Source organism: Gordonia sp. PvP123, from assembly GCF_040547295.1.
Taxonomy (GTDB): domain Bacteria; phylum Actinomycetota; class Actinomycetes; order Mycobacteriales; family Mycobacteriaceae; genus Gordonia; species Gordonia terrae.
In genome coordinates this window covers 344,576-456,888 of record NZ_JBEPPN010000004.1, presented here as the reverse complement: position 1 = coordinate 456,888, position 112,313 = coordinate 344,576, and the positions used below count along the sequence as shown (strand labels likewise).

Here is a 112,313-nt window from a genome sequence, read left to right as displayed (position 1 = left end):
ACTCCTTGACTGTCATCGACATCACCAGGGTGTCGTCGTCCGACGACATGCCCGACCAGCCGCCGCGGATCGCCGACACCCTGTACCACGACCTCGTGTCGCCCGAGGAGGTGGCCGAGGTCCGGCGCAGGGTCCGGCAGGTCGCGCTTCGCGACGTCGCGCCGGTGGCCGACCGGATCGCGCGGGGCGACGAGCGACTCGACGGCTTCCCACGTGACGTGTTCGATCGGCTGGCCACGGCGGGGATCTACCGCATCCCCTTCGCGGCCGATGTCGGCGGCGACGGACTGGCTCACCCGGCCACCGCGACGGCCACCGCCGTCGAAGAACTGGCGTACTTCTCCAACAGCGTCGCCGCGATCTTCGACGTCCACTGCATCCTCGCGGGCAATGCCGTCAACCAGGGCACGCCGGAGCAGCGCCGCAGGTGGCTGGCCCCGGTCGTCGCCGGCGAGATCGTCGGCTCCTTCGCCACCAGCGAGCCGGCCGCGTCGAGCGATCTCTCACCCGAGGCGGTCCAGACCGTGGCGCACCGCCGCGGCGACGGATGGGTGCTGAACGGGCGCAAGCGGTGGATCACCAATTCCGTCGTCGCCGCGTTCGTCGTGGTCCTCGCTCGCACCGGTGACCGGCTCTCGACGTTCATCGTCCCGACCGACACCCCGGGGGTCCGGGTGGGTACGCCGGATCGCAAGCTCGGGAACAAGGGCCAGATCACCGCCGACGTGCACCTCGACGAGGTGGAGCTGGGGCGTGAGTCCCTGCTCGGGACCGAGGGCGGCGGGCTGAAGGTCGCCCTGCAGACGCTGACCTACGGACGTATCGGGATCGCGGCGGCGGGTGTGGGCATGGCGCAAGCCGCCTTCGACCGCACCGCTGCCCACCTGCGCACCCGGGTGGCCTTCGGCGAACCGCTCGCAGCCCGGCAGCACTGGCAGTTCCTGATGGCCGACCGCGCGACCGAGATCGCGATCTCGCGCGACCTGTACCTCAAGGCGGCGATGCGGCTCGACTCCGGCACGCGGTTCCCCGAACCGGAGGCGGCGATGGCCAAACTGCGCGGTACCGAGGTCGCGGTCCTGATGGCCCGCGACGCGGTCCAGGCGTTCGGCGGGTTCGGGTTCACCCAGGAACTGGGTGACGACGATTCGTCGGGTCCGGTCGAGGCGCTCTACCGGGACAGCAAGATCGGGGAGATCTACGAGGGTGCCAGCGAGGTGCAGCGCTGGGTCCTCGCCCGGCAGATCTTCGGGCGTGACGTCGTGGGCTGATCGGAGTCTGCCAGGCGTGTCCGGGCCGCCGTCCACCTGGTGGGCGGCGGCCCGGTCGCGGGTCGGGACCAAATGCGGGCATCGTGGTGTTGTGCACGGTGACGCCCTCCGAGATGCGCCGTCGATCGACGGAGCGGGGGAGCGTCGGCAGGAGGAAACGTGAGCAACACCTACCGCAAGACCCCCGAGGCGTTGAGCCGCCTCACCGACGTGCAGTACCGCGTCACCCAGCGGGACGGCACCGAGCGGGCCTTCGACAACGAGTACTGGGACAACCACGAACCCGGGATCTATGTCGACGTCGTGTCGGGGCAGCCGCTGTTCTCGTCGACCGACAAGTTCGACAGCGGAACCGGGTGGCCGAGCTTCACCCGGCCCATCGATCCCGACGCCGTCGCGACGAAGGTCGATCGGAGCCTGTTCATGCGGCGCATCGAAGTACGGTCCGCCGGGGCGGACAGCCACCTCGGGCACCTCTTCGACGACGGGCCGCGGGACGCGGGCGGACAGCGGTACTGCATGAACTCGGCATCGCTGCGGTTCATCCCGGTGGCCGAACTCGACGCCGAGGGTTACGGCGAGTACGCCGCCCTGTTCACCGACGACCACACCACCACCGACACCCAGGAGGAGAACGCATGACCACCGACACCGGTCAGATCACCGTCCGCCCCGGCACCGAGACCGCGGTCCTCGCGGGTGGGTGCTTCTGGGGGATGGAGGACCTGATCCGCAAGCAGCCCGGTGTCCTGGACACCCGGGTCGGCTACACCGGCGGACAGAACGACCACGCCACCTACCGCAACCATCCCGGTCACGCGGAGGCGGTGGAGATCGTCTTCGACCCCACGCAGACGACGTACCGCGACATCCTGGCGTTCTTCTTCCAGATCCACGACCCGACGACGCGCGACCGGCAGGGCAACGACGTCGGCACGAGCTACCGTTCGGCGATCTTCCCGGTGACCCCGGAGCAGGAGCAGGTCGCTCGCGACACCATCGCCGACGTCGATGCCTCGGGTCTGTGGCCGGGCAAGGCGGTCACCACGATCGAGCAGTTGGGTCCGTTCTGGCAGGCCGAGCCCGAGCACCAGGACTACCTGCTGAATTTCCCGAACGGCTACACCTGCCACTTCCCGCGACCGGGATGGGTGTTGCCGAAGCGGGATGCGACCTCGACGCGGTGACACCCGAGACCGGCTGAGAGTGCCGGCGCTCGTCGACGGTCGTCCGACAACGACCGTCGACGGGTTCGTCGGCGTATGCTGGGTCGATGTAGCACTCTGCTACACCCACGCGGGAGGTGTGCGATGAGCACCGGTACGGACAAGGTGACCCGGTTGTCTGCTGCACTGGTGACCGATGCCGCGCGGGAGGGCGCGCGCGAGCAGCGATCGGCGCGGCAGCAACTCGAACACTGGGCACGTCTCGGCCGCAGCGTCTCACAGCGCACCACCGCGTCGCGTCGGCGGGTCGAGGCCGCGTTGGCCGGCGACCTACCGGCAGAGGCGTTGACCGCAGAGGAAGCCGTCGTCTACGACGCCGAGATCGACGCGCACCTCGAGGCGCGGCTGGCCACCGACGACCACGTCGTCCGACGCGCCTCGGAGGGGTTCTCCTCGGTCGTCGTCGATGACGCCGGACGGCTCGTCGAACTCCGGCCCGACGGGACGAGCGTCGTCCTCGACCGGTGACACCGAGGCTCGACCTCGTCGTCGGATGCAACGGCGCGGGAAAGTCGACGCTGGTCGAGCATCATCTACAGCCGTTGGTGCGCACACCCTTCGTGAACGCCGACCTGATCGCCCGGCAGCAGTGGCCCGACGCCGCGGAAGCCCACTCCTACGACGCGGCCCGGTTGGCCGCGGCCACCCGCGACCACCTCATCGAGGCCGGTGCCTCGTTCATCGCCGAGACGGTCTTCTCGCATCCGTCGAAACTGGAACTCGTCGACCGTGCGCACACCGCCGGATACCGGGTCGCTCTCCACGTCGTGATGATCCCCGAAGATCTCGCCGTGCATCGGGTGCGGCTACGCGTCGACAGTGGCGGGCATGCGGTCCCGGAGGTCAAGATCCGCGAGCGGTTCCGACGCCTGTGGCCGCTCGTCCGCACGGCGATCCTGCGGAGTGACCAGGCAACCGTGTACGCCAACGAGCGAGCGACCACGCGCATCGTCGCGCGGTACGTCGACGGTATGGTCGCGGGCGTGCCCGACTGGCCCGACTGGACGCCGGGGGCGCTCACGGGTTCGGAGGCACGATGACTTCTCACGATCGAGCGACCCGACTGCTCGTCGTCGGCGCCGTCAACGTCGACCTGGTGGTGGAAGCCGATCGTCTCCCGGGGCCCGGTGAGACGGTCGTCGGCCCGACGGTGACGCGGCACGGCGGCGGCAAGGGCGCGAATGCCGCTGTTGCCGCCGCGCGGGCGGGTGCCGAGGTGCGTTACTGCGGGGCAGTGGGTTCCGACGACACCGGCGCGCAGGCACTCGCCGAGTTGCGGGACTCCGGCGTCGACGTGACCGACGTGGGCGTGCTCGACGGCGTCGCCACCGGAATGGCACTGATCGTCGTCGATCCACAGGGTGAGAATCAGATCGCCGTCGGGGCGGGCGCGAACGCCGCCGTCGACGCCGAGAGGGTCCGTGCCGCGGTGCATCGCGCGGCGAGCTGGGCCGGGTGTGTGCTCGTCAGCACCGAGATCCCGGCCGGCGCCGTGGCCGCGGCGGTGACGACGGCCGCTGCGCGAGGTATCCGATGCGTCGTCAATCCCGCCCCGGTGTTGCCGTCGACGGTCGACCTGATGGCGTCGCGGCCGGTGTTCACGCCCAACGCGTCGGAACTTCGTGACCTGCACCGGCTGATCGCCGACGGTCGGGACGCCCCGGACGTTCCCGCGGCCGAGCGGGCTACGGCGGTGGCGTCGCGGACGGGTGCCCCGGTTCTGGTGACCCTCGGTGCGCAGGGCGTCCTGATCGCCGATCCGGCATCTGAGGTGGTCGTCCTTCCCGCCGGGCACGTCGACCGCGTGGTCGACACCACGGGGGCGGGCGACACCTTCAACGGAGTGTTCGCGGCGACGCTCGCCGGCGGTTCGACGGTCGCCGACGCGGCGAAGCGAGGTGTCGCGGCGGCGTCGTTGTCGGTGGCCGCGGTCGGTGCGCGGACCGGGATGCCGAGCGACGAGGAGATTCGCAGCGCGTTGTGAGCGAACCCGTCGACCGGGCGGTCAGCGCGTGGCGGGTTTCGGTCGCTTCATGAACCGGTGGTGGTCGTCGCTCGGCAGGAAGTAGTCGCCCTGTCCGCCGGCTCGCAGCAGCGGGCGCGCACCGGCCGTGTCGAAGGTCTGGTCCGCGCGCAGCAGGTGGGTGGCGATGTGGATCTTCACGACCTCGCCCAACACCATCCAGCTGTCGACGGGGTCGTCAGCGGCGGTGCGCAACTGGAACGACTGGGTGACCCGGCACTCGAAGGCCACGGGGCTCTCCTCGACGCGTGTCGGCGCGACGAGGTCGGCGGCCAGCGGTGTCAGGCCGGCGACCTCGAACTCGTCCTCGCCGGCGGGCACCGCCGCCGAGGTCGCATTCATCTTCTCGCCGAGGTCGTCGGTGGCGAGGTTCCACACGAACTCGCCGGATTCGATCGCGTTGGCGGCGGTGTCCTTGTAGCCGACGCTGGCGAAACCGACGATCGGCGGCGTGTAGTTGAAGAGGTTGAAGAAGCTGTAGGGAGCGAGATTGCGCACCCCGGTGCCGGACACGGTGGAGATCCAGCCGATGGGTCGCGGCGCGACGATCGCGTTGACGGGATCGTGCGACAGCCGATGGCCGTGCGACGGTTCGTAGGAGTGATAGGTCGTCACCGTCGCAACGGTACGTCAGCGGCCGGACGTGCCGCTGCCTGCGTAAGGTGAGGTGCGACCGACCACCGCGCACTTCGACGATCGGGAAAGCTGTGACTCTCTCCTCTGCCTCTGACCTGCGGACTTTCGCCAATATCCGGGATCTGGGCGGTATGCGGGTCGCCGGCGGCGGCATCACCGCCGCCAATGTGTTGATCCGCAGCGACGCACCGTATCCCGACGACAAGGACCCGGTGGGCATGCCCTGGCCGCCGGCCACCGTCGTCGATCTGCGAGACCCCACGGAGCTGGGCCGGATGGCCGTCACGTGGCCGGCGAACGTGCGGGTCGTGCACCGTCCGGTGTCGTCGGGTGCCCGGGTCGACCGGCTCGCCGACACCGCTCTCGTCGACATCTACACCGCGATGATGCGGACGGGCGGTCACCGGCTGACCGCCGCGCTGAACGAATTCGATCCCAGCGGCGCGACTCTGGTGCACTGCGCGGCCGGCAAGGATCGGACCGGGGTGATCATCGCCATCGCGCTGCTGCTGGCGGGCGTCGACGAGTCGTCGGTCATCGCCGACTACCACCGGACCGAAGATGGCATCGCCGGCGTCTTCGAGCGTCTGCGGTCCCGCAAGCGGATTCCGGCGGGCACCACCCTGGAGGCCCCCATCCTGCGCACCCCGCGCGAGGCCATCGAACTGGTCGTCGGCGACGTGACGGGTGCCCGCGGCGGCACCTGGGGTTGGTTCGAAGAACAGGGCGGCGACGTCGAGCGCTTCCGGCGGTGGGTCGGGAACTTCGTGCGCACCGAGACGGGCGAGGCCGCGCGTGACTGACGACAACGTCTCGGACACGGCGCAGTTCGCGCCGGATGTCGTGGCGGCCGTACTCGCGCACATGAACGACGACCATGCCGAGGACTCGCTGCTCATCTGCCGGGTGCTGGGCGGACGTCCGGATGCGGTCACGGCAACGATGACCGGATTCGACCACGAGGCAGCCACTTTCGACGTCTCCGGCCCCGACGGGACTGTCGGTGTACGGCTCCCGTGGGATCGGCCGGTGCGCGACCGAGCCGACGTTCGCGCCGCGGTCGTCGCGATGTTCCGTGCGGCGCAGGAGAACTCCCCCGCCGCTTCCTGATCCGGAAGAACCGCGAAACACTGTCTCGGAAACGCAAGCGACGAGTGTTACCGCGTGTCCGGAAGCCCGACGACGCCGAGACCGGCGATAGTGGCCGTATGTGGAGGCAACTCGTCGGGTTCGGGCTGTTCGGTGCAGTGATCGCGGCGTTGGGCGCGGCCCTGTCCCTCTCCGATCGCGGCGGCTCGGTCGGTGGTCCCGACATCTGGATGGTGTGGGGCACCGGGGACACGGCGGGTGTCGCGCAAGACCCGACGGACTCGGTGATCGTCGCGGCCGGGGTCGGCGCCGTCACCGGTGCGCTCGTTGCGGGAGTTCTCTGGGCGGTCGGTGTACGTCTGGCGGAGCGCAGCGGCTTGCGGCTCGGCCGGGTGGTGGGCGCCGGGCTGATCGGTGTCGTGGTCGGACTCGCCCCGGCGATCATCCTGCTGGCGAACGCGTTCACCGGCGACACCGGCGCCGGGTACCCCGTCCTGGTGGTCTACGCCGTGAGTGGGGTGCTCGGGTACGTGCTGGTGCTCGTCGGCATCCTCGGTGTGTTGCGACTGTCCGGTGATGCGCACACCCGGGCCACCGTTCGGACGACCGCGATCTCGCTCCCGGTCGGGGCCGTGCTGGCGACTGGCGCCGGCGTCGGGGTGGCCGGTTGGTTCGGGTACACGACCACCTCGCCGACGTGGATCGCCACGATCCTCGTGGTGACGATGGTCCTGGCCGCGACGTTCGCGGTCGCCCGCGCCGTCGCGGTGCGTCGACGGCCCGAGCCGGTCGTGCCCTGAGGCCAGCGCGGAGGCGAACCGATCACGTGCTGCCGCGTGCGATGAGTTCGACCGGTAAGCGCCGGGATTCGACGTCGCGTCCGGTCGCGAGGTCGAGGAGACCGCGCACCGCGGTCTCACCGATCTCCCGTGCCGGGGAACGAATCGTCGTGAGTGGAACCGGCAGCTGGGCGGCCACCGGGATGTCGTTGTAGCCGATCAGGGCGAGGTCGTCGGGGACGCGGAGTCCGAGGTCGCGCGCCACGCCCAGGACCCCCACCGCGATCGTGTCCGACACCGCGAAGATCGCCCGCGGGCGGTCCGGACGATCCAGAAGTGCGCGACCGGCCGCCGTACCGCCGTCGACCTCGAAGTTCGACGCGACGATGCGGTCGTCGGGCAGCGTGATCCCGGCCTTGCGCAACTCCACGCGAAACCCGCTGAGTCGGTCGGTGGCCGTGGTCGCGTGGGCGGGACCGGCGATGGCGGCGAGGTCGGTGTACCCCCGATCCAGGAGATGTCGGGCCGCGATGCGGCCGCCGCGCACGTCGTCACCGCCGACGAAGGGAAGCCCGGCCTCGGCGTGCCGGGTCAGCGCGAGCAACGGAAGGTCGCCGATCCGCAGCGACTCGACGAAATCGCCACCCGGCCGATGGAGCCCGCTCAGCAACAGACCGTCGACCTGCCGCCCGACGAGGAGTTCGATGGCCCGCCGCTGAGCGGCCTCCTCATCAGGCGGGCTCGACAGCAGCACCGAGTAACCGGCCCGGGTGGCGGCCTGCTCGATGCCCTGGTAGGTCGTGGCGACGACGCCGTCGGTGAGTCGCGTCATCACGACACCGATCGTGGTGGTCTTGCGGGTCCGCAGACTGGCCGCCCACACGTTGCGCTGGTAGCCGAGCTGGTCGGCGACCTCCCGGACCCGGAGCGCCGACTCCGACCATCCGTCGGCGGGTTCGGCCTGGCGGAGGACGCGGGACGCGGTGGACACGTGCACGCCGGCACGCTGCGCGATCTCCTTGAGCGTGGGTGCGCGCTGACCACTGATCACGCTGGCTCTCCTCTCGGCCCGGTAGCTCGAGCCCACCCCACACATTGACCGGCGGCGGCCGACCACCTACCTTAGGCGATGCAATCGTTCTTGCAAACGTTCTCATGGAGGTCTCGATGTCCCGCCCCAGCACGTTGCCCCAGCTCTTCGCCCTGGACTCGCTGCTCGACGCGGACGAGATCGCCATCCGCGACAGTGTGCGCGACTTCGCCGCGTCGAAGCTGCGCCCGCACATCGCGGAGTGGTTCGAGGAGGCCCGCCTGCCCGCCCGCGAGATCGCCCGGGAGCTGGGCGGGCTCGGGGCCCTGGGAATGCACCTCGAGGGGTACGGCTGCCCGGGGATGAGCGCGATGACCTACGGACTGGCCTGCCTCGAGCTCGAGGCCGTCGATTCCGGAATCCGCAGCCTGGTGTCGGTGCAGGGGTCACTCGCGATGTTCTCCATTCATCACTGGGGTTCGGAAGAACAGAAGAACGAGTGGCTGCCGCGGATGGCGGCGGGGGAGGCGATCGGCTGCTTCGGCTTGACCGAGCCCGACTTCGGATCCAATCCGTCGGGCATGCGCACCCATGCCAAGCGCGACGGCGACGACTGGGTGCTCAACGGAACGAAGATGTGGATCACCAACGGTTCGATCGCCGATGTCGCAGTGGTGTGGGCGCAGACCGATCTCGCCGACAGTCCGGGCGGTATCCGCGGATTCGTGGTCCCCACCGACACGCCCGGGTTCTCGGCGCCGGAGATCACCAAGAAGATGTCGCTGCGCGCCTCGGTCACCTCGGAGCTCGTGTTCGACGACGTGCGGCTTCCCGCGTCGGCGATGCTGCCGAAGGCAGAGGGTCTGCGGGGACCGCTCACCGCTCTCGGTGAGGCGCGATTCGGCATCATCTTCGGGGCCATGGGCGCGGCTCGCGACTGTCTCGAATCGGCCATCGACTACGCGCAGTCCCGCGAGGTGTTCGACAAGCCGCTCGCCGGTTACCAGATCACCCAGACCAAGATCGCCGACATGGCGCTCGAGGTCGGCAAGGGCCACCTGCTGGCCTACCATCTCGGCCGTCTGAAAGATCGCGGTGAACTCACCCCCGAGCAGGTCAGCACCGGCAAGCTGAACAGCACGCGGGAGGCGATCGCGATCGCCCGCGAATGCCGAACCATCCTGGGAGCGAACGGCATCACCCTCGAGTACCCGGTGATCCGGCACGCCAACAACCTGGAGTCGGTACTCACCTACGAGGGGACCTCCGAGGTCCACCAGCTCACCATCGGTCGCGCGCTGACCGGTGCTTCGGCGTTCCGCTGAGCCACTTGCCGGCGTAGGGTCCGAACGCCTTTCCCGAGCCGACAACAGGCACGTCGCCGTGGGCTACGTTGGGGTGAGTACGCCGAACAATGCGCGTCCGTGGTCGTTGGTGTTCACGTCGGGCGTTGAAAGGGGCTCGATCATGACACATCCGTCCGAGGAGGACGTCCACCGAAGGATCGCCGATCTGGCGCGTGAGCTCCACGGGGACGACTCCGACGAACAGGTCGCCAAGTCGATCGTCGAGAACGCGCTCATCGACATCCCCGGCGTCGAGTACGCCGGCCTCACCGTCACCACCAATCGGAAGTCGATCGAGTCCTTCGGCTCGACCCACGACGTCGCTGACGTGCACGACCGCATCCAGGCGGAACTCGGTGAGGGACCGTGTATCTCGGCGGCGCTTGCCGACCGCGTCGTGCGCGTCGACGACCTCGCGAAGGAAGAACGTTGGCCCGAGTACCGGCAGCGGGCGCTGGCGGAGACCTCGATCCGCTCGGTGCTGTCCTTTCAGCTCTTCGCCGACACGACCACGATCGGGGCGCTGAATCTGTTCGCCGACGTGCCCCGCGCCTTCGACCTCCACGCCGAGGATCTCGGCGCCGTCTTCGCGACCCACGCGGCGCTCGCGTGGAACAAGGTCAGGAAAGACAAGCAGTTCCACAGCGCCCTGGCCAATCGCGACGTGATCGGCCAGGCCAAGGGCATGCTGATGGAGCGGTTCGAGATCGATGCGATCGCCGCGTTCGAGCTGTTGAAGCGGCTGTCACAGGACTCGAACACCAAGCTGGTCGACGTCGCACGCCAGGTCACCACGAAGCGGTGACCTGACGTGCCCTTCGAGGCTCGTCGCTATCGCTCCTCGCACCTCAGGGGGCAGGGGAGGCTCGTCGCCGGCGCTCCTCGCACCTCAGGGAGCAGCGGCCTAGCTGGGGCGGCTTACTCGGCGACGGTGAATTCCATCGTGCTGGGGGCGACCTCGTTCTGAGTCAGGGCGCGTCCGGCTTCCTCGAGTGTCTCGAAAGCCTTGACGTAGGGCGCCATCCCGCAGAGTTCGAGCGGGCGGGTCACACTGCGGCCGCCGACGACCACGACCGGGACGAATCGTCGACCGGCGTCGTCGATGAAGGACCGCAGCAGTACGAGACCCACTGTTCCGAAGAAGTTCAGGCCGGAGAAGTCGAGGACGATGCCGTCGACCGGGCCGCTGATCACCCGATCCAGCGCAGCCGCGAAATCGGCGGCGGAGTCGCGATCGACGCTGCCTGAAAAACCTTGTACGCAATACGATTTCGGTGACACGAACTGGTGTGGATGTGTCTTCGGCGCAGGTTCGGTCGCGGGATCGAAGGCCGACCGGAAGGTGGTCGAAGAAGTGAGAGCCATGATGTTCTCGTTTCGGTAAGTGCGCGTCTGGCCCGACCGTCACCTCTGGATCGAAGGCCTTGATACTCCACCGAATGTGGTTGGGAGTAACCCAAGTTCACGATCGTCGAAAAAAGATTGACACGTGATGGTGGGAAGCGAAGAGGCCCTGGGCGCCTGTCGCTTAGAACGCAGCTACTACCTGAACCGCATCCCTTACCCTACGTTGCGCGACCACGGCGTACAAGGTTGTGCCCACTTCGGCAGTTTCTATGCGCCGAGTTCCTGCCACACACCGCTCTGACCAGGCCACACCCGGCATGGCTGGACGCTGTCGTACGACCGTGGTTGGCTGGACTCGGATATGCGTCGAACCCGTGCGCACATCATTCCTGTTCTGGTTGCGGCACGAGGTCTGCGCATCAGTTCTCGTGCTGTCTTCTAAGTCTGGTGGTGAGAATGGCGTCGGGAGACCGGGGCGATCACGACGATTACGGTGACGTCCTCCCCTCTCTTCGTGCGATGCACGAGGAGAAGGACGACGATCGTCGTGCTCGACTTCGGGACGAGGTCATCGCGCGGTGCCTGCCCCTGGCGGATCATGTCGCGCGGCGGTTCTCCGAGCGTGGCGAACCCATCGACGATCTGCGTCAGGTGGCGCGGATCGGTCTGATGCATGCTGTCGACCGGTTCGACGTCGAGCGCGGCAACAACTTCCTCGCCTTCGCGGTGCCGACCGTGATGGGCGAGGTCAAGCGCTATTTTCGGGACAGCACCTGGTCCATCCGCGTACCCCGGCGTGCGCAAGAGGCCTCGCTGAACATCGCCAAGGCAAGTGAAGAACTCTTGCAGACCCTCGGTCGGTCGCCACGCCCGAGTGAGATCGCCAAGCATCTGGACCTGCCTGTCGGCGAGGTCATCGAGGGCATGGTCGCCCGGTCGGCGTACACCGCGAGTTCGATCGACGCCGAGGCCGGCTCGAATACCGACGGCTGGACCCTTGCCGACACCCTCGGCGACGAGGACGCACGGTTGGAACTCGTCGAAGAATTCGTGACACTGCAGCCCGCACTCGAGCGGCTCACCGAGCGCGAGCGCACGATTCTCACCCTTCGTTTCTTCAAGTCGATGTCGCAGAGCGAGATCGCACGCGAGGTGGGGATCTCCCAGATGCACGTGTCGCGCCTGCTGACGCGCATTCTCGAGACCTTGCGGTCCGAGGTCGTCGTCGAGGAGGACGAGGCCGAGGGCAACGACACCCCGCAGGCCGACGGTGAGCGCGCCGCGGCGAAGGGCCGCGGCACGCCTCGCGGGTTCACGGCTTGAGGATCACCTTCACCATGCCGTCGTCCTTCCGCTGGAAGGTCTCATAAGCCTGCGGGGCCTCGTCGAGCGGCAGTTCGTGGGTGGCGAAGGTGTCGACGCCCAGTGGGTCGTCATCGGTGAGCAACGGCATGATGTCGTCGACCCACCGCTTCACATTGGCCTGCCCCATGTGAAGCCGGATCTGCTTGTCGAACATGGTCAGCATGGGAAGCGGGTCGGCCGCGCCGCCGTAGACCCCGGACAGCGAGATCGTTCCGCCGCGCTTGACGATGTCGATCGCGGAGTAGAGCGCACCCAGCCGGTCGGTGCCCACCTCGGACATCGCCTTGCGCGCCACGGCATCCGGCAGCAATCCGACGACGCTCTGCAGCGCTTTGTTGATCGGCGATCCGTGGGCCTCCATGCCGACGGCGTCGATGACGGCGTCGGTACCCAGCCCGCCGGTGAGGTCGCGAATGGCGTCGCCGACATTGTCGACGGCGTCGAAGTTCACGGTCTCGATACCGCGGGCCTCCGCCCGGGCCAGCCGTTCGGGTACCCGGTCGACACCGATGACCCGAGCGCCCTGATGCGCGGCGATCCGGGCGGCCATGTCGCCGATGGGGCCGAGGCCGAGCACGGTGACGGTTCCGCCCTGGGGGATCTCGGCATAGGCCACGGCCTGCCAGGCCGTGGGCAGCACATCCGAGAGATAGACGTAACGGGAATCGGGCTTCTCCAGGGGCACCTTGATGTGGGTGAACTGGGCCTGAGGTACGCGTAGGTACTCGGCCTGCCCCCCGGGGACCGAGCCGTAGAGCTGCGAGTAGCCGAACAGCGCGGCGCCCGTCCCCTGTTCGGTGACGCGCGTCGTCTCACACTGCGTCATGAGCCCGTCGTGGCAGAAAAGGCATGAGCCACACGAGATCTGGAACGGTATGACGACCCGGTCGCCAACGCGGAGGTCGCCGGTCTCACTGCCGACCTCTTCGACGATCCCCATGGGCTCGTGCCCGAGGATGTCGCCGGCCTGCATGAATGGACCGAGGACCTCGTACAGATGCAGATCGGATCCGCAGATGTTGGTCGAGGTGACCTTGATGATGGCGTCGGTGGGCTCGATGATCTTCGGGTCGGGCACGGTGTCGACCGACACGTGTCGTTTGCCCTGCCAGGTCACTGCGCGCATTCTCAGGCCTTTCCCTCGTTGTGTCCCCGGTTGTGTCGATGACCCTCGTCGTGCATTTCTTCCAGGCGGTCGTCCCGCCCTCGCTCTCGTTTTCCCGCGTGTTCCACCGGGAAGTCGTGGAAGCGCTCCTCGTAACGCTCGGCCTCTTCGGCAGTGGTCTCCGGCTGGATCGGGTCCTGATGGGCACGATCACCGTCTCGGGCGGCGCGTCGCCGGAGCAGGACGCGGCTGCCGATCAGCAGGCCGAGCGCCACCAGGCCGACGAGGACGGCGCCCACCGCCAGCCATACGGTCGCGTCGCGGTCGCCCGCGCCGGCGGCGATCGCGAGGCCCGCGAGCACCAGCATGAGTCCGAGGCAGACGAAGCCGAGGAGGCCGATGGCCTTCAGCCCTCGTGACTTTCGTGCCGGACGCCGGGCGATGGCCTCGCGCGAGGCGACCTCTCGGTCGGGTGTCAGATCTGGCATGGTGCACTCCCTGCGCTGTCTGGTTGTGGTCGGTGGCCGACGTGGCTGGACGACCGGCCTCGGTGCGGACGGTGTACCGCGACGGGGCGACAACGAAACGTCGTGGTGCGAACCGTCCGCCGGAATTGGGACGGAACGAGATGTGAATCTCATGGGGTCCGGTCCTCGAGGAATGCTCTGCTACCGTGTCCACACGTGTTCGGGGGGCACGGTTCAGCGCGGTACATCTTCTCGAGCCGCGGTTTGGAACAGGGAATCACGGGGCACTCATGACCAGACCAGCCGAGATCGGCACCACCAATCAACGGGCGAAGAAGACTCATTTGATGACCGATTCCGACGCGACGTCCCAGCTAGCGATCGACGGCGGCACGCCGACGGTCCTGCGGGTTCCCGCGGCCACCGATCGTCTCGCACTGGTACGCGCCCTCATCGAGACCGCGTTGTACATCGACGACTGGGCACTCGACGACGTCATCGACGCGAAGGTCGCCGTCGACGAGATCTGCTCTCAGATCATCTCTGCGGCGGCGGAGGGGTCGTCGATCGAGCTGACGCTGCACCTGTCGTCACAGGGCGTGGTCGGGGAGATCCGCGGCGAACTCGTCGGGGGTGTGACCCTCAAACAGTCCACGTTCGGGTGGCGAATCGTGCAGACCGTCACCGACACCCACACGATCTCCTACGACGAACCGCTGTCGGACTCGGGATCGCACGGCGTCGTCATCCGGTTCTCGAAGTTCCGTCGCTGACGATCCGCCAGTCGTCCGCGGCGGAATCGTAGGCGCACAGACCGAGGTCGGCGAAGGCGTTCAACCACCCCGCCATCGGCCACGTACCCCAGCGGCCGTGGAAGACCCGGGCGTTGCGGAGAATGTCGTCGAGATGCTCGACGGGGGGATTCGATACCGGGTGGTGTTGGTGATACGCATGGGCTCCACCCACCCAGGCGATGCGAAAACCGTTCTCCCGCGCGCACATCGCGAAGTCGGTGTCCTCACCGCCGTACCCTCGGTAGCCCGGGTGGAAGCCGCCGAGCGTGAGCCAGTCGGAGGTCCGCACGGCGAACGACAGCGACCAGAAGAGCATCAGTTCCGACGAGAGTTGCGTCTGTCCGCCCGCCGGTGCCGGGCGTGCCGGGTGTGGGTCGGTGAATCGAGGGAGTTCACGAGCCTCGAAGGTCGGCTGATCGGCGGGCAGATAGGTGACCGGGCCGCAGTAGAGGAGCCTGCGGTCCGGCGTCGCCGCGCCGGCCTGCAGGTAGCGTCCGAGCATGTCGGGACCAGGAATGCAGTCGACGTCGAGGAACGCCAGGATCGACGCTCCCGCCGCGATCGCGGCCGCCGCTCCGGCGTTGCGCGCGTCGGCGAGTTGGAGTGTGCCCGGTTCGTCGACATCGACATGGATGACGTGCACCGGATGGCCCTCGACCACCGTGGTGACGTCGGGATCGTCCATCGCCACGATGATGTGGACGTCGGGCCGGCTGGACGAGTGAGCGAAGGCCTCGAGTTGGCGTCGCAGGTGGAGATGTCGCCCTGCCACGATCGTGATCACCGCGACCACCTCGGGGGAGCCTGTCATCGGCTCGCGACCGCTTCGATGGCGCGGGCGGCACGCCCGGCGGCACCCGCGGTGTGCCAGCGCGACCACGCCGGCGACGAGTCCCCGACGGTGTCGAGGATCGATCGCCATCTCTCGGCGTCCGGCCACGTCGACGTGACGAGCGCCAGTTCGGAGCGCGAGAGCGTGTCGCCGGTCGCCCGCTGTTCGGCGAACGGTCGGTCCTCGGGGATCACGACCGCCGGTCGGCCCGCCGCAGCGGCGTCGGCCACGCTGCCCTGACCTGCGCCGATGACGGTCACCCGGGCGCTGCAGAGGAAGGGCCATGGGTCGTCGACCCATGTATCGAATGCCGGTCCGAGTCCGACGACGGTGCGCCCCGGCAGCTCGTCGGCGAGAGTGGTCGCCGGGTGCGGCAGCCCGTGTTCCCCGCCGGCACCGGTGAGGACCAGCACATCCGACGCGAACGTGGGGTGTGAGACGGGAGGTCGGCCGTCGAAGCGGGAGATGCCCCCGGTGAAGACCGTCTTCGACAGATGTTCCCGGAGCCACTCCGGCTGATACAACTCGGCAGGCCAGGGCGCGATGATCGCATCGGCCGCCCGGTAGGCGAGCTGATGCGGCAGGTCGTCCCGGACCCCGGGCTGCGCCGTCACGATCACCGGCACTCCGAGCAGCCGGAGGAACAGAGTGACCTCGACCGAGACGTCGACGACGACGGCAGCCGGTGTGCGCTCGGCGACGAACTCCGCCACCTGCGCCATGCGCGTCCGCAACCCGCCATCGTGCCGCGGCGCCCAGTGCAACAGGCCGTGCACGTCGACATCACTCGGCTCCGGGTCGGCGTCGTCGCGCTCGAGGGTGATCACCTCACTGAACGCCGGATCGCACAGCGACGCGCTGGTCAACGCGACGACGTCGGTGCCGATCTGCCCGGCGACTGCGGTGGCGCGGGAACAGTGTCCGTGTCCCTGATGGTGCACGTAGTAACCGATCACGCCGGTACCGAGCGGGTGCGCGAGTCGGTGCCGAGGGTCGAACGTCCGGCGACCAGATCGGCGTAGATGTCGGAGTACCGGCCGATCATCGCGGTGTCGGAGCAGTGTTCCTCGGCCCGGCGCCGCACGAGTCGCCGGTCGATGGTGAGCGCTTCCTCCGCGGCGAGTGCCAGCGCGTCGACATCGCCCGGCGGGACGAGGACGCCCGCGTCCTCGCCGACGATCTCCGGGATACCGCCGCGCGCGAAGCACGCCACCGGGGTGCCGCACGCGAGGGACTCCGCGACCACGAGGCCGTACGGCTCGTCCCACACGGGGCTCACCAGGGTCGCCCCGCAGGAGCCCACCAGCCGGGCCAGGTCGTGCTGGTGGAGGTGCCCCTCGTAGTGGACGAGGCGGCCCAGGGAGGGGGCGATCTGTTGCTCGAAATACGTTGCGTCGCTGATGGGTCCGGCCAGTCGGAGCCGGCGCCCGGCGCGTTGCGCGGCCTCGATCGCGAGATGCGCACCCTTCTCCGGGACGAAACGGCCGAACCAGACCAGATCGTCCCCGCCGGGACCGGCGGGCCAGCGGTCCAGCTGAACGCCGTTGTGCACCACCGGGATGTCGCCGAGAACATGTGACCAGGACTGCGCCGTGTGCCGGCTGACCGCAACGCACCGCGTATGGGGTGCGAGGGTCAGGGCCGACTCGAGCCACGGCGTCGGCGGGGTGTGCAACGTGGTGACCATCGGGGTCTGCACTGCAGGCCCCATGGCGACCGGGAGGTAGTGCAGGCTGTGATTGTGGATCACGTCGTAGTCGCCGGAGTTGCGCGTGAACGAGAGCATCAGTGACAGATACGAGTGATGATCCTGCAACACTTCGAGTTGGGGCATCGACACATCCGAGCGTGCGGCCGCGGATGGCTCGAACAGCTCGGCGCGCAGGCGATCCGAGTCGACCGGGAGATCGCTGCCGTCACCTGCGAACAGCGTGACCTCGTGTCCGGCGAGCGTCAGGGCGCGGGTGAGATGCCAGACATGGGCCTCGAGTCCGCCGGCGAAGGGCTGCGCGATCGGGTAGCGGCTCGACGCGACGATGGCGATCTTCAGGGGGTCACGCATCCAGAATCCGGGTGTAGAGGGCGGCGTGGTGTTCGGCGAGCGACTGGCGCTGGGCGCGTCGTTCCGGCCACAGTGCTGCCGACGGTCGAGCCGTATAGGCCTGCGCCAGAGCGGCAACCAGCGAGTCCGGATCGAAGTGGTCCGCGGTGAACTCGTAGGACAGGCAGTCCTGCTGCTCGCGATAGAAGCCGCAGCTCGGTGCGATGACGGCGGTACCGAGATCGTGGCAGGCCTCGAGCCAGCCCGAGTGCGTGCCGAACCGGTACGGGAGTACCGATACGGACAGGCTTCGCAGATAGTCCCACAGCTGGTCGTCGGTGAAGTAGTCGTGAACCCGCACGCGCGCGTAGGGATGACGCGACAGCGCCAGAGCCGTCGTGCCGAAGTCGGGGTTGTACGCGTGGGTCCCCGGGACGAACACCTCGTCGTGCAGGTTGATCTGGACGGTCATGTCCGGGTAATCGGCGGCGGCCTCGAGCAGGGTCATGATGACCGGCAACGGATCCATGTTCGCGCGGATGCTCTTGGCGTGGACCCCGACGACGAACTCGTCGGTGTGCGGCTCTCGCGCGCCGAATTTTCCCGGTGGCACGACATGCGGGTGGGGGAGAACGGTCGCCTCCCGGTGCCAGCGGCGTGTGATCTCGGCGGCCGCGCCGGGGGTCAGCGTCACCACCTCGTCGGCCGCGGGCACGAGGATGTCCAGTACCTCCTCGTGATGACCCGGCTCGGCGTGATGCGGATTGCGCAGATCGTGCAGCGTGTAGACGAGCGGCTTGCCGTGGGTGCGCAGTTCGTCGATGACCGCCGACATCGTCGCCGGCTCGATGGCGTCGAACCCGAAATGGAGGTGGAACACATCGAACTCGTTGTGATGTCGCGCGATCCAGGCGGGATCGAGCATCAGCGGTGGCCACCACCGACCCGGGACCATTTCGCCGTCGGCCGGCGCCGGGTCGGGCAGGCGCACCACCGACACCGGTCCGGTGTCGAGATCGCTGACCGTCCCGTTGAGCGGAGACAGGTGTCGGACATACACATGGGATTGCGGTACCGACGCAACGCGCACGCGGGTGGTGCCGACGTCCGTTCGCGGGCGGCAACCCGCCGACATGACCGACCGGTCTCGTGTCGTGCTCACCCCCGTGGTGTCGAGGGTTGCTGTTCCGCTGGGCTGCCCACTACTCACTGCCACATCCGTTCACTCGGGTCGCAACGGCTGTGTTCTCAACCGGGCCTGCGCGATCGCGGCTTCGCAAGCCGCCGACGACTGCCGAATTCCGGCAAGTTCTCGTGCGAGCCGAGTTACCCAGAACGGCGTCGGACGAAACCGTCGACGAGTGCGATGAGCGGTGTTGTGATCAGTGTGAGTTCGAGTGTGGGGTGCCCTGGCCGTCGGTATGGTGCGCGTTGAGCAGCAGGTGGTCGAAGGACTGCCGGACCGGGTCCGGCAGCACCACGTATTTGTGGACCCCGGTGACGATCGACCGTGCGAGTTCGTTCACCTTGACGTTCGCCGTCTGCGATCGCCACCGCATGACCTCGAACGCGCGATCGGCGCTGACCCCGTAGGCCAGCGAGATCATGCCCTTGGCCTGTTCGATGACGCCCTGGTGCTCGCGGAAACGCGCGACGTGTTCGTCGACGCGATCCTTGACCGCTTTCTCCTCGATCGCCGTCAGGTCGAGATAGAAGCCCTCAGCGCCGATGACGGCTCCGGCCTCGTCGGTCAGTTGCTGCGAGACGACCGCGACATGACGGACCTCGCCCTGGGTGTCGACGATGCGATGTCGGCTCGAGAACGGAATCCGGCGGTCCAGCATGGTCGCGAGCAACTCTTCGAACGACTGCCGGTCGTCCGGGTGCTTGTGACCGGCGATCAGCTCGGTCGTCGGGGTCACCTCACCGGGCCGGTATCCGTGCATCTCGGCGACCTCGTCAGACCACTCCCACTGCTGGGTGTCGAACAAGAACCGGAAGCTGCCGACGTGACTGATGCGGGACTCGCCGGCGGTGTGATCGTTGGCGTCTCTCACCCTCACCCCTACAAACCACAAATCAACATGGGAGCCAGCGGTCTCGGGCGAAAAATGAGCTTACCTGGCTGTCGTGCCGAGCGGGAATCGGCCTGGTCAGTGTCGTCGATGCCGGACTCGCGGAGATCGTTTCGGCTCCGTGCCGCTCGGGTACCAGCGTCCGCGTGGGCCGGCGGCGTGCGACGCGGCTCCGACCCGGACACCGAATCCGGTCACGACGAGGAGGACGAGAATGAGCACCGACAACGTGGGTGACAGCGCGACAGCAGCGACCGAGGGCATCAACCCCGATCTGACGTCGACGGCGGGTTTCGAGGACCTCGACGAGGACCGTCTCGGTCGGGATCCGCTCGAGGAGGGCATGGATCCGCCGGAGGACTGGTCGGCCAGCGACCGCACCGGAACGACCGCCCGGGAACAGCGCGAAGGGGAGTCCCTCGACGACAAGCTCGACCAGGAGATTCCCGACGAGCATCCCTGAGCCGCGTGCGGGGGGCCTCAGGTGATGTTTCCGGCTCCGCCCACTCGGGCATCCGCCGCCCATGAGTGACGAGAATCCCGAGCACGTGGCGAAGACGATCCCGTACCCCGGGGAGACCGACGAGATGGGTGATCGCCCGCGCGACGAGATGCGGGAGTACCGCGGACGCGATCTGCTCGCGGGCAAGACCGCCCTCATCACCGGCGGTGACTCGGGGATCGGCCGAGCGGTCGCGGTCGCCTTCGCCAAGGAGGGCGCCGACGTCGCCATCGCCTATCTGGAGGAGGACAACGATGCGCGGCACACCGTCGGACTCATCGAGGCGGAGGGGCGGCAGGCTCGCGCCTATCGCGGCGACCTCGCCGACCCGGCGCATTGCACGGACATCGTGAGGCGAACCGTCGATGAACTCGGCGCGTTGGACATCCTGGTCAACAACATCGCCTACCAGGAGATCGTCGACGACTTCCTGGAACTCACGCCGGAGCAGTGGCGCCGCACGTTCGCCGTCAACATCGACAGTTTCTTCCACACCACCCGCGCCGCCGTCCCGCACCTGACCGGCGGCGGCGCCATCATCAACACGTCGTCCATCAACGGCCTGCGCGGCAACGACAGTCTCATCGACTACTCGGCGACCAAGGGAGCGGTTCTCGCGCTGACCTATTCGCTCGCACAGTCGCTGATGGAGCGGAAGATCCGCGTGAACTGTGTCGCTCCCGGCCCGGTCTGGACGCCGCTCATCCCGGCCACGATGCCTGCCGACGCGGTCAAGGACTTCGGTACGCAGGCGCCCATGGGGCGCGCCGCCCAGCCCGACGAGATCGCGCCGTCATACGTGTTCTTCGCGGCCGGACAGCTGTCGTCGTACTACACCGGCGAGGTCCTCGCGCCGATCGGCGGCGAGACGCTCCCGGGCTAGGCGCGGGTTCAGGGCACCGGGAGCGGTGCCAAACTGTTCCCGCGCGGCAGCGAACCGCAGTTGCTCTGCGTCGGAGCACCTGCGAACCGCTCCGTCAGGTACTGCAGGGCAAGGGGTTCGAACGGCAGGAACGCCTCCTGATGCGTGAGGCCGTTGATCTGGCGGTACGTGATGTCGACGCCGCGTGAGCAGTACTCGTTCGCCAGGCCGATGACGTCGCCGGTGATCATCAGGGTGTCGCCGATCGCGTTGTAGTGACCCACCGCGAGAAGCATCTTCGTCGACGGGGTGCCCGACCGGCCCATGATGTTGTCGTTGATCGCGCGCACCACCTGCGGCACGTCGAGCAACCCGGTGTAGGGCGGCTTGACCATGTCCGCACTCGTGAGACCCGCGTACTTCGACGCGAACTCCGAGATGCACTCGTCGCTCACGTCCTGGGCGACCTGCTTGCCGCGTGCCGACAGGAAGGTCGAGGTGTCGAGGCGGTAGGTCCGCTGGTAGGCGACCACCAGTGCCGGGATCACGCCCGCCCACTTCGCACTGCCGTTGATGTACGGCAGGTTGTGTGCGAGGTCCACGGGCAGGCCGCCGGCGGCGGCGCCGACGATGTTGAGTTCGGGCGCGTATCGCGGCGCGACCTCGGCGCCGAACTGCGTCGGGATCGACCCGCCGGAATAACCGACCAGGCCGACCGGGGTCGACCGCGGCAGCCGCAGGAACGACTGCGCGGCGCGCACGCCGTCGAGCGCGGCGTACCCCGACTGCCTGCCGATCGTCCACTGCAGCTTCTCGCCCTCGTAGTCGGGCACCACGACGGTGTAACCGGCAGCGAGATAGCCTGCGATGACGCCTTGTTCGGCGGTCGCGGTGCCGTTGGTGTAGCCACCGCTGAGTGTGTAGGACGGGTCGCACTGCGAACCCAGCGCGTCGTAGGCCATGTGGTACGAGACCAGTCGGGTGGGGCCCGGAGTCAGCGGTCGGAGCACCGTCGCGACCGTCACCACGCTCTCGCCGAACTGGTCGGTGGTGCGATAGAGCACCTGCGAGCCGGTGATCGGTGTGGACAGCGTCGGTGTCCGGAATTGCATGGGGCGGCTGCGGAGCACCGCGCCGGGTGCCACCCCGGCCAACGAGCCGTTGTACGAGTAGAACGGATCGGCCGACGGAAGCGGCGAACCCGGGCCGGGTGCCGCTTGCGCGGGAGGTGCGCTCGCGAGCACTCCGGCGATCACGCCGACGACAAGACCGATGACTCCCACGCGCAGCCAACTCGTGCGCACCCCGAACGACATGGCTCATCTAAACATCGAATGGGCCGGGATGGGAGAGGTCACCCAACAGCGACGTCGTCCACCGCACCGCTCATGTGGTCAGCTTCGCCAGTGCGGGCTCGAGGGCGTCGACCGCCCACGGAACCGAGTACACCGTCGGCGAGCCGAACGCGGAGGCGGTGTCGTTCGTCAGGAAGACCGTCGCGCCTGAGCGGACCGCGGTCAGCGAATCCCATCCCGGGATCGTCCCGAAGACCTCGGGTCCGCCGACCAACGGCCAGAAGATCAGCAGATCGGAGCCGAGCAGATCCACCCGTTCACTCGAGACGACGACGCGCTGGCCGTTGTCGGACAGCCCGGTGACCGCGGGGTCCAAGCGCAGGCCGACCTCCGCGAGGAGCTTGGCCGACGGGTCGTTGTCGGAGGTGACGACACCGAACTGCCGCTCCGGGGTCAGCTGGCCGAAGGTCGCTGTCTTGCCCTGTGCTGCAGGGTATTTCTTCTTGACCGCGTCGATCTTCGCCTCGACCTCGGTCTGCGCTTCCGACGCCTGCTCTTCCTTGTCGAAGATCTTTCCTGCGGTGCTCAACACCTGCTGCCAGGTGTCGTTGACGGTCTCGGTGCTCATCACCGGGATGGTCGGCGCGATCTTGGCGAGGATGTCGTACGCCGCACGATCGGGCAGGTACCCCGCCAGGATCAGGTCCGGATCGAGTTTCGCGATCTCGGCGACGCCCGGCGAGGCGCCGACATCGACCGGGATGACGGTGGACTCGTGCGGTGGGGTCCACGCGAACCGGTTGCCCGGGCCCGAGTATCCGGTGGAGACGAACTCGGCGGTGATGGGGACATCCAGTCTGATGAGCGAATCGGACCAGGCGGTCGCGCCGGTGAGGGTGACCACCCGCTCAGGCGTGCCCTCGACCACCGTCGACCCGTACTGATGGTCGACGGTGGTCGAGCCGGTCGACTCGGTCGAGTTCTCGCCGGAGTTGCCGTCATTCCCGGATGAACATCCCAGGGCGAACACGAGTACGGCGACGAGCAGGAACGGGGCGGCGAGATACCGCTTCGGATGCATGGAGGTTAGGTTAGGGTAACCAACCATTCAGATCAACCGAAGCTGTCCTCCCGGCGGCCGGTGAGGGCTGTCTGTTGCGGGGTCGGTCCGGCCGCCGACCCCGTTGCTTCTACGTTGGACGGATGAGCAGACCGACCAAGATCGCATGGGCGGCCCTCGTGGCCATCGTCGTCGTCCTCGGTGTCGCCGTGCTCATCGACCGCGAACCCGCCCCCGCGCCCGCGGACACGACGGTCGCCGTCGATCGCCTGGTGCGCCCGGACAGCCATCGCCTGACGGCCCCGGCCGACGAGCGCGCGCGATTCGTCGAATTCCTCGACTTCGAATGCGAGGCCTGCGGCGCGGTCTACCCGATCATCGAGGACCTGCGGCGCACGTATGGCGACCGGATCGCCTTCGTGGTCCGCTACTTCCCGATGCCCGGCCACGTCAACGCCGAGCGAGCGGCCCGCGCCGTCGAAGCCGCTGCGGCACAGGGCAGATTCGAGCAGATGTACCAGCGCATGTTCGCCACCCAGGCGCACTGGGGTGAGCAGCGGGTTCCTGCCGACGATGTGTTCCGCGGTTTCGCGATCGACCTCGGACTGGACATGCCCGCGTTCGACGCCGCGTACAACAGTCCGGCCACGCTGGAGCGGATTCGCGCCGACGTCGCGGACGGGCTGGCCCTGGGCGTGCAGGGCACCCCTACGTTCTTTCTCGACGATCAGCGCCTCATGCCGAACACCATCGACGACCTCACCGGTGCGCTGCACCGGGCGGCCACCGCCTGAGGTATCCGGGCGGCGAGGCCGGGCGGCTCCTGAACCTAAACATGGGATGTTAGGTTGTTTGGCGTGACCGGCCAGATCATCCCGCCCCGCAGGACCAGCGAGCTCGTCGTGCAACGGATGCAGGAGCTGATCGCCGACGGCACCTGGCCGATCGGCGAGCGGATACCCGCCGAGCCCGAGCTCGTGGCGCAATTCGGGGTGGGACGGAACACGATCCGGGAGGCCGCCCGGGCGCTCGAACACGCCGGCATGCTCGAGCCGCGGCGCGGCGACGGCACCTATGTACGTGGACGGAGTCCGCTCGCCGGAGCGATCGCGCGACGCTCGGCGCCATCTGAGTTACGCGATCTACTGGAAGTGCGCCGTGCGCTCGAGAGCGAGGCGGCGGCCGGTGCGGCCGGTCGTGGGGATGCCCGCGACGTCAAACGCCTACGGACGCTGCTCGCGCGCACCGAGGATGCGCTGACCGACGGCGATCTGGATCGATACACACAGGCCGACATCGCTTTTCACGCCGAACTCGTCCTCGCGTCCCGCAACGTGCTGCTCATCGAGATGTACGACGGGATCGCCGAGGCGATCGCTCGAACCCATCCGTCGGTGCTGCGTCGTCCGTTGGCCGAGCAGTCACACCCGCGTGGCCATCGCGACGTCGTGGATGCGATCGAACGCGGCGACGCCGTCGCGGCGCGCGCGGCGGTGTACGCCTACGTCGACTTCACCGAGGTGCCGGAATGAGCGGGCGGGGTCTGTCCACGCATGAGCGGACCGGAATCGGGGTGATCGTCACCGCGGTCGGGGTGATGCTGGTCGCCGCGAATCTGCGACCGGCCGTCGTGGCCGTCGGGCCACTCATCGGCGTGATCTCCGACGACGCCGGGTTCAGCAGCGCGGTCGCCGGGCTACTCACCGCCCTGCCCGTCCTGTTCTTCGGGATCTCGGCGCCGGTTGCGCCGCGCCTGGCCAACCGCTTCGGCATCGAGCGGGTCATCTTCGGCGCGCTGCTCGTGCTGATCGCCGGAATCCTCGTGCGTCTGATTCCCTCCGCAGCAGCACTCTTCGCCGGCTCGGCCATCATCGGAGCCGCCATCGGTACCTGCAACGTCGTGTTGCCTGCGCTGATCAAACGCGACTTCGCGCACCGCTCCGGGCTCATGACCGGTCTCTACTCGATGACGCTCTCAGGTGGAGCCGCGGTCGCCTCCGGGGTGAGCGTGCCCATCAACGATGCACTGGGCGGAGACTGGCGTCTCGCGCTCGCCACGTGGGGGCTCCTCGCGGTGGTGGCCGTCGTCGTCTGGATTCCGCAGCTCCCCTCGGTTCACCGGGTGACCTCTGCCTCGCCGACGACGTCGTTGCTGACGAACCCGATCGCGTGGGCCATCACGGTGTTCATGGGCACGCAGTCGTTGATCTTCTACACGTTCGTGGCGTGGCTGCCGCAATATCTCGTCGAGACCGGGATGTCGCCACTGCGGGCGGGTGCGGTTCTGGCGTCGGCGCAGGTGGTCGCGCTGATCATGTCACTGCTCGCGCCGATCGTCGCCGGCCGCTTCGCCGATCAGCGCGTCGTGACCCTGTCGGTGATCACCGTGTGTGCCATCGGTTTCGTGGGTCTGCTGAGCACCGACGTGTGGCCCGGGTTCTGGGCCGCCTGCGTGATGGTCGGGCCCGGCTCGTCGATCAGTCTGGCTCTCCTCTTCATGGTGCTGCGGAGCTCGGGTTCGGAGCAGACGGGGCAGGTGTCCGGGATGGCACAATCCGTCGGCTATCTGGCTGCGGCAGCCGGACCGATCGCCATCGGCGGGATTCACGACGTCACGGGTTCGTGGACGCTTGCGATGGCGGTTCTCGGTCTCGTGCTGGTGCCGCAGGCCGTCTCTGTGCTCGGCGCGGCCAAGAACGTTAAGATGACCGGCTGAGCCCGAGCCCACCCGATGCCGCAGGTGGATCCGCACAACGCCGGTACCGGTCAGCCCTGACCGCTAATCTGTGGCGCATGCATTGTGTGGTCGTGGGTGGGGGACTCGCCGGTCTGGCGTCGGCGGTGTGGCTCTCGGAGGCAGGTCAGCGTGTCACCCTGCTCGAACGGCGCGGTTCACTCGGCGGCCGCACCATCTCGATGCCCCTGCATGTCGTCGACGATGTCCCCGACAACGGCCAGCACGTGTTCGCCAGCGGATACGAACACCTCATGCGTTACCTGGACAGCGTGGGCACCCGCCGACACGTGGCGTTCCCGGGGCACATGACGGTGCGCATGCCCGGCGGGGCGACCCGCAGATCCGGATTCGCGGGCGTGTCCGGACTCCGCGCGGCGCTCGGCGACCTGCCCGGCGTGACCGGCCTCGACCGGCTGCGGACGGCTCGGGCGCAGATCACTCTGGTACGCCAGGCATTTCGGCAACCCGACTGGCTCGACGACATCACCGCCGACGAGTGGTTCCGGCGTATCGGCATGCCGCAGTCCGCGCGGGACGCGCTGTGGGACGGCATCGTCATCGGCCTCACCGGGGACAAGCCGGACATCTCCTCGGCCAAGGTCCCCGCCGATCTGCTGGTGACCGGCGCCCGGCGGGCACGGGAGACGCGCACGCCGATCTCCATCGGATACCCCACCGTCGATCTCGACACGCTGTTCATCGAGGGCGCCGAGAAGCGTTTCGCCGACGCCGGTGTGGAGGTCCGCCACCGCGCGGTGGTGTCGTCGATCGACGTGACCGACGGGGTCGTGAGCGGTGTGACCCTCGCCGACGGCGAGAAGATCGCCGCCGATGCCGTCATCTGCGCGGTACCGGTGTGGAGTGTGAAGGGGCTCCTCGACCAGGTCCCGGGACACGATCGCATCTATCGGGCCGTCGAGAACCTGACCCCCGTCCCCATCGTGAGCGTGAACCTGTATCTCGACCGCTCGATCGGGATGACCGACTGGGGCGAGATCCTCTACGGCGGTGAGGGTGTGCTCGAGCAGGTCTGGGACCGTCAGCGCATGCACGGGCGCGAACCGCGCGACAACCACTTCTACTCGACGACGGTCTCCGCATCCTATGACCTCATCGGCAAGACGAACGCCGAGATCACCGAGATCCAGATGGACATGCTGCGCCGGTACTTCCCGCAGGCGGCCGATGCCGAGGTGGTCCACAGCCACGTGGTCCGGATGCCGAAATCGACCTTCGCGCAACGACCCGGAACCGCAGGCATCCGTCCCGACCAGCGCACCGAGGTCGACGGTCTCGCCCTCGCCGGCGACTGGACCCGCACCGACTGGACCACGACGATGGAGGGCGCGTGCCAGAGTGCGGCCCGGGCCGTCGACATCATCCTGGAGCACGCGCAGCTCCGTCGGCAGGGCACCCGGCAGCCATGACGACGTCCGCATCCGCCTTCCACCTCGGCGGTCCCGAAGTGATGCTCCGCATCGGCGAGGTCTCCGTTTCCGGTGAGCGCAGTGAGGCCCACACCGAGGCCGGACCGTGGCTGGCCGACCCTGCGACGGGAGTGAGCCGTGGGGCTCTGGCCGTGTCGTGCGACGACGTCACCGGATACCTCGTCGCCGCCGCTGGTCCACGGCACCGGTGGCCGGTCTCGCTCGGTATCCGGATGGACTTCCTCGCCGACCCGCCCCTCGATGGTTCCTCGCTGCATGTCACCGGTGAACTCGTGGCGCGAGATGACCGGGGTGCCATGACCACCGGGGCCGTCCTTGATCCGTCGGGCCGGACGATCGCCACGATCATCCAGCGGTCGCATCTCATCGACGCGCCGAGGACACCCGGCCCGCGGGCGTCAGCGCGGATCCTCGAGATCCCGGACGGGCCGGTCCGTCAGCAGCTCGGACTCGTCGAGGTCGCGCCGAACGTCCTGAGCATGGCGCCCACGGTCCTGTCGGCCAACGGGATGGGCAGCGTGCACGGCGGAATCCTGGTCTGTGCGTCCGAACTCGCGGCCGCGTCGTGTGTCCGCGCCGCAGGCGACATGCGGACGACAAGCGTCGACATCACCTACGTCCGCCCGTGCGACGCGGCTGAGACGGCGACGTTCACATCCGAGGTCATGCACCATGGCCGATCGCTGTCGGTGGTGCGCGTGGTGGCGGCAAACCGCGGAGCCAAGCCCGCGGCGATCGCGACGGTCGTGCTCCAGCACATCTGAGCTCTCGCGTGCGGCATACCTGCATGGTTGCGGGGGTTGTCGGTCCCTGGCAGGGTGCAGACATACGGCCGATTCCGGCGCGCGTGAAGATCGTTCGCGCCACCGATGCCGTCACATCGCGATGCGTCGCCGTCCGACGTTCGCGCACAACACAATCACCTTGCCCGCCGCCGAGGCGCACCTGCTCCGAGAGCGGCCTGCCGGATGAGGGAAAGGATCGCAGAGATCGTGACAACTCACACAGCAACCACGATGCCCGACACCGCCGGAACGAGCGCAGCGCCGACCGTCTCGGCGGGCGCTCGGTCGACGAGCGTCGGTGTCGACGTCTACCGCACGCGGCTCGCGCACCACAGCCAGATCGAACCGCGACCGCACAACACGGTGTGGGGGAGCATGGGAAACCCCGGACCGCTGTCCGCCCCTGAGCTCCGCCGATACGCCGATCGCGGATACCACACGGAGACAAACGTTCTCGCCGATGGCGACATCGCGGAGTGTCTCCGTGAGGTGGAAGCGATCACCGAGCGGCTCGGTGACGACGACCGGGTGATCCGCGAGTCGTCCAGCGGGGACGTGCGGTCGCTGTTCGCGGCGCATCAGCTCAGTGACGTCATCGCCGAGATCTGTTCGCGGGAATCGATTGTCGGCGTCGCCCGTCAGATCCTCGACGATGAGGTGACGATCCACCAGAGCCGGATCAACCTCAAGCCGGGGTTCGCGGGCGGTCCGTTCTACTGGCATTCGGACTTCGAGACCTGGCACGCCGAGGACGGGATGCCCGCGCCGCGCGCGCTGAGTGTGTCCCTCGCCCTGACACCCAACGTCACGACCAACGGCCCGCTGATGATCATTCCCGGTTCGCACCGGCGGTTCGTCAGCTGTGTGGGCTCGACACCCGGCGACTATCACCGGGAATCGCTGACGTCCTACCGGCCGCCGTTCGGGACGCCGGAGGAGCAGGACGTCGCGAGCCTCGCCGATGAACTCGGTATCGACACGATCACCGGACCGGCGGGGTCTGCGTTGTACTTCGACTCCAACTGCCTGCACGCGTCCGGCGGGAACATCACGCCCTACCCGCGCAGCAACCTGTTCGTCGTCTTCAACGCGAAGTCGAACGCCTTGCAGGAGCCGTACGGCGGGACCGCGCCACGTCCGGATCATCTGGCGCACAGGTGAGCGCGGCTGTGCGCTGACCCGCGAGCGAAGGCCCGCCCCCTGCCCCTGAGGTACGAGCGACGGCCCGCCCCCTGCTCCCTGAGGTGCGAGCGAAGGCCCGCCCCCTGCTCCCTGAGGTGCGAGCGAAGGCCCACCCCTGGCTCCCTGAGGTGCGAGCGAAGGTCCGCCCCCTGCTCCCTGAGGTGCGAGCGAAGGCCCGCCCCCTGCTCCCTGAGGTGCGAGCGAAGCGAGCCTCGAAGGGTCAGAACCCGGACGACGAACCCAGGTCGGGAGCCGGTCCGGCGAAGAGGTGCTCACCGTCGAACCGGGCGGGCAGGCCGGCCGCGAGGTAGGTGCCGATTCCGGGCTGGTCCAACTCGCCGAAGAGCGGGTTGCGCTCCAGGACACCCGATTCGACGACCTCGTCGAAGGTTCGGTACCGCTCCCAGAGCACGGATGCCGTTGCCAGGCCGGCCTCGACCTCCGCGGTGGTGTGCCGCGCGAACCATGCTGCGAACAACGGGGTGAGAACACCACGGTGGATGTACCGGTCGTCCTCGGTGCTGAAGTCCGCGCCCAGCGCCCGCTCGACGGCCACGACCGCGTCACCGGTCCCGGTCATCTCGACGAGGGCGCGGAAGTGGCGCGGGGTGAGCGCGACGAGCATGAACCGGCCGCCATCGGCTGCCACGAAATCGGTTCCGTAGGTGCCGTATACATCGTTTCCGGTCGCCGGGCGTGTGCCACCGCCGAGCTGCGGTTCGGTGAGATATCCGAGCGCCCCGGCGATGGCGAGGGCGGTGTCCTCGAGGGGCAGGGTGATCTGTGCCCCGGAACCGGTCTGTTCCCGGCGGCGGACGGCCGCCGTGATCGCCAGCGCGGCATACAGACCGCAGGCGATGTCCCACGCCGGCAGTGCGTGATTGACGACGCCGGCGTAATCGGTGGGACCGGTGATCGCCGGGAATCCCAACGCCGCGTTGACCGTGTAGTCGACGCCCGGGGTGCCGTCGGTGCGGCCGAGCAGTTCCAGCGTGATGACGTCGGACCGCCGTGCGGACAGTGTCTCGTGACTCATCCACGACCGCCCACCCGCGTTGGTGACGAGGATTCCCCCGCCCGGGCCGCTGTCGATGACCAGGTCCTGCACCGACTTCTGGCCGCCGGGATCGCGGAAGTCGACGGTGACCGACTTCTTGCCGCGATTCAACCCGGTCCAGTAGATCGAGTGGCCGTCTGCCGTGAGCGGCCATCGGTTGACATCGGCGCCACCGCCGATCGGGTCGACGCGGATGACCTCGGCGCCGAGTTGCGAGAGCGTCAGGCCGCACAGCGGTGATGCGACGAAGCTCGACACCTCCACGACGCGGAGACCCTCGAGCGGACGGGGATTCGAGCTCATGCGACAGACTCCTGGGACGTGGGGGGCGGTGCGGTGAGTGAGGTCAGGCCATCAGGACGCGGAAACGCCAGTCCAGGACATCCCGGTCCGCGTCGACGCCATGTGCGACGACGGTGGAGCGCAGGCGCAGGACACCGCCGCCGGTGGCCAGCGGCGTGGCCTCCTCGACCAGGATCGTCGAACTGAGGGTGTCGCCCTCGTGTACCGGGCCGGTGTGATCGCACGAGTCCCAACCGATGACCGTCACCAGGTTCGGCAGCGCCCGGTTCGCTTGCGCGAGAGCCAGTCCGATGGTGTGGCCGCCGTAGACGAGGCGTCCGCCGGCGGCCGCGCCGGCCACCCGCTCATCGTGGTGGGTGGCCGCGATGTTCAGCGAGAGCCGGGCGAGTTCCGGCGCGCTGGACACCACGTCGGCGCTGGAGGTGAAACAGCGGCCGGCCAGGTCGGGCGAGAAGTGCTGTCCGCGTGCGGATGTACGGTAGACCGCCAGGTCCCACTCGGGGAGGAACGGTGGCACGTCCGGTCCTGGTCCGATGGTGCTCAGGTCGTCCGCGTGGACGGTCCGCCCGGGATCGGCATCCGGAGACAGCGGCAGCATCGCGCAGCGGTAGAAGTCGAGGACGGTGGCGCCGTGCTGGTCGGTCGTGACCATGTGCAGCGCGGCGAGCCCGGTCGGCGCGCGGCCCGGCTTGGACTTGTTCTCGCGCAGCCCGACCACCTCGGTCACGGTTGTCAGCGTGTCGCCGATCCGGGGGTGGCTCAGGAACCGCAGGCCGCGGTAGAAGAGGTTCGCCTTCACGTGATGGGTGGCCAGGGTGGACTGCCCGATCGCGATGTCGGTGATGAGTCCGGGATGAGCGAGCGTGCCACCGTGGATCACCCGATCGGACAGATGCGCGTCGAGTGCGAGGCGTAGACGATCGCCGAGGATCATCTGGTGCGCCGCGGCGAGGCCGTCGGTCACCGTGAGCGACGGGGCGTCGTCGAAGACCTGCCCGTGGCAGAGCTCGTCGAAGTAGGGCCCGCCGACGGCCTCCCCGCCGGTCCGATCGGGCGAGGTCATTCGGCTGCCTTGGCGAGGACGCGCCGCGCGGACACGGCCAGCGCCTCGTCGAGCATCCGGCCGTCGAGTTCGGCGGCGCCGGCACCCGCGGCGGCGGCCTTCTCGAGCGCGTCGAGCACCCGGCGTGCGTCCTCCACGGACCCGGCGTCCGGGGTGAAGATCTCGATCGCGGACTGCAGCTGCGCCGGGTGGATGACCCAGGTGCCGTCGAAGCCGAGGTCGCGTACCCAGCGCTTGGCGTCGCGGAAGGTGTCGTCGTCGGCGATGGTCAGATGCGGTCCGTCGATGACGTCGACGCCGGCCGCACGGGCGGCGAGCAGCACCGAGTCCTGGACGACGTGCCAGGTCTGCATCGGCAGGCCGGAGCTGCGTCCCAGCGACGCGGCGAGATCGGCGTATCCGATGAGGACGGCGTCCAGCCTGGTGGTGGCCGCGCAGATCGCACCCGCGTCGCGGATGCCGCGGGGCGATTCGAGCAGCGCCTGCAGACGGACCGGGGCTCGGCCGAGCTGCTCGTCGGCGGACCGGAGGTCGGCAGGCGAGTCGGCCTTCGGCAGCACGACCGACGACAGGTTCGGCATCTGTGCACATGCGGCGAGGTCGGCGGCAGCCCAGGGTGTGTCGATCGCGTTGATGCGCAACGAGATCGCGCGGTCGGCACCGAATTCGGCGACGAGGTCGGCGGCCGCCGCACGCGCGGAGTCCTTGTTCTGCGGAGTCACCGCGTCTTCGAGGTCGAGGACCACTTCGTCGGCGATCGAGCCCAGGGCCTTGCGGGCCTTGCGGTCGTCGGAGGCCGGCGCGACCAGGACGGCTCGTCTTCTCTGCACTGCTGCTCCAAAGGTGTGAGGTCAAATGTGCGGCCAAATTCGATGCCGTTCCGGTTCTATCAGACCAAAGCGAGCATGGGAAGTGTTGACAGCGACCGTGCCGGTGGACAAAATGGCCGTACAAATCTGACCGCACGTCGTAGGGAACCCGTCATGAGCTCGCTGTCCGCCGAAGAGTCATTCCTGGTCGACACCGTGCGGTCGTTCGTCGACCGGGAGGTCAAGCCCTCCGTGCAGGAGGTCGAGCACGCCAACTCCTATCCCGAGAAGTGGATCGAGCAGATGAAGCAGATCGGGATCTACGGACTTGCCGTGCCCGAGGAGTTCGGCGGTTCGCCGGTGTCGATGCCGTGCTACGCGCGGGTCACCCAAGAGCTCGCGCGCGGATGGATGAGTCTGGCCGGGGCGATGGGCGGGCACACCGTGGTCGCGAAGCTCCTCACGCTGTTCGGCACCGCGGAGCAGAAGCAGCGGTACCTGCCGCGGATGGCGACGGGCGAGATTCGGGCCACGATGGCGCTGACCGAGCCGGGCGGGGGATCGGACCTGCAGGCGATGACGACCGTCGCGAAGGTCGACGGAGACGATCTGGTCATCAGTGGGTCGAAGACCTGGATCAGCAACGCGCGACGCTCCGGGTTGATCGCCTTGATGTGCAAGACCGATCCGGGAGCGCAGCCACGGCACCGGGGCATCTCGATCGTGCTCGTCGAACACGGTCCGGGACTGACCGTCTCACGCGACCTGCCCAAGCTCGGTTACAAGGGCGTCGAGAGCTGTGAGCTGTCTTTCGACGGTTATCGCGCACCGCGGTCGGCGATCCTGGGCGAGGTTCCCGGCAAGGGGTTCGGCCAGATGATGAAGGGTCTGGAGACCGGTCGGATCCAGGTGGCGTGCCGTGCGCTCGGGGTGGCGACCGCAGCGTTGGAGGATTCGCTCGCGTATGCGCAGCAACGGGAGTCGTTCGGGCAGCCCATCTGGAAGCATCAGTCGATCGGCAACTATCTGGCGGACATGGCCACCAAGCTCACCGCGGCGCGTCAGCTGACCTGGCACGCCGCCGAGCAGTACGACAAGGGCGCACGCTGCGACATGGAGGCGGGCATGGCCAAGCTCTACGCCTCGGAGGTGGCCATGGAGATCGCCCTGAACGCGGTGCGCATCCACGGCGGCTACGGCTACTCCACCGAGTTCGATGTGGAGCGGTACTTCCGCGACGCACCGCTGATGATCGTGGGGGAGGGCACCAACGAGATCCAGCGCAACGTGATCGCGGCCCAGCTCGTCTCGCGCGGCGGTATCTGAGGCGACGAGCGTCGACCCGGCCGGAGAGTGGGTTCCATGGACGAGCCAGATCAGTCCGCGCCTGCGTACAAGACGCTGGCTGCCGAGCTGCGCTCACAGATCGTCGCGGGCAGATATGCCGGTGGCGTGCGGCTGCCCACCGAATCCGAACTGTCGCAGGAACACGGTCTCAGTCGGCAGACCGTCCGTCGCGCATTCCTGGAGCTGGTGACCGAGGGCTCGGTCTACCGCGTCCCCGGCCGCGGTACCTTCGCGACCGAGAACGCGGGGCAATATCTGCGCCAACTGGGTTCGATCGAAGATCTGATGAACCTGTCCGCGGACACCGAGATGCAGGTCCTCGAAGCACCCGCGCGCCGAGTCGATCTCGAAGCCGCGGGACGGTTGCGACTGGACACCGACGTGGCGTACCGCATCGTCTTCCAGCGCTTTCACGACGGGGTCCCGTTCGTCGTGACCACCGTGTGGTGGCCGGAGTCGGTCGCGCGCCTGGTGATCGACGCCCCCGAGGTCGAAGCCGGTGCGCGCAGCGAACACACGATGATCGGACTGCTCGAACCCCATCTGGTGCATCCGATCGAGGAGTGCGCGCAGTCGATCACCGCCACCGTCGCCGACGCCGGGACCGCCGCCCGACTCGGATGCCCCGTCGGACACGCGGTGCTGCGCGTCGACCGGTTGTACACCGACTCACGGGGTAGGGCAGTCGAACTCGCCGTCAGCCACTTCCTCCCCGAGCACTACACGTACCGGGTGACTCTGCGCCGCACCACCGATCCGCGGTCGGAGTGAGCCGGCGCCCTCTGGTCGCCGATCCGAAGGGAACGACCCCTCCGCTCCCTGAGGTGCGAGGAGCGTTAGCGACGAGCCACGAAGGGTGCCGCAAGGTACGTCACGATGCCCTTCGTGGCTCGCTTCGCTCGCACCTCAGGGAGCAGTTGGTTGGCCGCTTCGCTCGCACCTCGGGGAGCGGTTGGTGGCTCGCCGGGACTCAGGTGGCGGTATCCCTGTCAACCCCGAGCCGGAAGGGGCTGCTCCTCGGGCACATTCGACGATCTGCGGTGCGACGGGATGGTGAGTGTGATCGCCATGCCGACGAAGGCGGCGGCCGCGGCGACCAGGAAGCACCAGGTGAACGTCGACTCATCGGGTACCTCGGTGCCGCCGAGCGAGATCGTGGCACTGGCCAGGATCAGGGCCATCACGGCGGAGGCGATGGTGGTGCCCAGCGAGCGCATGAGTCCGTTGAGTCCCACGGCCGCACCGGCTTCGGTGGCCGGGACCGAACCCATGATCAGGGTCGGCATCGCTGCGTAGCCGACGCCCACGCCGATGGCGCACACGATCGAGGCCAGCATCAGCTTCCAGGCCGCGTCCATGAGGAAGAAGGCGAGCAGGTAGCCGCATCCCAGGATGGCGGCGCCGATGGCGAGGGTGATCTTGGCGCCGATCCGGTTGATGAGGATGCCCGAGATGGGCGCGAAGATCATCATCATCAGTCCACCGGGCGCCATCCACAGACCCGCGGCCAGAAGCGATTGTCCCAGACCGTAGCCGGTGGCCTCCGGTAGGCGCAGCAGCATCGGCAGCACGATGGACTGGGCCATCATGCCGAAACCGATTGCCGCGGCGGCGATGTTGGTCAGCAGGACGGCGGGTCGTGCGGTGGTACGCAGGTCGACGAGGGGCTCACGCTGGCGGAGTTCGAAAAATCCCCACCCGATCAGCACGACGATCCCGCCGATGCCGAGGCCCAACGTGGCGCCGGACGTCCAGCCCCAGTCGTTGGCCTTCGACACCGCGATGAGGAAGGCGGACAGACCCACGGCCAGGCCGATGGCGCCGGGGATGTCGATGCGACCGCCGGCGGCGTCGTTGACGCGCGGGACCAGGATCAGCACCGCCAGCGTGACGAGGACGCCGAGGCCGGCAGCCACATAGAACAGCGCATGCCAGTTCCAGGTCTGCACGATCCACGCCGCCAGCGGCAGGCCGATCGCGCCACCGACACCGAGGGTCGCGCTCATCGCGGCGACGGCCATCGAGGTGATCCGGGGTGGGGTGATCTCGCGGATGAGGCTCATCCCGACGGGGATGAAACCCATGGCCAGGCCCTGCACGCCGCGCCCGATGATCAGCGGGATGAGCGAATCGCCCAGCGCGCAGATCAGCGAACCGAGAGTGAGCAGCACCGCGCTCACCAGCAGGACGCGCTGCTTGCCGAACATGTCGCCGAGGCGTCCGGCGATCGGCATGGCCACGGCGGCGGCGAGCAGGGTCGCGGTGATGATCCAGGAGGCGTTGCCGATCGACGTCCCGAGGAGACGGGGGAGGTCGGGCTGGATCGGGATGATCAGCGTCTGCATCAGCGAGGCGACCAGACCGCCGAAACAGAGCACCACGACGCTGCCGATGGCACCCGCGGGTGCCTTCTCGATGGCGTCCGACGCGTCGTCGGTCAGTTCGGGTGCCGAACCTCGTACTTGGCCCATGGGAGAGACCTCCTTCGAGGTATGCAGCATACATATGTAATGTACACACGCAAATCGGACAGTAGATTGTCCACGTCGAGAGATGGAGGAGAGATGTCGGAGGACCACGCGCCCTGGCAGTCGCCGGTGCATCGTGACCTGGCGCAGGAACTGCTGCGGATGTCACGGCGTCGCAGCCTGGTGCACCCCGGCGTCGGGCTGGAACGGTCGGCTTTCGCGATCCTCTGGGTTCTCTCCGACGGACGGCCGCGCACGTTGCGGGAGCTGACCGCCGACCTCCAACTCGAGCAGTCGACGGTCAACCGCCAGGTCAATGCCGCCATCAAACACGGGTATGTGGAGCGGTTCGAGGTCGAGGATTCGCTGTCGAAGATGATCCGTCCCACCGAATCCGGGCGGGCGGCGTTCCGGCGCGACGGCCTGCTGCGTGCTGAGCGGCTCGAGCAGGTCTTCGCCGACCTGGCCCCCGGCTCCCCGCAGGCGCTGCTCGACGAACTGCGCGCCTTCAACGACGCGTACGAACGGACCCAGCACCGGCACGGCGCAACCGATGAATCCGACACCGGGAAAAGAGGTTCGGCGTGACCTCGGCCGGCACATACGCGGTGACCGGTTCGGCGTCGGGGATGGGTGCGTCGGTGGCCGCGGCCCTGCGCGCGGAGGGGCACACCGTGATCGGGGTCGATCAGCGCGACGCCGAGGTCGTCGCCGATCTGTCGACACCCGAGGGTCGACGCGGCGCGGCCGATGAAGTCCTCGCCCGATCCGGCGGGCGGCTCGATGGGGCCGTGCTGGCCGCAGGCATGGGCCCCGCGGCCGGGCGGGAACGGGAGATCGTCGAGGTCAACGTGTTCGGTGTGACCGACCTGCTGACCGCCTGGCGTTCGGCGCTTGCCACCGGTACGAAGTCGAAAGTGGTTGTGTTCGGCTCCAATTCGACGACGGTGACGCCGCTGGTGCCGACGTCCGCGATACGCCGACTGCTCAACGACGACCCCGAGGGGGCCACCCGGGTGATCCGACGCCGACGGGGCGTCACCGGCCCCGTCGCGTATGCGTCGTCGAAGATCGCGATCACGCAGTGGTGCCGTATCCATGGCACAGCGGCCGAGTGGGCGGGCGCCGGCATCCGCGTCAACGTCATCGCGCCGGGCCCGGTGATGACGCCACTGCTGCAGTCCCAACTCGACAGTCCGCAGGGCGGACACGTGAAGTCGTTCCCGGTGCCGGTGCGCGAGTACGGGACTCCAGGGCAACTCGCGTCCTGGGTCCTGCTCATGCTGTCGCCGGCGGCCGATTTCATGGCCGGCGCGGTCGTCACCGTCGACGGCGGCACCGATGCCCTCATGCGCGCACGCGACTGGCCGTCTCGGCTGCCACTGCGGGCGGTGCCACGGTTCCTGTGGACGATGTACCGCGCCCCCAGGAGGGGAATGGTCGCGGAGTACTAGTGGTGGGTCGCGCCTACAGCCCCGCCCGTTCGAGCGCCTCGTCGAACTCCTCCGAAGCCTGCTTCTCGCTCTTGCCGTCTTCGAGAGCCTGGCGATAGACGGCGAACAGTTCGGCGCCTCGTTGTACATAGGCCTGCGTCCAGCGCTCGGCGTCGACACGCCAGTAGCCGATGACGTCGTAGGACCCGCGGTCCCAGCGAAGATTGCCGCGCAGGTGCTTGCGAATCGCGCGCGACTCCGCTGCCTCGCCGGCGAACCAGCAGTACGCGCCGGAGTCCGGCAGGGTGAGCCCGCAGACCGTGTCGGCAAGCCGGCTCGGCGTACGGGAGTTTCCGCCGACGAGCGTGATCAGCTCGACATCCCGCTCGGGTAGGTAGGACAGTTCGGTCGGCGCGGGCACCTCGACCACGGCGGTCACCCCGTCGGTCGACGGCAGTTCGTCGAGGATGCGTGCCAGAGCGGGGAGCCCGGCAAGATCGGCGGCGAGGATCAGGCGTTCGACGCCGGCGGGTGGCGCGTACCAGCTCCGCGCATGCGTCATCACCACGTCATGCCCCGCCTCGGCGCGTTGCGCCCACAGCGTCGCGGGGCCGGCCGCATGGATGACGAAGTCGACGACCATGGTGCAGGCGGAGTGGTCGACCGACCGGATCGAGTAGTTCCGGCCGTCGGGTGCCGGGTCGATGTCGTAGTAGGCCCACGTGCCGTCGCGACATTCCATATCCGGTGTGACACGCTCGGGGTCGTGTGGGAAGTAGATGCCCACGGCTTCGTCGGCGCCGCCGGGCAAGCCGAGTCCTGGCAGATCGGCCACGTCGAAGACGATTCGACGCAGATTGGGCGTCAGGTCGGCGACGTCGGCAACGCGTGCTCTGGAGTAGCCCATGAGGTAACCCTAACCTGACTTGTCTGGACCCGGGTTACTAGGATATGCAACTATCTGAGAAGAACCATCTGCGACGTCTGTCGGTGTGGAGAGGAGTTCGTCCGTGTCGGAACCATCGGTCGTGACGGAGAAGAACGGGTCGGCGCGGTCGCTGGTCCTGAACCGTCCGAAGTCCATCAACGCAATCGATCACGAGATGGTCGGCTCGATGGCCGAACACCTCGCGGCCTGGGCCGACGATGACGCGGTCGAGGCCGTCGTTCTCTCCGGTGCCGGTGAACGGGGGCTCTGCGCCGGTGGCGACATCGTCGCCATCCATCGCGACGCGTCCGCGCTCAGCGGGAATCCCGAGTCGACCGACCGTGATGCCGAGCAGTCGCCGTCGGCGAAGTTCTGGTTCGACGAATACCGGCTGAACGCGCTGATCTCGGGCTACCCCAAGCCGTACGTCGCGATCATGGACGGCATCGTGATGGGCGGCGGTGTCGGAGTCTCCGCGCACGGCGACATCCGTGTCGTCACCGACCGCACGAAGCTCGCGATGCCCGAGGTGGGTATCGGATTCGTTCCCGATGTCGGTGGCACTCATCTTCTTTCGCGCGTTCCGGACGGACTCGGAACCTACGCCGGTCTCACCGCCGGTCACCTGCGCGGCGCCGACGCCATCGCGATGGGGCTGGCCGACCACTTCGTCCCGTCCGAGGCCCTCCCGGCGTTTCTCGCCGCGATCGGCGAGTCGGGAGTCGAGGCGGCGTTGTCCGCCCACGCCGTCGACGCGCCGGCCTCGGAACTCGCCGAGCAGCGCGAGTGGATCGCGGAAGCGTTTGCGGCCGACGATGTCTCGGAGATCATCGAACGCTGCCGCGCGGTCGGTACACCTTTCGCCGACAAGACCGCCGACGCCATCGCCGCGAAGAGCCCGACCGCACTGGCTGTCACGCTGCGATCGTTGCGCGAGGCGGCCGGCGACGCGACCCTCGAGGACACGCTGGTCCGTGAATTCCGCGTCTCGGTGCGCTGCCTGCTGCATCCCGACATGGCCGAGGGCATCCGCGCCCAGGTCATCGACAAGGACCGTGACCCGAAGTGGGCGGCGTTCTCCGAGGATGCCGTCGACGCCTTCTTCGCGCCGCTTCCCGACGACCTCACGTTCGGCGAACGCTGACCGCGGCACTCCCCGGTCCGACGCCGGACCTTCCGGCGTTCGCGATCAACCCGTAGCATCCCGCCCCGTACGACCAGCCCCGTACGATCCCGGGCCGTCACCGACCGAAAGAGGACTCACCATGACCGAACACCAGACCATCATCGTCGAGACCAGCGGCCGGGTGGGCATCATCACCCTCAACCGCCCGAAGGCGCTGAACGCTCTCAACACCGAGCTGATGAACGAAGTGGTCGGCGCTGTCCGCGAATTCGACGTCGACCAGGGGATCGGCGCGATCGTGATCACCGGTTCGGAGAAGGCGTTCGCCGCGGGCGCCGACATCAAGGAGATGTCGTCGAAGTCGTACGCGGACGTGGTGAACGAGCAGTTCTTCGGCGCCTGGGATGAGCTGTCGCGGGCGCGCACCCCGATCATCGCCGCGGTCACCGGTTACGCACTCGGCGGCGGCTGCGAGCTCGCGATGCTGTGCGACACCATCATCGCCGGCGACAACGCCGTCTTCGGCCAGCCCGAGATCAACCTGGGTGTCATCCCCGGCATCGGCGGCTCGCAGCGTCTCACTCGCGCCGTCGGCAAGGCCAAGGCGATGGACATGGTGCTGACCGGCCGGCAGATGAAGGTCGACGAGGCCGAACGCCTCGGCCTCGTGTCGCGGGTCGTTCCCAAGGAGGACTGCCGCGCCGCCGCCATCGAGGTCGCCGAGGTCATCGCCTCGAAGTCGCTCATCGCGTCCGCGGCCGCCAAGGACGCGGTCAACCGCGCCTTCGAGTCGAGCCTGGTCGAGGGCGTCCGCGCCGAGCGCGCGCTCTTCTACTCGACGTTCGCGACCGACGACCAGACCGAGGGCATGGCCGCCTTCGTCGAGAAGCGGGACCCGAACTTCACCCACCGCTGATCAGAAACGTTCGCAAACCCACCCTTTTTCGGCATTTCCACCCCCTGTGCGGTGGGTGGATTTGCCGAAAAGGGGTGGGTTCAGGCGATCAGGAGAGGGTGCGTAGTACCGACAAAGCCCGGTCGACGAGCGGGGTCCGGCGCCCGTCCGGGAACGCGACGGCGAGTTCGACCTCGTCGTCGGTGTCGAGCGGCCGGTAGACGACGCCCGGTACGCCGAGCGCCGAGGTGGGTTCGGGGACCAGGGCGACCCCCACCCCGGCGGCGACCAGCGTCACGAGCGTCGACGTCTCCTCGACCTCGTGCCGGATGCGCGGCACGAATCCCGCGCGTCCGGCGGCGGCCGACAGGACGCCGTGCATGATCGACTTTCCGCCGCCCGCGTGGACGATGAAGTCGTCGCCGCCCAGAAGCGCGAGGTCGACGGCCGCATCTGATGCGCCGCGGGCGAGTTGATGGTCGTGGGGCAGAGCCACGATGAGGCGGTCGCTGCGGATCGGCTCGACATGCAGTCCGGTCGTGTCGATCGGCATCCGCAACAACGCGAGGTCGATGTCCCCGGCCGTGAGCGCGGTGATCTGGGCGGGTGCCAGCATCTCGCCGCGAACGCTCACGTCCACATCTGGTAGCTCGTCGCTGAGTGCGCGCACCAGTGCGGGTAGCAGCGAGTAGGTGGCCGAACCCACGCACCCGATCGACAGGGTGCCTGCACGTCCGTCGGCGATCCGCTGCGCCTGCCGCGATGCGGCGTCGACCGAGTCCAGGATTGCGACGGCTCGCTCCAGGTAGTCCGCACCTGCCGGGGTCAGCTCGACGCGCCGCGTCGACCGGACCAGCAGTGCGACGCCGAGCTCGTCCTCGAGTTGACGGATCTGCTGGGACAGCGGTGGCTGGGCCATGTGAAGTCGCCGGGCGGCCCGGCCGAAGTGCAGCTCCTCGGCGACGGCGCGGAAGTACCGCAGGTGTCGCAGCTCCATGCGGCCAGTCTAAGCGTTTGATATCCACTGCGTATCAAAAGCCCTGATATGGATACTTCTCCATATCGGCGGCGGTTCCTACTGTGGTGGCATGGCTACTTCCAGCACGGGCGCGGGTACCGACATCGTCGTCTGTTCTCCGCTGCGTACCCCGGTCGGACGCATGGGTGGCGCACTGTCGACGATCCCGGTCACCCGGCTGGCCACCGACCTCCTTCGCGAACTCACGGCACGCACCGGGCTCGGGGAGGGCGATGTCGACGACGTGATCCTCGGGCAGGGCTACCCCAACGGGGAGTCGCCTGCGCTCGGCCGGATCGCGGCGCTGGATGCCGGACTCGGTGTCGGCGTACCGGGAATGCAGGTCGACCGGCGCTGCGGTTCCGGCCTGCAGGCGATCCTGACCGGTGCCGCCGCCGTCGCGGCCGGTGGCGCCCGCCTGGTCGTCGCCGGTGGTGCCGAGTCGATGTCGACCGTCGAGCATTACGCGCTCGGCCTCCGGTCGGGAATCAGGCAGGGCGGCGTCGAACTCCGCGATCGCCTCGACCGCGGGCGTCTGACCGCGGGCGGCGAGTCACACCCGGTTCCGGGCGGGATGATCGAGACCGCCGAGAATCTCCGGGCGCGATACGGCATCTCGCGGATCGAGCAGGACGAGTTCGCGGCCCGCTCCCACGAACGGGCGATCGCGGCGCACGACAGCGGCCGCTTCGCCGACGAACTGGTGCCCGTCACCATCCCCGGCCGCCGCGGCCGCCCCGACACCATCGTCGATCGTGACGAGCACCCGCGCGCCGACGCCACCGTCGAATCGCTTGCGGCTCTGCGCCCCTTGCGACTCAAGGTCGACGCTGACTCGACGGTCACGGCCGGAAACGCATCCGGGCAGAACGACGGCGCGGCCATGGCCGTGGTCACCACGCGCGCCGAGGCCGAGCGCCGCGGGCTCGAACCCCTTCTGGCGCTGCGTTCCTGGGCGGTCACCGGCTGCGAGCCCGAGGTCATGGGCATCGGCCCGGTCGGGGCCACCGCCGCCGCCCTCGACCGCGCCGGCCTCACGCTGGACGAGATCGACCTCATCGAACTCAACGAAGCCTTTGCCGCCCAGGTGCTCGCCTGCCTGGCGGAGTGGAAGATCGACCCGACCGACGAACGGCTCAACCCCAACGGGTCCGGTATCTCGCTGGGTCATCCCATCGGAGCCACCGGCGCCCGCATCCTCGCCACGGCGGCGTACGAAGCGCGCCGCCGCGACTGTCGGTACGTCCTGGAGACGATGTGCATCGGCGGCGGACAGGGACTCGCCGCGATCTTCGAGGCGACCCGATGAGCGCGCAGGTCCACGCCGTCGTCACGGGTCGTCCCGACGGGCCGGCCGTCGTCTTGTCCAACTCGCTGGGGTCGACACATCGGATGTGGGACGCCCAGATCGCCGCGCTCGAGGAGCGATTCCGTGTCGTGCGCTACGACACCCGCGGGCACGGAGATTCGCCTGTGCCACCGGGCCCGTACTCGATCGACGATCTGGCCGACGACGTGATCGGGCTTCTCGAGCGCCTCGACATCGAACGCGCGCACCTCGTCGGGCTCTCGCTCGGCGGGATGACCATGATGCGCGTCGCCGCACGGAATCCCGAACGTGTGAACCGGTTGGCCCTGCTGTGCACCGCCGCGTACCTGCCGCCGGCACAGGGCTGGACCGACCGTGCCGCGCTGGTGCGCGCCGACGGCACCTCGGCGGTCGCCGCGGCCGTGGTCCAGCGGTGGTTCACCCCCGGATACCTCGCCGCGAACACCGAAGCGCAACAGGGGTACGAGGCCATGGTCGCCGCCACCCCCACCGAGGGATACGCGGCCTGCTGCGAGGCGATCGCCGCGATGGATCAGCGGGCCGAGCTGTCGTCGATCATCGCGCCCACACTGGCGATCGCCGGCGCCGACGACCCGGCCACCCCACCGGATCTGTTGCGCGACATCGTCGATGCCGTGCCGAACGGCCGTCTGCTGGTGGTCCCGGACTCGGCCCACCTCGCCAACGCCGAACAACCCGGCACCATCACACCCGCACTTCTCGAGCACCTGGAGCAACAATGAGCACTCGCGACAGTGCCGCCACGACGACGGTCGTCGACCGTCCCGGCGGCCCGATCAAACTCGCGGCGTCGGCGGCCGAGGCGGTCGCCGACATCCCCGACGGCGCGAGTATCGCGGTCGGCGGCTTCGGGCTGGCCGGCATCCCAGGATTTCTCATCGACGCACTCCTCGAGCAGGGCGCCGCGAACCTGACCATCGTCTCCAACAACTGCGGAGCCGACGGCGCGGGCCTGGGGCTGCTGCTGGAGGCCCGTCGCATCGACCGGGTGGTCGCGTCCTACATCGGCGAGAACAAGGAATTCGGTCGCCAGTTCCTGTCCGGCGAGGTCACCGTCGAACTCACGCCGCAGGGGACATTGGCTGAACGCATGCGGGCCGGCGGAAGCGGGATCGGGGCGTTCTTCACCCCCACCGGCGTCGGCACGCTCGTCGCCGAGGGCGGGCTGCCCTGGCGCTACCACTCCGACGGCACCATCGCGGAGGCGTCGCCGCCCAAGGAGGTTCGGACCTTCCACGGCCGGGAGATGGTCCTCGAGGAGTCGATCGTCACCGACTACGCACTCATCCGGGCCGCGGCCGCCGACACCGACGGCAATTGCCGGTTCCACGCCGCCGCAAGGAATTTCAACCCGCCGGCGGCGATGGCCGGGCGCGTCACGATCGTCGAGGCGGAGAAGGTGGTCGAGGTCGGCGAACTCGGACCCGACGAGATCCATCTGCCCGGCATCTTCGTGCAGCGGATCGTCGAACTCGCCCCGGAGCAGGTGGCGCGCAAGGGGATCGAGAAGCGCACCGTCCGTGAACGTCCCGCCGCATCCCCATCAGCCTAGGAGTGTCGAGATGACCTGGACCCGTACCGAGATGGCCGCCCGCGCCGCCCGCGAACTCACCCCCGGCGACTACGTCAACCTGGGAATCGGGTTGCCCACGATGATTCCCGACCTCATGCCCGACAACTCGGGTGTTCACCTGCACGCCGAGAACGGCATCCTCGGCGTGGGGCCGTTTCCCTACGATGACGAGGTCGACCCCGACCTCATCAACGCCGGCAAGCAGACCGTGACGGTGCTGCCCGGGGCGTCGTACTTCGATTCGGCCACGAGCTTCGCGATGATCCGCGGTGGCCACGTCGACGTCGCGGTCCTCGGTGGCATGCAGGTCGCGATGAACGGCGACCTGGCCAACTGGATGGTGCCGGGGGCCCTCGTGAAGGGCATCGGTGGCGCCATGGACCTGGTCAACGGCGCAGGCCGGGTCATCGTGCTGATGGACCACGTCACCAAGAAGGGTGAACCCAAGCTGCTCGAGGGTTGCGCGCTCCCGCTGACGGGCCGCGGTGTGGTGAGTCGCGTGATCACCGACCTCGGTGTGTTCGACATCGCCGGAACAGGTTTCGACGTCGTCGAGTACGCCCCGGGTGTCGACCTGGAAGTCGTTGCGGACAAGACCGGTGCGCCTGTGACCGATCGGGCGGCGGTGACCGCTCAGCGGTGATAGGCGATGTCTCCACGGATCAGTGTGCACCGCACTGCATCTGATCCGTCGATCAGCGCGTGTTCGAGAGATTCCGCGAGCAGGACGAGGTCGGCGGGCCGGCCCACCTCAACGGTGCGTGGGGATTTCCCCGGCGCCTCCGGCGGAGCGAGATACATGCCCAGGGCGCCGGCGTGGTCCACTCGCTCACCGGGTCCGATGACGCGCCCGTCCGGAGCTCGTCGGTCGGCCGCGGCCGCGATGACCGACCAGGGATCGGTGGGTCCGTATGGGGCGTCGCTCGACAGGGCGACGGCGACGCCGGCGTCCACGAGAGAGCGGCACCGGTACAGATCGTCGATGTCATCGCCGTCGAGCCGGTCGAGGTAGTCGTCGCCGCGGTCGGAGATGAAACCCGGCTGGGTGACCACGGTGAGGCCTCGTCGCCGTAGTTCGTGGACGGTCTCGGCGGCGATGATCGCGCCGTGTTCGACCCGGTCCTGAGGGTGACCGCCAGTCTCGTCGAGTGCCGCGAGGAACAGGAGCAGGGACTCTCGGCTGACCGAGTGCACGGCGACCCCTCGGTTCCCGAGGTGGACGTCGCGGATGGCGCGGCACAGGGTGGGGAAGTCGGGGAGGGCGGAGTCGGCGAGCACGATCTTGTGGGGTCCGAGGGTCACCGTCGGACGCGGCAGCGGGGTCCCCTGCTCGGCGCCGAGGAGATGAAGACGCTGGGGCAGTGCACCTGTGACGTGCTCGTCGATCAGGTGGGCCAGGCTGCCGGGAGCGAGATCCGGCGTCGCGTCGGTGACGCCGGTGACACCGAACCGGGCGAGTTCGGCTCCCACGCCTGCCAGATCGGGCGGGCCCGCGCCGCCGAGTCGCTCGCGCAGCCAGGTGTCGGCGCGCCAGAGGCGCCCGGTCGGTGAACCCGACTCGTCGCGTTCGATGCCGGGGTGGTCTCCGGACGCGAGGTCCACCGCGGCTGCGGCGGCAGAGTTGAGGAACCACACCGCACCGCTCCGATGTTGCACGCGGACGGGCCGCCGGGCGTGCAATCGGTCGAGCGCGGCCAGATCGAGAAGTCCGGCAACGGTTTCGACGTAACCGACGCCCCGCACCCATCCCTGATTGTCCGATGACGGTGCGGTGGCGAGCGCGGCCGCGAGTTCCTCGGGGCCGGTCACGTGTGGTGGGCCGCACCGGACCGAGTTGCGTGCCGAGGCCAGTGCGTGCAGATGGATGTGGTGGTCGTGGAGGCCGGGGATGAGCGCGCCGCCGCGGCCCTCGATGACCTCGGCGCCGGTCGTCGGCAGGCCCACCCCGATCTCGGAAATCTGTCCGTTCTCCACAGCCACGTCCCGAATGCCCTCGTGGAGTGTCACGTTCGTGATCACGAGCCGACTCACAGCCGGATCCCGAGAGAGTCGAGGACCGCGGACGTGTCGCGTCCGGACCGCGGTGCGTGCCGAGCCGTGGGACGTCGCGTGGGCGGGGCCAGGACCGCGGGACCGGATGCGGTGTCGACAATCCATCGCCCGGCGTCGGAACGGGCCGCCGGTGTGGGTGTCGCGCCGACCGTCGCGGCCACGGTCGCGCGCATCGAGACGTCCCACAGCACACCGCCGTCGGTGGCACTCATGGCGAGAGCCGCGGCGGTGAGTCCGGCCAACGGGTCGGCGATGGCATCCCCGACAAACATCGCCCCGGTGTGGTCGTAGGCGACGAGACCGGCGGACGCGGCGACGTCGTCGCCGAAACCGATTCGCTCCGAACCACGTCCCGCGGCCGTGATCGAGATCCACGTGGCGCCGGCCGACACGAACTCCGCGCTGTCCAGACCGAACCCGCGCAGGGCTCGTGGACGCGACGCCTCGATGACGATGTCGGCAGATGCGACGAGCCGATGCAGAGCGCCGCGTTCGGCCGCCACCGCCGGGTCCAGGACGACGGACTCGTGGCCGCCGTGAAGTAGCCGGTAGAAGTCGGCGTTCCCGCTGCGCGCCCCGTCGGGGCGTTGCGGGGTCTCCACCTTCACCACGCGGGCACCCGCCGAACCCAGCAGGTGCGCGCACAACGGGCCGGCCCACAGCGCGCTGAAGTCGACCACCAGCATGTCCGCGACCGAACGCGGGTCGCCCGTCGGCGTCGGGGCACCGCACGCGGCGGCAGTCACCTCGTCGTCGCGGGCCACCGAACCGGCTGCGACGCCGAGCATCGCCGCTCGTTCGTCGAACTCGGCCCGGCTGTGTTCGCCGAGCCAGTCCGCGACCGCCGGCCAGGGATCATTCCCGATGTCGCGTCCCACGACAGCGCCGAGAAGCGCGACATCGTCGGGGCGGGCACAGTTCACCGCGACCCACCCGTCGGTGGCCGGCAGCAGTCGCCCCGTCCCGCCGAGGGTCACCGCACCGCGGCGGTGGAATCCGGTCAGAGCGGCTCGTTCGGCCAGCAGGACGGCCCCGTCGACGTCGACCGCGCCCTCGCTGGCCAGCCGGATGTGGTCGGTCAGTTGCCGTGCCCGGGCTGCGGCGTCGCCCATCGGTATCACGGGCGGGCCGTCGGGGCGACCGGTCAGGTGGGGAATCCCGCTGTCTGCCCATGCGCGCACCGGGTCACGGGGCGCGTCGCTGTGCACGGCCGAAATGCTACCGTCCGCACGGGCACACAGGAGGTCATGGCATGGGCGGTCGTCGTCTCTCGATCGCGGATCTGGCGGTCGCACCGACCATCGGCGGGGGCGAGCTCTTCGGTCACCACGCGGCGCTGACCGACCCGGTTGTCGTGGTCGACCTCGATGCGGACGATCGGTCGGTCACCGACATCGCCGGCGCCGCCGAACGGGCGGCGACCGCCGAGACCATCCTCGTCGGTATTTCTCGACGGACGCCGGACCCCGCGCTGCGCCCCTTGCTCTCCGCACTCGATGTCACGTACGCGCCCGGGTGCGACGACCGGGCCGTCGTCGCCGTCGACGACGTGGATGCGGCGATCGGACGGTTCCTGGAATCAGTCGGCCGGACCCCGACCGCGGCTCTGGTGGCGGCACAGGTGCTCCGAGCCGCCGAGCCCCTCGAACCGATCCCGGCCATCGACGTCGAGTCGTTCGCGTACTCGACACTGCAGGCGGGCCCCGAGTTCGGTGCGTGGCTCACCGCGCGGCGCGCCCAGGGACGACCACTTCCGCCGATGACGGTCGACCCCGTCCTGCTCGATCGTGTCGACGACACCCTGTACATCACCCTCAACCGGCCCGAGCGCCGCAACGCCTACGGTACGGCGCTGCGCGACGCACTGGTCGAGTCGTTGCGGGTCGCGGTCGTCGACGGCACGATCCGCCGTGTCGTCCTCGACGGCGCGGGAAGCTCCTTTTGTGCGGGCGGCGATCTCGACGAGTTCGGTCACATGCCCGACGCGACGACGGCACATCTCGTTCGCACGCGGGGCGGGGCCGGACGGTTGATGGCTGCTCTGGCCGATCGCGTCGAGGTCCGGCTGCACGGGCACTGTGTGGGCGCAGGTATCGAGATTCCCGCGTTTGCGCGACGGGTCGTCGCGAGACCGGACACTCGGCTCCGACTGCCGGAGGTGTCCATGGGACTCATCCCCGGTGCCGGTGGCACCGTGAGTGTGCCCCGGCGCATCGGCCGGTGGCGGGCGCTGCATCTCTTCGTCACCGGCGAGACCATCGAGGCCTCTCGAGCGTTGTCGTGGGGCCTTGTCGACGCGATCGAGGACTGAAACCGGGAGTTCACCGCCGCAAGGCCGCCAGCTCGGCGCGGGACTTCACGCCGAGTTTCGCGTAGATCCGGGTCAGGTGGTACTGCACCGTCTTCGGTGAGATGTAGAGCTCGGCCGCCACCTCCCGGTTCGACAGGCCACGCGCGACGAGGGCGGTCACCGCCTCCTCCTGGGGCGTGAGTTCGACGGCACCCGTTGCGGCGGTGTGGTTCTCGCCACGAGACGTCGCGAGACCGCCGGCCTTCAGTTCGCGTTCGCAGCGTTCGACATAGGTGGTGGCGCCCAGCGACAGATACAGATCGCGGGCAGTCCCGATGACGGCGTCCGCGGCGCGGCGCTTGCCGGCGCGTCGCAACGTCTGGCCGTAGGCGAAGTTCACCCGTGCCTGGTCGTAGCGCAGGCCGAGACCGTCGAGGAGTTCGATGCCCTCCTCGAAGGTCCGTCGTGCGCCGTGGATGTCACCGGTCGCGCCCAGGAGGCGACCACGTGCGTACTTCATCCGGGCAGCCGACGATCGGTGTCCCCGCTCGGCGGACCGGGACTCGTAGCGACACAGCAGATCGTCGGCGTCGTCGTGTCGCCCCTCGAGCACCAGTGCGTTGGCGAGGACGTCGACCCACGGCCACAAGCCCGGCTCGGAGAGCGCCGGGACGGACTCGGTCATTGCGACCAGCGGGGTGAGTACTCGTCGGACCTTGCCGTAATCCGCTGCGGCCTCGGCCAGCTGGGCCCGGGCCAGCAGGTCGGGTATCCGCATGATCTCGTAGTCGCCGATGGAGGTGCTGCTCTGTGCCACACTCCGGTGGGCGTCCTCCCAGTCGCCGCGCAGCGAATGGATCTGGCTCGCAGTCCAGTTGAGGAGGGGAGTGGTCAACGCGATGCCACTGCTGCGGGCGAGAGCGCGACCGGCCTCGACGCCACGCAGGGCGCCATCCCAGTCGCCGGTGAGGAACTGGACGCGGGCGAGCCAGGCCAGTGCCCACAGGGTGATCCGGGTGGACCCGCCGAGCTGTGCCATCGACACGGCGGTCTCGAGATCGCTGCGGGCGGCGTCGATCTCGTCGAGACCGAGGCGCAGCCAGCCGCGTCCCATGATCGCGCGCTGCGCCTGCGCGCCGTAGCGGACGCGCTCGGAGACCGTCTCGTACTCGGCACGGGCGGCGTCCGGGTGTCCCGACCACGCCAGTCCGAGCCCGCGGATGACCGCGGCCTCCACGCGTGCGGCGGAACCGGTGTCGGCCATCGCGTTCGCCCGATCCGCCCACTCCACCAGTTCGGTGCCCTGACATCGGACCAGATTGTGCAGGACGTGACGCTGCGCGATCAGGGCGGCGACATCGGGTTCGCGCTCGACGTTGACGATCGCCCACGCCCGATCGAGACGCAGCTGCGCCTCCGCCGACCGTCCCCGCAGGATGGCGAGGTACGCCAGGGTCGCGTTGCGCAGGGGTGTCTCGCGCAGGCTCTCCACGGTCGGGACCAGGGCGCCCGCGCCTGTGCAATCTCCCGCGGCGAGTAGCGAATCGACCGCGAGCGTCATCCTGGTGTCGCGCCGCAACGGGTCGGGGGTGAGTCGGCCCGCCTGCCGGTACAGCCCGGCGGCCTCGGCCCACGCGCCGTCGGCGCCGCGGGCCCGTGCGAGAGCGGCGAGGTCGTCGGCGAGGGTGGCGTCGACGGTCGAGGTGGCCGCGACGCGGTGATGGAGTTGCCGGGCGGGGTCGTCGACCGTGTCCGCGGCCCGGCGGTGGGCCTCGCCCACTGCTTTCATGCCGAGGACCTCGAGGACGGCGGCTCGGACCAGCGGGCCGGCCAGGCGCGGTTGCGCCTCTGCGGGTGTCAGCGCTCGGTCGACCGTAACCAGTCCGGTTGCCTGCGCGTCGTCGATGGCGCCGAGCGGGTCCGTGATCCCGGCGAGGGCGATCGCGGTGGCCAGGGGTTCGGCAGGGTCGAGGATGGCGAGCGCCTCGATCAGCGATCGGGCGGGCGTGCCGTTGTCCGGCAATCGGTCTCGGACCGCGACGACGACGTGGGACGGTGCAGGCAGCGCCACGCCGGTGCGGGACCAGGTGAGCGCCGGGACCTCGTCGAGCAGGGCCACGATGTCGCGCGGATTACCGCCGGTGTGCCGGGCCAGTTCCGTCTGCATCGACGGGTGCAGCACGATGCCACGCTGCGCGGCGATGTCCGCCGTGCCCTGTGCGTCCAGGCCGTCGAGCCGCAACTCCCCGAGCGCACTGCCGACGAGCCGGGCGCCCGGACGAGACATGGTGACGATGACCAGGATTCGACGATCCCGGTGCTCACGCGTCAGCGAGGCCAGCGTCTGCAGGGACTCCTCGTCGGCGAGGTCGGCATCGTCGATGGCGATGAGTGCGGCCATGTCACTCGTCATCTCGCTCGATGGCTCCGCGGGAGCCGCGACCGCTGCGAGCAGTCCGTCGAGCAGGTCGTCCGGGGACGGGACGGTATCGGTCGCGGGTGTGACGTCGGACCGGTCCTGTACCAGCTGCCGGATGAGCGCGCCGGGCGTGTGCGCTCGCCATGGTGACACCGTGGCCCACAACGTGGGACCGGTTGTCGGAGCGGACAATCGCCGCCGGACCAGGTGCCTCAGCAGTGTCGACTTGCCGATGCCGGGATCTCCCGTGACGGCCAGCACACCTGCCTCCGACACGGCATCGAGCCGCGAGGACAGCAACTCGATCTCGCGGTCGCGGCCGACACACCCGCCGGTGACCATCATCGGTCCATACTAGGGCCTCGCCGGGCGGCTCAACCCTGGTCACCGCCGGCGACAGGGAGCACGGTCCCGGTGATGTAGGACGCCTCGTCCGAGGCGAGGAAACAGAGGGCTGCCGCCTGTTCGTCGAGCGTGCCGTACCGGTGCATCGTCGACGACGACAGGGTCTGGTCGATGTGCGCCTGGTACCACTGTGTTTCGGTGCTGCTGTGCGGTTCCGGGGTGCCGCGTGAGATGCGGCGCGGTGGTGCCTCGGTTCCGCCCGGTGCCGTGGCCACAACCCTGATGCCGTGGTCGGCGTACTCGAGCGCCAGCGACGCGGTCAGCGCGTTGACCGCACCCTTGGCCGCGGAGTAAGGAATTCGATGGATTCCCCGGGTCGCGGCGGACGAGACGTTGACGATCACGCCGCGTCCGGAACGCACCATCGACGGCAGCGCCGCACGGCAGGTGAACAGGGTGGTCATCAAAGACCGGTCGATCTCGGTGCGGATCTGTTCGTCGGTGAACTCGGTGAACGGTTTGAAGTTGATCGCGCCGCCGACGTTGTTGATGAGCACGTCGACCCGGCCGTAGGAGTCGATCGCACGCCGGACGACGGCCTCGGCGCCGGCGAAGGTCTCGAGGTCGGCGACGGCCGACACCGCACCGGGCCCGGTCACCGCGAGTTCGCGGGCTACGTCGTCGACGAGTTCGGAACGGTCGGCCAGCACGAGTTGCCCGCCCTCGGCGCTGATCCGGCGCGCGGTCTGCTCCCCGATACCCTGTGCGGCACCGGTGATCAGCACGACCTTGCCGGTGAACCGCCCCGGGGTGACGAAACGTGGCCGCCGCGAGCCGATCTGGTCGGACATCGCTTGTCGCATGGTCTGCTTGGAGTGGTCGGCATGGGCGACGATCAACGCCCGGGCGGCGTCGTGGTCGCCGGAGGCGAACGCGGTCACGATGTCGAGGTGGTCCTGGGCGCACAGTGGGTGACACCATGTCGCGTGCCGCAACACCTCGCTCATCCGGCCTTTCACACCGAGGGCCTTGTAGGCCTCGAGGAGGTGATCGTTGCCGGTGAGCAGGAACAGATAGTCGTGGAACGCGGCGTTGGTCTCCGTGTACTCGGCGGAATCGACGAACCGGTCGCCGTCGACGTAGGGCACCGTGGCGTCGGCGAGCAGGCGGTAACCCGCCAGTTGCTGGGTGGACAACCGGCCGAAAGTCAGCTCCAGTGCGCCCAGTTCGAGAGCGGCCCGCGCCTCGAAGAGCGCGTCGGACTCGGTGATCTCCGGATGCTCCTCACCGATCTGATATCCATGTGAGCCGATGACGGTCGGCGCGGCGGGCGCGGCGAGGTCGGGAGTCCCCGTCGGTGTGCGCGTCGGTGCGGGGTGGGTGTGGAGCGCAGTGATGTCCGATGCGGCGAACATCTCCTGCCCGGCTATCGAACGAGCCGGTGCCCCGGGCTGCGACACCGTGGCGACGGTATCGGCATCGACGTCACCGGCCCGGGCTCCCGACGCGTGGGGCCAGATGAGTTGACCTGCGATTCGCCAGCGGGCGTCCTCGGTCGCGGCGGGGCGGGGACCCGACCATGCGTCGAGGTCCGTGGACGGGAGCGTCTCCTGTCCGGCGATCGCCCGTGCGTCCGGGGCGAACAGGAGGGCGTCGGCGTGCGTCTGCTCGTCGATGGGCTGTGCTCGCGAAGATTTCGGCGTGATGTCGTCGGAAGCCGCGTCGCCGACGCTCGTTGTGCCGGTCGTGCCGCGCGCATCCGGGCCGGCGGCGAGGTCTGTGGTTCCCTGCGCGGCGAGCGCGAACTTCTCGTAGTAGAAGCCGGTCGGCTCGATTCCGGCCTGTGTGACGTGCTGCCGGACCGATTCCACCATCGGTGGAGGACCGCAGAGATAGATCGCCACGTCGCCGTCGTTGAGGTGGCCGGGGCCGATCAGGCTCATCACGTAACCCTTGTTGGGTGCTGAGCTCGCCGGGTCGGAGACACAGTGATCCCACGTGAACCCGGGTAGTCGGCCGGTGAACCACTCGATCTCGTCGACGGCCACCAGGTCGACGTCGGTGGACACCCCGTAGATGAGGTGAACCTTGCGCCGGCTGTTGTCCGAGTGCAACTTTCGCAACATCGACAGGATCGGCGCAAGTCCGGTACCCCCGGCCAGCAACAGCACCGGCCGGTCCGCCTCGCGGAGGAAGAAGGAACCGTGCGGACCGGTGAAGGCGATCGGTTCGCCCCGGGCGGCACGGTCGGTGAGATAGCTCGACATGGCCCCACCGGGCGTCAGCTTGATCAGGAAGATCAGCCGGTCCTCGTGCGGCCCGTTGGCGAACGAGTACGACCGGGTGACCGGGTTGCCCTGCCCGTCATCGCTGCCGGGGATCTCGATGTTCACGTACTGACCCGGCAAGAACGCCAGTTGTCCGCGATTCTCGATGTGGATACCCAGCCGGACGGTGGATTCCGACAATCGGTCGAGCTCGACGACGGTCCCGGTGAATCTGGCCGCCTGTGTCTTGGCGATGTCCGATGTCGCCGGAATCTGCAGGAACAGATCGGATCTCGGTTTCATACAGCAAGGCAGCGCATATCCCTGTGCCGACTCGTCGTCGCTGAGGGCGTCGTCGATGTACGTGCCGCCGTCGTAATCGCCGGACTCGCAGAACGACTTACAGGTGCCGCATGCGCCGTCGCGGCAGTCGAGCGGAATGTTGATGCGCTGACGGTACGACGCGTCGGCGACGGTCTGATCTTCGCGGCACGTGATGAATCGGGTGACCCCGTCCTCGAAGGACAGTGCCACCTGGTGGGTGGTCGCGTCGGTGTCGCCGGTGTCGTTGCGGACACCCGCCTCCGGGGTGACAGTCATGAAGGGGTCCTCGATGAGAGTGAGATGGGTTGAGCGGCCGGGAAACCGTTCAGAAGTGGTACACGTCGACGACGTGATGGATGTAGTCGTTCTTGAGCACGATCGTCTTGCGTCGGATCAGCGGGTGCTCGCCGGAGAAGTCGATCGTGTAGAACGAGGTCCCGTAGTACGGGTCGATGGTGTTGTACCGGAAATACATGGTGTGCCAGTTGAATCGGACGTCGACCAGGTCACCGTGCCGGTCGATGACCTCCACGTTGGTGATGTTGTGGCTCGTCCGCGGCTCCGGAAGCGACGTCGCCGACGACCGCTCGGTACGAATGCGGAAGACCCGGTCTTCGAGACCGCCCTTGTTGCCGTAGTAGATGAGCGAGATCTCGCGGTGGGGGTCCTCGGTGAGGCGGTCCCGGTCGTCCCACGCCGGCATCCAGTAGACGACATCGTCGGCGTAACAGTCGAGCCACTTCTCGAACTCGCGGTCGTCGAGGTGACGCGCCTCCCGATAGAGGAACTGTTCGATCATGTTCTGGGTGATGAGTTTCCCGGTCGCGTCGGCGGCGTCTCGGGTGGACGTCGGTGCAGTGGAGTCGATGTGGACGTTCGTCATGACCTTCCCTTTCAGTGCTCGGTGGCGGAGATGCGTTGTTCGGCGGCTGCGGCGGCGCGCATCGTCTCGAGCCAGTAACCGTGCTGGACGGGGTAGAGGCCCTCGTCCTCGTTCCTGACGCCGGCCGAGATCACCCCGGTCATGCCCAACGATTCGGCGACGGGGTCGGGCCCGGTGAGCCAGTGCTCGGCGCCTCGGCTCATGTCGTTCCACGGCGCGGCCTGCGCCCGGAACGTGAGCTGGCACGAGCGGAACTCCTCGAGGTCGTCGGGCGTGGCCATGCCGGAGGCGTTGAAGAAGTCCTCGTACTGACGGATGCGGTGCGCCCGGGCGGAGTCGCTCTCCCCTTTGGGTGCGATGCAGTAGATGGTGACCTCGGTCTTGTCCGGGGCGATCGGGCGGAAGTGGCGGATCTGCGTCGAGAACTGGTCCATCAGATAGACATTCGGGTACAGGCACAGGTTGCGCGAACCCTTCACCATGAACTCGCCCTTGGCGTCGCCATGGATCTCCTTGAGCTGCTCCAGCGAATCCCACAGCGGGCGGTCCTGGGGATTGGCCGCCCAGGTCCAGAGGCACAGATGGCCGTTGGGGTAGGACCAGTATCCGCCGCCGGACTTCCCCCAGCCGCCGGCGTCGAGCGCCTTGGTGTCGTTCTTCGACTCGCCGGTGCCGCGACGCGACGTGGTGGCCGCGTAGTTCCAGTGGGTGGCGGTGACGTGATAACCGTCGGCGCCGTTCTCCGCCTGTACTTTCCAGTTTCCGTCGAAGGTGTAGGTGGATGCGCCGCGCAGGACCTCGAGCCCGTCGGGGGACTGGTCGACGAGCATGTCGATGACGACGCGCGTGTCGCCGAGATGGTCGTCGAGCGAACTGACGTCGTCGTTCAGGCTGCCGAACAGGAAGCCGCGGTAGCTGTCGAAGCGGGCGACCTCGGTCATGTTGTGCGAACCGTCGACGTCGAAGGTGTCCGGGTAGCCGGCGCCGTCGGGGTCCTTGACCTTGAGCAGCGTTCCGTCGTTGCGGAAGGTCCACCCGTGGAACGGGCAGGTCAGTGTCATGCGGTTGTCGGTTTTGCGTCGGCAGATCATCGCGCCGCGGTGCGCGCACGCGTTGATCAGGCAGTGCAGTTCGCCGCTCTTGTCGCGGGTGATGACCACGGGCTGCCGACCGATGTAGGTGGTGACGTAGTCACCGGGCTCGGGGACCTGACTCTCGTGCGCGAGGTAGATCCAGTTGCCCTCGAAGATGTGCTTCATCTCCAGCTCGAAGATGTCCTCATCGGTGAAGATCCGCCGGTTGGCGCGGTAGACACCGGCGTCGCGGTCGTCGACGACCGCGTCGCCGAGGACCGAGTTCACGTGGTTCAGATGTTCCGATACTGACGCGGTCATGGTCGTGTACCTCCAGAAGTGGGCTGCTCTCTGCACTGTGGCAGCACGTGGCGGCGATCACACCGGGGTATTTGCCAGTCCTGACCCAGTAGTCGATTGATCGATCTGATTCATCAATCGACGCAATTTATGTCTTTGTCATGTATGGATCGACGCTCTACCGTGAGACGTGTCCGCGGTCACAGCCGCGGTGTCGATCGGTACGAGACGAGGCAGGTCATGGAGCTACGGCACTTGCGGTACTTCGCCGCCGTGGCCGACACCTGCCATTTCGGGCAGGCGGCGGAGTCGTTGCACGTGGCGCAACCCGCGCTGTCCTACGCCATTCGCCAGCTCGAGGCCGAGCTCGACGTCACGCTGTTCACGCGGACCACCCGCCAGGTGTCGCTCACCCCGGCCGGGCAATACCTTCGGGTCCAGGCCGAACGAATTCTCGCGGGCGTGGACGAGGCCGTGGACGGCGTGCGTCGGATCGCCGCCGGCCGCAGCGGCGTCGTCCGGGTCGGCATCACCGGCATCGCTGCCTTCTCCCACCTCCCGCGCATCGCTCGGGTGGTCAAACGGGAGTTGCCTGACGTGGACCTCCGCATCCAGTCCGACATGCTCACACCGGGCCAGTGTGACGCCCTGCGTGCCGGTGTCCTCGACCTCGGGGTGCTCCGCCCGCCGGCGATCGGCGAGGACATCGAGACGAGGGTCATCGACGTCGAGCCGATGGTGCTCGCGGTCTCGGTCGATCACCGTCTGGCCGTCGAGCCGGTGGTCTCGGTCGCCGACCTCCGCAACGAACCGTTCGTGCTCTACGACAGCCGGGACTCGGCGGTCAACGATGCCGCGATGCGGACTTGTCGCGCAGCCGGATTCGTCCCGCATCGGGCGCACCAGGCGCCGGGCACCGCGGTGCTGCTGGCCCTCGTCGCCGCGGGGCTGGGGGTCTCCCTGCTCCCGGCTTCGGTGCGTTCGCTCCCGCTCGACGGGCTGGTGGTGCGCGACCTCGCCGACGCCGACACCGTTGAGGTCGCACTCGCCCGGAGATCGGGATCCGGCGACCCGGTCGTCGCGGCGGTCGCCGACGTCATCGCCGCAGCCTTCGCCCCGGATGACGCCATCGACACCGATCCGGCCTTCGTCACCGCAGCCGGCGGCGATCGGGTCGCCGACCATCGTTCCCTGAGTGCCCGGACGGGTGCTCGATCTGGAGAGAAATCGTGAAAATCACCGCTGTGGAGGCGATCCCGTTCGCCATCCCGTATGTGAAGCCGTTGAGGTTCGCCTCCGGCGAGGTGCACGCCGCCACCCACGTGCTGGTACGGGTGCACACCGACGCAGGCGTGGTCGGCGTCGCCGAGGCGCCGCCCCGTCCGTTCACCTATGGCGAGACCCAGGACGGCATCATCGCCGTGATCGAGGGCATCTTCGCGCCCGCGGTCGTCGGCCTCACCCTGCTGGAACGCGAGGTGGTCGCCGCCCGGATGGCCCGGACGGTCGGCAACCCCGCTGCGAAATCCGCTGTGGACATGGCGATCTGGGATGCACTTGGCAAGGTTCTCGGGCTTCCGGTGGGTGACATGCTCGGCGGGTACACCGATCGGTTGCGGGTCAGTCACATGCTCGGTTTCGCCGAGCCTGCCGCGATGGTCGCCGAAGCCGAGAAGATGGTGGACGCCTACGGGATCCGCACGTTCAAGGTGAAGGTCGGACGTCATCCCGCCTCCCTCGACACCGCGGTCGTCCGCGCGCTGCGCGAGCGGTTCGGCGGCGACGTCGAACTGTACGTCGACGGCAACCGGGGTTGGACGGCGGCCGAGTCGGCGCGCGCCATGCGGGAGATGGCCGACCTCGATCTGCTGTTCGCCGAAGAGCTGTGCGACGCAGCGGATGTCCTCGGCCGACGCTGGCTCGTCGAACAGCTGGCGGTACCGTTCATCGCCGACGAATCGGTGCCCACGCCGGCCGACGTCACCCGCGAGGTCCTCGGCCGATCGGCGACCGCCATCAGCATCAAGACCGCGCGTTCGGGTTTCACCACCTCGCGGCGTACGCACCATCTCGCGGAGGGTCTCGGCGTCCCGGTCGTCATGGGCAACCAGATCGACGGCCAGATCGGGACCGCCTGCACTCTCGCCTTCGGCAGCGCCTTCGAGCTGACCTCGCGCTACGCGGGTGAGCTGTCGAACTTCCTCGACATGAGCGACGACCTGCTGACCGAGCCGCTGCAGATCCGCGACGGCCACCTGCACCGGTCGACCGCGCCGGGCATCGGCTTCGAGGTCGACCCGGACAAGCTCGAGAAGTACCGCACCGACAACTGAAAGCACGACCCCCACAACACGTCTCGTGGCAGCCCCACGACTCGGAGCAACAAGGAGAAGGACATGACCACCACCGAGCATCCCCAGGAAGTCGCCACCGCCGCCGCGTCCGGCGCCTCCGCGACCGAACGGTTCCATGCGGACAAGTCGCCGTTCGAGGCCGTCAAGGACACCCCGCCCGAGCGTGTGTCGATGTTGATCAACGACGTCCTCGCGGGCGTGCACGAGACCATTCGCAAGCACAAGGTCACCTACGACGAGTACAACGCGCTCAAGGCGTGGCTCATCAACGTCGGCGAGGACGGCGAGTGGCCGCTGTTCCTCGACGTGTGGGTCGAGCACGTCGTCGAAGACGTTGCGACCGAACACCGCCAGGGCAACAAGGGCAGCATCGAGGGCCCGTACTACGTTCCGGACGCTCCGGAGCTCGGCGCCAAGGGCACGGTTCCGATGCGCGACGACGAGCCCGGTGATCCGCTGGTGTGGACCGGTCAGGTTCGCTCCTGTGACGGCTCCGCGCTCGCCGGCGCCACGGTCGAGCTCTGGCATGCCGACGACGACGGCTACTACTCGCAGTTCGCCCCCGGCATCCCGGAGTGGAACCTGCGCGGCACCTTCACCGTCGATGACGACGGCCGGTTCGAGATCACCACCATCCGACCCGCGCCGTACATGATCCCGACCGACGGCTCGTGCGGCAAGATGATCTCGGCTGCCGGCTGGCATCCGTGGCGTCCCGCGCACCTGCACCTCAAGGTGTCGGCGCCCGGCCACGAGCAGCTCACCGCGCAGCTGTACTTCCCGGGCGACCCGCACAACGACGACGACGTCGCGAGCGCGGTCAAGCCCGAGCTGGTGCTGGACCCGAAGGACGACGGCCAGGGCGGCTTCACCATCTCCTACGACTTCGTGCTGGACCCGGCGAAGTAATGCTGTTCCACGTGCGGATGGACGTCGCCATCCCCGACGACCTCGATCCCGAGGTACGTGCGGAAACCGTCGCGCGGGAGAAGGCGTACTCCCAGGATCTACAGCGTGCAGGGAAGTGGCCGCACATCTGGCGGATCGTCGGCGAGTACTCCAACTACTCGATCTTCGACGTCGAGTCGAACGACGAACTGCACACCCTGCTCTCGGGTCTGCCGTTGTTCCCGTACATGCAGATCAAGGTCACCCCGCTGGCAACCCATCCGTCGGACATCAACGGCTGACGGTCCGTTCCCGCTCACCGAATCCGTTCCCGCTCACCGAAAAGGATGAGTGGGAACGGATTGTGTGCGCGAAACCTCAGGGGGCAGAGGCCGCCGATCGCAGCGTGAGGATCGTGATCTCCGGCGGTGTCAGGACGCGGACCGGCGGGCCCCACGCGCCGGCGCCACGGGTGGTGTAGATGACGGTGTCGCCGATCTGGTCGAGCCCGGTGATCGTCGGCTGCTGGGCGCGCACCAGATAGCGGATGGGCCAGAGCTGGCCACCGTGCGTGTGCCCCGACAGCTGCAGGTCGACGCCGAGATCGGAGGCCTCCACCGCCTGCTTGGGCTGGTGGGCGAGAAGGAGGGTGAAGTCGTCGGGGGACGATCCCGCCAGGGCCGCCGGCAGGTCCGGCTCATATGGTTCCGGGGCGGTGGCGTCGTAGATGCCTGCGAGTGTGATGGTCGCGCCGTCGACCTCGATGGGGACCCGCGAGTTGCGCAGCGTGCGCACGCCGAGTTCCTCCCAGACGTCGAGCCACCGGCCGCCGTCGTCGGCGTAGTACTCGTGGTTGCCGCTGACGCCGAACACACCGAGCGGTGCCTGCAGGTCTGCAAGGGGTTCCAGCGTGTCGCGAACGTTCGGGATCGTGCCATCGGTCAGGTCGCCGACGAGGACGACGAGATCGGGCTTCTGCTCGTTGACGTCGTCGACGACGCGCTGGGTGAACGACGCGTCGCGGGCCGGACCGACGTGGAGGTCGGAGATCACCGCGATGCGCGTTCCGTCGAACTGCTGGGGCAGGCTCGCGAATGTGGCGTCGACGTCGACGACCTGGGGGCGAGACGCTTCGTACACGCCGTAGCCGGTGACCCCGAGCGCGATGATCACGACCGCGGCGGTCGCGAACCGGAGCTTGCCGACCCGACGCGCGGCGAGGGCCGGGGTGTCCTGCACGCCGGAACGGCGACGCCGGATCGAGCGGATGACGTGCGCGGCGAACGAGACGAGACCCACCACCGCGAGGCCCAGGAACAGGTAGAAAACGGCGGCGAGCCAGATCAGCCCGATGGTGCCGATCGGTCGCGCCCACGACGGGTCGAGCACGCGTCCGGTGGCGAAGCCGATGAGTGCGAGCGCCCACAGGACGACAAGCGCGACGTCGGCGATGATCGACCAGGGACGTGGCATCGCAGTCGCTCGCACGATGCGCCGGTGCAGCCAGAACGTGATGAGTCCGAAGACGACGGCAGGAAACAACGCCACGGATGGACTCCTGAGGGTGTTGACGACAGGGCGGCGGATGGCCAGCGCCCGGGCATGGGCGGATTGCCCCAATTCTGCCATCGGTGTGCGTTGGTACCCTCGCCGCCATGGCTGAGGTCCTCATCGCCCCGCTCGAACTGGCCGAGATGCTCCTGTCCACTCCACCGGTCCTGTTGGACGTGCGCTGGCAGTTGGGCGACTTCGACGGCCGGGGTGCCTACCGCGAGGGGCACATCCCCGGCGCGGTCTACGTCGACCTCGACTCCGAACTGGCCGCCCCGCCCTCCGGGCCGGTCGGGGGTAGGCACCCGCTGCCTGCCGTTGCCGATCTCCAGGAGGCGGCCCGGCGATGGGGGATCGACGACGGCGTCCCGGTGGTGGTCTACGACGACTCCGGCAATCTTGCCGCCGCCCGGGCCTGGTGGCTGCTGCGCTGGGCGGGAGTCGCCGACGTGCGACTCCTCGACGGTGGTCTCGCGGCGTGGCGCGCCGAAGGTCTGCGGACGACGACGGGAGACGGCGGTCGCCCGCGGGCCGGTCGGGTGACGCTCACCGCCGGACACCTGCCGGTCGCGACCATCGACGATGTGGCGGCCGGACCGGACCACCTGCTCGACGCCCGCGCCGCCGAGCGCTACCGCGGCGACGTCGAACCGGTCGATCCGCGTGCGGGTCACATTCCCGGGGCGATCAACGTCCCGACCGCGGACAACGTCGACACGTCCGGCCGATTTCATCCGGCCGACGAGCTACGGCGGCGGTTCGCGGGTGTCGGCATCGACGCGGAGGCCGGAACCGGGGTGGTGGTGTACTGCGGTTCCGGGATCAACGCGGCGCACCAGATCGCGGCCCTCGCCGTCGCCGGCATCGACGCGTCCTTGTTCCCGGGGTCGTTCTCGCAGTGGTCGTCGGACCCGGAGCGGCCGGTCGCCGAGGGCGACCGGCCCTGAGGACGTTCATCGCAACCGGCTCTGATGGGACGAACCCGGACGTTTTGTCCCAAGGCGGCCCGCCGCGGGCCGGGTAGATGGTGTGATCGGGTGACCGACGATCCCGGGAGTCGCCATGAGTATTGCCCTGACCGAAGACCACGTCGAACTCGCCTCGGTGGTACGCGAATTCGCCGTCGACCGCAAGGTGCGAGCGCAGGCGCGAGATCGTCTCGACGCGTCGGAGGAGGCCAGGCCCACCTTCTGGCAGGAGATCGCCGACCTCGGGTGGTTGGGCCTGCACGTCGCCGAGGAGTACGGCGGGTCCGGCTTCGGTGTGGCCGAGTTGGTCGTGGTGACAGAGGAATTGGGTCGCGCCGTGGCACCCGGGCCGTTCCTGCCCACCGTGCTCGCCTCTGCGATCCTGGCCCGTGCCGACGACGAGGCGCGTGCCCGCTGGTTGCGGTCACTCGTCGACGGCACGATCACCGCGGGTCTCGGACTCGCCCCGGGGCTGACCGAGTCCGACGGCAAGTCGTCCGGTGTCGTCGACGCGGTGCTCGGCGCACCGCTCGCCGACCTTCTGGTGCTGATCACCGATGACGACGTACTGGTGATCGAATCGACGGCGGCCGGTGTCGACGTGGGTGCGCAGGCCGACCTCGATCCGACCCGGCGCTCGGCCAGGGTGTCGTTGACCGATGCCGCCGTCGTCCGTCTGCCGAGACTCGCCGCCACCGCCCTGGCCCTCACGCGGACGCTGGTCGCCGCCGAAGCGGTGGGCGGGGCACGCGATGCACTGGACACCGCGGTCGCCTACGCGAAGGTCCGCGAACAATTCGGTCGGACCATCGGGTCGTTCCAGGCCGTCAAACACCACTGCGCGAACATGCTCGTCGGCGCGGAGGCCGCCACGGCGGTCGTGTGGGATGCCGCGCGGGCAGCCGACGAGGACGCCGACGCCCTCGGACTGGTGGCGGCGTCGGCCGCGGCGCTTGCGTTGCCCACGTACACGCGGAATGCGGAACTGAACATCCAGGTGCACGGCGGCATCGGCTTCACCTGGGAGCACGACGCGCACCTGCACCTGCGTCGGGCCACCGTGCTGCAGGCCTTCTTCGGAGGGCAGCGGCCGGCGCACGATGTGTATGCCTTCTCCGCGGCCGGCATCACCCGTGCCAACAGCCTCGACCTCCCGCCGGAGGCCGAGGAACTGCGGACGCGCGTGCGCGCCGACATCGCCGAGATCGCAGCGGCCGACGAGTCCGAGCAGCGGGAGAAGCTGATCGACACCGGGTACGTGATGCCGCACTGGCCCACGCCGTGGGGACGCGCCGCGGACTCGGTCGAACAACTCGTCATCGACGAAGAGATGGCTGCGGCGGGGGTGAAGCGACCCGACTACAGCATCACCGGGTGGGTCATCCTCACCCTCATCCAACAGGGCACGCAGGACCAGATCGACCGTCTCGTACGGCCGGCGCTGCTCGGTGACGAGGTGTGGTGTCAGTTGTTCTCCGAGCCGGGCGCGGGGTCGGACGCGGCGGCGGTCACCACGAGGGCCACACGCGTCGACGGTGGCTGGCGTATCAATGGCCAGAAGGTGTGGACCAGCGGCGCGCACCTGTGTCGCCGCGGCCTGGCGACGGTCCGGACCGACCCGGAAGCTCCCAAACACAAGGGCATCACCGCGGTGCTGATCGACATGGAGGCGCCCGGGGTCGAGGTGCGGCCGCTGCGTCAGATCACCGGCGGATCGGAGTTCAACGAAGTGTTCTTCACCGACGTCTTCGTCCCCGACGCCGACGTGGTGGGCACCCCGAACGATGGCTGGGCCGTGGCCCGCGCGACCCTCGGCAACGAGCGGGTCAGCATCGGCGGCGGAGCACCGGGCAGCGATGGCGCGGTGCAGCAGATGGTGGCGCTCGTCCAGGGCTACGGGGACCGGGTCGAGGGGGCGGCGACGAAGGTCGGGGAGTTCCTCGCCGTCGAGGATGCGCTGCGACTGCTGAATCTGCGTCGCGCCGCCAGGTCCGTCGTCGGCGCCGCCCCCGGACCCGAGGGCAATGTCACGAAACTGCTTCTCGCCGAACACCTCAGCGATCGTGCCCATCTCGCGGCGGAACTGCTCGGACCCGATGTCGCGTTCTCGGACGGCCCCGGCAAGCTGGCCGGCCTGCTGATACTCGGGGCCCGCGGGATGTCGATCGCCGGAGGGACGTCGGAGATCACCCGCAACCAGATCGCCGAGCGCATCCTCGGGTTGCCGCGCGATCCGCTCATCCGCTGAGACGCCGCGCTGATCCTTGAGGTGCGAGCGACGCTACCCCCGATCCCTGAGGTGCGAACGACGCTACCCCCGATCCCTGAGGCGCGAGCGACGCTACCCCCGATCCCTGAGGTGCGAGCGACGCTACCCCCGATCCCTGAGGTGCGAGCGAAGCGAGCCTCGAAGGGTCACCGTCGCCCGGGCGGGGGATCACCGGCCGGCCGCAGAGCCCACGACGGTACCCAGTGCGTGACCTTCTCCTGCCGGTCCTTCGAGGTGATGGTGTAGGTGACCTTCCCGTACCAGGCGCCCCACTCGTCCCGTCCCCATTCGGTCAGGACTCCGAGGTGCACGGAGCGGATCTGCAGCCCGTCGGGGTGATACTCGCCGTTGAAGTGAGGTGCGTTGGGGTACAGCGCGCTGAGGTCGATGAGCACCGCCTTGTGGCCGACCCGCACGAAGGCGGGCCGGTGTGGTTGGCCGTTGTCCCCGCCAATCCACTTCATGCCCACCCGCACAGTTTCGCACGTGTGTTCGAGCGGTGTCACCTCTGGTTGGTGGTCGATCAACCGGCGGTCGCGCGTTCGCCGACCGTGTGCACGACCACCACCTCTGGGTCCCAGGGCACGAGCTCGTCGACCGTCGTCTGGAGCTCGCCGACCGGCGGTAGGTCTTGCGGAGCGAGCACGCTGACAGTCACCGTGCTGCCGGTCCACGACACCCCGGTGACCTCGGACGTGTCGTTTCCGGTGGATTCCAGCCAGGACTCCGCCGCCGTCGCGATCTGCCGGGACCACAGTGATGAGAGCGAGTTCGCGACCATCGGGACGGTGACGACGACGAGGGCGACGGCCAGTACGGCGTACGCCCGGCGCCGCGGGGGCCTCGGATGGTCCCCGCCGACGAGTTCGGCGGCCTCCCGGCCGTAGCCCGCGATCGTCAGCACGACCAGGCTGGTGATGATCATCGCGACCACGTTCGACGCGAACAGTACGAAGGCGCCCAAGGCGAGCGACGGCGCCCCCGACCCGAGGCAGACCCCGACGACCCCGAGCGGCGGCACCAGGGAGATGGCGATGGCCACACCGGGCAACACGTCGCCGACGTCGCGACGCGTGATGGCGACCGCGCCGGCCATGCCGGTGGCCAGTGCGGCCAGAAGGTCGACGAGCGTCGGTGATGTCCGGCCCAGAACCTGCGAATTTGACAGCACGCTGGTCGGATTGGGCAGCAACTCCGCGAACACGACGCCGAGGATCGTCACCAGGATCACCCCGGCGAGCACGTAACCCAGGCTCGCGAGCACGAGCCGGCCGCGGCCGGTGACGATCCCGAGGCCGACGCCGAGGATCGGAGTCGACAGCGGCGCGACGATCATCGCGCCGATGACCGTTGCCGTGCTGTCGGCGACGACTCCGGACACCGCGATGATCCCGGACAGGGTGAGCATCAGCCAGAAGGCGCTGCGTTTGGCGGTGCGGTCGCCGACGGAGAAGTCGAGACGTTCACCGATCTCGTCGAGTGTGCGTCGCTGTGAATCGGGGATGAGGGAGAGAACCGACCGGCCCCTTCGTCTCGAGGTTCTCCGAAAATACCCCGCCGGTCCGCTGTTCAGCAGGTTTCGGCCGCGCGTGTGACCATGGGGAAACGCCGGGAGAACTCTAGGGGGCGACCATGGATCGATACACCGGATGTCTACTCGCCGGGGCTGCCGGCGACGCCCTCGGCGGAGCGGTCGAGTTCTCGACGCGGGATGCGATTCTCGACGCGTTCGGGCCTACCGGGATCACCTCGTACGCCGAGGCGTACGGCGGTGTCGGCACCGTCACCGACGACACGCAGATGACGCTCTTCACCGCGGAGGGTCTGCTGCGTTCCTGGGCGCGCGACTGTGCGGGAGGAATCTCCTGCTACGCGGCCACGACCGCCCGCGCCTATCTGCGCTGGTTCATCACCCAGGGCGGTCACCCCCGACACGGTGTGCTGGCGACGGCCGAGAGGTCGAGTTGGCTGTCCGGACACCAGGAGTTGCACGACCGTCGCGCACCCGGCACCACCTGTCTGGAAGCGCTCCGGGTGACCACTCGTCCCGGCGCGCCCGCCGACAACGACAGCAAGGGGTGCGGCGGCGTGATGCGCGTTGCGCCCGTGGGATTGTTCGCGGCACGCGCAGAGTGGTCTGCCGCAGGTACTTTCGATCTCGCGGCCACCCTCGCCTCGCTCACGCACGGACATCCCTCCGGGTCGCTCCCCGCCGGAGTCCTCGCGGTCGCGATCCGCGATCTGGTCGGCGGGGCGAGCCTGCCCGACGCGCTGTCGGTCGCGAAAGGGGTTCTCCGGACTCGTGCCGGGCACGGGGAGACCCTGGCGGCGCTCGACGCCGCCGAGGCACTGGCCGGTTCGGGCCTGTCCCACGACGCGGCGATCGCACGCCTCGGCGAAGGCTGGGTCGGAGAGGAAGCACTCGCGATCGCGACCTACTCCGCACTCGTGGCCGATGACCTCGAGGACGCGGTGATCATCGCGGTCAACCACGACGGCGACTCGGACTCCACGGGGGCGATCGCCGGTAATCTGCTGGGGGCCCGCGATGGCGCGGCAGCGATCCCGCAGCGATGGCTGAAGTCCCTCGAACTCCACGACGTCATCGCCGAGATGTCGCACGACCTCTACGACTTCGTGGACTGGGACATCACCGAGACCGAACCAGGGGCCGGGTCGGACAGCTGGGTCGAGAAGTACTGGGGACCGCGCCCGGGTACGACCTCGGACCTGCGCCCGGTGGGTTGATCACTCCCGATGATGCGACGGAGGTTTCACACTGTGGAGTTGTCAAAGGTCGTGTGGCGCCGGGTCGACGCCGGAGGGTCTGGTGGGGCGGGTGCGCTCTCAGACGAGTGCGTCTCGAGTCGCATGGTGCGCCGGTTGTAGGCCGGTCGGGGTAGGCGTTGGGGGTCGATGTCGACGGGTGGGATCAGCCAGGGGTGCCGGTCGGGTCCCATCACCACCTGCCAGCCGTGGTGGTGGACCTGGGTGTGACAGCGTTGGCACAGCAGGCACCCGTTGTCGAGATCGGTGGGACCGCCGTCAGCCCAGTGCACGATGTGATGCACCTGCGTATGTGCAGCGGGGGCACCACATTTCACACAACACGCATCCCGGACGATGATCGCCTGGCGCAGATGGTGCGGGAACAGTCGTTTCGTCGTCCCCATCCGCAACGGCACACCCTCGGCGTCGAGGTCGACGAGCCTCGAAGGGTTTCGCGACGCATCTCACCAAGCCCTTCGAGGCTCGCTTCGCTCGCACCTCAGGGAGCAGAAGGGCGCGGCGTTCGCCGACACTGCGCCGGTCCTCGGCGCCGTCGGGTTCGGGTCGCGGACATGAGCGTTCGTCGATCATCGACAGGAACTTGTCTCCGATCACCGCCGTCACATCGCCGGTGATGGCGACTCTGCCCTCGTCGGTCACCCGAGTGTGCAGGGTGTTCAGTGATGCATCATCAGCTGCCGAAACCGTGCCGGGATCGGCCTCGGCGACACGCATGGCGATCGAGCGGGAGTGGGTGTCGATCTCGGCGGGTGTGGCACCGGAGAACGCCTGGGTGAGCAGTTCTGTTTCGAACAGCTGCCGCTCGCCATCGGAAAGCGCTGCCGCAGCAACTCTATTGATGAGAGCGATGCCGCGGACGACCGCGTCGACGCACTCGACGGCGAGATATCCCTCGGCGGCGCAGTCGGCGAGTTTCGGCAACGACGCGAGGCCGCCGGCGATCCGCACACCACGGTGGGCGACCGCCGGTGGCATCCCCATCTCGATCAGCCACGACCGTGTCGTCGATCCCGCACGCGCGGCCGCACCCGAGGCCTCCACAAGAGCTACGTGCACATCGATCTGGTGATCGAGCACGTTTCGCAGCACCCGTAGTTCGTCGAGCCGGTCGAGCACCGCGCGACCGGTCCCGTCGTCGGACGGTGGACTCAGACCGATGAGGGTGTCGCGGAACTCGGTTATCGAGGGCATGACACCAAGGTACTCGCCACAACGTTCGACGACGAGATTTCTCCACAACTCAGGAGTCGACGAAAAGTACTGCACTGCAATAGATGTCACTCACGCCCCAGCGGTGAACCGTGGTGAACTGTGGTGAACAGAAACCCCATTGGTCACACGAACTGATGGTTCTTGCCGGCGCCATTCAGTGTGGAAATGGGATGCACTACCCTCGCCCGGCCGACCCGGTCCTGCGGCACTGCACCTTTCACCGATGAACTCGAACTCGACCGATGAACCTCGATCGAAGTCGATCGGTCGAGATGAGGTTCATCACCCGGAAGGTTGCTCGCGCGACCTTTCGTGGCAGTGAGAACGGGTGTAGGACCAGCTCGTCGTCTGCGCTCCTCGCACCTCACGGATCAGTTCTTCTGGTTCTCTCGGACCAGGTAGCAAGGGGATTCGCTCGCATCTCGACGACACTCCGCGCGTGAATCCGACAAATTACGCCTACGTTGGGACACATGACACCCACGCGCATCTCCGGTCCGATCACCTGGCTCGCCGTCGTCCTCGCCGTGGCACAGGTGCTCGCGCCCATCGTCCCGTTCTCCGGTTTCGGCGCCTCGCCCAACGAGTCGACGACCGATCTGCTGATCACCCCGGCCGGTTACACGTTCTCGATCTGGAGCCTCATCTACCTGCTGTCGATCGTGTTCGCCGTCGCCGTGGTGTGGAAGGGGGCCACCGGGACCGGTGACCCGCGGCGGTTGCTCGTCGACCTCGAAGTCGCGTTCGCCGGCGCGGCGGTGTGGATTCTCGTGTCGGCGGCGGAGTGGACATGGGTGACACCGATCGTGCTGACGGTCATGACGGTGGTCCTGCTCGACGCGGCCCGGATCGCCGCGAGGCCGGCCGACGATTCGGCGCCTCGATGGCTCACGGTCCTGACCCGGGTCCTCGTGGGTGTCTACGCGGCGTGGGCGACCGCGGCTGTGTTCCAGAACTGGGCCGCGGCGATCGGCGCCGACCTGGCGGATCCGCAGTCCCTGGGATGGCAGCTGGCCGTCCTGCTCGCGTGCGCCCTGGTCGGGCTGGCGGTCACCGCCGTCGTCGGGTCGGTGCTCGTCGCCTACCCGCTCACGCTGATCTGGGCGCTCGTCGGGATCATCGTGTCCGCGCAGGGTGAGTCGACGGCCGTCGTGGGAGTCGCGGTCGGGACGATCGTCGCGCTGGTCGTCACCACGGCGGCGGTGACGATACTGCGGCGCCGGGCGGGTGCGCCCGCTCCGGCTGCGGCACGATAGGCGAGACCGATACTGCGAGAGGCGGACCATGACCACCACCGTTGTCGCCGGGAACCCCAAGCCCGGTTCGCGCACGCTCGACGCCGCCCGCCGGTTGGCGAGAGCGCTGACCGGAACCGAACCCGACCATGTCGTGGACGTGATCGGACTCGGGCCGGGCCTGCTCGCGTGGGGTGACACCGCGGTCCAGGGTGCGGTCGAGACCGTCGCCTCGTCGGACCTCGTCGTGGTGGCGAGCCCGACCTTCAAGGCGACCTATACCGGCGTCCTCAAACTCTTCCTCGACCAGTTCGCCACCGGCGAGGGCCTGCGCGATGTCACGGCCGTCCCACTGATGCTGGGGGCGGGGCCGGCGCATGCGATGGCACCCGACCTGCTGCTCAAACCGGTCCTGGTCGAACTCGGCGCGGTGTGCCCGGCTCCGGGCCTGTACCTGATGGATTCCACCTACACCACCGATTCCCGGATCGCCGACTACACCGACCGCTGGTCGTCGGCGCTCGTGCGGTCCGGACCGCGGAGCGCAGGCACGACCGGATGAATCCCGGACTGCGCCGCTGACGCGATCATCCGTTCGGTGAGTTCGGAATCCGCCTGTGCACGTCGGGGGTCGGCCACGTCGCGGTGCCAGACCGACCGACCGCCCACGACGACCTCGCGCAGGTTCCGCAGTCCGCATCCGAGGACATAGGTGGCGATCGGATCCCAGATCGGTCCGAGGTGGGGCGACCGCGGATCGACGACGAGCAGATCCGCGAACTTCCCGACCTCGAGCGAACCGACCCGGTCGGCCACCCCCATCGCCGACGCCGAACCGAGGGTGTGCAACCCGAGCACATCGAGCGGGGTCAGGACAGCGGCGTCGCTGTGCTTGCCGCGTTGCAGGAACAACCCGGTGCGCATGTTCTCGAACGGGTCGGACACGTCCGTGCACGACTGGTCGTCGACGCCCATGCCGACGGTGACCGAATCCCGCAGCAGGCGGGGTACATCGGCGATCCCGGAGCCGAGGCGTCCGTTGGACATCGGTTGCCACACGACCGCCGACCCGGTCTCGCGAACGCGCGTGAACATGTCCTCGGTCGGATGGACGAAATGGCCGAACGCGAAGTCGGGACCCAACACGCCCGCGGCGTCGTACCAGTCGAACTTCGACTGCTGGATCTCGATCTGTTCGGCGGTCTCGACGAAGTGCGCCTGATTGGTGATCCCGTATCGATCCATCAGGGCGCGTTCGCGTTCCGCGGTCGCCTGCGACGACGACCACTGCACCGAGCCGTAGACCGAACCGCCCAGATCGAGCCCGCGGTCGACGGTTGCCAGGTGGGTCATCACCTCGTCGAAACCGGCGAAGGCCGCATCCTCGCCGAGTTGCTCGTCGTCGAGTCGCACGCTGGTGACGAACCGGATTCCGCTGGCCGCCAAGCCGTCCACCTGGGAGGTGACGAATTCCGGTGGGTGCACCCGTGCCGCCTTCAAGACGGATTCCTCGTAGTCGAAGAGGGCCAGGACGCGCGACTGGGTGAAGTTGTACACGGACGTGATGCCGGAGGACAGGTGGTCGAGCCCGCCCGCCAGCGTCATCCAGTACAGGTCCTCCGCCTCGGCCCCGAGCAGCATCGTGCTGTTGAGCGTGACCCATTCGTACAGCGGACTGTTCGGCGCGACACCACGCATTCCGGCGGTGTAGATGTGGCTGTGCGCCGAGACGAAACCGGGTGCGAGGAAGGCGCCGTCGAGATCGTGCCGGGGAAGCGGTGCGTCGGCGGGCGGGGACCCCTCGCCCATCCCGGAGATCCGGCCGTCGTCCCCGATCGACAGCCATCCCCAGAACCACGGCTTCTCGCCGCTGACCGGCAGGATCAGCGCGTTGTGGTAAGTGCCGGTCATCCCGGTAGAACCTCCGATGTCCAATGATCTGCGTTGTGGGTGAACCGTACTCGCTGCGACGGACCGTCCGGGTCGCCCCGCCAGAAGGTGATCTCCCGCAGGTCGACGGCGTACCCGGTCCAGGTCGGCGGTGCGGCGAGTCGTGGGTGGGCGGCGTCGAAGTCGGCCCAGCGGCGCCGCCGCTCGTCGGGTGCCAGTGCGGCGAGGTCGTCGTCGTTCATCCATGCCAGGAGCTGCAGATAGCGAGACCGGCGTGAATATGCCTCGTGCAGTTCGGTATCCGGCGCCCGCCGCACGTCCCCATGCGCGACGACCTGACGGCCCGCGGCCGGCCAGGCGATCGCAACCGACGCTCGGGGGGTCTCCACGAGTTCGGCCACCTTCGCCGACCTGCTGTCGGTGTGGAAATAGACCGCGGTGTCGTCGGTTTCGGTGATCAGGACGTGCCGGACCCGGGGATATCCATCGCGACCGGACGTCGCCAGTGCCATCAGTGGGCGCGGTTGGTCGGCAGGGGGCAGCCAGTCGCGCAACAGCTCCATCGGGTCGATCGTGAGCTGATCGGTGGCCGCACAATCGGTTCCGAAGCCTGCTCCGCTGGTGATCAACGTCCGACCCGGCCCGGGTCGAACGTGGCGATCTCCGGTAGTGCCGCGACCAGGTTTCCGACGCGCTCGTCGAAGAGCGTCGCGCCGATGGATGCGTCGGCGCCGGTGGGATCGCCGATGACGCCCGACTCGGCGAAATCGGTGGACAACCAACCGAATCGAACGGTGCCGGCGAATCCGACGTGCTCGGCGTCGGCAACCGCGTCCGCCACGGCCGCCACGGCCTTGTCCATGTGCACCAGATCCGGCCGCAGGTGGAGCATCATCGAGGTCTCCGCCCACCCGGCATGGATACCCAGGCCGCGTTCGGTGGGACCGGGATGCCCTGGGCCGGAGGAGAAGAACGTCTGCAGATCGAACCGGCGGCGCAGCTCGCGCGCGGCGACCTCGATCAGGGCGGAGTTGCCGCCGTGTGCGTTGAGGAACAGTATCCGTCTCGCCGGGGTCTCGGCGAGCGAGGCGCCGATGTCGACGATCGTCTCGAACAGGGTCGTCGCGCGCAGCCAGATCGTGCCCGGTAGCCGCGAGTGCTCGTCGGACTTGGTGTATCCGAGAGCGGGTAGCAGCCAGACGTCGTGCCCAGCCGCCGCGCCGCGCTCGACGACGGCCTCGGCGACCGACTCGGCGACGATGAGGTCGGTGGCGAGCGGTAGGTGTGGTCCGTGCGGTTCGATTGCGCCCGTGGGCAGTACGAGAATCGAATCTCGGGACAGGGCCGTGCCGATCTGTTCGGTGGTCAGCTCAGCGTAACGTCGATGACCGTTCGGGCTCGCGGCCGTCGTGTCCACCACGTTCACATCCACCTTCCCGGGTTGAGCAACCCCTTCGGATCGGTCTGCTGCGCCAGCGCACGGACGCGCTCGGCGTCGAGATCGACGTACCACTGGTGCGGGGAGTGGACGCCGACCCCGAGTCCTTCGAGTGCGGCGACTCCGTCGATGACCTGCTGCGGGCTGCGATAGACCCCGTTGAGCATCCCGAACATCATCTCGTGACCGACCTCGAGATGAAGCTCGCCGCCCTCGTAGACCTGCTCGACCTCGTCGAGCCGGGTGACGAGCGCATCGCCGCGTACCTCCATGTGGAACCACTTGTCCGGCTGGGACTTCTGCAGCCACCACGTGGGGTGGTTGTAGGACAGGGTCGACAGTTTGACCGTCTCGGCGATCCCTTCTCGGACCGCTTCGACGCGGCCGCCGGCTGCGACGACCAGATCGGTGGTCTCTGCCAGCGCACGGGCGTCGATGATCCCGCGCACGCTGGCGCGCCCGCGGACGAGGGCGGGGTCGTCGGGAAGTGCCGCCGTGATCAGGGGACCGTCGGCCGACAGCAGACGCGGCTTGGGCTCGACCGCCGCCAGCCGGTACGCCGCGTCGAAGGCCTCCGGACCGGAGGCGAAACTCGCATAGACGCACCGCCATTCCTGGAGTGGTTCCACCCGGACGGTGGCGCCGACGATGATGCCGGCAACCCCGTAGGTGTGCACGAAGGGGGTCGCGTCGTCGCCCTCGAGATGCACCACCTCGGCGTCGTCGGTGGCGTGGACGACATCGAGGGCTTCGACGAAACCTTGATGGTTACGTCCGTGCACGATCGTGCCGGTACCGGCCGAACCGCCCGCGAGGAACCCGCCGAGGGTCGACTGGACGGTGGACGGGTACATCCACAGCTGGCGCTCGTGCGCCCAGGCGGTCTGTTCCAGGTTGATCATCCGCGCGCCGGCCTGCGCGGTGACCGAACGCTCTGTGACATCGCGGATCTCGGTCAGCGACGTCATGTCGAGGACGAGTCCGCCGAAGCGGGGGATGACCTGACCGTAATTGCCGGTGCCCTTGCCGCGCGTGGTGATCGGGACCCCGCGGGCGGCCGCGGCACGCACGATCGCGGGCACCGCCTCGGCCGACCGCGGGTAGCACACGAGGTCCGGTTGCCCGAGGTCCTGCGCCGACAGGATCGGGCTCATCCCCGAGCCGTCCCGCCCCGCCCGTTCGAGTGCGCGGGGAAGCGAGCTGATGCCGCGCGGGCCGACAATGGCGAGCAGGTCGTCGGCCAGCGCGTCGACGTCGTCGGGTCCGAAGTCGGGGCGTCCCTCATCGGTGCCGACGGCGACCACCGGTGCGGTCATGACGGGAGGCCCACCGAGGTGTCGATGAACCGGTTGGTCGCGATCGACTCGGGGGTCAGACCGTCGGCGGCGGGGGTGCCCTGTTCGGTGAAGATCGGTCCGGTCACCTCCATCACGCGGGCGACGCGGGCGGTGTCGAAGTTGCCGATCGTCGTGTCGGTGCCGTTGCTCACCAGGTCGAGGTCGGCCATCGTCTGGCGGGCGTAGTCCGCGTTGCGCTGGGAGTACACCCACCCCGTGTCGTACTGCTCGACGGCGTCGAGGATGACCGCGTCCGCCGCCTGCGGCGACGCCAGGTAGTCGACCGACCCGCGCTGCAACACCGGGACGAGCTGCTCGAGGCAGGCGGCGTTCTCCTCCAGTGCGTCCGAGCGAACCGCCACCGACGACTTATAGATCGGATATCCGACCTCGTGGATCAGCTGGTACTTCACCGGCTTCTGCCAGCCCTCGACCTCCTCCTGGTAGACCTGCGGCTCGGAGCTGGCGAATCCCTGCTGGGCCGTCTTGCCGCCGTCGGAGACGAAGTTGGCCGGTGACCCGTCGTAACTGCCGTCGACCTGTCCGGGGGAGAGGACGCCCGACCCCGTCAGGTAGTCCATGTAGGTGGCTCCCTCGAAGTAGAGGACGCGCGCATTCGCCGCCTTGAGGTCGGCGATGCCCTGGGCCTGCGGATATGTGGCGGGGTCCCACATGATCATCTGCGGGCTGATGTCCAGGGGCGCCATGACCGCGGTCGTCGGGTTGTCTTTCGAGTTCTGGATGGCCTGGTCGGTGTCCACGTAACCGAGGAGGATCTCTGGATCGGAGTACATCTGCGAGGTCACCGACTGGAAGCCGATGGCCGGTCCGCCGGAGCGGATCTCGATGTCGACGCCGGTGTACTGGCCGCGGTCGAACAGCGGTCCGACGACGCGCTTGTTGCCGGCATTGATCGTCGGGTCGGGTCCGAGGAGCTGGTAGAGGTGGCCGTGCTCGGCCTCCGGGTTCCAGTCGGTCTGGACCACGATCTTGTCCGGGCAGTTGGCGCTCAGGTCGACCGGGCCGACGGCACCGGTATAGCCCGAGGACTTGGTGGTCTCACCGGAACCACACGCGGCGGTGAAAGCGAGGGCGGCGGCGACGGCCGCGACACCGGTGGTCTTGGACAGGCGACGCCAGATGTGTGTGTTCATGAGATGAGTTCCTTTTCGGGCTGAGAGATTCCGGAAGTTGGTTGGAGTGATCATTGGGTGTCGACGACAGGGGACCCGCCTGCTGGTTGAGCCGGCACCGAGCGCTGGTTGAGCCGGCACCGCCTGCTGGTTGATCCGGCACCGAGCGCTGGTTGAGCCGGCACCGCCTGCTGGTTGAGCCGACACCCCCGCTGGTTGAGCCGGCACCGCCTGCTGGTTGAGCCGGCACCGAGCGAAGCGAGGAGCCGAGTCGAAACCACCCGGCGAGACCAGGTCAGTGCTGATACCAGCGGCCGACAATGCGGTTGCCGAGCCAGCCGAAGAACCAGAAGACGGCCACGCCGAGGAGTGAGGCGAGCACGATCGAGGCGAACAACTCCTCGGCCTGTAGCCGCGACCGGTAGTTGTCGATCAGGATGCCGATCCCGGGATTGCCCTGTTTGAAGAAGAAGTCGCCCACGATCGCGCCGACCACCGACAAGCCCGCCGAGATCCGCAGGCCGGCGAAGATCGCCGGCATCGCGGCAGGGAACTCGAGTTTGCGCAAGATGGTGAGGCGGCTCGGATGATGCAGGGCGAACAGGTCGCGCATCTGCCGATCGACGGACCGAAGGCCGAACAGCGTGTTGGACACGATCGGGAACAGCGAGATCAGCACGCAGACGAAAACGCGGGCGCTGAAACCGAATCCGAACCAGAATCCGACCAGCGGAACGAGTGCGAGGATCGGGACACACTGCAGGACCACCGCATACGGGAACAGGGCGTTCTCCATCAGACGCGACTGCGACATGATCACGGCCCAGGTGATGCCGATGGCGGCGGCGATCACCAGACCCGTCAGTGCAACGGTCGCCGTACGGCTCAACGCTTCCCACATCGCCGGCGCGGCATCGCCGAGCAGGCCGTCGGTGACGACCTGATGCGGAGGTGGCATCAGGAATCGTCGCCCGGGATCGAGGACCGCGTAGCTCACGAGGTACCAGACACCGATGACCAGTGCCAGGACGACGAGCGGTGCGGCGACCCCCACTGCTTTCGAGCGAGATCGTCCGCGTCGGCTCGTGCGCGCCGCCACGGCGAGCTCGGTGGTGGATCCGGGGTCCGGGGTCCCGGCCTTGCCGGGCTTCGGGGTTCGCACGCTCGCGGTGGTGTCGGTGTCGGTCTCGGGGGCGGTCATGAATGTGCCTCTCGGAGTGCGCGGGAGATCCTGCCGGCAATCGCGCCGAACTCCGGCTCGAACCGCAGGTCGGGCGAACGGGGATAGTCGAACGGGACCTCGATCTCGTCGACGATGGTGCCCGGGCGCCCCGACATCACCAGGACGCGGGTGGACAAGAACGCGGCCTCGGCGACCGAGTGCGTGATGAACAGGCCGGCAAAGCGTTTGACGGCGAACAGTTCGGTCAGGTCGGTGCCGAGTCGCTCGCGGGTGAGTTCGTCGAGTGCGGCGAACGGCTCGTCGAAGAGGAACAGGTCGGGGTCGAGGGTCAGTGACCGGGCCAGCGACACCCGCATCCGCATCCCGCCGGACAACATGTGCGGAAGGTGTTTGTCGAAGCCGGTCAGGCCGACTGTCTCGAGCGCGGCGCGAACTCGCTCGCGCCGTTCGGCTTTCGGTGCGCCGTCGAGCTCGCCGAGCAGTGTGACGTTGTCGGCCACCGTCCGCCACGGGAGCAGGGTGGCGTCCTGGAAGACGTAACCGATCCGCTCGGCTCCGCTCTGCAGGTAGCCGTCGGTGATCGTCTCCAATCCTGACGACAAGCGCAGCAGGGTCGACTTGCCGCAGCCGGATGGGCCCACGACGCTGACGAATTCGCCCTCGCGCACGGTGAGGTTCACATCCCGGAGGGCATGGGTGCCGTCCGGATAGGTGAGTTCCACGTGTTCGAAGCCGACGAGCGGGTGACCGAGTGCCGGTCTGGGGGTCGTTGCGGGTGAACTCATCATCTCTCCATACCGACGGGGGACATGCCTGCTGGTGACACTCCTGCTGCAAACGCTCCTGGCGGGGACGGGACCGGGGGCGACGGGACCGGGGGCGACGGAAAGGCCGTCCAGGTGGTGGTCTCGGTGCGCGCGACCGGGATCCCGTTCACGATGACCACCCGGTCGGCCGGGGCGGTCGCGATCACCTCGGTGAGGTCGGTCCCGTGGATCGCGACTAGATCACCACGTGCGCCGACGATCGGCCCGGCCGGCTCGAGTCCGAGCACGGACCGCGCCTCAGAGGTGACCAATTCTGTTGCTGTGTCCGGACTCTGATGGGCGGCGGTGATCAGCAGAGCGGCCGTCTCCAAGGGGTCGGCCCGACCGACGGGGTTGAACGGGTCGCGGATGTTGTCCGCGCCCCCGGCGACGCGGACCCCGTGATCGCGCAGGACATCGATCGGGGTGATTCCCCGGCGCCCCGCCGACGGGCCGTGGCGGCCCTGGAGATACAGGTTCGTCACCGGCAGTGCGACGACCGAGACACGCGCACGCGCGAGTGCCCGTGCGACCCTGTCGAGGTCGTCGGCGGCCAGGGTGTCGAGGCGGCAGCAGTGGCCGGCCGTGCGGATCCGGTCCTCGGGCCAGTCGGCGACCCGGTCGGCGAAGGCCTCGATGGTCAGGTGGTCGCCGTCGAGGAACTCGTCGACATGCAGGTCGGCTCCGATGCCGCGCGCCTCGGCCAGGTCGAGCAGCCTGGTGAGCTCTAGGAGCGGATCGTCGGCGATGTGGGGGGCGCCGCCGACCAGATCGACCCCGGCGTCGAGTGCGGCCTCGATGTGCGCGGTGGGCGTCAGGGGACTCGCGAGCACCGCGATCTGGACGTCCATGAGTCCACGCAGATGGTCGCGGACCTCGATGAGGACACGGACGGCGCGCAGCGGGTCCTCGTGCGGGAGTATGTCGGCGTGCGTGCGCACCGCGGTGATGCCGTTGGCCAGCATGGACGAGGTCGTCCGCAGCGCGCGTGTCCGAAACGACGCCTCGTCGAGGACGATGCTGCCGGCCCGCCACGACGCGATGGCATCCGCGAGATCGCCGCTCGGAGGTGAGAGCTCCGGCCACGACAGGGCCTTGTCCAGGTGGGCGTGAGGCTCGGCCGCGGTCGGCAGCAGGAGGTGGCCGCGGAGGTCGAGCCAACCGGCAGTGCGCGGCGACCCGGGGGAGAACGGCGTGACGGCGCGGACCCGACGTGTGCCGTCGGCGTCGGCCGAGAGTTCGACATCGACCACCGACCCGTCGGGTAGTGACCCGGTGATGCCCGGGACGGGCGCTGTCTGCGGAACCTGCATACGGATCTTCCTCGGAGACTTCGGGATCGACGTGCGACGGTGCACGAGAGGGTTGGTGGTCCCGCTGTGGCTGGGGGTCGGCGGGGGTGGGGCGGTTCGTGATACTTGTTGATCACGTCAACACGACCGAATATAGGAATGCGCTGTTGCCGCGACGTTAACCAGCGCTGCGGGCGTGTAACCATCGGTGGCGATTTCTCGCCGGAGGAAGGGGGTGGCCGCATGGCGCTCGACGAGCCGGATCTCGCGCAGGTGTCACTCGGCACCGAAATCCGCCGACGCCGTAAGCAGCACGGCCTCACACTGGCGAATCTGGCTGCACAGGCCGGTATCTCGCACCCGTTCCTGTCCCAGCTCGAGCGCGGTTACGCGCGTCCGAGCATGACGACGCTGGAACGGATCGCCCGAGCCCTGGACACCACGCAGGTGAGTCTCATGCTGGCCGCCGATCCCACGCACGTGGCAGGAGTCCCGCCCGCGGCGCCGATGGGGGCACAACTGGTACGCGCGGGAGAGGGCGCGACCCTCCCGCAGGCCGGGGACAACGCCGGATATGCGCGCCTGCTCGTCCGCGGCGACGCCGTCTTCTTCCCGCAGGAGCAGTTGTTGAACAGGAGGGACCACGGCGAGTACTTCCAGCACGAGCAGGACGAATGGCTGCACGTCGTCGACGGCGAGATCGAGGTGGACCTCGGGGATGACAGTGTTCTCGAATTGCGAAGAGGCGACAGCCTTTACTACGCTGGCGGCATTCCCCACCGATGGCGGCTCATCGGTGCCGTGGCTGCTCGCCTGATCGTTGTCCAGGCGTCGGCGCAGGTGCCCTGACCCGCGGTGGTGGGGCTGGTTCCCGTGGCTGGGAATTCCGGCGGAGATCGAAGTATCGAGGAGATCTCCGATGTCATTGTCAGTGAACGACGTCCAGGACACCGTACGTGTTCGTGTGGTGTCTCGGCGTCGGATCGCCCGGCGGGTGGACGAATTCGTCCTCACGCCGTCCGGAGACGAGGCGCTGCCGCCGTGGACCGCCGGTTCGCACATCGATCTACACACGCCTGCCGGACCGGTGAGGCAGTACTCGCTGCTGTCCCCGCCCGATGACACGGACAGGTATCGGATCGCCGTCGAACGCCGGCTCGACAGCCGCGGGGGTTCGGTCTCCGCGCACGACGACGTCGAGGTCGGCGCCGAGGTGACGATCAGTCTGCCGCGCAACCACTTCGCGTTGACGCGCGCACTCGGGTACGTGTTCGTGGCGGGCGGCATCGGCATCACTCCCATCCTCGCCCTCGTCGACGAGGCCCACCGCACGGGCCGGCCCTGGCGGCTCGTGTATGTCGGGCGTACCCGCGCGGACATGGCCTTCGTCGAGGACGTCGAGTCCAGGTACCCCGGGCAGGTGACGGTCCACGAGTCGAGTCGATCGGGTCGCCTGGATGTCGGCGACGTGCTCGCCGGCCTGGCACGCGGTACCGCCGTGTACACATGCGGTCCGCCGTCGATGCTGGATGCGGTTGCGCGCGTGTGTGAACCGCAACCGGCGGTCGATTCGTTCGCGGAGAAGTTCACCGCGACGTCGACGGAGTCCGAGGCCAACGCGGAGTTCGAACTCTCGCTTGCCTTCTCGGGTGTGACGGTGACGGTGCCGGCGGACCGCACGATCCTCGACGTCCTCGACCGACGCGGGGTGGTGGCCCCCTCGTCGTGTCGCGAGGGGGTGTGCGGAACGTGCGAGACCGGGGTTGTCAGCGGCGAGGTGGACCATCGGGACTCGATCCTGTCCCCGGAGGAGAGGTCCGAGAACGAGTCCATGATGATCTGCGTGTCTCGGTGCACGAGTGGTCGATTGGTTCTCGAACTGTGACCACGACCGTGCTCACCGGGGCCGCAGCGGTGCTGCGCGACGCCTCGACGGTCGCGCGGGACCCGGTCGTCGTGGTGGACGGGTGGATCGGCAACGGCGCCGACGGACAGGACGGGGCAGATCAGGTCGTCGACGTCTCGGGGTGCGTGGTCACCCCCGGCCTGGTGAACGCCCACCATCATCTGTTGCAGACCGCGTTCCGATCGCGCCCGGAGAGTCGATCCGTCCCGATGTCGCAGTGGCTCGACTCGATGGCGCAGCGCTATTCGTCGATCGGTGTGGACCCCGAACTCACCGCCGCGGCGGCGTCCGTCGGACTCGCGGAATCGCTGCTGTGCGGTGTGACCACGGTGGCCGACCACCACCTCACCTGGCCACGGGATCAGGACCCGGTCGCACTGGCGGGTGCGACGATCGGTGCCGCCGCACGGGTGGGGGCGCGGCTGGTGTTCGTGCGGGGCACCGCTCGTGACGACCCGGATCTGGCTGCCGCATCGGTCGAGGACATCCATCGGACGTACCTGGATGCGGCTTCGACCGGAACCAGCCCCGACGGAATGCTCCAACTGGCCGTCGGGCCGTCCGGAGTGCACGCCGACGGACCCGAGACCTTCGCGACGCTCACCGAGGTGGCGGCCCGGCTCCGCCTCCGTCGCCGCACGCAGGCCAACGAGCAGATCGATGTGCAGGTCGCCGCGGAACGATACGGGCGACGTCCCCTTGCACTTCTCGATGAATGGGGATGGCTCGACGACGACGTCACTGTCGCGCATCTCTGCGACATCACCGACGACGAACTGACTCTTCTCGCTCGGTCGGGAGCCTCGGCGACTCATGCCCCCGGATGCGACGTGCCGATGGGCTGGGGTGTCGCGCGGGTGTCCGCGCTCATGTCGGCGGGCGTGCGGGTGGGGCTGGGCACCAGCGGCGGGGGAAGCAACGACGCCGGGCACCTGCTCGCCGACGGTCGTCTGGCGATGCAGGTTTCGGGGCTGATCGGCGAACCCGTGACGGCGCGAACGGTTCTCGCGATGGCCTCCGAGGGTTCGGCGACCGGACTCGGCCGCGCCGAGCTGGGGCACCTGCGGCCCGGGGCCGCAGCCGACCTCTGCGTATGGGACTGTTCGGACGTCTTCGACGCCGGGGTCCCGGACCCGGTGGACGGACTGCTCTGGGCGGGCCCGGGCCGTCGACCCCGCGACGTCATGGTCGGCGGACGGTGGGTGGTGCGCGACGGCAGGCTCCTCACCGCGGAATCCCGCACGCTCGCAACCGAACTCGGAGGGCTACTGCCGTAGCCCTGCCCGGAGTGCGAAGGACGCCGCTGCTCCCCGAGGAGCGAGCTTGCGCAGGCCCCCCACCGCTCCCTGAGGAGCGAGCTTGCGAGCGTCACGAAGGGTCGTGGCGAGGCGGGCTGCGAGACCCTTCGAGGCTCGTCGCTAGCGCTCCTCGCACCTCAGGGAGCGGCGGGACGAGGAGCCGAAGCGGTTACGTCAGGACGAAGCCGTCGCACACGGCGGAGCCGGAGCGTCCTCGGACAGCGGCTTGTTCAGCGGCATGAGGTACAGGACGTCGAGGACGACCGGGGTGGTCCCGAGGTTGGTTCCCTCATGGGTGTTCGCCTTGCCCCCGGGCTCCTGGATGATCTCACCGGTCCGGTAGACGACCGGTTTGCAGTCGGAGCCGGGATGGGTGAGCGTGCCCTGGCGGACCAGGCCGATGAGCGTGCCGTCGTGGTAGTGCCAGCCCGTGGTGCCGCCGGGAGCGATGGTGATCTCGCGGACCTCGACGTGCACGCCGTCGGGCACGAAGGGCAGCAGATCCGCCGGGATGTCCGCCTTGGCCAGGCTGACCGCCGAGATCCCGGACGAGGGCGTGGCATTCGCCGCCGTCGACGACATCGCGAGGGGCGTCAGGAGAGCGGCCGCGGCGGCAAGCGTCGCGACGGCGGTGCGCAGGAGAGGTGTCATCGTCCGACCGTACGTCGACCGGGCGGAGGGGATAACCGATTCGTCCGATTCCGTTGGGGGCAGCTCTGGACGATTGACCCGAACGGTTCTGGGTACAGGTCGATGTGCCTACGATGGCGGAGCCGGGTCGATGACCCGGCCCGAACCCAGGGAGCCGTGGATGTCTCGCTTGTCCCATGTCGCGATCGTCGTCGGCGCTGCCTTCCTCTGCTCGGTGCTCGGTGTGACGGGGCTGCTGGTGCCGTCGGCCGGTACCGCGGCCGCGGACACCCTCGCCGGGGTCCGTTACGCCAAGGCGACCGCGGGCGCGCCGTACCGGGAGACCTGGGTGTCGCCGCGGAACCTGGTGGTGTCGGTGTGGTCGCGGTCCATGCAGACCCAGGTCCCGTCGCTGGTGCAGACGCCGGCCAACCGGAACCAGGCCGCACCGGTGATGTACCTGCTCAGCGGATCGACGGGCGGCGAGGACAACGACGACTGGACGCACGCCACCGACGCCAACTCCTTCTACGCCAACAAGAACGTGTGGACCGTGACCCCGATCGGCGGTGCCGCGAGCTACTACGCCGACTGGCGCCGCGTCGATCCGGCCGCGAACTTCCGCTTCGGCGTGAAGTCGTCCCGGCCCCTGCGGTGGGAGACCTTCCTGACCTCGGAATTGCCAGCGGCGTTCGAGAACGCGCACGGGGGACGATCTGGTCCGGGGCGCTCGCGCGGCGTCGCGGGGATCTCGATGGCAGGTACGGCGGTGCTCCGGATCGCCGAGAACCACCCGGGCTTCTACCGGGCGGTGGGCTCCTACTCGGGATGCGCCGACACCACGTCGCCCACCGGACAGCTGCTCCTGCGCAATGTGGCGTTCGTGCCCGGACTCGCCGACGCCAGCAACATGTACGGGCCGCCCGGCGATCCGCAGTGGGCGGCGCAGGACCCGGTGATCAACGCCTACAAGCTCGCTCGCCGCACCCCCGCCCTGTGGATCAGCGCGGCGACCGGCCTGCCCGGCGCGCATGACAACCTGTCCGACCGGCGAGTTGCCGGCAACGTGGGGGAACTCGCCGAGCAGGTCGCCGCCGGCGGTTTCGCGGAGGCGACCGCACGATCGTGCACGGTGACGATGGCTAATCGTCTCGCCGCGCTCCGCATCCCGGCCGTCGTCCGGCTCCCGGCGACCGGTACGCATTCCTGGGGGTACTGGGAGGACCAGATGCATGAGTCCTGGCCGATGTTCGCCCGCGCGCTCGGGGCGTGACGCCGCGGGAGATGCACCGCGGGCGGCGGTCGCCGTCGACCGCCGGACCTCGCGTTTCAGCGTCCGTTCAACTCGGCGGACCTACGGTCGGGACGTGATCTCGGGGCACGGCTCCACCAGACGATGTCCAGGGGGCGATCCGCGATGACCGTCACCCGCCGCGGCCTGTGGCTGTCGCAACTGCTGCATCCCGAGGTCTCGCACGTCGTCGCCTTCGGCCTGACCCTGTCCGGCCCGCTCGATGCCGAACAACTCCACCGCACGGCCCGCGCGGTGCTCGATCACGTCGGCTGGTGCGACGTACGTCTGAGTCCGGACCGTTCGCCGGCCGACGGTCATCCGCATCCCGTGCAACCCGCCGGCTCCGGACTGGACCCGGTGGCGTGCGTGGACCTGTCCGCGTGTGCCGACCCGGCAGCGGAGAGCGAGTCGCGAGCGCAGCGTTTCCTGGATGATCCCGCGGGCGCCGACCTCGGACTCCCGCTGTTCCGCAGTGAACTGCACGTTCTCGCTCCCGACTTCCACCGGTGGATCGTGCGTGTTCATCACGTGCTCACCGACGGCGCCGGCGCCTTGCGGGTGATGGCGCACATCGCCGCCGTCTACGCGGGTGCCGCGCGGCCGGATGAAATGCCCCTCGCCGACGACCTCGAACTCGAGGCCGAAGAGGAGAGGTATCGCGACTCGCGACGCCGAGGAGTCGACGAGGAACACTGGGCGCGACGACTCGACGCCCTCGAACCCTCTCGGCTCGCCGGTACCGTCCCGCGCCTCACGTCGTCGATCGTGCGCGTCACCCACACCCTGACCGGTCCGCGCACCGCGTCATCGGCGGAGTTCGTCACCGGGTTCGCCGGTCTGTGCGCCCGGCTCCTCGACACCCCGGACGTGGGTCTGAGTCTTCCGGTGGCGGCACGTACCTCGGCGGCGCGTCTACGGGCGGTGCAACCCGTCTCGAACGTCGTGCCGTTGCGCCTCGCCGGAATCGGCGACCGGGGCGCAGGTCAGGCCCTCGCCGACGTGTCGTCGGCCCTGGTCGACGCGCTGCGCCATCAGCGTTTTCATCGTGAGGACATGCTGCGGAACCGGAAGGAGCTCAACGACTTCGGCGCGGTGGTCAACCTGTTGCCGGGTTTCGATCCGCCCGCCGTCGACGGTCTGCACTGGGGACTGGAGGTGATGCGGACCGGTCCGATCTCCGACGTCGCGGTGACCCTGCACCCCGCGGACCAGGACGGGCGTCAGGCGGTGACCTGGGAAGCCCCGGCTGCCGTTTTCGACAGCGACGCGCTGGCCACCCTCGCCCGACGCTTCGACCGACATCTCACCGCCACCCTCCTCGAACTGGACGGCGGCCCGACGATTCCCGACGACTCGGTGTTCGTCGACGGCGAATGGGAGCGGTTCCGGTGCGTGAGCGGGCCGCCGACGCCGCCCTTCACGCCGACCGTGAGCCACCTCGAGAACCACTGGACGTCGGACCCCGAGGCCATCGCGATCATCGACGGAGAGGTCTCGGTGTCCCGGCGCGAGTTCGCCCGCCGGGTGGATCGCGGGACCCGGTTGCTCGTGGAGGCCGGGGTCGGTGCGGGCGACCGGGTGGCGGTGTCCATCGAGAGGTCGGCGGCCTCCGTCGTCGCGTTCTGGTCGGTGCTGTGTGCGGGCGGCGTATGGGTGCCGATCGGCGACCCGTTCGCACCGGAGGCGCGAACGCGTGATCTGCTCGATCGCTCGGGCGCCAAGGTCGGGTTGTGCGTGCCGGGCGCCCCACGCCCGGGCTCGATCCGGTGGCTGGATCTCGAGCACAGCGACCCCGATTCCCCGGAGGCCGACCGGAGGCCGGGACTGGACTGCGGGCCCGACGACGCGGCCTACCTGTTGTTCACATCGGGGTCGACGGGAACCCCCAAAGGCGTGGTCATGACCCACCGCGGCCTGCCCGCCCTGATCGCGGAGATCCGACAGACGTATGCGCTCACGTCCGGGTCACGCATCCTGCACGCCTCGTCCCCGACCTTCGACACGGGGATCGTCGAGATGCTGTGCGGGGTCGTCTGTGGGGCGACCGTCGTCGTCGCGCCGAACTCGACTCCCGGCGGGGATGGTCTCGCACACCTGATCCGACGCCATCGCGTCACCCATCTCATCGTCACCCCGTCGGTCCTCGACACCCTGCCCGTGGATCTCGGCGACGACCTGGTGCAGGTGATCATCGGCGGCGAACCGCCCTCGCCGCGGTTGGTCGACCGGTGGGCAGGGCGCGTCCGACTGCGAAACGCATACGGACCCACCGAGTCTCGATGTAGCATCAACATCTCCGCGCCGCTGTCTCCGGGCGGGGCGATCACGGTGGGCCCGCCGATGGTCGGGGTCGGCGAGGCGGTCCTGGATCGCCTGGGGCGGCCACAGCCTCCCGGTGCGCTCGGCACCCTGCACTGTGTGGGTCCGCAACTGGCCGACGGCTACCTCGACGACCCGGCGTCGACGGCCGAGGTCTTCGCGAAGAGCGCGTTCTCCGACGACGAGATCATGTACCGGACCGGGGACCTTGCCCAGTGGACCGAGGCCGGTGAAGTCCGTGTGCTCGGACGGCGCGACAGCCAGGTGACCCTGCGAGGATTGCGCATCGAACTCGCCGAGATCGATGCCGCGCTGGGGCGATGCACCGGTGTGCGCAGTTCCGCGACGATCCTGCGTGAGTTGCCCTCGGGCCGTACCGCGCTGGTGTCATTCGTCGTGCCGCAGGGAACCGGAACGGACGTCGACGCACCCGGGCTGCGTCGCGCGGTCGCCGGTGTGCTGCCGTCGTACATGGTCCCGGCGCTCGTCGTCGGCATCGACGCGCTGCCCCGTACCGGCAACAACAAGCTCGACGTCGGAAAGCTGGCGGACCACCCGATCCCCGGTCGCCGGTCGGCGCGTAAACCCATCGGCTCGCACGAGACCCTCCTGGTGCGGGTCGTGGGTGAGGCGCTGGGCACCGACGCGGTGGACCTGTTCGCCGGCTTCCTCGAGCAGGGCGGTGACTCCCTGGCGGTCATGCGGGTCGTCGGCTCGCTCACGGCGGCGGGGCATTCCGAGATCGGGCCCGACGACATACTCACCGCCCCCGACCTGGAGACACTGGCCGGGCGGATGGTCGCGCCGGTGTACTCGGACATCGTTTCGCCGCGGGAGGCCGGGTCCGACGACGACCGGCCGCTCACGTCCGCGGAACGGACGGTCGAACGCGCGCCGGGGCACCCGCACGGGCAGCTCGTCCGCGTCGCATGGGTTCCCCCTGAAACCGGGCGACCCACCTCGGCCGAACTGCGGGAACTGCTCCGCACGTTGGCCGTTCGGCACCCTGCCCTGCGGTCGATCTACCCCGACACCCCCGCCGGGCCGGTCCAGCGGGCGCTGGCGGGGGGCGCCGACGCCGCGATCGATGGTGCCGTGCAGGTGGTTTCGGAGTCGAATCCGAACCCGACACGCGAGCGGCTGAGTGCACTGGCCGAGCAGATGTCGGCGACGCTCGACGTCCGGGTGGCTCCGCCGTTCAGTGTCCGCATCCTGTCGGATGCCGACGGCGATGTGGAGGCCGCGGTCGCGGTGTTCCATCACATCGCGGTCGACGGTCAGTCGCTCGGAACTCTGGCTCGGGAGGCGGACCTGATCGCTCGGGGGGCCGATGTCCCGGCCGTGCACTCCATCTCGCCGCCGGCACCCCGCGCCGACCGCGGTGTCGACGGCGCGTCGTGGCAGAAGTTGCTCGGCCTGCCGCCCGAGCAATCGTTCACGCTGGACGGGGTGAACCCGGTCTCGCGCACACGGTCAGCGGCGATCCGCCGTCGAGCCCTCGTCGACGCGCATGTCCACACACGATTCCACACCGACGCGTCCGAGCGGGGCATGACGTCGTTCGAGGCGTTCGGTCGATCGGTGTCCGAGGCGTTGGCGAGGCTGACCGGACAAGATCGGGTGATGGCGGCCACCGCGGCGTCGACGCGGCCGGTGGGTGCCGGGGACACCGTGGGGGACTTCGTGATCTCCGCGATGACGCCGCTCGACGCCCGGGAGGATGTGCGCGACTCGGTGGAGCGGACCCGCCGGTGCATCGGCGCGGCGACGGGGCCGATGGAAGACGTGCTGGACGCACTGGGACGCCCGGTCGTCGACGGTCGCCTCTTCCCGGTTCCGGTTCTCCTGGGCTGGGTCCCGACGATCACCCGGCCGAGCGCGGGTGGTCATCTGTACGTGTTCCCACCGCGGATCACGCGATGGATGCTGCAGATCGAGGGCTCGCCGACCGCGAAGGGGGAGCTGCAGGTCCTGGTGACCGGTGCGGCCTCCGCCCTCGCGGAATCCCGGGTCGAGCAGGTCCTCGCCGAGGTCGTCGCGTGCGTGCGCCGGGCGTGACACCCGCGGTGCCCGACCGCCGACGGCGATTCCGGGCGGCCAGCGTTCGCATGCGACTGACGGTCGTCGGCGCGGCGATGCTGTTCACCGCACTGCTGATCGCCGGCGCGATCGTGCTGTTCGTCCTGTATCACTCGTTGAACACCGCCGCCGACGGCGCGACCGCCGCACGCAGCGGAGAGATCGTCGACGCGATGTCGCGGTCGGGCGTCGCCGGACTCGATCCGTCGCTGCTGGAACGGACGGAGGCCGTCGACATCGTCCAGATCGTCGGTCGCAACGGCGACGTGCTGGCCGCCACGCCCGGTGTCGAGCAGGACCGGGCGCTCGTCCCGCCCGCGGGCCGGGCCGGTGTGAGCCACGTGATCGACGCCGCATTCTCCAGGAGCGACACCGAGTATCGCGCGACCGTTCAGGGTGCCGAGGTGTCCGGTGACCTCGTCACGGTGGTGGTCGGAGCCGGGGAGGGCAGCATCCACGCCACCGTGTGGACGGTGTTCGCCGTGCTGTGCGTGGTGTTCCCGATCATTCTCGCGGCGGCCGTCATCGCGACCGATCAGCTGCTACGGCGAGCGCTGCGTCCGGTCGAGTCCATCCGCGCCGAAGTCGCCGACATCTCCCGTGCGGGCGTCGCCCGTCGGGTGCCCGTCCCCGACACCGGAGATGAGATCGCGACCCTCGCCGAGACGATGAACGAGATGCTGGACCGGCTCGCATTCGCTCGTGACCAGCAGCTCCGTTTCGTCGGTGATTCGTCGCACGAGTTGCGGAGCCCGCTCGTCACCATCATCGGACTGCTCGAGCTGGCCGACCGGACCGGCGAGCCCATCGACGACGATTCGGTGTCGACGCTTCTGCTCCCCGAGGCATACCGCCTTCGAGACCTGATCGACGACCTGCTGCTGCTCGCGCGCGCCGATGAGTACGGGCTGCGCCCCGAGTTCGAGGACGTGGATCTCGACGACATCGTCAACGACGAGGTGACCCGGCTCGACCTGACGACCGAACTCGACGTCGACGCCACGGTTCTCCCGGTGCGGGTGACCGGCGACCGGCGACAACTCGCGCGAGCGTTGCGGAATCTCGGCGACAACGCGACCCGGCACGCCCACGGCGCGGTCAGTGTCACGATGGCGGTCGGACCGGAGCGGGTGGCGGTGACCGTCGCCGACGACGGTGTCGGCGTTCCTGACGAGGACCGGGATCGGATCTTCGACCGGTTCGTCCGCCTGGACACAGCTCGTGAACGCGGCGGCGGGACGGGTCTCGGCCTGTCGATAGTGGCCGAGATCGTGCACGCGCACGGCGGGACGGTCGCGGTCGCCGACACCGGGGGCGACGGGTTCGCCATCGAGCTGTCGCTACCGCGCACGACACCTCACGACAGCGGGCCCCCGCCGTCACCGGCGAGGAGATAGCCTGCGCCCCGGACGGTTTCGATGGTTCGACAGCCGAACGGGGTGTCGATGCGCCGGCGCAGATAGCCGACGTACACCTCGACGATGTTGTCGTCGCCCCGGTAGTGCGCGTCCCACACCGATTGCAGGATCTCGGCCTTGCTGACGACTGTTCCCTTGTGCCGCATCAGGAACTCGAGCACGGCGAACTCACGGGCGGTGAGGCGGATCGGGGTGTCGCCGCGCCGGACCTCCCGCGTTGCGGGGTCGAGGGTGAGCGAACCGGCACGGAGCACGGCGGGACGCTCGGGCGCACCGCGTCTCACCAGCGCCCGGAGGCGGGCCGACAGCACGACGAAGGAGAACGGTTTGACGAGATAGTCGTCGGCACCGAGGTCGAAGGCGTCTGCCTCGTCGTATTCGCCGTCCTTCGCGGTGAGCATCAGGACCGGCGTCCACACGGCGCGCCCGCGGAGCTCGCGGACGACCTCGTACCCGTTGAGGCGCGGCATCATGATGTCGCTGACGATCACGTCGTAGGTCCGAGTGCAGGCGCATTCGACGCCGTCGACCCCGTTGTCGGCCGTGTCGACCGTCCAGCCCTCGGCCGCCAGGGTGCGGCGGAGGGTCTCGGCGGCCCGCGGGTCGTCCTCGATCACCAGCACGCGCATGCGTCCCAGTATCACCGGCTGGGGTCGCAGCCCGCGAACCCGTCGACCCCGCGCGTCTCATGTCCAGACGGCGCGTGCCCCGCTCTCGCCGATGCGGTACACCATGATCACCGACACCACGGCCACGACGACGAGCAGCGCGCCGAGAGCGATGGCGACGGGTCGGCTCGTCGGGATCGTCGTTCTGGACACCCTCGTGCGGACGGCGGTGAGCAACCGGTCGTCGTGCACAGCCCACCACAGCACGGTCAGGGCGAAGAGAGGTCCGACCCAGTAGATCAGCTGGTCACCGAGGCCTGCATGACGTTCGACCGCCGCACTCGCGGGCACCTGTTCCTCCAGCGATTCGCCCGCGGAGGTGGTCAGCGGGACCGCGATGAGGGTGCCCAGCGCGACGAGCGGGGTGAGGATGCCGAGCCGACGACGCGCGGCCGGCCACACCACACCTGCGATCGCCATCAGCGCGGTCAGGGGAACGAGGACCACGACCAGGTGCACGAGGAGTGGGTGAAGGGGGAGCCCGTTGATGGTGTCCACACCGTGAACCTAGCTCGGCCGAGTTGAAGGGCTGCTGAATGCGGAACACCCCGCGGGCAACGGGCCCGCGGGGTGTTCTGTGTCGTGACGGCCGTGGCTGATCAGGCCAGATCGAACCGATCGTTGTTCGAGACCTTCACCCACGCCTTGACGAAGTCGTTCACGAATCGCTCCGCCGAGTCGTCCTGGGCGTAGACCTCCGAGAGGGCACGCAACTGAGAGTGCGAACCGAAGACGAGGTCGGAAGCCGTTGCCGTCCACTTCTTCTCACCGGTGGCCCGATCGGTTCCCTCGTAGACGTTCTCGTCGGAGCCGCTCTTCCACTCCGTGTTCATGTCGACGATGTTCCGGAAGAAGTCCGTCGTCAGGACGCCGGGGCGGTCGGTGAACACGCCGTGCTTGCTGCCACCGTGATTGACGTCGAGTACGCGCAGACCGCCGACGAGTGCGGTCAGCTCGGGCGCGGTCAGATCGAGCATGTACGCGCGATCGAGGAGCAGCGACTCCAGCGGTGTCTTCTCGCCGCCCTTGCTGTAGTTGCGGAAGCCGTCCGCGCGTGGCTCGAGAACCTCGAACGAGTCGACGTCGGTGCTCTCCTGCGACGCGTCGGTGCGACCCGGGGTGAAGGGCACCGTGACCGGGAATCCGGCCGCCTCCGCGGCCTTTTCGACCGCGGCCGCGCCGCCGAGGATGATGATGTCGGCGAGCGACACCTTCTTGCCGCCCGACGCCGAGTCGTTGAAGTCCTTCTGGACCTGCTCGAGGACCGGTAGCACCTTGGCCAGTTCGCCGGGCTCGTTGATCTCCCAGTTCTTCTGCGGTTCCAGGCGGATGCGTGCGCCGTTGGCGCCACCGCGCTTGTCGGTGCTGCGGAAGCTGGCAGCCGATGCCCACGCGGTCTTCACCAGCTGCGTCGGCGAGAGGGCGTCGAGCAGAGTGCTCTTGAGCGAGGCGATGTCGGCGTCGTCGATCAGTTCGTGATCGACGGCGGGCACCGGGTCCTGCCAGATCTGCGGCTCGGGAACCCACGGACCGAGGTAGCGGCTGACCGGTCCCATGTCGCGGTGGAGCAGCTTGTACCAGGCCTTCGCGAAGGCCTCGGCGAGCTCCTCGGGATGGTCGAGCCAGCGGCGGGTGATGTCGGCGTAGATCGGCGACTCACGCAGTGCCACGTCGGTGACCAGCATCGTCGGGGCGCGCCCGGGTCCGCCGAACGGATCGGGGATGGTTCCTGCTCCCGCACCGTCTTTCGCCACGTACTGCCAGGCGCCGGCGGGGCTCTTGGTCAGCTCCCACTCGTAGCCGTAGAGGTTCTGGAGAAAGCCGTTGCCCCACTGGGTGGGGGTGGAGGTCCAGACGACCTCGAGGCCACTGGTGATGGTGTCCTCGGCCTTCCCCTTGCCGTAACCCGACTTCCAGCCCAGTCCCTGCTGCTCGATGGGTGCGCCTTCGGGCTCGGGTCCGATGAGGTCGGCGTTGCCGGCTCCGTGGGTCTTGCCGAAGCTGTGACCGCCGATGATGAGGGCGGCGGTCTCCTCGTCGTTCATCGCCATGCGACTGAACGTCTCGCGGATGTCCTCGGCTGCGGCGATCGGGTCCGGCTTGCCCTCGGGGCCCTCGGGATTGACGTAGATGAGACCCATCGTGGTGGCGCCGAGCGGCTTCGCGAGCTCCCGCTCACCCGAGTACCGCTTGTCGGTACCGAGCCAGGCATCCTCCGGTCCCCAGAAGACCTCCTCGGGCTCCCAGATGTCCTCGCGGCCGAAACCGAATCCAAAGGTCTTGAAGCCCATGGATTCCAGCGCCACGTTGCCGGCGAAGACGAGGAGGTCGGCCCACGAGAGCTTGGTGCCGTACTTCTGCTTGATGGGCCACAGCAGGCGGCGTGCCTTGTCGAGGTTCGCGTTGTCCGGCCAGCTGTTCAACGGGGCGAAGCGTTGCGCACCCTGGCCACCGCCACCGCGGCCGTCGAAGATGCGGTAGGTGCCGGCGGCGTGCCAGCTCATGCGGATGAACAGGCCGCCGTAGTGGCCGTAATCGGCGGGCCACCAGTCCTGCGAGGTGGTCATGAGCGAGACGAGATCGGCCTTGAGGGCCTCGACATCGAGCTTCGCGAACTCCGCCGAGTAGTCGAAATCCTCACCGAGCGGGTTGGAGAGCGAGGAGTGTGCGTGCAGGATCGAGAGGTCGATCTGCTCGGGCCACCAGTCCTTGTTGGTCAGCGGCGCATGAGCTTTCGGCTCGGGCGACGAGATGACCGGGTTCTCGCTCTCGCTGTTGCTACGGGTCTGCTCGTCGGAATTGGGCGGGCGGCTGTCGGAGGTCACGACATTCCTTTCGAGGGGGAACTGCTGATGGGCTGAATGATCACAGGGTGCGATCAGGTCGGGGCCGTGCTGACGCACTCGGGGCAGAGTCCCCAGAAGATGACCTCGGCCTCGTCGAGCGCGAAACCGTGGTCCTCGGATGGGGTCAGGCATGGGGCTTCCCCGACTGCGCAATCCACGTCGGCGATCGCGCCACAGGCGCGGCAGACGACGTGATGGTGATTGTCTCCGGTACGAAACTCGTAGCGCGACACCGAACCCGACGGTTGGATTCGGCGGATGAGACCGCGCTCGGTCAGGGCGTGCAGCACATCGTAGACGGCCTGACGTGAGACCTTGGGGAGGGTTTCGCGCACCGCGTGGTAGATCGTGTCCGTGTCGGCGTGTGGGTGATCGTCGACGGCGTGCATCACCGTCACCCGCGGCTGGGTGACACGAAGATCTGCGGCCCGGAGTTGCTGGGCATAGTCCGATGTCGATGCCACGTGACCCACCATAGGGGCGTCGTCGCGACCGCGCACGGTTTTTCTGGATCTGATCCAAATTCCTTTCCGGTCCGCACACGACGACGGCCGCCATCAGATGGATGGCGGCCGTCGGGTCGGTGCGGAGCGATCAGCTGTCGATGCCGACCAGGTCCTTCGCGAGTTCGGCGAATCGGATCTCGATCGCCGAGACCACGCGTTGGCGGTTCTTGTGTGCTTCCTCGTAGGCGAGGGTGACCCGCAGGTCGGCCGGCTTGGTCAGTTCTTTGACCGCGGCGACCGCGTCGGTGACATTGAGGTCGACGTATCCCTCGATCGGGAGGTCCTCGGCCTCAACGGTTCCGGTGATCTCGCGCAGTTGGTGGAGCGCGTCGGCGGCACCGTCGGCGCCATTGTCGCGGGCGCTGTCCTCGACGGCTTCGAGGGCCGCGTCGCGTCCCGCCGCGACCGTCTTGGAGACGGCTGCGCCGGCGTTGCTCACGGCGTCGGTCGCCCGCGCCGCGGTCTCCGATGCGTCGTCGACGGCGCGCCCGAATCGGCTGCGGATCGAGTCCACCGGGTCGGGCAGCTGGCGGGCGAATTCGGCGGTCCGGTCGATCGCCCACGATGCGCCGAGTGCGGGAGCGGTGAGAGCGCGCGCGGCGAGGCCGCTGGCCCACTGCGAGGGCCCGCGACGCAGGGCAGCCGGGCCACCCAGCGCCTCCTCGGCGAGCACGGTGGTGAGCCAGTGGACAGTGGCGGTGTGCGCGTCGATGAGCTGATCGGCCAGCGCGACGAGTGCCTGGTCCTCCTGGCCGGTGGCCAATGCCTTCAGGTAGGTGGCGCGTGCGACGAGTCGTTGTTCGAGCGCGAGGTCGTCGAGCAGGGCCTCGTCCAGCGGTTGGGCCTGCTCGGCCAGGGTCTTGGCGACGGCTCCGAAGCGGCCGAGGACCGGTCGGACCACATCGACGAGGCCGCCGCGGTCGCGCAGCGCGTTCTCGATGGTCAGGGCACGCTCGCGTGCGTTCTCGGCATTCTGTGCGAGTTCCTTGCGGATGGCGTCGGTGCGTGCCTGGGCCTGCCGGGTCTCGGCGATCTGGATCTCGGTGTGGGTCAGCGCGAGGATCGCGCGAAGTTGCTGGTGAACGGTGGTGGTGGAAACGGTCATCGGTTCTTGCTCCCCTCTGGTGCGGGTCGGGATGGGCTACAACCCGAGTGTTGCCACGACGAGGGCAGATGTAACACCTCGGCGGGAATCGGCCCTGGTCGAGTCGGCAAAGAGCAAGTGTCACAACGTTTCCGAACGTATGTGAAGCGTGTCACAGTTGCGCCCGACCGGGCGGTCCATGTCCGATTGCCGAGCTTTGCTCGGTACCGGGGCGGATACCGACCGAACGGCACCCCGACGTCGAGGTTTGGGCTCGCCCGCGGCCCGGGTACCTCGGCGCGATGAACCCGGAGCGGAGTCGCAGGATGGACCCCCATCCGGGTGCGCAGGTCACCGTTGCGCAGATCGCCGATCATCTCCGAACGCCGATCGTCGGCGGACCCGACGTCGGTTCGATCGTCGTCCGCGACATCGACGACGATTCCCGGACGATCCGTCCCGGGGACGCCTACCTGGCGATACCCGGCAGCCGCTGGCACGGACTCGACTTCGAGCGAGAGGTGGCCGCCGCCGGTGCCGTGCTGGTGATCAGCGACCGGCCGGCGTTTCGGCTGCCCTCACTTCTCGTCGATGAACCGCGTCGCGTGATGGGGCCGCTGAGCTCCTGGTTCCACGGCGAGCCGTCGCGAGACCTGCGGGTCTTCGGTGTCACGGGAACGAACGGGAAGACCAGCACCACTCACTTCGTCGACGCCGCGCTGGCTGCGGGGGGTGAGGCCGCCGGACTCATCTCCGGCGCGCGCATCCGAGGACCCGGATGCGACGTCGTCCCGCTGCGTACGACGCCGGAGGCGCCGATGCTGCAACGGACACTGGCGATGTTCCGGCGCCACGGCGTCACCTGCTGCGCCATGGAGGTCTCGTCTCACGCATCGACCAGGGGCGGGTCGACGGCACGGTGTTCCGGGTGATGGCGTTCACCAATCTGTCCGATGATCACCTGGATTATCACGACTCGATGGAGAACTATTTCGCGACCAAGGCCGCGATGTTCACCGCCGAACGGACGCAGATCGCCGTGATCGACATCGACGACGCCTGGGGCGCGCGACTGGCCACGGGCACCACGACGGAGACCTGGACGTGCTCGACCTCCCGCCCGGATGCCGATGTCGTCGCCACCGAGATCCGGACCGGCCGGCTCGGGACCGAGTTCACCGTCCACACGCCGCACGGGCGGGCCCGGATGGGCCTGCAGGTGCTGGGTCCGCACCAGGTCGGCAACGCCCTGCTCGCGCTCACCGCCGCGGTGGCCGACGGCGTCGACCTCGCTGCCGCGGCCGAGGGGATCTCGGCGGTGACCGGCATCTCGGGCCGCTGCGAACCCGTGCACGCGGGGCAGCCCTACCGGGCGATCGTGGACTACATGCACAACACCGCTGGTCAGCATGCGCTGTTCCCGTATCTGCGGTCGCTGACCGAGGGCGGGCGACTGATCGTGGTCGTCGGCGCGACCGGCGGGCGTGACCCGGGCAAGCGAGAACCCCTGGGCGAGGTCGCGGCACAGTACGCCGACGTGGTGATCGTGACCGATGAGAGCCCGGAAGACGAGGACCCGAATGCCATTCGGGCCCGGGTGCTCCGGGTGCACGCCGCGCGGCGTCGGCGCTCGTCATCGAGGAACCCGACCGGCAGGCCGCCTTCGCGATCGCCACGACCATGGCCGGTGACGACGATGTCGTCGTGGTCACCGGCCGGGGTAGTGACACCTTCCGGCGGTACGGACCGGCGACGACGTTCTTCGACGATCACACCGAGCTGCGGCGCGCGATCCTCGAGACGTCGTAGCGGGCGACGCGGCCGACGTCAGTTCTTCCCGGACAGCACGGCTTCGCGCGCCGCGGCAGCGGCGGCGAGTTCACGTTGATACAGGATCCCGTAGGTGAAGCCGTTCTCTCCCTTGCGGACTCCGGCGCCCGCGCCGAGTTCACGGAGCGCGCGGGCGGCCACCGCGGAATCCTGGTGTTCGCCCAGGACGGTCTGAATCCTCTTGTATCGCTTGGCCTGCGACCGACCCATCGACTTGTCGACGACCGGCGCGGCCAGCTCACCCGCGTACCGAGCCCGTTTCGCCGCCTTACGCGCCCGGTGGAGGTCCTCCTCGTTCCCGGTCTCCAGCGCGTGCGCAAGACGCTTGTCCGCCTTGCGCGCCGCGCGAGTGGCGATCTGACGTACCTGCTTCGTCGAGATCTGGTCGTCGGCGAGCGGGACCGACTCGTTCCAGGTCCCGAGGGTCGACAACAGTCCGCGGTACCGGTCCGACCGCATCTCGTCGGTGACGGTCTGCCGGTGATGGTGCTGCTGCGCGGAGAGCTCCTCCTCGATCCGTGCCGCGACCGGCCCGAGCACCAACTCGTCAGGGAGATCGGCGACCGCCGAGGCGAATCGCGCGCGCAAGACCTCACGGTCGCGCACCTCGCCGAGCACACCCGCGAACCACTGGAGTTCGGTGTCGAGGTCCGACAGACCGTCCGGCACGAAGAGGGGAGCGGCAGTCCGCAGCGTGCTGCGCAGCCGCCGGATGGCCACACGGACGCCGTGCACCGGGTTCGCGCCGCGTCGGAGGGCGACGTCACCGGCGAAGATCGTCGCGATCTGTTCCCGGACGTAGTCGAGAACCGCGCCCGCCGCGGGCGACGCAGGGGCAGCGGGGCGCGGGACCTCGTGGCCGATCGCGCGCTCGAAGGTCGACGATGCCGACGCGGGTCGCGCGCCGGCCCCGGCCATCCGCTTGCGCACACTCTTCGGGATCGCGTTCGACTCCGCTTGCACCCCGACCTCGCGCCACGACGTGGCGGTGGCCACCGGGCCGGTGACCGTGGCCGAGACGGTGTCGTCGACGACGTCGTAGGCGTGTTCCCCCGTCGCGTCGAGATGCCGGTGGCGGGTCCGGTGCGTGTGCACGATCGCCGCCACGCGTAACGGTTTGCCGCCGCTCAGACCCCACAGGGCATCGGCGATCGCCGACGGCACGGCTGTGGAGGGCGCGTCCACCCGCTCCGTGATGATCTCGCCGGGGGACGGTGTCGTGACCCGCCACCCTGGTTCCCGGCCTTCCTCGTCCCCGCCGTCGAGGAAGACGACGGTCGTACCGTGCGCGAGTAGGTCCCGGTCCTCGGTGTCGTAGTAGGTGTCGCTGAAATCGGTCGACGAGACCTCGACGTCGCCGGAGCTGCCGAGGTCGGGGATCGCGCTGTCCAGGCCGAAGTCCCAGCTGTTCGGGCGCGTGGTGTCGGTGGGCACTTGTAGCTCCTCACTCTCGCTCGTGTCGTCGACACAGGGTGACCGAACCGGACATTCGGTAAACGTGCGGAGAGCAGGCGATCGTCTATGTGCGGTGGTAGACACCTTCCGGGGAGCGCATGACCTGCCCGTGGCGCATCAGCCGTTCGAGATGGAGTTCGGCGGTTCGCTTCTCCACCGCGTCGACGAAGGGCAGCCGGACATGCGGCCGGTAGACGAGTCGCTCCACGATGATCTCGTCGACGGTGCGCGGGTGGCGCAGCAACTCCAGCAGCCGGTCCTCGCGTCGACGGATGACGCCCTCATAGTCCGCGAGCCGCGCGCGGAAGTCGTCGGCGCCGGTGACGACACCCTTCTGATGGAAGGTCCCATACCAGCGGGCGTCGATGTCCCGGACCCGCGCGATCGACGCCAGGTAGTCGTCGACGCTGCTCCCCAGGTCGCCGTACATCGGGCCGAACGAGGTGAGGTCGATGTCGGCGAGATAGAGGAAGCCGGTGGGCTCGACGAGTACGCCGGAATGTCCCGCGGTGTGGCCGGGCAGGTGTACGACCGTTGCCGTGACGCCGCCCAGGTCGAAGACGTGCCCATCGTCGACTCCGGCGGCGTCGGGAAAGCCGGGCGTCAGGTCGAAGGTGTCACCGATCTGGGCGTCGACACCTGCTCGCTGCTCGTCGGTCAGACCGTAGTTGTCGAGGAGGACCTGGAGGGAGCGAACGCCGTCGACGTCGGCGTGATGGGCGAAGATGTCCGCGGCGAAGTGCCGGAGACCGGCGATGTGGTCCTCGTGCGCATGGCTGATCATCACCGCGTCGGGTTGCACGGGGTCGTGGTCGACCTCGAGCGAGGGATCGATCACGAGAGTGCCGGCGGAGCCGCGGACGACGACGGAGTTGCCGTATGGAAACGCACCGCCATGCGACGACGCGAGCACGGTCACCTCGTCATAGCGGTTCTCGATGAAACTCGGTGCGAGGGTCACGTCGTCTGCGTACCCCGGGCAGGTGAACGCTGTCAACGCCGCGGGTCGTCGGCGGAACCCGCCGGCGAGTCGGTCATCGCGCGCAGCCACAGTGGGACTATCAGCCATGAAAGTGAGAACACGACAAGCGTGACGACCCCGGCGATCGCCGACGGGACCGGGCCGGCGGTCGCACCGAAGACGACCGTGACCGCGCCGGACAGCGCCAGTCCCAACAGGGTGAGTCCGGCGAACGAGAGATAGTGCGCGTAGGTGACGATCAGCGCGAGCTGATGCTGCCGGAACAGCGCGCGGTGCAGGGCCACCGGTGCGGCGAGCAGGATGGCCGCACCGACCGCGCACGACACGGTGATCAGGTAGATCACGCGGAGTGTGCCGCCGAGTTCCTCGAACCCGTCGTGGAACGGCAGGGTGAGCAGGAACCCGGTCAGGATCTGCACTCCCGTCTGCACGACGCGGAGCTCCTGGAGGAGCGAATTCCAGTTGCGGTCCAGCCGTTGTGTTTCGGTCTCGTCGCGTTGGGCGCGATTCCACTCGGCGTCGCCTGCGCCGGAGCGGGTGCGGTCGGTGTCCGACGGGCTGGTCACCTGCTGATCGTCGCACCGTCGGGTCTCGTCGAGCCGTGCCGTGGGGTCTCGAAGCGGTCACCACTCGGGGTCGGGGAGCGTCAGCCCCGGCTGGCGGCGAGCATGTCCTCGCGTTCGACGACTTTGACGCGTTCGCGGCCTTCGGCGGCGCCGAGTGCGCGTTCGTGTTCGTCGAGTCGGTACCAGCCGTCCCAGGTGGTGAACGGGATGCTCTTGGACTCGAGGAGTTCGATGATGGCGTCCTCGGCGGGTTTGCCGGGTTGGTTGAGGGCCCCGGCTTCCATGTCTTTGAGGATGCAGTCGACGGTCTCGTTGGCGTCGCCCTTGGTGTGGCCGATGAGGCCGACGGGGCCGCGTTTGACCCAGCCGGTGGTGTAGATGCCGGTGAGCTGGTGGCCTTCGTCGAAGACGCGTCCGGCTTCGTTGGGGATGACGCCGGCTTGGGAGTCGAATGGGATCTCGGGCAGGTTGTCGGAGAGGTAGCCGACCGCACGGTAGACCGCGCCGACTTCCCAGTCGGTGGTCTTGCCGGTGGGTTTGACGTTGCCGGTGCCGTCGAGCTGGGTGCGTTCGGTGCGCAGACCGACGACTTTGCCGTCTTCGCCGAGGATTTCGGTGGGGCTTTCGAAGAAGTGCAGGAACAGCTTGTGGATCGCGCCCTGTTTGGGTTCGCGGATCGCGTAGTTCTCGATGATCGTGGCGACCTGGTCGGTGATCTTCGATCCGCGGCGCGCGACGGCCGAGCCCTCGTCGTAGTCGATGTCTTCGGGGTTGACGATGACTTCGATGTTGGGGGAGTGGTCGAGTTCTTTGAGTTCGAGGGGGGTGAACTTGGCCTGGGCGGGGCCGCGGCGGCCGAAGACGTGGACCTCGATGGCCTTGTTGGCTTTGAGGCCTTCGTAGACGTTGGCGGGGATCTCGGTGGGCAGCAGTTCGTCGCCGGTCTTGGCGAGTACGCGTGCGACGTCGAGGGCGACGTTGCCGACGCCGATGACTGCGACCTTCTCGGCCTCGAGGGGCCAGGTGCGGGGGAAGTCGGGGTGGCCGTCGTACCAGGCGACGAACTGGGCGGCGCCGTAGCTGCCGTCGAGGTCGATGCCGGGGATGTCGAGGACGCGGTCGTCGGTGGCGCCGGTGGAGAAGATGACGGCGTCGTAGTGGGCGCGTAGTTCGTCGATGGTGATGTCGGTGCCGTAGTCGACGTTGCCGAGCAGGCGTACCTGTGGTTTGTCGAGGACCTTGTGCAGGGCGGTGATGATGCCCTTGATGCGCGGGTGGTCGGGTGCGACGCCGTAGCGGATCAGACCGAACGGAGCGGGCATCCGCTCATACAGATCGATGCTGACGCCGGACAGCGGTTGGCCCGCTCGCGTTGCTCCCGGCGCCAGGTCCTTGGCGGTGTCGGACTTCACGATATCGGACTTCATCAGGGCGTCGGCGGCGTAGATCCCGGCGGGACCGGCACCGACGATCGCAACCCGCAGCGGGCGGCTGTCAGTCGTGGGCATGGGAGGGTATGACCTTTCGATGAAGGAGGAGTTGCCACCGGCGCCGACAGCGGTGATGTGGTCGGGGGTGACGCGGAAGTGTTACTCCGGCATGGCTTTCAGTGCGGAACGCAGTGTGTCGTCGAGGTGATCGACGGCCAGTGCGACAGCGGCTTCAACATCCCGGCGCCGAGTGATGCGCACCATCTCCAGGTGATCCACCTGTGCTCGACTCCGGCGGGCGTGCTCCGACACGATCGCCATCCCGACGTACAGGGTCGACAGGTCGGTGAGATTGCCGAGGATCACGCGGGTCCGGGGTTGGCTGTCGCAGGTGTCCATCAGCCAATGGAACCGACGGTTCGCCTCGACCCAATCGCTCGCCGGCATGTCCATGGTCATCGAGGTCGCCAGCATCTCGGCCTCGTCGAGTTGCTCCTCGGTGACTTCGAGCACCGCGGCGGTCACGCTCGACGGAATCAATGTCTTGCGGAGTTGGTAGACCTCGACGAGTTCTTCTCGCGATATCTGATGGATCGTTGCCCCCCGAAACGCATCGAAGTCGACCAGTCCTTCTGCTTCGAGCTGCCGGAGAGCCTCACGGACCGGCGTGACACTGACCCCCAGCCGTGACGCGATATCCGACTGCACGATTCGGGAACCGGCGGGCAGGTTGCCGCTCACGATCGCCCGACGAAGACGTTCGGCCACATCGAGATTGGCGGTGCTTGTCGCACGAGTCGGAGCGGGCTTGGCAATCCGCGGCGGCAGGGCCGTCATCCTGGCCGCCGCGCCGTGGACTGATGTGTACATGTCATCTCGATCCCCCGATCGTCACAGCACCACTCCCTGCCCGCCGGTGGCCATGGCCACAACCGCGCCGGACAATACCAGTCCGACGTAGGGGTTTCGAGGGCCCTCGCCGGTTTCGAGACCGACCGGGGTCCTTCGCTTCGGGTCGACGACGATGACGGACTCGTCGATCATATGCGCTGTTCCGAAGATCGCCGCCGGCTTGGTGGTCACCTTTTCCCACAGCGCCGCCAGTGGGATTCCCTCGATCTTGGCGACGGTGAGCAGAGTGGACAACAGATACCGCTGACTGGAGAGGCCCGGCCCGGTGTTTCCGTATACGGGCGCGTTGTCGTCGGTCGCGATCATGTCGATGTCGGACACGAGCATGTCGAGCAGCGAGGTGCGGTCGCCTCCACCGGGTACCGGCGGCAGAACGTGGAGGTCCCGAGCGTGCTCGTCGACCAGTTCGAGAAGGTAGTGCGGGGAGGTCTGCAGCGTGGCGCCCGGGGTCGACTGCATGACCTGCGCTGAGGTCTTCGACCGTGCATGTCGGTGATGGAGTGGCCCGCCACGCAGTGCCGCAACCCGATCCAGATCGTCGTCGTCCCAGGAGTAGACGACTGCCGTGAGTCCCGCTCGCCACACTGCTTCGATGTTCGCCTCGAAATTGGGGTCGGGCGAGTACAACTTGCAGACTTTGGCCCAGTGCTGTTGCAACGTTTGCGCATTGGCATCGAGCCAGTCGGCGAATCCGTCGGTGTCCTCGGGCTCCACCGAGAGGGTCGGGATGTACCGGGGGAGCACGGTCTCGGCGCAGTAGTCACCGATGGCGGCCACGTCGAACCCGCGAAGCTGTTGCCACTGAAGGGCGGTGTTGACGTGGGTGATCCCGCCCATCCGCGGACTGTGCATCTCTTGGTGGCGGAGCCCGAGGCTGAGTAGCGGGATGTGCGCGTCGGCGTCGTAGATGCCGGGCAGGGCCCAGAGTTCGGAACCGTCGACGGTCGTGGGTTCAGGCGCAGGCGGCGATGGTACTGCGATGGGGATGTCGGAGTGCTCGCCGGTGAGTGGATGGTAGACGTTGGTGAAGATGATGTCGCGCATGGTGGTCACGGGACGAGGTTCTCCTTGGGGGCGAAGCCCGTGTTGGTGAGGTCGATGTCGGTCAATTTCGCGACCGCCGCGTCGTAGATCTCGGTACCCATCACAGCGTCGAGGTCCGGCTGGTTCTCGATGACCCCGGTACCCGTGAGGACGTCGGCGGTCTGCTGGTACGAGTTGCGGTCAAGCGTCCCGATCGGAACCTCGGTGGACCACACCGACCTGTTGACCTCGTTCATCTGCCACAGCATGAAGTCCCGGTCGATCGATGCGCCTGCGTCACTGACGAAGTCGACGCATTCCTCCGGATTGTCGCGGCAATAGACCTGGCCGCGGATGGTCGCGGCGGTGAAGTCGGCGGCCTTCTCGGGCTCGGCTTCCACGAATTCGCCGTTGCCGAACAGTTGTAGTCCAAGGGTGGCAGTGCTGTCGTCCGCATAGTCGTAGATCGTCAGATCAGACATCGGAACGCCGGCCTGGAGGATCTGGCCGACCTCGTTGTACCCGTAGGCCGATGCCATGTCGATCTCACCGTTCAGGAACTGCGACATGTCGAAGCCCTGCTCGACGAGGGTGACGTCGGTGTCCTTGTCGATGTCGTGCTTGGCGAGCGAGGCATAGAGCGAGTTCGCCGACGACCAGACGCCGATGCGCTTCCCTGCCCACGTCTCGGGACCCTGGAGGCCATCCGCGGCCCGTGACACGAGACGGAGGGAGGTCTCCTGCTCGAGTTGGGCAAGGGTGACAAGGCCGGTTCCGACGTCGTTGGACAAGAAAACGTTCGAGCCGTTGTCGACCCCGAACTGGGCGCTCCCGGCGCCGACCAGCTGCTCGGCGTTGACCTCGGGACCCCCTGGCTTGATCGTGACGTCGAGACCGGCCTCGTCGTAGTAACCGAGTGCTTCGGCGGCGTAGACGGAGGCGAACTCGGGTTGGATCACCCACCCCAGTACGACGTCGACCTTGCCGTCGCTTCCTGCGGAATCGCCACTGCCGCAGGCGGTCAGGGAGATGGCTGCAGCGGTGGCGACTGCTGCGCCGGCGAGCCGCAGGGCTCGGGATCGGGGCCCAGCAGAGTGAGGCCGGGCTCGGAGAATCGACATGATGGTTTCCTTTACTGGCGGTTAACGCCGTGTGGCTGTGGTGGAGCTGGGGTTGCTGGACTGGTCGGTAAGGGTGTGGGTCAATCGGTTCGGGACGGGTGCCATCGCAGGATTCGGCGCTCGATGATCGCGAGAGCGAGGTAGAGCACCACTGCGAAAACGAATGCGACGAATGCGGCACCCCAGGTGTCGGCAACTCGCGACTGCACTGCGGAGGACTTGATGAACGTCCCGAGAGTGTTCAGCTCACCACCGAAGAATTCGGCAACGATCGCGATCGAGAATGCGGTCGGTAACGCAACTCGGAGCGCGCTCATACAGGCGGGAAGCATCGACGGGAGGTAGAGGTCGCGGACAGTGCGCGCCGGTGAGATCGACATCGACCGGAAGACCTCGACGAGCCCGGGATCGGTGTCGCGGAGGCCGCGGCGCAGAAACGAGAGCACGATCGGGAACACCGCCACCGACACCACGAAGATCCGGGACGACGGCGTCAGCCCGAAGAAGACATTCGAGATGGGGACGAGGGCCACCAACGGGAGCGCGAGCATCGCCGCGCAAGCCACCTCCGCGGTCTGGTCCAGGGCTCGGATCCGGAACGCCACGAGAGCGCTGATCGCCCCCGTGACCGAACCGATCACCAACCCCGCCAACGCTTCCTGGAGGGTGTGCAGTCCGAGGTCGAGAAAGAACACGGGACGCTCGGCGAATGCCTCCCAGATTCCGGTGGGTGTCGGCAGGATGAACGGTTTGATGCCGGCCGCCTCGACCCATAGCTCCCACCCGAGCAGTGCGACGACGACGACGCCCATCGGGCCGGCGACAGCGAGTATCCGCTGGCCGAACCCGGCACGGTCGGCCGCCGGAAACGACTGTCGAACAGCGGATCTGGTCGTGGTCATGAGGCACTCGCCAGCAGTCGACGAACCTCGCTGGTCATCTCGAAAAACTGAGTCGTCTGGGCCAGTTCGGGGGTGCGTTCGCGAGGAAGATCGACCGGGAGACGGGCATGGATTCGTCCGGGGTTACGGCCCATCACGACGACATCGGTCGACAACGCGACCGCTTCGGCGATGCTGTGGGTGACGAACACGATCGTCTTGCCGGTACTTGCCCACAACGCGTGTAACTCGTAGTTCAGGCGCTCCCTCAGAATCTCGTCCAGCGCGCCGAACGGCTCGTCCATCAACACGATTCGCGGATCGCTGACGAGAGCGCGTGCGATCGCGGCACGCTGGGCCATCCCGCCCGACAACGTGCGGGGATGGGCATCGAGGTACTGACCGAGGCCGACCCGCTCGAGTTCTGCGGTAGCCAGTAGCCGACGCTGTGCCCTGTCCATGGCCATCGCCTCGAGCGGCAGCTCGACGTTGCGCCGAACCGACCGCCACGGGATCAGATTGGGGCTCTGGAAGACCATCGACATGGTCTGGTCCCGTCGTGCCTCGGCAGGCGTACGGGAGCCGATACGCACTTCCCCGAAACTCACCGGCTCCAGATCGGCGATCATCCTGAGCAGGGTGGATTTGCCGCACCCCGACGGTCCGATCAACGAAACGAACGATCCGGGCTCGAAGACATGGTCGACGGCGTCGAGGATCAGCTTGTCGCCGTAGTACTTGGTGACCGCGTCGAGCACGATCCCGTCAGGGCGAGGTGGCTGGTCGACCGACAGGTCGTCGATCCGGCTGGCGGAGGTTGTCATTGTCCGGTCTTTCCGTCGGCGGGCATGCGAAGCATGGTGCGGGTGGTGTACGACGCGATGGCGGAGAGCGCGAATACCAGGGCGACGCCACCGGCCATGGCCACCAGGGCCGAGCACCAGAGCGCTTCGGGGTCGGTGAGGTAGTACGAGGCGGCGGTCAGCATGGTTGCGGCGATTCCTCGGTCGCTGCCACTGGGAAGCTCCGCCACGATGGATCCGGTCACCGCCAGCGCGGTTGCCGTCCGGACCGTGGACGTGACAGCGAGCGTGAGAACCGGTAGGTCGAGACTGAGAAGTGTTCTGCTCCGCGAGAAGCCGGCGGCTGCGAAGAGTTGCCGCCGGTCGGCCCCGATGTCGCCGAGCGCTCTCGCCACCGCGACATAGACGGGGAAGAACGCGAGCAGCGACGCGATGACCGCGCGCGAGAACCATCCGTCGCCGAGGAGGATGATCAAGGCCGGAACGATCGCGACGAGTGGCAGGGTTTGCGTGGCGACGAGAACCGGGGTCAGCGTTCGGGAGATGAACTCGGATCTGGCGGTGACCAAACCGAGTACGGCACCCACCGAGATGCCCAGCGCCACGCCGACAATCGACTGCTGCAGGGTCACCGCGATGTTCTCGGCCAATGCCGCCGCGCGGATCTGTCCGCTCGGAGTGGTGTCGGCGAACGCGGACACGATCGACCAGCTGTGCGGCATCGTGACGTCGGACACCCCGAACAGAGCCTTGGCCGCCTCGAACACGGACACCATCACGAGGACGGCTGCCGCCCCCCACATGCCGACGCCGAGCAGTGACCGGGCCTGGCGGTATGTCACCGACCGTTCGGCCCCGGCGCGAGGCCGAGCCGGGGCGACGAGCGTGCCCACGGTCGCCGGCGAGCTGATCTCTCCGAGAGTCATGGCGATGCAACCTTTCCGATCGGTCGGCGGCTCAGTCGACTTCGCTGAGGGACTTGGCATGTGCCTGGTACCGCAGAGCCAGCCAGCGATTGACCTGGGGGAGGGTGGTTTCCTGCCACGAGTAGCGTCCGCGCTTGGCATATCGCGACCGCTGCCCGTCCTGCATGCGCTTGTTGGTGACCATGTCCTGGTCGTTGATCACCTGGTTCACCGCATTCTGCATCTCGAAGGCCCAGTCGAACCCGGCCGCCTTCTTCGTCTCGGCCGGGAACAGCCACGCGACCCGCAAGGTCATCTTGTTGGCTCCTTCCGGCGTGATGAGGAAGTAGAAGACCTGTTCGGGACTGAGCGCGAAGAACACCGTCGGCAGAATCGAGGCGAACATGATCCGGCTGCGATGCAACTCGTCGAGACCGGGCAGGATCGGCAGGATCGCCTTGCCGGTCGGATTGAATCCGGCATCCATGTAGCGGTAGTTGGTCGGGTGCATGATGACGTTGTCGGAATCCTCGAACTCGACGAACTCGGCCATCGAAGCCGGCGCGATGTCGTGGTAGCCCATGTGCACGAACGACGTGTGGTACGGCTCGAGGGCGTTCTCGTGCATGCCCTTCCAGTTCCACTCCAATCCGGGGAACTCCTGCGGTGAGGTGATCTCCAGATTCGCCACGTCGTACATCTCCATCTCACCCGCGAGTTTGGTCAGCTGCGGCGCCAGTGGTTCGGCTTCGAGATCCATGTTCGCGAAGATCATTCCGTACCAGATCTCCACCTTCAGGTTCGGTAGACGTGTCTCCGAGCGTAGCTGCGAGATCGGGCACGTTTGCTTCATCTCGGGGGCCGCCTTCAGTCGACCGTCGAGATCGTAGGCCCAGTAGTGGTAGGGGCACCGGAACTGCTTGGTATTGCCCTGCTCGTTCGCATCGACCACCGGATAGGCACGGTGCTGGCAGATGGCCGACATCACCCGGACGTTCTCGTCGTTGTCACGGGTGACGATCAGTGGTTCGTCACCCACCGTGATCGAGTAGAAGTCACCGACATTCGGGACCTGGCTGACATGGCCGAGGCACAGCCACTCCTTCGCGAAGATGGCTTCTTTCTCGAACTCGAAGAACTCTTCGGAGGTGTACACCTCGGTGGGCATGGTGCGGGTCGTCGCGAAGTCGGCATCGGGGACGCCCAAACGGTCGAGGACGTCCTGGACGAGCTGGTGGATGGTGTTCATGGGTGCTCCTGGATGTGGGCTGTGAGCGGGACGGACGGCTCGTGATCAGACGTTCCGTACCACTGGGTTCTCGTTGTTGCGGGTGACGACGCATACGCACTCGATGTCGAGGTCGTTGAACTCCTCGTGAACCAATCCTCCTGGGATGACCGCGATCTGACCGGCCGAGGCAGTGAACTCCTCGGCGCCGTCAGGGCCATGCACGCGGAACCGCATGGCACCGTCGACGATGCAGACGATCGAGGTCTGGTCCTGGTGATGATGTGGAACCGACTGGTGTCCGGGCGGAAGTTTGCTCACACCCATCCACATGCCACCGGCCGACGCCGCCGAACCGCGAGCGAGCGAGCCGGATCCGCCGCCGGCGGACTCCGAGTTGTCGGCGACCAGACCGGAGTCGACGAGGCGGCTTCCGCTGGGGTAGGTGGCGGTGTCACCGGAAACCTCTGGGGAGATGGGACTATCCGACATGGGGGAAGCCTTCCGAGAGCGGGGTGTGTGTGGTGGCGATGGCCTCGATCTCGACGAGGAACTCGGGACGGACGAGGCGTGCGACGACCAAGAGTGTGTTGCCGGGCGGGCGCCGGTTCGGATAAAGGTCGGCGAAGATCAGTTCGCGTACGCGGTAGAACTCGGCGATGTGGTCGGGGTCCACGAGATACGTCGTGAACTTCACGACGTCGACGAGGGAGGAGTTCGCGGCCTCGAGAGTCGTGGCCATGTTGGTGAACACGGTTCGCAGCTGCTTCTCGAAATCGCCGGTGCCGACCGAGTTCCCGGCCGCATCCGTGCTCAGCACGCCGGCAATCGCGACGAGCTGCGCGCCGACCGGGGCGACCACCGCGGGACTGTAGAACCCGACCGTCTCGGCTTCGGTGAAGACGGCGCTGTTCATCGGACTCCTTCGATACTTGTGAGGTCGGCGGGGGTTTCGGTGAGTGATGCGATGTCGATCTCCCGGCGAACCGGGTTGACGATGCTGCCGATTTCGGAGATGGACGCCGTGACCACGGATCCCGGCGCGAGGAATTCGGCCGGAGTGCGGGTGAAGCCGACCCCGGCAGGGGTGCCGGTGGCGATCAGGTCGCCGGGAAGCAATTCGATGTAGCGACTCAGGGCGCAGATCTGCTCGGTGATGGAGAAGATCATGTCGGAGGTGACGGCTCGCTGCTTGACCACCCCGTCGACCTGTAGCGCGATCTCGAGACGAGGGGGGAAGGCGATCTCGTCGGCGGTGACGATCCACGGTCCGACCGGTGTCGTCGCATCCAGGTTCTTCCCGATGTGCCACTGCGAGAACCGCTTCTGGAGGTCGCGTGCGGTGACGTCGTTGACCACGGTGTAGCCGAAGATGTGGTCGGCCACGGCATCGGGCGCGATGTTCCGTCCGGCTCTACCGATGAGCACTCCCAGTTCGACCTCCCAGTCCAGCTGGGCAGAAACCGCGTCGTCGGTGACGATGTCGGCGAAGGGTCCTGTCAGGGCCGACGGAGTCTTGAAGAACACGATCGGGTCAGACGGAACCGTCGCGGCGAAGTGCTCGGCCGACTCTCGCTGATGGGCGACATAGTTGATGCCGAAGCAGTAGACGCCGCGGCTGGACTCGGGAACCGGTGCCAACAGCCCGACATCATCGAGCGGCACCGGAGTACCGATAGGTGTGGGTTGGGCGCCGCGGATGATGTCGTCCAGGGTTTCACCGATCGGTTGGACGACGTCTGCGGTGACGACGCCGACACCGACAACGCCGCCCTGGGCGAAGCGTGCATATTTCATGAGGCCGGGGCCGTCGAGTCGGAGAGGTGGCGGCGTCGCAGCCAGCCCTCGTCGTAGGGAGTCTGGAAATCCAAGGTCAGGCGAAGGTGTGAGATCTTCCAGATCCCGTCCCGCCGGGTGAATTCGTCCACGTAGTGGCCTCCTTGCCATACGGCTGTTTCGTCGCGGATAGTGCAGGGCTCCAACAATTTCCATCGGCCGACCGCCCGATCGCCAGACACCTGGATCGTCTCGTTGGTCAGATAGTGGACGGTGAACCACAGCCGGTCGGGGCTCAGGTTGAACATCTCGGCGATTGCGTCGCGCCCCTCCCATCGGGCATCGGCGATCGTCTCTCCTGTGGCGTCGACCTCTTCCCAGATCGCGTCGTCCCAGAACAATCCGCCCATGCCGAGGCGTCGTTTGTCGTCGGCCCACTGCATGTAGTTCGCCTTGACGGTGCGGATGGCGTCTTGGGACTCGAGGCGATCCAGGCGTGCGAGGACGTCGTCGAACAAGGGGTCGGTCATCGAAAGGATGCTCCTCGAATGCAGGCCGCTTCGTATGTCCAAGGAAGCGGAAAGGAAAGCCGGCTGATTTCGCGACGACCTTGTCGCGAGGGCTGTGGCCGAGCCAGTTCTAATATTATTTGATCTGGAGTCGGTCGGAATACCGCAAAGTAAACGGTTCGTAAATCACTCGGCTGTGCTGTCTATGCTGTTGCGGCGACGCGAAGAGTGCTGGTGCTCACCAGATTTCCGCCCACGACGGACGGTCGGAGACGTCGATCGTGGCCGAGGCTTCGGTCCAGCGATGGTGCGCCCGTCTGTCCTCGCCCATGACGTCGGACCGTACCGGGGCGAGGCGGGTCCGAAATTCTCGTCCAGCTGACGATGACCGAAGGGCATAGTAGTGCCCTTCCACGGAGCTGAGGTGGACGAATTCTTCGCTGCCTCGCCGAACGGTCGCTTGGGCACCACCGGCGAACTGCCGGGAACCCGATGCGGCCTGGCGCGTGCCGCGTGATCGGAGGACCATCGGACCATGGCCACGTCGATGGATGAACTCACGATGTCCCAACTCGGTTCGCTGCGCTGGGCCGACATGCGCAGGCGGGTGCGCGCGATGGTCGACGGGCAGGTCGTCGTCGATTCGGCATCGGCCATCCAGGTGTGGGAACCCTACCGGGTGGTCGGATGCTATGCGGTACCGACTGCCGATGTCGTTGCGCCGCTCGGTGATCCGCAGGTGGTCGACGCCGTCGCCGAGCATGCGCCGATCCTGACACCCGACGACCCGTTCGCGATTCACACGGCACCCGGTACGGTTTACGACCTGCAGGCCGACGGACGAACGCTGCGCGGCGCCGGGTTCCGCCCGCGGGATCCGGACCTCGCCGGCCACGTTCTCCTGGACTGGTCGGCGTTCGACGAGTGGCGCGAAGAGGACCAGACGGCGATCGGTCACCCGCACGATCCGTTCCAGCGCATCGATTGCCTTGCCACCAGCAGACACGTGGTGGTGACGGTGGGTGACACGGTCCTGGCGGAGAGCCGCCGCCCGACCCTGCTGCTCGAAACCCATCTGCCGCCGCGCCACTACCTTCCGCGCGAGGATGTCCGGGTGGACCTTCTCGTGCCGTCGGACACCGTGACGGTGTGCGCGTACAAGGGCCAGGCGACCTACTGGTCGGCGGTCGTCGGCGACCATGTGGTGTCCGACGTCGCGTGGACGTACACCGACCCGCTGACCGATGCCGAGCCCGTGCGCGACCTCATCTGCTTCTACGACGAACGGGTCTCGGTCGCCGTCAGCGCAGCGAGTACCGGATCGGAAGGTGTTTGAGTCCTCCCACGAAGACGGTCGCGGCGAGTTCGGGTGTTCCGGCGAGCTCGATGGAATCGAGCCTCGGGATCAGTTCGGCGAAGAAACTCCTCACCTCCATCCGCGCGAGCGCCGCGCCCAGACAGAAGTGGACGCCGTACCCGAACGACAGGTGTTTGTTGGGGAAGCGGCCGACGTCGAAGGTGTGCGGATCGTCGAAGACCTCCTCGTCCCGGTTGCCCGACGTGTAAGCGAGATAGACGGATTCACCCTTCGCGATCGGTACACCGCGGACCGAGGTGTCCGCGGCGGCGGTGCGCATGAACTCCTTGACCGGCGTGGTCCACCGGATCATCTCCTCGACCGCGGTGCCGATGAGCTCGGGTTCGCGGCGGAGACGGTCGAGCTCGGCGGGGTTCTCGATCAGCGCCCGGAGCCCGCCGGAGATGGCGTCCTTGGTGGTGTCGTGGCCCGCACTCGCCACGATCACGTAGTACGACGCGGTGTCGACGTCGGACAGGGGCTCCCCGTCGATGAGGCCGTTGGCGATGGCCGAGGCCAG

The 112,313-nt window shown here is 68.3% G+C and carries 106 protein-coding genes and 2 pseudogenes (1 of these 108 cut by a window edge); 50 read left to right on the top strand and 58 right to left on the bottom strand.

All coding sequences use genetic code 11. From position 1 onward, the window contains the following. Positions 1-47 precede the first annotated feature (47 nt). The 6 genes from ABIC25_RS09940 (at position 48) to ABIC25_RS09915 (ending at position 4,481) form a co-directional block, all read left to right on the top strand. Positions 48-1,271, top strand: a complete 1,224-nt coding sequence (locus ABIC25_RS09940; RefSeq protein ID WP_248645663.1) for an acyl-CoA dehydrogenase family protein — start codon at positions 48-50, stop codon at positions 1,269-1,271. Positions 1,272-1,430: 159 nt separating this feature from the next. Continuing rightward, positions 1,431-1,913: a peptide-methionine (R)-S-oxide reductase MsrB gene (msrB, locus tag ABIC25_RS09935; protein ID WP_004022301.1), complete on the top strand. Its 483-nt coding sequence runs from the start codon at positions 1,431-1,433 to the stop codon at positions 1,911-1,913. Next, positions 1,910-2,458, top strand: coding sequence for a peptide-methionine (S)-S-oxide reductase MsrA (gene msrA, locus ABIC25_RS09930; protein WP_239401430.1), 549 nt, complete (start codon positions 1,910-1,912; stop codon positions 2,456-2,458). Before msrB ends, msrA begins: the two co-directional genes overlap by 4 nt. A 123-nt stretch (positions 2,459-2,581) precedes the next feature. Then, on the top strand, positions 2,582-2,965 hold the full coding sequence (locus ABIC25_RS09925; RefSeq protein ID WP_248643741.1) for a TA system antitoxin ParD family protein: 384 nt from the start codon (positions 2,582-2,584) through the stop codon (positions 2,963-2,965). Next, positions 2,962-3,537, top strand: a complete 576-nt coding sequence (locus ABIC25_RS09920) for an ATPase (protein WP_101819598.1) — start codon at positions 2,962-2,964, stop codon at positions 3,535-3,537. The genes ABIC25_RS09925 and ABIC25_RS09920 overlap by 4 nt, the downstream gene beginning before the upstream one ends. After that, the gene (locus ABIC25_RS09915) at positions 3,534-4,481 is read left to right on the top strand and encodes a PfkB family carbohydrate kinase (protein WP_248643740.1); all 948 of its coding nucleotides are present in this window, start codon (positions 3,534-3,536) and stop codon (positions 4,479-4,481) included. The genes ABIC25_RS09920 and ABIC25_RS09915 overlap by 4 nt, the downstream gene beginning before the upstream one ends. A gap of 21 nt (positions 4,482-4,502) precedes the next feature. Here ABIC25_RS09915 and ABIC25_RS09910 read toward each other — a convergent pair whose 3' ends face one another. Further along, positions 4,503-5,135: a flavin reductase family protein gene (locus tag ABIC25_RS09910; protein WP_354561228.1), complete on the bottom strand. Its 633-nt coding sequence runs from the start codon at positions 5,133-5,135 to the stop codon at positions 4,503-4,505. Positions 5,136-5,227: 92 nt separating this feature from the next. Between ABIC25_RS09910 and ABIC25_RS09905 the strand changes: the two genes are divergently transcribed. From ABIC25_RS09905 to ABIC25_RS09895, 3 genes are all read left to right on the top strand, one after another. Continuing rightward, positions 5,228-5,959 (top strand): tyrosine-protein phosphatase, encoded by a 732-nt coding sequence (locus ABIC25_RS09905; protein WP_354561226.1) that lies wholly within the window; start codon positions 5,228-5,230, stop codon positions 5,957-5,959. Then, positions 5,952-6,266 (top strand): DUF2470 domain-containing protein, encoded by a 315-nt coding sequence (locus ABIC25_RS09900; protein ID WP_248643738.1) that lies wholly within the window; start codon positions 5,952-5,954, stop codon positions 6,264-6,266. Before ABIC25_RS09905 ends, ABIC25_RS09900 begins: the two co-directional genes overlap by 8 nt. Before the next feature lie 98 nt (positions 6,267-6,364). Beyond that, positions 6,365-7,045, top strand: coding sequence for a hypothetical protein (locus tag ABIC25_RS09895; RefSeq protein ID WP_248643737.1), 681 nt, complete (start codon positions 6,365-6,367; stop codon positions 7,043-7,045). Positions 7,046-7,067: 22 nt separating this feature from the next. Here ABIC25_RS09895 and ABIC25_RS09890 read toward each other — a convergent pair whose 3' ends face one another. Then, positions 7,068-8,075 carry a LacI family DNA-binding transcriptional regulator gene (locus ABIC25_RS09890; RefSeq protein ID WP_354561223.1) on the bottom strand — a complete coding sequence of 336 codons (1,008 nt, stop codon included), beginning with the start codon at positions 8,073-8,075 and terminating at the stop codon, positions 7,068-7,070. A 116-nt stretch (positions 8,076-8,191) separates the two neighbouring features. Between ABIC25_RS09890 and ABIC25_RS09885 the strand changes: the two genes are divergently transcribed. Together ABIC25_RS09885 and ABIC25_RS09880 are read left to right on the top strand one after the other, a co-directional pair. After that, positions 8,192-9,379, top strand: coding sequence for an acyl-CoA dehydrogenase family protein (locus ABIC25_RS09885; protein ID WP_248643735.1), 1,188 nt, complete (start codon positions 8,192-8,194; stop codon positions 9,377-9,379). A gap of 142 nt (positions 9,380-9,521) precedes the next feature. Continuing rightward, on the top strand, positions 9,522-10,205 hold the full coding sequence (locus ABIC25_RS09880; protein ID WP_004022290.1) for a GAF and ANTAR domain-containing protein: 684 nt from the start codon (positions 9,522-9,524) through the stop codon (positions 10,203-10,205). A 113-nt stretch (positions 10,206-10,318) separates the two neighbouring features. Here ABIC25_RS09880 and ABIC25_RS09875 read toward each other — a convergent pair whose 3' ends face one another. After that, positions 10,319-10,765 (bottom strand): STAS domain-containing protein, encoded by a 447-nt coding sequence (locus ABIC25_RS09875; protein ID WP_064570401.1) that lies wholly within the window; start codon positions 10,763-10,765, stop codon positions 10,319-10,321. A gap of 438 nt (positions 10,766-11,203) precedes the next feature. Between ABIC25_RS09875 and ABIC25_RS09870 the strand changes: the two genes are divergently transcribed. Beyond that, positions 11,204-12,070 carry a SigB/SigF/SigG family RNA polymerase sigma factor gene (locus ABIC25_RS09870; RefSeq protein WP_101819614.1) on the top strand — a complete coding sequence of 289 codons (867 nt, stop codon included), beginning with the start codon at positions 11,204-11,206 and terminating at the stop codon, positions 12,068-12,070. Here ABIC25_RS09870 and ABIC25_RS09865 read toward each other — a convergent pair. Both ABIC25_RS09865 and ABIC25_RS09860 read right to left on the bottom strand, forming a co-directional pair. Continuing rightward, positions 12,060-13,238, bottom strand: a complete 1,179-nt coding sequence (locus ABIC25_RS09865; RefSeq protein WP_004022287.1) for a zinc-dependent alcohol dehydrogenase — start codon at positions 13,236-13,238, stop codon at positions 12,060-12,062. The genes ABIC25_RS09870 and ABIC25_RS09865 overlap by 11 nt on opposite strands. 2 nt (positions 13,239-13,240) lie before the next feature. Next, entirely contained in the window at positions 13,241-13,705 is a 465-nt protein-coding gene (locus tag ABIC25_RS09860; RefSeq protein ID WP_004022286.1) for a DUF7269 family protein, read from the bottom strand. A 326-nt stretch (positions 13,706-14,031) separates the two neighbouring features. Between ABIC25_RS09860 and ABIC25_RS09855 the strand changes: the two genes are divergently transcribed. Beyond that, positions 14,032-14,457 (top strand): ATP-binding protein, encoded by a 426-nt coding sequence (locus ABIC25_RS09855; RefSeq protein WP_101819864.1) that lies wholly within the window; start codon positions 14,032-14,034, stop codon positions 14,455-14,457. Here ABIC25_RS09855 and ABIC25_RS09850 read toward each other — a convergent pair. The 5 genes from ABIC25_RS09850 to ABIC25_RS09830 all read right to left on the bottom strand — a co-directional run bounded on the left by ABIC25_RS09850 (position 14,429) and on the right by ABIC25_RS09830 (position 19,408). Next, positions 14,429-15,289, bottom strand: a complete 861-nt coding sequence (locus ABIC25_RS09850; protein WP_354561221.1) for a glycosyltransferase family 2 protein — start codon at positions 15,287-15,289, stop codon at positions 14,429-14,431. The two genes, ABIC25_RS09855 and ABIC25_RS09850, sit on opposite strands and share 29 nt — an antisense overlap. Continuing rightward, the gene (locus ABIC25_RS09845; protein ID WP_354561219.1) at positions 15,286-16,266 is read right to left on the bottom strand and encodes a hypothetical protein; all 981 of its coding nucleotides are present in this window, start codon (positions 16,264-16,266) and stop codon (positions 15,286-15,288) included. Before ABIC25_RS09845 ends, ABIC25_RS09850 begins: the two co-directional genes overlap by 4 nt. Continuing rightward, positions 16,263-17,372: a glycosyltransferase family 4 protein gene (locus ABIC25_RS09840; protein ID WP_354561217.1), complete on the bottom strand. Its 1,110-nt coding sequence runs from the start codon at positions 17,370-17,372 to the stop codon at positions 16,263-16,265. Before ABIC25_RS09840 ends, ABIC25_RS09845 begins: the two co-directional genes overlap by 4 nt. After that, positions 17,365-18,486, bottom strand: coding sequence for a glycosyltransferase family protein (locus ABIC25_RS09835; protein WP_354561296.1), 1,122 nt, complete (start codon positions 18,484-18,486; stop codon positions 17,365-17,367). Before ABIC25_RS09835 ends, ABIC25_RS09840 begins: the two co-directional genes overlap by 8 nt. 247 nt (positions 18,487-18,733) lie before the next feature. Next, entirely contained in the window at positions 18,734-19,408 is a 675-nt protein-coding gene (locus ABIC25_RS09830; RefSeq protein WP_354561215.1) for a PAS and ANTAR domain-containing protein, read from the bottom strand. 232 nt (positions 19,409-19,640) lie between these two features. Here ABIC25_RS09830 and ABIC25_RS09825 point away from each other — a divergent pair, with 232 nt between their 5' ends. After that, entirely contained in the window at positions 19,641-19,889 is a 249-nt protein-coding gene (locus tag ABIC25_RS09825; protein WP_004022279.1) for a hypothetical protein, read from the top strand. A 61-nt stretch (positions 19,890-19,950) separates the two neighbouring features. Next, positions 19,951-20,811: an SDR family oxidoreductase gene (locus ABIC25_RS09820; RefSeq protein ID WP_354561214.1), complete on the top strand. Its 861-nt coding sequence runs from the start codon at positions 19,951-19,953 to the stop codon at positions 20,809-20,811. A gap of 8 nt (positions 20,812-20,819) precedes the next feature. On the opposite strand, the gene ABIC25_RS09815 is transcribed toward ABIC25_RS09820, so the two are convergent. Both ABIC25_RS09815 and ABIC25_RS09810 read right to left on the bottom strand, forming a co-directional pair. Further along, positions 20,820-22,106: a lipase family protein gene (locus tag ABIC25_RS09815; protein WP_354561212.1), complete on the bottom strand. Its 1,287-nt coding sequence runs from the start codon at positions 22,104-22,106 to the stop codon at positions 20,820-20,822. Positions 22,107-22,176: 70 nt separating this feature from the next. Then, positions 22,177-23,166 carry an ABC transporter substrate-binding protein gene (locus ABIC25_RS09810; RefSeq protein WP_354561210.1) on the bottom strand — a complete coding sequence of 330 codons (990 nt, stop codon included), beginning with the start codon at positions 23,164-23,166 and terminating at the stop codon, positions 22,177-22,179. Between the two features lie 122 nt (positions 23,167-23,288). Between ABIC25_RS09810 and ABIC25_RS09805 the strand changes: the two genes are divergently transcribed. The 6 genes from ABIC25_RS09805 to ABIC25_RS09780 all read left to right on the top strand — a co-directional run bounded on the left by ABIC25_RS09805 (position 23,289) and on the right by ABIC25_RS09780 (position 29,276). Further along, complete coding sequence (locus tag ABIC25_RS09805) at positions 23,289-23,939, top strand: DsbA family protein (RefSeq protein WP_004022275.1); 651 nt, start codon at positions 23,289-23,291, stop codon at positions 23,937-23,939. A 63-nt stretch (positions 23,940-24,002) separates the two neighbouring features. After that, a complete protein-coding gene (locus ABIC25_RS09800) occupies positions 24,003-24,677 on the top strand; it encodes a FadR/GntR family transcriptional regulator (protein WP_082932045.1) in 675 nt (224 codons plus the stop codon). Then, positions 24,674-25,861 (top strand): CynX/NimT family MFS transporter, encoded by a 1,188-nt coding sequence (locus ABIC25_RS09795; protein ID WP_101819621.1) that lies wholly within the window; start codon positions 24,674-24,676, stop codon positions 25,859-25,861. The genes ABIC25_RS09800 and ABIC25_RS09795 overlap by 4 nt, the downstream gene beginning before the upstream one ends. A 77-nt stretch (positions 25,862-25,938) precedes the next feature. Continuing rightward, the gene (locus tag ABIC25_RS09790; protein ID WP_239401469.1) at positions 25,939-27,309 is read left to right on the top strand and encodes a hydroxysqualene dehydroxylase; all 1,371 of its coding nucleotides are present in this window, start codon (positions 25,939-25,941) and stop codon (positions 27,307-27,309) included. Continuing rightward, on the top strand, positions 27,306-28,094 hold the full coding sequence (locus ABIC25_RS09785) for a PaaI family thioesterase (protein WP_101819622.1): 789 nt from the start codon (positions 27,306-27,308) through the stop codon (positions 28,092-28,094). The genes ABIC25_RS09790 and ABIC25_RS09785 overlap by 4 nt, the downstream gene beginning before the upstream one ends. Before the next feature lie 252 nt (positions 28,095-28,346). Beyond that, positions 28,347-29,276 (top strand): phytanoyl-CoA dioxygenase family protein, encoded by a 930-nt coding sequence (locus ABIC25_RS09780; protein ID WP_435529064.1) that lies wholly within the window; start codon positions 28,347-28,349, stop codon positions 29,274-29,276. A gap of 241 nt (positions 29,277-29,517) precedes the next feature. On the opposite strand, the gene ABIC25_RS09775 is transcribed toward ABIC25_RS09780, so the two are convergent. Genes ABIC25_RS09775 through ABIC25_RS09765 form a run of 3 tightly spaced genes read right to left on the bottom strand, consistent with a single transcriptional unit; the run spans position 29,518 to position 32,550 of the window. Then, the gene (locus ABIC25_RS09775; protein ID WP_354561206.1) at positions 29,518-30,657 is read right to left on the bottom strand and encodes a CoA transferase; all 1,140 of its coding nucleotides are present in this window, start codon (positions 30,655-30,657) and stop codon (positions 29,518-29,520) included. A 43-nt stretch (positions 30,658-30,700) separates the two neighbouring features. Beyond that, positions 30,701-31,720: a MaoC family dehydratase gene (locus tag ABIC25_RS09770; RefSeq protein WP_354561204.1), complete on the bottom strand. Its 1,020-nt coding sequence runs from the start codon at positions 31,718-31,720 to the stop codon at positions 30,701-30,703. Further along, positions 31,717-32,550: an HpcH/HpaI aldolase/citrate lyase family protein gene (locus ABIC25_RS09765; protein ID WP_101819625.1), complete on the bottom strand. Its 834-nt coding sequence runs from the start codon at positions 32,548-32,550 to the stop codon at positions 31,717-31,719. The genes ABIC25_RS09770 and ABIC25_RS09765 overlap by 4 nt, the downstream gene beginning before the upstream one ends. A 153-nt stretch (positions 32,551-32,703) precedes the next feature. Between ABIC25_RS09765 and ABIC25_RS09760 the strand changes: the two genes are divergently transcribed. Together ABIC25_RS09760 and ABIC25_RS09755 are read left to right on the top strand one after the other, a co-directional pair. Next, positions 32,704-33,855, top strand: a complete 1,152-nt coding sequence (locus ABIC25_RS09760) for an acyl-CoA dehydrogenase family protein (protein ID WP_354561202.1) — start codon at positions 32,704-32,706, stop codon at positions 33,853-33,855. A 36-nt stretch (positions 33,856-33,891) separates the two neighbouring features. Beyond that, positions 33,892-34,647 (top strand): GntR family transcriptional regulator, encoded by a 756-nt coding sequence (locus tag ABIC25_RS09755; protein ID WP_064570414.1) that lies wholly within the window; start codon positions 33,892-33,894, stop codon positions 34,645-34,647. Between the two features lie 218 nt (positions 34,648-34,865). Here the strand turns inward: ABIC25_RS09755 and ABIC25_RS09750 are convergent, their stop codons facing one another. Continuing rightward, complete coding sequence (locus tag ABIC25_RS09750) at positions 34,866-36,347, bottom strand: MFS transporter (RefSeq protein WP_354561200.1); 1,482 nt, start codon at positions 36,345-36,347, stop codon at positions 34,866-34,868. 93 nt (positions 36,348-36,440) lie between these two features. Between ABIC25_RS09750 and ABIC25_RS09745 the strand changes: the two genes are divergently transcribed. After that, positions 36,441-36,932 (top strand): MarR family winged helix-turn-helix transcriptional regulator, encoded by a 492-nt coding sequence (locus ABIC25_RS09745; RefSeq protein ID WP_064571402.1) that lies wholly within the window; start codon positions 36,441-36,443, stop codon positions 36,930-36,932. Beyond that, positions 36,929-37,798 carry an SDR family oxidoreductase gene (locus tag ABIC25_RS09740; RefSeq protein WP_354561198.1) on the top strand — a complete coding sequence of 290 codons (870 nt, stop codon included), beginning with the start codon at positions 36,929-36,931 and terminating at the stop codon, positions 37,796-37,798. Before ABIC25_RS09745 ends, ABIC25_RS09740 begins: the two co-directional genes overlap by 4 nt. 13 nt (positions 37,799-37,811) lie before the next feature. Here the strand turns inward: ABIC25_RS09740 and ABIC25_RS09735 are convergent, their stop codons facing one another. Beyond that, positions 37,812-38,684 carry a siderophore-interacting protein gene (locus tag ABIC25_RS09735; RefSeq protein WP_101819628.1) on the bottom strand — a complete coding sequence of 291 codons (873 nt, stop codon included), beginning with the start codon at positions 38,682-38,684 and terminating at the stop codon, positions 37,812-37,814. Between the two features lie 103 nt (positions 38,685-38,787). Here ABIC25_RS09735 and ABIC25_RS09730 point away from each other — a divergent pair, with 103 nt between their 5' ends. Together ABIC25_RS09730 and ABIC25_RS09725 are read left to right on the top strand one after the other, a co-directional pair. Continuing rightward, the gene (locus tag ABIC25_RS09730; protein WP_354561196.1) at positions 38,788-39,849 is read left to right on the top strand and encodes an enoyl-CoA hydratase/isomerase family protein; all 1,062 of its coding nucleotides are present in this window, start codon (positions 38,788-38,790) and stop codon (positions 39,847-39,849) included. A 121-nt stretch (positions 39,850-39,970) separates the two neighbouring features. Beyond that, positions 39,971-40,747: an enoyl-CoA hydratase gene (locus tag ABIC25_RS09725; RefSeq protein WP_058249749.1), complete on the top strand. Its 777-nt coding sequence runs from the start codon at positions 39,971-39,973 to the stop codon at positions 40,745-40,747. An 88-nt stretch (positions 40,748-40,835) separates the two neighbouring features. Here ABIC25_RS09725 and ABIC25_RS09720 read toward each other — a convergent pair whose 3' ends face one another. Beyond that, on the bottom strand, positions 40,836-41,723 hold the full coding sequence (locus ABIC25_RS09720) for a LysR substrate-binding domain-containing protein (RefSeq protein WP_354561194.1): 888 nt from the start codon (positions 41,721-41,723) through the stop codon (positions 40,836-40,838). Positions 41,724-41,814: 91 nt separating this feature from the next. On the opposite strand from ABIC25_RS09720, the gene ABIC25_RS09715 reads away from it, so the two are divergent. The 4 genes from ABIC25_RS09715 to ABIC25_RS09700 are packed head-to-tail and all read left to right on the top strand — an operon-like array spanning position 41,815 to position 45,311. After that, positions 41,815-43,053 carry an acetyl-CoA C-acetyltransferase gene (locus ABIC25_RS09715; RefSeq protein WP_239401493.1) on the top strand — a complete coding sequence of 413 codons (1,239 nt, stop codon included), beginning with the start codon at positions 41,815-41,817 and terminating at the stop codon, positions 43,051-43,053. Continuing rightward, positions 43,050-43,817 (top strand): 3-oxoadipate enol-lactonase, encoded by a 768-nt coding sequence (pcaD, locus tag ABIC25_RS09710; protein ID WP_354561193.1) that lies wholly within the window; start codon positions 43,050-43,052, stop codon positions 43,815-43,817. Before ABIC25_RS09715 ends, pcaD begins: the two co-directional genes overlap by 4 nt. After that, a complete protein-coding gene (locus ABIC25_RS09705; RefSeq protein WP_248643717.1) occupies positions 43,814-44,647 on the top strand; it encodes a CoA transferase subunit A in 834 nt (277 codons plus the stop codon). The genes pcaD and ABIC25_RS09705 overlap by 4 nt, the downstream gene beginning before the upstream one ends. A gap of 10 nt (positions 44,648-44,657) precedes the next feature. Beyond that, positions 44,658-45,311, top strand: a complete 654-nt coding sequence (locus ABIC25_RS09700) for a 3-oxoacid CoA-transferase subunit B (RefSeq protein ID WP_354561191.1) — start codon at positions 44,658-44,660, stop codon at positions 45,309-45,311. Here the strand turns inward: ABIC25_RS09700 and ABIC25_RS09695 are convergent. Together ABIC25_RS09695 and ABIC25_RS09690 are read right to left on the bottom strand one after the other, a co-directional pair. Then, on the bottom strand, positions 45,302-46,699 hold the full coding sequence (locus tag ABIC25_RS09695; protein WP_354561189.1) for an amidohydrolase family protein: 1,398 nt from the start codon (positions 46,697-46,699) through the stop codon (positions 45,302-45,304). The genes ABIC25_RS09700 and ABIC25_RS09695 overlap by 10 nt on opposite strands. Further along, a complete protein-coding gene (locus ABIC25_RS09690; protein ID WP_354561188.1) occupies positions 46,696-47,928 on the bottom strand; it encodes a CoA transferase in 1,233 nt (410 codons plus the stop codon). Before ABIC25_RS09690 ends, ABIC25_RS09695 begins: the two co-directional genes overlap by 4 nt. Positions 47,929-47,972: 44 nt before the next feature. Between ABIC25_RS09690 and ABIC25_RS09685 the strand changes: the two genes are divergently transcribed. After that, complete coding sequence (locus tag ABIC25_RS09685; RefSeq protein ID WP_354561186.1) at positions 47,973-49,031, top strand: enoyl-CoA hydratase/isomerase family protein; 1,059 nt, start codon at positions 47,973-47,975, stop codon at positions 49,029-49,031. Positions 49,032-49,041: 10 nt separating this feature from the next. On the opposite strand, the gene ABIC25_RS09680 is transcribed toward ABIC25_RS09685, so the two are convergent. The 4 genes from ABIC25_RS09680 to benA are packed head-to-tail and all read right to left on the bottom strand — an operon-like array spanning position 49,042 to position 56,642. After that, the gene (locus ABIC25_RS09680; RefSeq protein WP_354561184.1) at positions 49,042-51,774 is read right to left on the bottom strand and encodes a helix-turn-helix transcriptional regulator; all 2,733 of its coding nucleotides are present in this window, start codon (positions 51,772-51,774) and stop codon (positions 49,042-49,044) included. A gap of 29 nt (positions 51,775-51,803) precedes the next feature. Further along, a complete protein-coding gene (gene benC / locus ABIC25_RS09675; RefSeq protein WP_354561183.1) occupies positions 51,804-54,641 on the bottom strand; it encodes a benzoate 1,2-dioxygenase electron transfer component BenC in 2,838 nt (945 codons plus the stop codon). 49 nt (positions 54,642-54,690) lie between these two features. Beyond that, the gene (gene benB, locus ABIC25_RS09670) at positions 54,691-55,248 is read right to left on the bottom strand and encodes a benzoate 1,2-dioxygenase small subunit (RefSeq protein ID WP_354561181.1); all 558 of its coding nucleotides are present in this window, start codon (positions 55,246-55,248) and stop codon (positions 54,691-54,693) included. Positions 55,249-55,259: 11 nt separating this feature from the next. Then, entirely contained in the window at positions 55,260-56,642 is a 1,383-nt protein-coding gene (gene benA / locus ABIC25_RS09665) for a benzoate 1,2-dioxygenase large subunit (protein WP_354561180.1), read from the bottom strand. A gap of 219 nt (positions 56,643-56,861) precedes the next feature. On the opposite strand from benA, the gene ABIC25_RS09660 reads away from it, so the two are divergent. The 4 genes from ABIC25_RS09660 to catC all read left to right on the top strand — a co-directional run bounded on the left by ABIC25_RS09660 (position 56,862) and on the right by catC (position 60,165). After that, complete coding sequence (locus tag ABIC25_RS09660; protein ID WP_004022246.1) at positions 56,862-57,854, top strand: LysR family transcriptional regulator; 993 nt, start codon at positions 56,862-56,864, stop codon at positions 57,852-57,854. Then, on the top strand, positions 57,851-58,954 hold the full coding sequence (locus ABIC25_RS09655) for a mandelate racemase/muconate lactonizing enzyme family protein (RefSeq protein WP_354561178.1): 1,104 nt from the start codon (positions 57,851-57,853) through the stop codon (positions 58,952-58,954). The genes ABIC25_RS09660 and ABIC25_RS09655 overlap by 4 nt, the downstream gene beginning before the upstream one ends. A gap of 63 nt (positions 58,955-59,017) precedes the next feature. Continuing rightward, complete coding sequence (gene catA, locus ABIC25_RS09650; protein ID WP_004022244.1) at positions 59,018-59,884, top strand: catechol 1,2-dioxygenase; 867 nt, start codon at positions 59,018-59,020, stop codon at positions 59,882-59,884. Continuing rightward, positions 59,884-60,165, top strand: a complete 282-nt coding sequence (catC, locus tag ABIC25_RS09645; protein ID WP_004022243.1) for a muconolactone Delta-isomerase — start codon at positions 59,884-59,886, stop codon at positions 60,163-60,165. Before catA ends, catC begins: the two co-directional genes overlap by 1 nt. Before the next feature lie 76 nt (positions 60,166-60,241). Here the strand turns inward: catC and ABIC25_RS09640 are convergent, their stop codons facing one another. Continuing rightward, positions 60,242-61,411: a metallophosphoesterase gene (locus tag ABIC25_RS09640; RefSeq protein ID WP_354561176.1), complete on the bottom strand. Its 1,170-nt coding sequence runs from the start codon at positions 61,409-61,411 to the stop codon at positions 60,242-60,244. Positions 61,412-61,518: 107 nt separating this feature from the next. Between ABIC25_RS09640 and ABIC25_RS09635 the strand changes: the two genes are divergently transcribed. Both ABIC25_RS09635 and ABIC25_RS09630 read left to right on the top strand, forming a co-directional pair. Then, positions 61,519-62,361: a sulfurtransferase gene (locus ABIC25_RS09635; RefSeq protein ID WP_354561175.1), complete on the top strand. Its 843-nt coding sequence runs from the start codon at positions 61,519-61,521 to the stop codon at positions 62,359-62,361. A gap of 115 nt (positions 62,362-62,476) precedes the next feature. After that, positions 62,477-64,630: an acyl-CoA dehydrogenase family protein gene (locus tag ABIC25_RS09630; RefSeq protein ID WP_354561173.1), complete on the top strand. Its 2,154-nt coding sequence runs from the start codon at positions 62,477-62,479 to the stop codon at positions 64,628-64,630. A 167-nt stretch (positions 64,631-64,797) separates the two neighbouring features. Here ABIC25_RS09630 and ABIC25_RS09625 read toward each other — a convergent pair whose 3' ends face one another. Continuing rightward, positions 64,798-65,115: a hypothetical protein gene (locus ABIC25_RS09625; RefSeq protein WP_354561171.1), complete on the bottom strand. Its 318-nt coding sequence runs from the start codon at positions 65,113-65,115 to the stop codon at positions 64,798-64,800. Positions 65,116-65,174: 59 nt separating this feature from the next. Then, positions 65,175-66,059, bottom strand: a complete 885-nt coding sequence (locus tag ABIC25_RS09620) for a TIGR00341 family protein (RefSeq protein ID WP_354561170.1) — start codon at positions 66,057-66,059, stop codon at positions 65,175-65,177. A 224-nt stretch (positions 66,060-66,283) separates the two neighbouring features. Between ABIC25_RS09620 and ABIC25_RS09615 the strand changes: the two genes are divergently transcribed. Then, positions 66,284-67,399 (top strand): ADP-ribosylglycohydrolase family protein, encoded by a 1,116-nt coding sequence (locus tag ABIC25_RS09615; protein WP_354561168.1) that lies wholly within the window; start codon positions 66,284-66,286, stop codon positions 67,397-67,399. A 26-nt stretch (positions 67,400-67,425) separates the two neighbouring features. Here the strand turns inward: ABIC25_RS09615 and ABIC25_RS09610 are convergent. After that, positions 67,426-68,632, bottom strand: a pseudogene (locus tag ABIC25_RS09610) (HNH endonuclease signature motif containing protein). Positions 68,633-69,126: 494 nt separating this feature from the next. Between ABIC25_RS09610 and ABIC25_RS09605 the strand changes: the two are divergent. Both ABIC25_RS09605 and ABIC25_RS09600 read left to right on the top strand, forming a co-directional pair. After that, the gene (locus tag ABIC25_RS09605) at positions 69,127-69,909 is read left to right on the top strand and encodes a TspO-related membrane protein (protein WP_354561166.1); all 783 of its coding nucleotides are present in this window, start codon (positions 69,127-69,129) and stop codon (positions 69,907-69,909) included. A 28-nt stretch (positions 69,910-69,937) separates the two neighbouring features. Then, the gene (locus ABIC25_RS09600; RefSeq protein WP_354561165.1) at positions 69,938-70,450 is read left to right on the top strand and encodes an NADPH-dependent FMN reductase; all 513 of its coding nucleotides are present in this window, start codon (positions 69,938-69,940) and stop codon (positions 70,448-70,450) included. Here the strand turns inward: ABIC25_RS09600 and ABIC25_RS09595 are convergent. The 8 genes from ABIC25_RS09595 to ABIC25_RS09560 form a co-directional block, all read right to left on the bottom strand. Next, positions 70,384-71,799 (bottom strand): amidohydrolase family protein, encoded by a 1,416-nt coding sequence (locus tag ABIC25_RS09595; protein ID WP_064570000.1) that lies wholly within the window; start codon positions 71,797-71,799, stop codon positions 70,384-70,386. The genes ABIC25_RS09600 and ABIC25_RS09595 overlap by 67 nt on opposite strands. Next, on the bottom strand, positions 71,796-72,407 hold the full coding sequence (locus tag ABIC25_RS09590) for a pyridoxine/pyridoxamine 5'-phosphate oxidase (RefSeq protein WP_064569999.1): 612 nt from the start codon (positions 72,405-72,407) through the stop codon (positions 71,796-71,798). The genes ABIC25_RS09595 and ABIC25_RS09590 overlap by 4 nt, the downstream gene beginning before the upstream one ends. Then, a complete protein-coding gene (locus ABIC25_RS09585; protein WP_354561163.1) occupies positions 72,404-73,204 on the bottom strand; it encodes a creatininase family protein in 801 nt (266 codons plus the stop codon). Before ABIC25_RS09585 ends, ABIC25_RS09590 begins: the two co-directional genes overlap by 4 nt. Then, the gene (locus tag ABIC25_RS09580) at positions 73,201-74,532 is read right to left on the bottom strand and encodes an FAD-binding oxidoreductase (protein WP_354561161.1); all 1,332 of its coding nucleotides are present in this window, start codon (positions 74,530-74,532) and stop codon (positions 73,201-73,203) included. Before ABIC25_RS09580 ends, ABIC25_RS09585 begins: the two co-directional genes overlap by 4 nt. Beyond that, a complete protein-coding gene (locus tag ABIC25_RS09575; RefSeq protein ID WP_354561159.1) occupies positions 74,529-75,707 on the bottom strand; it encodes an ABC transporter substrate-binding protein in 1,179 nt (392 codons plus the stop codon). Before ABIC25_RS09575 ends, ABIC25_RS09580 begins: the two co-directional genes overlap by 4 nt. 274 nt (positions 75,708-75,981) lie before the next feature. After that, complete coding sequence (locus ABIC25_RS09570) at positions 75,982-76,887, bottom strand: ABC transporter permease (RefSeq protein ID WP_004019157.1); 906 nt, start codon at positions 76,885-76,887, stop codon at positions 75,982-75,984. Continuing rightward, positions 76,884-77,654: an ABC transporter ATP-binding protein gene (locus ABIC25_RS09565; RefSeq protein WP_354561158.1), complete on the bottom strand. Its 771-nt coding sequence runs from the start codon at positions 77,652-77,654 to the stop codon at positions 76,884-76,886. Before ABIC25_RS09565 ends, ABIC25_RS09570 begins: the two co-directional genes overlap by 4 nt. Further along, on the bottom strand, positions 77,654-78,988 hold the full coding sequence (locus tag ABIC25_RS09560; protein WP_354561156.1) for an amidohydrolase family protein: 1,335 nt from the start codon (positions 78,986-78,988) through the stop codon (positions 77,654-77,656). The genes ABIC25_RS09565 and ABIC25_RS09560 overlap by 1 nt, the downstream gene beginning before the upstream one ends. Before the next feature lie 222 nt (positions 78,989-79,210). Between ABIC25_RS09560 and ABIC25_RS09555 the strand changes: the two genes are divergently transcribed. From ABIC25_RS09555 to ABIC25_RS09545, 3 genes are all read left to right on the top strand, one after another. Continuing rightward, positions 79,211-79,816, top strand: a complete 606-nt coding sequence (locus ABIC25_RS09555) for a helix-turn-helix domain-containing protein (protein ID WP_004019154.1) — start codon at positions 79,211-79,213, stop codon at positions 79,814-79,816. A gap of 70 nt (positions 79,817-79,886) precedes the next feature. After that, the gene (locus ABIC25_RS09550; RefSeq protein ID WP_354561154.1) at positions 79,887-80,852 is read left to right on the top strand and encodes a PDR/VanB family oxidoreductase; all 966 of its coding nucleotides are present in this window, start codon (positions 79,887-79,889) and stop codon (positions 80,850-80,852) included. Continuing rightward, positions 80,849-82,150, top strand: a complete 1,302-nt coding sequence (locus ABIC25_RS09545) for an amidohydrolase family protein (protein WP_354561153.1) — start codon at positions 80,849-80,851, stop codon at positions 82,148-82,150. The genes ABIC25_RS09550 and ABIC25_RS09545 overlap by 4 nt, the downstream gene beginning before the upstream one ends. A gap of 195 nt (positions 82,151-82,345) precedes the next feature. On the opposite strand, the gene ABIC25_RS09540 is transcribed toward ABIC25_RS09545, so the two are convergent. After that, positions 82,346-82,822, bottom strand: a complete 477-nt coding sequence (locus tag ABIC25_RS09540) for a cupin domain-containing protein (RefSeq protein ID WP_354561151.1) — start codon at positions 82,820-82,822, stop codon at positions 82,346-82,348. A gap of 160 nt (positions 82,823-82,982) precedes the next feature. Between ABIC25_RS09540 and ABIC25_RS09535 the strand changes: the two genes are divergently transcribed. From ABIC25_RS09535 to ABIC25_RS09525, 3 genes are all read left to right on the top strand, one after another. After that, the gene (locus tag ABIC25_RS09535; RefSeq protein ID WP_354561149.1) at positions 82,983-84,074 is read left to right on the top strand and encodes an alpha/beta hydrolase; all 1,092 of its coding nucleotides are present in this window, start codon (positions 82,983-82,985) and stop codon (positions 84,072-84,074) included. A 144-nt stretch (positions 84,075-84,218) separates the two neighbouring features. Continuing rightward, positions 84,219-88,472 (top strand): non-ribosomal peptide synthetase, encoded by a 4,254-nt coding sequence (locus tag ABIC25_RS09530; protein ID WP_354561147.1) that lies wholly within the window; start codon positions 84,219-84,221, stop codon positions 88,470-88,472. After that, complete coding sequence (locus ABIC25_RS09525) at positions 88,454-89,890, top strand: sensor histidine kinase (RefSeq protein ID WP_354561146.1); 1,437 nt, start codon at positions 88,454-88,456, stop codon at positions 89,888-89,890. The genes ABIC25_RS09530 and ABIC25_RS09525 overlap by 19 nt, the downstream gene beginning before the upstream one ends. On the opposite strand, the gene ABIC25_RS09520 is transcribed toward ABIC25_RS09525, so the two are convergent. The 5 genes from ABIC25_RS09520 to ABIC25_RS09500 all read right to left on the bottom strand — a co-directional run bounded on the left by ABIC25_RS09520 (position 89,851) and on the right by ABIC25_RS09500 (position 95,036). Beyond that, entirely contained in the window at positions 89,851-90,540 is a 690-nt protein-coding gene (locus ABIC25_RS09520; protein WP_248643637.1) for a response regulator transcription factor, read from the bottom strand. The two genes, ABIC25_RS09525 and ABIC25_RS09520, sit on opposite strands and share 40 nt — an antisense overlap. Before the next feature lie 57 nt (positions 90,541-90,597). Next, entirely contained in the window at positions 90,598-91,077 is a 480-nt protein-coding gene (locus ABIC25_RS09515) for a DUF2231 domain-containing protein (protein WP_248643636.1), read from the bottom strand. A 101-nt stretch (positions 91,078-91,178) separates the two neighbouring features. Beyond that, positions 91,179-93,404 (bottom strand): catalase/peroxidase HPI, encoded by a 2,226-nt coding sequence (gene katG, locus ABIC25_RS09510; RefSeq protein WP_354561143.1) that lies wholly within the window; start codon positions 93,402-93,404, stop codon positions 91,179-91,181. 53 nt (positions 93,405-93,457) lie between these two features. Next, positions 93,458-93,889 (bottom strand): Fur family transcriptional regulator, encoded by a 432-nt coding sequence (locus ABIC25_RS09505; protein WP_174316841.1) that lies wholly within the window; start codon positions 93,887-93,889, stop codon positions 93,458-93,460. A 130-nt stretch (positions 93,890-94,019) separates the two neighbouring features. Further along, on the bottom strand, positions 94,020-95,036 hold the full coding sequence (locus tag ABIC25_RS09500; RefSeq protein ID WP_004019143.1) for a hypothetical protein: 1,017 nt from the start codon (positions 95,034-95,036) through the stop codon (positions 94,020-94,022). Positions 95,037-95,317: 281 nt separating this feature from the next. On the opposite strand from ABIC25_RS09500, the pseudogene ABIC25_RS09495 reads away from it, so the two are divergent. Both ABIC25_RS09495 and ABIC25_RS09490 read left to right on the top strand, forming a co-directional pair. Then, a pseudogene (locus ABIC25_RS09495) lies at positions 95,318-96,225 on the top strand (Mur ligase family protein); the annotation flags it as partial. After that, positions 96,223-96,903, top strand: coding sequence for a glutamate ligase domain-containing protein (locus ABIC25_RS09490; protein WP_354561295.1), 681 nt, complete (start codon positions 96,223-96,225; stop codon positions 96,901-96,903). The pseudogene ABIC25_RS09495 and the gene ABIC25_RS09490, both read left to right, overlap by 3 nt. Here ABIC25_RS09490 and ABIC25_RS09485 read toward each other — a convergent pair. From ABIC25_RS09485 to ABIC25_RS09415, 15 genes are all read right to left on the bottom strand, one after another. Then, positions 96,843-98,279: a CYTH and CHAD domain-containing protein gene (locus tag ABIC25_RS09485; protein ID WP_354561142.1), complete on the bottom strand. Its 1,437-nt coding sequence runs from the start codon at positions 98,277-98,279 to the stop codon at positions 96,843-96,845. The genes ABIC25_RS09490 and ABIC25_RS09485 overlap by 61 nt on opposite strands. Positions 98,280-98,364: 85 nt before the next feature. Beyond that, complete coding sequence (locus ABIC25_RS09480; RefSeq protein ID WP_239401610.1) at positions 98,365-99,261, bottom strand: MBL fold metallo-hydrolase; 897 nt, start codon at positions 99,259-99,261, stop codon at positions 98,365-98,367. Between the two features lie 32 nt (positions 99,262-99,293). Further along, positions 99,294-99,848, bottom strand: coding sequence for a DUF6328 family protein (locus ABIC25_RS09475; protein ID WP_354561140.1), 555 nt, complete (start codon positions 99,846-99,848; stop codon positions 99,294-99,296). 80 nt (positions 99,849-99,928) lie between these two features. Then, a complete protein-coding gene (locus ABIC25_RS09470; protein WP_354561138.1) occupies positions 99,929-101,356 on the bottom strand; it encodes an FAD-dependent oxidoreductase in 1,428 nt (475 codons plus the stop codon). A gap of 81 nt (positions 101,357-101,437) precedes the next feature. After that, complete coding sequence (locus ABIC25_RS09465; protein ID WP_354561136.1) at positions 101,438-102,148, bottom strand: GntR family transcriptional regulator; 711 nt, start codon at positions 102,146-102,148, stop codon at positions 101,438-101,440. Between the two features lie 21 nt (positions 102,149-102,169). Next, positions 102,170-103,243 (bottom strand): amidohydrolase family protein, encoded by a 1,074-nt coding sequence (locus tag ABIC25_RS09460; protein ID WP_354561135.1) that lies wholly within the window; start codon positions 103,241-103,243, stop codon positions 102,170-102,172. Next, on the bottom strand, positions 103,240-104,334 hold the full coding sequence (locus tag ABIC25_RS09455) for an ABC transporter substrate-binding protein (RefSeq protein WP_004019134.1): 1,095 nt from the start codon (positions 104,332-104,334) through the stop codon (positions 103,240-103,242). The genes ABIC25_RS09460 and ABIC25_RS09455 overlap by 4 nt, the downstream gene beginning before the upstream one ends. Before the next feature lie 80 nt (positions 104,335-104,414). Further along, entirely contained in the window at positions 104,415-105,236 is an 822-nt protein-coding gene (locus ABIC25_RS09450; RefSeq protein WP_354561133.1) for an ABC transporter permease, read from the bottom strand. After that, positions 105,233-106,039, bottom strand: coding sequence for an ABC transporter ATP-binding protein (locus ABIC25_RS09445; RefSeq protein ID WP_004019132.1), 807 nt, complete (start codon positions 106,037-106,039; stop codon positions 105,233-105,235). Before ABIC25_RS09445 ends, ABIC25_RS09450 begins: the two co-directional genes overlap by 4 nt. Further along, positions 106,036-106,944: an ABC transporter permease gene (locus tag ABIC25_RS09440; protein WP_354561131.1), complete on the bottom strand. Its 909-nt coding sequence runs from the start codon at positions 106,942-106,944 to the stop codon at positions 106,036-106,038. Before ABIC25_RS09440 ends, ABIC25_RS09445 begins: the two co-directional genes overlap by 4 nt. Positions 106,945-106,975: 31 nt before the next feature. Then, on the bottom strand, positions 106,976-108,172 hold the full coding sequence (locus tag ABIC25_RS09435; protein ID WP_354561130.1) for an aromatic ring-hydroxylating oxygenase subunit alpha: 1,197 nt from the start codon (positions 108,170-108,172) through the stop codon (positions 106,976-106,978). A gap of 45 nt (positions 108,173-108,217) precedes the next feature. Then, entirely contained in the window at positions 108,218-108,643 is a 426-nt protein-coding gene (locus ABIC25_RS09430; protein WP_004019129.1) for a cupin domain-containing protein, read from the bottom strand. Beyond that, positions 108,633-109,067 (bottom strand): RidA family protein, encoded by a 435-nt coding sequence (locus ABIC25_RS09425; protein ID WP_004019128.1) that lies wholly within the window; start codon positions 109,065-109,067, stop codon positions 108,633-108,635. Before ABIC25_RS09425 ends, ABIC25_RS09430 begins: the two co-directional genes overlap by 11 nt. Beyond that, a complete protein-coding gene (locus ABIC25_RS09420; protein WP_004019127.1) occupies positions 109,064-109,948 on the bottom strand; it encodes a fumarylacetoacetate hydrolase family protein in 885 nt (294 codons plus the stop codon). Before ABIC25_RS09420 ends, ABIC25_RS09425 begins: the two co-directional genes overlap by 4 nt. Then, positions 109,945-110,457 carry a nuclear transport factor 2 family protein gene (locus ABIC25_RS09415; protein ID WP_354561128.1) on the bottom strand — a complete coding sequence of 171 codons (513 nt, stop codon included), beginning with the start codon at positions 110,455-110,457 and terminating at the stop codon, positions 109,945-109,947. The genes ABIC25_RS09420 and ABIC25_RS09415 overlap by 4 nt, the downstream gene beginning before the upstream one ends. Before the next feature lie 514 nt (positions 110,458-110,971). On the opposite strand from ABIC25_RS09415, the gene ABIC25_RS09410 reads away from it, so the two are divergent. Next, a complete protein-coding gene (locus ABIC25_RS09410; protein ID WP_354561126.1) occupies positions 110,972-111,772 on the top strand; it encodes a DUF427 domain-containing protein in 801 nt (266 codons plus the stop codon). On the opposite strand, the gene ABIC25_RS09405 is transcribed toward ABIC25_RS09410, so the two are convergent. Beyond that, positions 111,738-112,313, bottom strand: partial view of a cytochrome P450 gene (locus ABIC25_RS09405; protein WP_354561125.1) — the 3' end only. The gene runs 675 nt beyond the window's last position; 576 of the gene's 1,251 nt are visible here — the last part of the coding sequence; its start codon lies beyond the right edge, outside the window; the stop codon is at positions 111,738-111,740. The genes ABIC25_RS09410 and ABIC25_RS09405 overlap by 35 nt on opposite strands.

What these genes read in the sequence shown, in the direction of transcription:
- ABIC25_RS09470 (WP_354561138.1), bottom strand. Translation starts at nt 101,356, where the DNA reads ATGCCCACGACTGACAGCCGCCCGCTGCGGGTTGCGATCGTCGGTGCC.
- pcaD (WP_354561193.1), top strand. Translation starts at nt 43,050, where the DNA reads ATGAGCGCGCAGGTCCACGCCGTCGTCACGGGTCGTCCCGACGGGCCG.
- ABIC25_RS09550 (WP_354561154.1), top strand. Translation starts at nt 79,887, where the DNA reads ATGTCATTGTCAGTGAACGACGTCCAGGACACCGTACGTGTTCGTGTG.
- ABIC25_RS09735 (WP_101819628.1), bottom strand. Translation starts at nt 38,684, where the DNA reads ATGGGCTACTCCAGAGCACGCGTTGCCGACGTCGCCGACCTGACGCCC.
- ABIC25_RS09745 (WP_064571402.1), top strand. Translation starts at nt 36,441, where the DNA reads ATGTCGGAGGACCACGCGCCCTGGCAGTCGCCGGTGCATCGTGACCTG.
- ABIC25_RS09630 (WP_354561173.1), top strand. Translation starts at nt 62,477, where the DNA reads ATGAGTATTGCCCTGACCGAAGACCACGTCGAACTCGCCTCGGTGGTA.
- ABIC25_RS09600 (WP_354561165.1), top strand. Translation starts at nt 69,938, where the DNA reads ATGACCACCACCGTTGTCGCCGGGAACCCCAAGCCCGGTTCGCGCACG.
- ABIC25_RS09855 (WP_101819864.1), top strand. Translation starts at nt 14,032, where the DNA reads ATGACCGATTCCGACGCGACGTCCCAGCTAGCGATCGACGGCGGCACG.
- ABIC25_RS09815 (WP_354561212.1), bottom strand. Translation starts at nt 22,106, where the DNA reads ATGTCGTTCGGGGTGCGCACGAGTTGGCTGCGCGTGGGAGTCATCGGT.
- ABIC25_RS09410 (WP_354561126.1), top strand. Translation starts at nt 110,972, where the DNA reads ATGGCCACGTCGATGGATGAACTCACGATGTCCCAACTCGGTTCGCTG.
- ABIC25_RS09560 (WP_354561156.1), bottom strand. Translation starts at nt 78,988, where the DNA reads ATGCAGGTTCCGCAGACAGCGCCCGTCCCGGGCATCACCGGGTCACTA.
- ABIC25_RS09755 (WP_064570414.1), top strand. Translation starts at nt 33,892, where the DNA reads ATGGACGAGCCAGATCAGTCCGCGCCTGCGTACAAGACGCTGGCTGCC.
- ABIC25_RS09685 (WP_354561186.1), top strand. Translation starts at nt 47,973, where the DNA reads ATGGGCGGTCGTCGTCTCTCGATCGCGGATCTGGCGGTCGCACCGACC.
- ABIC25_RS09715 (WP_239401493.1), top strand. Translation starts at nt 41,815, where the DNA reads ATGGCTACTTCCAGCACGGGCGCGGGTACCGACATCGTCGTCTGTTCT.
- ABIC25_RS09805 (WP_004022275.1), top strand. Translation starts at nt 23,289, where the DNA reads ATGAGCAGACCGACCAAGATCGCATGGGCGGCCCTCGTGGCCATCGTC.
- ABIC25_RS09825 (WP_004022279.1), top strand. Translation starts at nt 19,641, where the DNA reads ATGAGCACCGACAACGTGGGTGACAGCGCGACAGCAGCGACCGAGGGC.
- ABIC25_RS09620 (WP_354561170.1), bottom strand. Translation starts at nt 66,059, where the DNA reads ATGCTCACCCTGTCCGGGATCATCGCGGTGTCCGGAGTCGTCGCCGAC.
- ABIC25_RS09915 (WP_248643740.1), top strand. Translation starts at nt 3,534, where the DNA reads ATGACTTCTCACGATCGAGCGACCCGACTGCTCGTCGTCGGCGCCGTC.
- catC (WP_004022243.1), top strand. Translation starts at nt 59,884, where the DNA reads ATGCTGTTCCACGTGCGGATGGACGTCGCCATCCCCGACGACCTCGAT.
- ABIC25_RS09435 (WP_354561130.1), bottom strand. Translation starts at nt 108,172, where the DNA reads ATGAACACCATCCACCAGCTCGTCCAGGACGTCCTCGACCGTTTGGGC.
- ABIC25_RS09760 (WP_354561202.1), top strand. Translation starts at nt 32,704, where the DNA reads ATGAGCTCGCTGTCCGCCGAAGAGTCATTCCTGGTCGACACCGTGCGG.
- ABIC25_RS09615 (WP_354561168.1), top strand. Translation starts at nt 66,284, where the DNA reads ATGGATCGATACACCGGATGTCTACTCGCCGGGGCTGCCGGCGACGCC.
- ABIC25_RS09870 (WP_101819614.1), top strand. Translation starts at nt 11,204, where the DNA reads ATGGCGTCGGGAGACCGGGGCGATCACGACGATTACGGTGACGTCCTC.
- ABIC25_RS09775 (WP_354561206.1), bottom strand. Translation starts at nt 30,657, where the DNA reads ATGAGCTCGAATCCCCGTCCGCTCGAGGGTCTCCGCGTCGTGGAGGTG.
- ABIC25_RS09625 (WP_354561171.1), bottom strand. Translation starts at nt 65,115, where the DNA reads ATGAAGTGGATTGGCGGGGACAACGGCCAACCACACCGGCCCGCCTTC.
- ABIC25_RS09555 (WP_004019154.1), top strand. Translation starts at nt 79,211, where the DNA reads ATGGCGCTCGACGAGCCGGATCTCGCGCAGGTGTCACTCGGCACCGAA.
- ABIC25_RS09530 (WP_354561147.1), top strand. Translation starts at nt 84,219, where the DNA reads ATGACCGTCACCCGCCGCGGCCTGTGGCTGTCGCAACTGCTGCATCCC.
- ABIC25_RS09465 (WP_354561136.1), bottom strand. Translation starts at nt 102,148, where the DNA reads ATGTACACATCAGTCCACGGCGCGGCGGCCAGGATGACGGCCCTGCCG.
- ABIC25_RS09790 (WP_239401469.1), top strand. Translation starts at nt 25,939, where the DNA reads ATGCATTGTGTGGTCGTGGGTGGGGGACTCGCCGGTCTGGCGTCGGCG.
- ABIC25_RS09885 (WP_248643735.1), top strand. Translation starts at nt 8,192, where the DNA reads ATGTCCCGCCCCAGCACGTTGCCCCAGCTCTTCGCCCTGGACTCGCTG.
- ABIC25_RS09795 (WP_101819621.1), top strand. Translation starts at nt 24,674, where the DNA reads ATGAGCGGGCGGGGTCTGTCCACGCATGAGCGGACCGGAATCGGGGTG.
- ABIC25_RS09520 (WP_248643637.1), bottom strand. Translation starts at nt 90,540, where the DNA reads ATGCGCGTGCTGGTGATCGAGGACGACCCGCGGGCCGCCGAGACCCTC.
- ABIC25_RS09860 (WP_004022286.1), bottom strand. Translation starts at nt 13,705, where the DNA reads ATGCCAGATCTGACACCCGACCGAGAGGTCGCCTCGCGCGAGGCCATC.
- ABIC25_RS09700 (WP_354561191.1), top strand. Translation starts at nt 44,658, where the DNA reads ATGACCTGGACCCGTACCGAGATGGCCGCCCGCGCCGCCCGCGAACTC.
- ABIC25_RS09425 (WP_004019128.1), bottom strand. Translation starts at nt 109,067, where the DNA reads ATGAACAGCGCCGTCTTCACCGAAGCCGAGACGGTCGGGTTCTACAGT.
- ABIC25_RS09580 (WP_354561161.1), bottom strand. Translation starts at nt 74,532, where the DNA reads ATGACCGCACCGGTGGTCGCCGTCGGCACCGATGAGGGACGCCCCGAC.
- msrA (WP_239401430.1), top strand. Translation starts at nt 1,910, where the DNA reads ATGACCACCGACACCGGTCAGATCACCGTCCGCCCCGGCACCGAGACC.
- ABIC25_RS09785 (WP_101819622.1), top strand. Translation starts at nt 27,306, where the DNA reads ATGACGACGTCCGCATCCGCCTTCCACCTCGGCGGTCCCGAAGTGATG.
- ABIC25_RS09490 (WP_354561295.1), top strand. Translation starts at nt 96,223, where the DNA reads ATGGGCCTGCAGGTGCTGGGTCCGCACCAGGTCGGCAACGCCCTGCTC.
- ABIC25_RS09705 (WP_248643717.1), top strand. Translation starts at nt 43,814, where the DNA reads ATGAGCACTCGCGACAGTGCCGCCACGACGACGGTCGTCGACCGTCCC.
- ABIC25_RS09835 (WP_354561296.1), bottom strand. Translation starts at nt 18,486, where the DNA reads ATGTCGGCGGGTTGCCGCCCGCGAACGGACGTCGGCACCACCCGCGTG.
- ABIC25_RS09565 (WP_354561158.1), bottom strand. Translation starts at nt 77,654, where the DNA reads ATGAGTTCACCCGCAACGACCCCCAGACCGGCACTCGGTCACCCGCTC.
- ABIC25_RS09780 (WP_435529064.1), top strand. Translation starts at nt 28,347, where the DNA reads ATGCCCGACACCGCCGGAACGAGCGCAGCGCCGACCGTCTCGGCGGGC.
- benB (WP_354561181.1), bottom strand. Translation starts at nt 55,248, where the DNA reads ATGACGAACGTCCACATCGACTCCACTGCACCGACGTCCACCCGAGAC.
- ABIC25_RS09595 (WP_064570000.1), bottom strand. Translation starts at nt 71,799, where the DNA reads ATGACCGGCACTTACCACAACGCGCTGATCCTGCCGGTCAGCGGCGAG.
- ABIC25_RS09430 (WP_004019129.1), bottom strand. Translation starts at nt 108,643, where the DNA reads ATGTCGGATAGTCCCATCTCCCCAGAGGTTTCCGGTGACACCGCCACC.
- ABIC25_RS09895 (WP_248643737.1), top strand. Translation starts at nt 6,365, where the DNA reads ATGTGGAGGCAACTCGTCGGGTTCGGGCTGTTCGGTGCAGTGATCGCG.
- ABIC25_RS09455 (WP_004019134.1), bottom strand. Translation starts at nt 104,334, where the DNA reads ATGTCGATTCTCCGAGCCCGGCCTCACTCTGCTGGGCCCCGATCCCGA.
- ABIC25_RS09680 (WP_354561184.1), bottom strand. Translation starts at nt 51,774, where the DNA reads ATGATGGTCACCGGCGGGTGTGTCGGCCGCGACCGCGAGATCGAGTTG.
- ABIC25_RS09725 (WP_058249749.1), top strand. Translation starts at nt 39,971, where the DNA reads ATGACCGAACACCAGACCATCATCGTCGAGACCAGCGGCCGGGTGGGC.
- ABIC25_RS09540 (WP_354561151.1), bottom strand. Translation starts at nt 82,822, where the DNA reads ATGACACCTCTCCTGCGCACCGCCGTCGCGACGCTTGCCGCCGCGGCC.
- catA (WP_004022244.1), top strand. Translation starts at nt 59,018, where the DNA reads ATGACCACCACCGAGCATCCCCAGGAAGTCGCCACCGCCGCCGCGTCC.
- ABIC25_RS09660 (WP_004022246.1), top strand. Translation starts at nt 56,862, where the DNA reads ATGGAGCTACGGCACTTGCGGTACTTCGCCGCCGTGGCCGACACCTGC.
- ABIC25_RS09840 (WP_354561217.1), bottom strand. Translation starts at nt 17,372, where the DNA reads ATGCGTGACCCCCTGAAGATCGCCATCGTCGCGTCGAGCCGCTACCCG.
- ABIC25_RS09925 (WP_248643741.1), top strand. Translation starts at nt 2,582, where the DNA reads ATGAGCACCGGTACGGACAAGGTGACCCGGTTGTCTGCTGCACTGGTG.
- ABIC25_RS09750 (WP_354561200.1), bottom strand. Translation starts at nt 36,347, where the DNA reads ATGGGCCAAGTACGAGGTTCGGCACCCGAACTGACCGACGACGCGTCG.
- ABIC25_RS09720 (WP_354561194.1), bottom strand. Translation starts at nt 41,723, where the DNA reads ATGGAGCTGCGACACCTGCGGTACTTCCGCGCCGTCGCCGAGGAGCTG.
- ABIC25_RS09880 (WP_004022290.1), top strand. Translation starts at nt 9,522, where the DNA reads ATGACACATCCGTCCGAGGAGGACGTCCACCGAAGGATCGCCGATCTG.
- ABIC25_RS09415 (WP_354561128.1), bottom strand. Translation starts at nt 110,457, where the DNA reads ATGACCGACCCCTTGTTCGACGACGTCCTCGCACGCCTGGATCGCCTC.
- ABIC25_RS09445 (WP_004019132.1), bottom strand. Translation starts at nt 106,039, where the DNA reads ATGACAACCTCCGCCAGCCGGATCGACGACCTGTCGGTCGACCAGCCA.
- ABIC25_RS09865 (WP_004022287.1), bottom strand. Translation starts at nt 13,238, where the DNA reads ATGCGCGCAGTGACCTGGCAGGGCAAACGACACGTGTCGGTCGACACC.
- ABIC25_RS09635 (WP_354561175.1), top strand. Translation starts at nt 61,519, where the DNA reads ATGGCTGAGGTCCTCATCGCCCCGCTCGAACTGGCCGAGATGCTCCTG.
- ABIC25_RS09850 (WP_354561221.1), bottom strand. Translation starts at nt 15,289, where the DNA reads ATGACAGGCTCCCCCGAGGTGGTCGCGGTGATCACGATCGTGGCAGGG.
- ABIC25_RS09810 (WP_354561210.1), bottom strand. Translation starts at nt 23,166, where the DNA reads ATGCATCCGAAGCGGTATCTCGCCGCCCCGTTCCTGCTCGTCGCCGTA.
- ABIC25_RS09450 (WP_354561133.1), bottom strand. Translation starts at nt 105,236, where the DNA reads ATGACCACGACCAGATCCGCTGTTCGACAGTCGTTTCCGGCGGCCGAC.
- ABIC25_RS09420 (WP_004019127.1), bottom strand. Translation starts at nt 109,948, where the DNA reads ATGAAATATGCACGCTTCGCCCAGGGCGGCGTTGTCGGTGTCGGCGTC.
- ABIC25_RS09940 (WP_248645663.1), top strand. Translation starts at nt 48, where the DNA reads ATGCCCGACCAGCCGCCGCGGATCGCCGACACCCTGTACCACGACCTC.
- benC (WP_354561183.1), bottom strand. Translation starts at nt 54,641, where the DNA reads ATGACTGTCACCCCGGAGGCGGGTGTCCGCAACGACACCGGCGACACC.
- ABIC25_RS09440 (WP_354561131.1), bottom strand. Translation starts at nt 106,944, where the DNA reads ATGACTCTCGGAGAGATCAGCTCGCCGGCGACCGTGGGCACGCTCGTC.
- ABIC25_RS09500 (WP_004019143.1), bottom strand. Translation starts at nt 95,036, where the DNA reads ATGACCGTTTCCACCACCACCGTTCACCAGCAACTTCGCGCGATCCTC.
- ABIC25_RS09570 (WP_004019157.1), bottom strand. Translation starts at nt 76,887, where the DNA reads ATGACCGCCCCCGAGACCGACACCGACACCACCGCGAGCGTGCGAACC.
- ABIC25_RS09820 (WP_354561214.1), top strand. Translation starts at nt 19,951, where the DNA reads ATGAGTGACGAGAATCCCGAGCACGTGGCGAAGACGATCCCGTACCCC.
- ABIC25_RS09535 (WP_354561149.1), top strand. Translation starts at nt 82,983, where the DNA reads ATGTCTCGCTTGTCCCATGTCGCGATCGTCGTCGGCGCTGCCTTCCTC.
- ABIC25_RS09770 (WP_354561204.1), bottom strand. Translation starts at nt 31,720, where the DNA reads ATGACCTCGCCCGATCGGACCGGCGGGGAGGCCGTCGGCGGGCCCTAC.
- ABIC25_RS09575 (WP_354561159.1), bottom strand. Translation starts at nt 75,707, where the DNA reads ATGAACACACACATCTGGCGTCGCCTGTCCAAGACCACCGGTGTCGCG.
- ABIC25_RS09605 (WP_354561166.1), top strand. Translation starts at nt 69,127, where the DNA reads ATGACACCCACGCGCATCTCCGGTCCGATCACCTGGCTCGCCGTCGTC.
- benA (WP_354561180.1), bottom strand. Translation starts at nt 56,642, where the DNA reads ATGACCGCGTCAGTATCGGAACATCTGAACCACGTGAACTCGGTCCTC.
- ABIC25_RS09875 (WP_064570401.1), bottom strand. Translation starts at nt 10,765, where the DNA reads ATGGCTCTCACTTCTTCGACCACCTTCCGGTCGGCCTTCGATCCCGCG.